This window comes from Micromonospora sp. NPDC005203, from assembly GCF_042872705.1.
In the GTDB taxonomy this organism is placed as follows: domain Bacteria; phylum Actinomycetota; class Actinomycetes; order Mycobacteriales; family Micromonosporaceae; genus Micromonospora.
Genome location: NZ_JBIAKV010000010.1, coordinates 129,436 through 239,148, shown reverse-complemented (window position 1 = coordinate 239,148; position 109,713 = coordinate 129,436). Strand labels below are relative to the sequence as shown.

The 109,713-nt window shown below is 69.7% G+C and carries 107 protein-coding genes, 28 tRNA genes and 3 pseudogenes (1 of these 138 only partly in view); 61 read left to right on the top strand and 77 right to left on the bottom strand.

Annotated elements, in window-relative coordinates:
• Positions 1–210, bottom strand: a pseudogene (locus ACFYPM_RS22765) (1,4-beta-xylanase); the annotation flags it as partial.
• A gap of 725 nt (positions 211–935) precedes the next feature.
• Entirely contained in the window at positions 936–1,907 is a 972-nt protein-coding gene (locus ACFYPM_RS22760) for a PaaX family transcriptional regulator C-terminal domain-containing protein (protein WP_387200233.1), read from the bottom strand.
• Positions 1,908–2,168: 261 nt separating this feature from the next.
• Here ACFYPM_RS22760 and ACFYPM_RS22755 point away from each other — a divergent pair, with 261 nt between their 5' ends.
• The gene (locus ACFYPM_RS22755) at positions 2,169–3,494 is read left to right on the top strand and encodes a PHB depolymerase family esterase (RefSeq protein WP_387200230.1); all 1,326 of its coding nucleotides are present in this window, start codon (positions 2,169–2,171) and stop codon (positions 3,492–3,494) included.
• Between the two features lie 138 nt (positions 3,495–3,632).
• Here ACFYPM_RS22755 and ACFYPM_RS22750 read toward each other — a convergent pair whose 3' ends face one another.
• Together ACFYPM_RS22750 and ACFYPM_RS22745 are read right to left on the bottom strand one after the other, a co-directional pair.
• Positions 3,633–5,252 carry an arabinofuranosidase catalytic domain-containing protein gene (locus tag ACFYPM_RS22750; RefSeq protein WP_387200227.1) on the bottom strand — a complete coding sequence of 540 codons (1,620 nt, stop codon included), beginning with the start codon at positions 5,250–5,252 and terminating at the stop codon, positions 3,633–3,635.
• A gap of 181 nt (positions 5,253–5,433) precedes the next feature.
• Positions 5,434–7,269, bottom strand: a complete 1,836-nt coding sequence (locus tag ACFYPM_RS22745) for an RICIN domain-containing protein (RefSeq protein ID WP_387200224.1) — start codon at positions 7,267–7,269, stop codon at positions 5,434–5,436.
• Positions 7,270–7,568: 299 nt separating this feature from the next.
• Here ACFYPM_RS22745 and ACFYPM_RS22740 point away from each other — a divergent pair, with 299 nt between their 5' ends.
• The 4 genes from ACFYPM_RS22740 to ACFYPM_RS22725 are packed head-to-tail and all read left to right on the top strand — an operon-like array spanning position 7,569 to position 12,360.
• Complete coding sequence (locus ACFYPM_RS22740; RefSeq protein WP_387200222.1) at positions 7,569–8,804, top strand: extracellular solute-binding protein; 1,236 nt, start codon at positions 7,569–7,571, stop codon at positions 8,802–8,804.
• A gap of 18 nt (positions 8,805–8,822) precedes the next feature.
• Positions 8,823–9,794, top strand: a complete 972-nt coding sequence (locus tag ACFYPM_RS22735) for a carbohydrate ABC transporter permease (RefSeq protein ID WP_387200219.1) — start codon at positions 8,823–8,825, stop codon at positions 9,792–9,794.
• Positions 9,791–10,615: a carbohydrate ABC transporter permease gene (locus ACFYPM_RS22730; RefSeq protein ID WP_357254383.1), complete on the top strand. Its 825-nt coding sequence runs from the start codon at positions 9,791–9,793 to the stop codon at positions 10,613–10,615. Before ACFYPM_RS22735 ends, ACFYPM_RS22730 begins: the two co-directional genes overlap by 4 nt.
• Positions 10,616–10,647: 32 nt before the next feature.
• Positions 10,648–12,360, top strand: coding sequence for an amylo-alpha-1,6-glucosidase (locus ACFYPM_RS22725; RefSeq protein ID WP_387200216.1), 1,713 nt, complete (start codon positions 10,648–10,650; stop codon positions 12,358–12,360).
• Here the strand turns inward: ACFYPM_RS22725 and ACFYPM_RS22720 are convergent.
• Positions 12,347–13,366 (bottom strand): LacI family DNA-binding transcriptional regulator, encoded by a 1,020-nt coding sequence (locus ACFYPM_RS22720; RefSeq protein ID WP_387200213.1) that lies wholly within the window; start codon positions 13,364–13,366, stop codon positions 12,347–12,349. The two genes, ACFYPM_RS22725 and ACFYPM_RS22720, sit on opposite strands and share 14 nt — an antisense overlap.
• A gap of 231 nt (positions 13,367–13,597) precedes the next feature.
• Here ACFYPM_RS22720 and ACFYPM_RS22715 point away from each other — a divergent pair, with 231 nt between their 5' ends.
• From ACFYPM_RS22715 to ACFYPM_RS22700, 4 genes are all read left to right on the top strand, one after another.
• Complete coding sequence (locus ACFYPM_RS22715) at positions 13,598–15,073, top strand: arabinofuranosidase catalytic domain-containing protein (protein WP_387200210.1); 1,476 nt, start codon at positions 13,598–13,600, stop codon at positions 15,071–15,073.
• 135 nt (positions 15,074–15,208) lie between these two features.
• Positions 15,209–15,919 (top strand): DNA alkylation repair protein, encoded by a 711-nt coding sequence (locus tag ACFYPM_RS22710; RefSeq protein ID WP_387200208.1) that lies wholly within the window; start codon positions 15,209–15,211, stop codon positions 15,917–15,919.
• A 136-nt stretch (positions 15,920–16,055) separates the two neighbouring features.
• Positions 16,056–16,412 (top strand): YciI family protein, encoded by a 357-nt coding sequence (locus ACFYPM_RS22705; protein ID WP_387200205.1) that lies wholly within the window; start codon positions 16,056–16,058, stop codon positions 16,410–16,412.
• Positions 16,409–17,665 (top strand): RNA polymerase sigma factor, encoded by a 1,257-nt coding sequence (locus ACFYPM_RS22700; protein ID WP_387200203.1) that lies wholly within the window; start codon positions 16,409–16,411, stop codon positions 17,663–17,665. Before ACFYPM_RS22705 ends, ACFYPM_RS22700 begins: the two co-directional genes overlap by 4 nt.
• Before the next feature lie 6 nt (positions 17,666–17,671).
• On the opposite strand, the gene ACFYPM_RS22695 is transcribed toward ACFYPM_RS22700, so the two are convergent.
• Positions 17,672–18,100, bottom strand: a complete 429-nt coding sequence (locus ACFYPM_RS22695; RefSeq protein WP_387200200.1) for a hypothetical protein — start codon at positions 18,098–18,100, stop codon at positions 17,672–17,674.
• A gap of 506 nt (positions 18,101–18,606) precedes the next feature.
• On the opposite strand from ACFYPM_RS22695, the gene ACFYPM_RS22690 reads away from it, so the two are divergent.
• Positions 18,607–19,926 carry a cellulose binding domain-containing protein gene (locus ACFYPM_RS22690; protein WP_387200198.1) on the top strand — a complete coding sequence of 440 codons (1,320 nt, stop codon included), beginning with the start codon at positions 18,607–18,609 and terminating at the stop codon, positions 19,924–19,926.
• Between the two features lie 244 nt (positions 19,927–20,170).
• On the opposite strand, the gene ACFYPM_RS22685 is transcribed toward ACFYPM_RS22690, so the two are convergent.
• Positions 20,171–20,866: a TetR/AcrR family transcriptional regulator C-terminal domain-containing protein gene (locus tag ACFYPM_RS22685; RefSeq protein WP_387200195.1), complete on the bottom strand. Its 696-nt coding sequence runs from the start codon at positions 20,864–20,866 to the stop codon at positions 20,171–20,173.
• 93 nt (positions 20,867–20,959) lie between these two features.
• Between ACFYPM_RS22685 and ACFYPM_RS22680 the strand changes: the two genes are divergently transcribed.
• The 3 genes from ACFYPM_RS22680 to ACFYPM_RS22670 all read left to right on the top strand — a co-directional run bounded on the left by ACFYPM_RS22680 (position 20,960) and on the right by ACFYPM_RS22670 (position 22,941).
• On the top strand, positions 20,960–21,190 hold the full coding sequence (locus ACFYPM_RS22680) for a hypothetical protein (protein ID WP_387200192.1): 231 nt from the start codon (positions 20,960–20,962) through the stop codon (positions 21,188–21,190).
• A 178-nt stretch (positions 21,191–21,368) separates the two neighbouring features.
• Positions 21,369–22,424, top strand: coding sequence for a hypothetical protein (locus tag ACFYPM_RS22675; RefSeq protein ID WP_387200190.1), 1,056 nt, complete (start codon positions 21,369–21,371; stop codon positions 22,422–22,424).
• A 31-nt stretch (positions 22,425–22,455) separates the two neighbouring features.
• Positions 22,456–22,941 (top strand): hypothetical protein, encoded by a 486-nt coding sequence (locus tag ACFYPM_RS22670; protein WP_387200187.1) that lies wholly within the window; start codon positions 22,456–22,458, stop codon positions 22,939–22,941.
• 16 nt (positions 22,942–22,957) lie between these two features.
• Here ACFYPM_RS22670 and ACFYPM_RS22665 read toward each other — a convergent pair whose 3' ends face one another.
• Positions 22,958–23,473, bottom strand: a complete 516-nt coding sequence (locus tag ACFYPM_RS22665; protein WP_387200184.1) for a hypothetical protein — start codon at positions 23,471–23,473, stop codon at positions 22,958–22,960.
• A 275-nt stretch (positions 23,474–23,748) separates the two neighbouring features.
• Here ACFYPM_RS22665 and ACFYPM_RS22660 point away from each other — a divergent pair, with 275 nt between their 5' ends.
• Positions 23,749–24,984 (top strand): cellulose binding domain-containing protein, encoded by a 1,236-nt coding sequence (locus ACFYPM_RS22660; RefSeq protein WP_387200181.1) that lies wholly within the window; start codon positions 23,749–23,751, stop codon positions 24,982–24,984.
• A gap of 134 nt (positions 24,985–25,118) precedes the next feature.
• Here the strand turns inward: ACFYPM_RS22660 and ACFYPM_RS22655 are convergent, their stop codons facing one another.
• Positions 25,119–25,589: an RrF2 family transcriptional regulator gene (locus ACFYPM_RS22655; protein ID WP_387200177.1), complete on the bottom strand. Its 471-nt coding sequence runs from the start codon at positions 25,587–25,589 to the stop codon at positions 25,119–25,121.
• 115 nt (positions 25,590–25,704) lie between these two features.
• Between ACFYPM_RS22655 and ACFYPM_RS22650 the strand changes: the two genes are divergently transcribed.
• Positions 25,705–26,172 (top strand): cupin domain-containing protein, encoded by a 468-nt coding sequence (locus ACFYPM_RS22650; RefSeq protein ID WP_387200174.1) that lies wholly within the window; start codon positions 25,705–25,707, stop codon positions 26,170–26,172.
• A gap of 147 nt (positions 26,173–26,319) precedes the next feature.
• Here the strand turns inward: ACFYPM_RS22650 and ACFYPM_RS22645 are convergent, their stop codons facing one another.
• Positions 26,320–27,585: a cellulose-binding domain-containing protein gene (locus ACFYPM_RS22645; RefSeq protein ID WP_387200171.1), complete on the bottom strand. Its 1,266-nt coding sequence runs from the start codon at positions 27,583–27,585 to the stop codon at positions 26,320–26,322.
• A gap of 461 nt (positions 27,586–28,046) precedes the next feature.
• Here ACFYPM_RS22645 and ACFYPM_RS22640 point away from each other — a divergent pair, with 461 nt between their 5' ends.
• Positions 28,047–28,925, top strand: coding sequence for a fructosamine kinase family protein (locus ACFYPM_RS22640; protein ID WP_387200168.1), 879 nt, complete (start codon positions 28,047–28,049; stop codon positions 28,923–28,925).
• Positions 28,926–28,985: 60 nt separating this feature from the next.
• Here ACFYPM_RS22640 and ACFYPM_RS22635 read toward each other — a convergent pair whose 3' ends face one another.
• The gene (locus ACFYPM_RS22635; RefSeq protein ID WP_387200165.1) at positions 28,986–30,188 is read right to left on the bottom strand and encodes an MFS transporter; all 1,203 of its coding nucleotides are present in this window, start codon (positions 30,186–30,188) and stop codon (positions 28,986–28,988) included.
• A 72-nt stretch (positions 30,189–30,260) separates the two neighbouring features.
• Between ACFYPM_RS22635 and ACFYPM_RS22630 the strand changes: the two genes are divergently transcribed.
• A complete protein-coding gene (locus tag ACFYPM_RS22630) occupies positions 30,261–31,103 on the top strand; it encodes a LysR substrate-binding domain-containing protein (RefSeq protein ID WP_387200162.1) in 843 nt (280 codons plus the stop codon).
• A gap of 116 nt (positions 31,104–31,219) precedes the next feature.
• On the opposite strand, the gene ACFYPM_RS22625 is transcribed toward ACFYPM_RS22630, so the two are convergent.
• The gene (locus tag ACFYPM_RS22625) at positions 31,220–31,606 is read right to left on the bottom strand and encodes a DUF6069 family protein (protein ID WP_387200159.1); all 387 of its coding nucleotides are present in this window, start codon (positions 31,604–31,606) and stop codon (positions 31,220–31,222) included.
• Positions 31,607–31,735: 129 nt separating this feature from the next.
• Here ACFYPM_RS22625 and ACFYPM_RS22620 point away from each other — a divergent pair, with 129 nt between their 5' ends.
• The 3 genes from ACFYPM_RS22620 to ACFYPM_RS22610 all read left to right on the top strand — a co-directional run bounded on the left by ACFYPM_RS22620 (position 31,736) and on the right by ACFYPM_RS22610 (position 34,481).
• Positions 31,736–32,896 carry a sensor histidine kinase gene (locus ACFYPM_RS22620; RefSeq protein ID WP_387200156.1) on the top strand — a complete coding sequence of 387 codons (1,161 nt, stop codon included), beginning with the start codon at positions 31,736–31,738 and terminating at the stop codon, positions 32,894–32,896.
• Positions 32,884–33,546 (top strand): response regulator, encoded by a 663-nt coding sequence (locus tag ACFYPM_RS22615; RefSeq protein ID WP_387200154.1) that lies wholly within the window; start codon positions 32,884–32,886, stop codon positions 33,544–33,546. Before ACFYPM_RS22620 ends, ACFYPM_RS22615 begins: the two co-directional genes overlap by 13 nt.
• 83 nt (positions 33,547–33,629) lie before the next feature.
• Positions 33,630–34,481, top strand: a complete 852-nt coding sequence (locus ACFYPM_RS22610) for a DUF4253 domain-containing protein (RefSeq protein WP_387200152.1) — start codon at positions 33,630–33,632, stop codon at positions 34,479–34,481.
• Positions 34,482–34,587: 106 nt separating this feature from the next.
• On the opposite strand, the gene ACFYPM_RS22605 is transcribed toward ACFYPM_RS22610, so the two are convergent.
• On the bottom strand, positions 34,588–35,850 hold the full coding sequence (locus ACFYPM_RS22605; protein WP_387200149.1) for a hypothetical protein: 1,263 nt from the start codon (positions 35,848–35,850) through the stop codon (positions 34,588–34,590).
• Between the two features lie 2 nt (positions 35,851–35,852).
• Positions 35,853–36,374: a SigE family RNA polymerase sigma factor gene (locus ACFYPM_RS22600; RefSeq protein ID WP_387200146.1), complete on the bottom strand. Its 522-nt coding sequence runs from the start codon at positions 36,372–36,374 to the stop codon at positions 35,853–35,855.
• 200 nt (positions 36,375–36,574) lie between these two features.
• Here ACFYPM_RS22600 and ACFYPM_RS22595 point away from each other — a divergent pair, with 200 nt between their 5' ends.
• Positions 36,575–37,099, top strand: coding sequence for a hypothetical protein (locus ACFYPM_RS22595; RefSeq protein ID WP_387200143.1), 525 nt, complete (start codon positions 36,575–36,577; stop codon positions 37,097–37,099).
• 52 nt (positions 37,100–37,151) lie between these two features.
• Here ACFYPM_RS22595 and ACFYPM_RS22590 read toward each other — a convergent pair whose 3' ends face one another.
• The 4 genes from ACFYPM_RS22590 to ACFYPM_RS22575 all read right to left on the bottom strand — a co-directional run bounded on the left by ACFYPM_RS22590 (position 37,152) and on the right by ACFYPM_RS22575 (position 40,855).
• Positions 37,152–38,651 (bottom strand): FAD-dependent monooxygenase, encoded by a 1,500-nt coding sequence (locus ACFYPM_RS22590; protein ID WP_387200140.1) that lies wholly within the window; start codon positions 38,649–38,651, stop codon positions 37,152–37,154.
• 120 nt (positions 38,652–38,771) lie between these two features.
• Complete coding sequence (locus tag ACFYPM_RS22585; RefSeq protein ID WP_387200137.1) at positions 38,772–39,392, bottom strand: TetR/AcrR family transcriptional regulator; 621 nt, start codon at positions 39,390–39,392, stop codon at positions 38,772–38,774.
• Positions 39,393–39,460: 68 nt separating this feature from the next.
• Complete coding sequence (locus ACFYPM_RS22580) at positions 39,461–39,718, bottom strand: hypothetical protein (protein ID WP_387200134.1); 258 nt, start codon at positions 39,716–39,718, stop codon at positions 39,461–39,463.
• Between the two features lie 189 nt (positions 39,719–39,907).
• Positions 39,908–40,855, bottom strand: coding sequence for an oxidoreductase (locus ACFYPM_RS22575; protein WP_387200132.1), 948 nt, complete (start codon positions 40,853–40,855; stop codon positions 39,908–39,910).
• Between the two features lie 71 nt (positions 40,856–40,926).
• Here ACFYPM_RS22575 and ACFYPM_RS22570 point away from each other — a divergent pair, with 71 nt between their 5' ends.
• Both ACFYPM_RS22570 and ACFYPM_RS22565 read left to right on the top strand, forming a co-directional pair.
• On the top strand, positions 40,927–41,421 hold the full coding sequence (locus tag ACFYPM_RS22570; RefSeq protein ID WP_387200128.1) for a MerR family transcriptional regulator: 495 nt from the start codon (positions 40,927–40,929) through the stop codon (positions 41,419–41,421).
• Positions 41,422–41,505: 84 nt separating this feature from the next.
• A complete protein-coding gene (locus ACFYPM_RS22565) occupies positions 41,506–41,958 on the top strand; it encodes a pyridoxamine 5'-phosphate oxidase family protein (protein WP_387200125.1) in 453 nt (150 codons plus the stop codon).
• Positions 41,959–42,126: 168 nt separating this feature from the next.
• On the opposite strand, the gene ACFYPM_RS22560 is transcribed toward ACFYPM_RS22565, so the two are convergent.
• Positions 42,127–42,927, bottom strand: coding sequence for an alpha/beta hydrolase (locus tag ACFYPM_RS22560; protein ID WP_387200122.1), 801 nt, complete (start codon positions 42,925–42,927; stop codon positions 42,127–42,129).
• Between the two features lie 569 nt (positions 42,928–43,496).
• Here ACFYPM_RS22560 and ACFYPM_RS22555 point away from each other — a divergent pair.
• The gene (locus ACFYPM_RS22555) at positions 43,497–44,462 is read left to right on the top strand and encodes an SAM-dependent methyltransferase (RefSeq protein WP_387200258.1); all 966 of its coding nucleotides are present in this window, start codon (positions 43,497–43,499) and stop codon (positions 44,460–44,462) included.
• Positions 44,463–45,091: 629 nt separating this feature from the next.
• Positions 45,092–45,619 carry a hypothetical protein gene (locus tag ACFYPM_RS22550; RefSeq protein WP_387200119.1) on the top strand — a complete coding sequence of 176 codons (528 nt, stop codon included), beginning with the start codon at positions 45,092–45,094 and terminating at the stop codon, positions 45,617–45,619.
• Between the two features lie 173 nt (positions 45,620–45,792).
• Here the strand turns inward: ACFYPM_RS22550 and ACFYPM_RS22545 are convergent, their stop codons facing one another.
• The 33 genes from ACFYPM_RS22545 to ACFYPM_RS22385 form a co-directional block, all read right to left on the bottom strand.
• Entirely contained in the window at positions 45,793–45,918 is a 126-nt protein-coding gene (locus ACFYPM_RS22545) for a hypothetical protein (protein ID WP_387200116.1), read from the bottom strand.
• Between the two features lie 27 nt (positions 45,919–45,945).
• A tRNA-Cys gene (locus ACFYPM_RS22540) sits at positions 45,946–46,016 on the bottom strand.
• Positions 46,017–46,025: 9 nt separating this feature from the next.
• A tRNA-Arg gene (locus tag ACFYPM_RS22535) sits at positions 46,026–46,099 on the bottom strand.
• A gap of 5 nt (positions 46,100–46,104) precedes the next feature.
• Positions 46,105–46,188: transfer RNA gene (locus tag ACFYPM_RS22530), tRNA-Tyr, on the bottom strand.
• Between the two features lie 4 nt (positions 46,189–46,192).
• Positions 46,193–46,263 (bottom strand) — tRNA-His (locus tag ACFYPM_RS22525).
• A 20-nt stretch (positions 46,264–46,283) separates the two neighbouring features.
• Positions 46,284–46,355, bottom strand: a tRNA-Val gene (locus ACFYPM_RS22520).
• 76 nt (positions 46,356–46,431) lie between these two features.
• Positions 46,432–46,505: transfer RNA gene (locus ACFYPM_RS22515), tRNA-Glu, on the bottom strand.
• Positions 46,506–46,510: 5 nt separating this feature from the next.
• Positions 46,511–46,582: transfer RNA gene (locus ACFYPM_RS22510), tRNA-Val, on the bottom strand.
• Positions 46,583–46,747: 165 nt separating this feature from the next.
• A tRNA-Lys gene (locus ACFYPM_RS22505) sits at positions 46,748–46,821 on the bottom strand.
• Between the two features lie 6 nt (positions 46,822–46,827).
• A tRNA-Arg gene (locus ACFYPM_RS22500) sits at positions 46,828–46,901 on the bottom strand.
• 3 nt (positions 46,902–46,904) lie between these two features.
• Positions 46,905–46,985: transfer RNA gene (locus ACFYPM_RS22495), tRNA-Lys, on the bottom strand.
• Positions 46,971–47,435, bottom strand: a complete 465-nt coding sequence (locus tag ACFYPM_RS22490; RefSeq protein WP_387200113.1) for a hypothetical protein — start codon at positions 47,433–47,435, stop codon at positions 46,971–46,973. The genes ACFYPM_RS22495 and ACFYPM_RS22490 overlap by 15 nt, the downstream gene beginning before the upstream one ends.
• Positions 47,436–47,471: 36 nt before the next feature.
• Positions 47,472–47,562 (bottom strand) — tRNA-Ser (locus tag ACFYPM_RS22485).
• An 84-nt stretch (positions 47,563–47,646) separates the two neighbouring features.
• A tRNA-Pro gene (locus ACFYPM_RS22480) sits at positions 47,647–47,720 on the bottom strand.
• A 4-nt stretch (positions 47,721–47,724) separates the two neighbouring features.
• Positions 47,725–47,797: transfer RNA gene (locus ACFYPM_RS22475), tRNA-Arg, on the bottom strand.
• Between the two features lie 13 nt (positions 47,798–47,810).
• A tRNA-Ile gene (locus ACFYPM_RS22470) sits at positions 47,811–47,885 on the bottom strand.
• Position 47,886: 1 nt separating this feature from the next.
• Positions 47,887–47,975, bottom strand: a tRNA-Ser gene (locus ACFYPM_RS22465).
• Between the two features lie 5 nt (positions 47,976–47,980).
• Positions 47,981–48,053 (bottom strand) — tRNA-Asp (locus tag ACFYPM_RS22460).
• Positions 48,054–48,057: 4 nt separating this feature from the next.
• Positions 48,058–48,130, bottom strand: a tRNA-Ala gene (locus tag ACFYPM_RS22455).
• Positions 48,131–48,306: 176 nt separating this feature from the next.
• A tRNA-Leu gene (locus ACFYPM_RS22450) sits at positions 48,307–48,389 on the bottom strand.
• Positions 48,390–48,400: 11 nt separating this feature from the next.
• A tRNA-Met gene (locus ACFYPM_RS22445) sits at positions 48,401–48,474 on the bottom strand.
• A gap of 279 nt (positions 48,475–48,753) precedes the next feature.
• Positions 48,754–48,829, bottom strand: a tRNA-Gly gene (locus tag ACFYPM_RS22440).
• A 1-nt stretch (position 48,830) separates the two neighbouring features.
• Positions 48,831–48,906, bottom strand: a tRNA-Thr gene (locus tag ACFYPM_RS22435).
• A 13-nt stretch (positions 48,907–48,919) separates the two neighbouring features.
• Positions 48,920–48,994: transfer RNA gene (locus ACFYPM_RS22430), tRNA-Leu, on the bottom strand.
• A 104-nt stretch (positions 48,995–49,098) separates the two neighbouring features.
• A tRNA-Gln gene (locus ACFYPM_RS22425) sits at positions 49,099–49,175 on the bottom strand.
• Positions 49,176–49,182: 7 nt separating this feature from the next.
• Positions 49,183–49,255 (bottom strand) — tRNA-Gly (locus ACFYPM_RS22420).
• A 16-nt stretch (positions 49,256–49,271) separates the two neighbouring features.
• A tRNA-Glu gene (locus ACFYPM_RS22415) sits at positions 49,272–49,345 on the bottom strand.
• A 59-nt stretch (positions 49,346–49,404) separates the two neighbouring features.
• Positions 49,405–49,477, bottom strand: a tRNA-Ala gene (locus tag ACFYPM_RS22410).
• A 187-nt stretch (positions 49,478–49,664) separates the two neighbouring features.
• Positions 49,665–49,737, bottom strand: a tRNA-Trp gene (locus ACFYPM_RS22405).
• A 343-nt stretch (positions 49,738–50,080) separates the two neighbouring features.
• Complete coding sequence (locus ACFYPM_RS22400) at positions 50,081–50,320, bottom strand: hypothetical protein (RefSeq protein ID WP_387200110.1); 240 nt, start codon at positions 50,318–50,320, stop codon at positions 50,081–50,083.
• A 306-nt stretch (positions 50,321–50,626) separates the two neighbouring features.
• The gene (locus ACFYPM_RS22395; RefSeq protein ID WP_387200107.1) at positions 50,627–52,147 is read right to left on the bottom strand and encodes an endo-1,4-beta-xylanase; all 1,521 of its coding nucleotides are present in this window, start codon (positions 52,145–52,147) and stop codon (positions 50,627–50,629) included.
• 330 nt (positions 52,148–52,477) lie between these two features.
• The gene (locus ACFYPM_RS22390; protein WP_387200104.1) at positions 52,478–52,705 is read right to left on the bottom strand and encodes a ferredoxin; all 228 of its coding nucleotides are present in this window, start codon (positions 52,703–52,705) and stop codon (positions 52,478–52,480) included.
• Entirely contained in the window at positions 52,702–53,931 is a 1,230-nt protein-coding gene (locus ACFYPM_RS22385; RefSeq protein ID WP_387200101.1) for a cytochrome P450, read from the bottom strand. Before ACFYPM_RS22385 ends, ACFYPM_RS22390 begins: the two co-directional genes overlap by 4 nt.
• Before the next feature lie 808 nt (positions 53,932–54,739).
• On the opposite strand from ACFYPM_RS22385, the gene ACFYPM_RS22380 reads away from it, so the two are divergent.
• The 3 genes from ACFYPM_RS22380 (at position 54,740) to ACFYPM_RS22370 (ending at position 57,289) form a co-directional block, all read left to right on the top strand.
• Positions 54,740–55,333 carry a lytic polysaccharide monooxygenase gene (locus tag ACFYPM_RS22380; RefSeq protein WP_357376961.1) on the top strand — a complete coding sequence of 198 codons (594 nt, stop codon included), beginning with the start codon at positions 54,740–54,742 and terminating at the stop codon, positions 55,331–55,333.
• Between the two features lie 108 nt (positions 55,334–55,441).
• A complete protein-coding gene (locus ACFYPM_RS22375) occupies positions 55,442–56,683 on the top strand; it encodes a PQQ-dependent sugar dehydrogenase (RefSeq protein WP_387200097.1) in 1,242 nt (413 codons plus the stop codon).
• Between the two features lie 318 nt (positions 56,684–57,001).
• Complete coding sequence (locus tag ACFYPM_RS22370; protein WP_387200094.1) at positions 57,002–57,289, top strand: hypothetical protein; 288 nt, start codon at positions 57,002–57,004, stop codon at positions 57,287–57,289.
• 95 nt (positions 57,290–57,384) lie between these two features.
• On the opposite strand, the gene ACFYPM_RS22365 is transcribed toward ACFYPM_RS22370, so the two are convergent.
• On the bottom strand, positions 57,385–60,285 hold the full coding sequence (locus ACFYPM_RS22365; protein ID WP_387200091.1) for an MXAN_6230/SCO0854 family RING domain-containing protein: 2,901 nt from the start codon (positions 60,283–60,285) through the stop codon (positions 57,385–57,387).
• Between the two features lie 459 nt (positions 60,286–60,744).
• On the opposite strand from ACFYPM_RS22365, the gene ACFYPM_RS22360 reads away from it, so the two are divergent.
• From ACFYPM_RS22360 to ACFYPM_RS22350, 3 genes are all read left to right on the top strand, one after another.
• Positions 60,745–61,125, top strand: a complete 381-nt coding sequence (locus tag ACFYPM_RS22360; protein ID WP_387200088.1) for an Mth938-like domain-containing protein — start codon at positions 60,745–60,747, stop codon at positions 61,123–61,125.
• A 56-nt stretch (positions 61,126–61,181) separates the two neighbouring features.
• Complete coding sequence (locus ACFYPM_RS22355; protein ID WP_387200085.1) at positions 61,182–61,856, top strand: hypothetical protein; 675 nt, start codon at positions 61,182–61,184, stop codon at positions 61,854–61,856.
• 68 nt (positions 61,857–61,924) lie between these two features.
• Positions 61,925–62,302, top strand: a complete 378-nt coding sequence (locus ACFYPM_RS22350; protein ID WP_387200082.1) for a hypothetical protein — start codon at positions 61,925–61,927, stop codon at positions 62,300–62,302.
• Between the two features lie 164 nt (positions 62,303–62,466).
• Here ACFYPM_RS22350 and ACFYPM_RS22345 read toward each other — a convergent pair whose 3' ends face one another.
• Together ACFYPM_RS22345 and ACFYPM_RS22340 are read right to left on the bottom strand one after the other, a co-directional pair.
• A complete protein-coding gene (locus tag ACFYPM_RS22345; protein WP_387200079.1) occupies positions 62,467–62,826 on the bottom strand; it encodes a VOC family protein in 360 nt (119 codons plus the stop codon).
• A 513-nt stretch (positions 62,827–63,339) separates the two neighbouring features.
• Positions 63,340–63,813 (bottom strand): MarR family winged helix-turn-helix transcriptional regulator, encoded by a 474-nt coding sequence (locus ACFYPM_RS22340; protein WP_387200077.1) that lies wholly within the window; start codon positions 63,811–63,813, stop codon positions 63,340–63,342.
• Between the two features lie 224 nt (positions 63,814–64,037).
• Between ACFYPM_RS22340 and ACFYPM_RS22335 the strand changes: the two genes are divergently transcribed.
• The 7 genes from ACFYPM_RS22335 (at position 64,038) to ACFYPM_RS22305 (ending at position 70,073) form a co-directional block, all read left to right on the top strand.
• Positions 64,038–64,973, top strand: coding sequence for an NADP-dependent oxidoreductase (locus ACFYPM_RS22335; protein ID WP_387200074.1), 936 nt, complete (start codon positions 64,038–64,040; stop codon positions 64,971–64,973).
• Between the two features lie 620 nt (positions 64,974–65,593).
• Positions 65,594–66,121: a hypothetical protein gene (locus ACFYPM_RS22330; RefSeq protein ID WP_387200071.1), complete on the top strand. Its 528-nt coding sequence runs from the start codon at positions 65,594–65,596 to the stop codon at positions 66,119–66,121.
• A gap of 72 nt (positions 66,122–66,193) precedes the next feature.
• Positions 66,194–67,171, top strand: coding sequence for a hypothetical protein (locus ACFYPM_RS22325; RefSeq protein WP_387200068.1), 978 nt, complete (start codon positions 66,194–66,196; stop codon positions 67,169–67,171).
• Positions 67,172–67,179: 8 nt separating this feature from the next.
• Positions 67,180–68,208: a hypothetical protein gene (locus ACFYPM_RS22320; RefSeq protein WP_387200065.1), complete on the top strand. Its 1,029-nt coding sequence runs from the start codon at positions 67,180–67,182 to the stop codon at positions 68,206–68,208.
• 10 nt (positions 68,209–68,218) lie between these two features.
• The gene (locus ACFYPM_RS22315) at positions 68,219–68,662 is read left to right on the top strand and encodes a hypothetical protein (RefSeq protein WP_387200063.1); all 444 of its coding nucleotides are present in this window, start codon (positions 68,219–68,221) and stop codon (positions 68,660–68,662) included.
• A 15-nt stretch (positions 68,663–68,677) separates the two neighbouring features.
• A complete protein-coding gene (locus ACFYPM_RS22310) occupies positions 68,678–68,878 on the top strand; it encodes a hypothetical protein (protein WP_387200061.1) in 201 nt (66 codons plus the stop codon).
• Positions 68,871–70,073 carry a HesA/MoeB/ThiF family protein gene (locus ACFYPM_RS22305; protein ID WP_387200059.1) on the top strand — a complete coding sequence of 401 codons (1,203 nt, stop codon included), beginning with the start codon at positions 68,871–68,873 and terminating at the stop codon, positions 70,071–70,073. The genes ACFYPM_RS22310 and ACFYPM_RS22305 overlap by 8 nt, the downstream gene beginning before the upstream one ends.
• A gap of 313 nt (positions 70,074–70,386) precedes the next feature.
• On the opposite strand, the gene ACFYPM_RS22300 is transcribed toward ACFYPM_RS22305, so the two are convergent.
• The gene (locus tag ACFYPM_RS22300; protein WP_387200056.1) at positions 70,387–70,851 is read right to left on the bottom strand and encodes a MarR family winged helix-turn-helix transcriptional regulator; all 465 of its coding nucleotides are present in this window, start codon (positions 70,849–70,851) and stop codon (positions 70,387–70,389) included.
• 79 nt (positions 70,852–70,930) lie between these two features.
• Between ACFYPM_RS22300 and wrbA the strand changes: the two genes are divergently transcribed.
• From wrbA to ACFYPM_RS22275, 5 genes are all read left to right on the top strand, one after another.
• On the top strand, positions 70,931–71,557 hold the full coding sequence (wrbA, locus tag ACFYPM_RS22295; RefSeq protein ID WP_387200053.1) for an NAD(P)H:quinone oxidoreductase: 627 nt from the start codon (positions 70,931–70,933) through the stop codon (positions 71,555–71,557).
• 24 nt (positions 71,558–71,581) lie between these two features.
• On the top strand, positions 71,582–73,009 hold the full coding sequence (locus ACFYPM_RS22290) for an MFS transporter (RefSeq protein ID WP_387200050.1): 1,428 nt from the start codon (positions 71,582–71,584) through the stop codon (positions 73,007–73,009).
• Between the two features lie 198 nt (positions 73,010–73,207).
• Positions 73,208–73,678, top strand: a complete 471-nt coding sequence (locus ACFYPM_RS22285; RefSeq protein WP_387200048.1) for a hemerythrin domain-containing protein — start codon at positions 73,208–73,210, stop codon at positions 73,676–73,678.
• A gap of 215 nt (positions 73,679–73,893) precedes the next feature.
• Complete coding sequence (locus tag ACFYPM_RS22280) at positions 73,894–74,040, top strand: hypothetical protein (RefSeq protein ID WP_387200045.1); 147 nt, start codon at positions 73,894–73,896, stop codon at positions 74,038–74,040.
• 257 nt (positions 74,041–74,297) lie between these two features.
• Positions 74,298–76,442: a hypothetical protein gene (locus ACFYPM_RS22275; RefSeq protein ID WP_387200042.1), complete on the top strand. Its 2,145-nt coding sequence runs from the start codon at positions 74,298–74,300 to the stop codon at positions 76,440–76,442.
• Positions 76,443–76,761: 319 nt separating this feature from the next.
• On the opposite strand, the gene ACFYPM_RS22270 is transcribed toward ACFYPM_RS22275, so the two are convergent.
• Positions 76,762–77,412: a TetR/AcrR family transcriptional regulator gene (locus ACFYPM_RS22270; RefSeq protein WP_387200039.1), complete on the bottom strand. Its 651-nt coding sequence runs from the start codon at positions 77,410–77,412 to the stop codon at positions 76,762–76,764.
• 58 nt (positions 77,413–77,470) lie between these two features.
• Here ACFYPM_RS22270 and ACFYPM_RS22265 point away from each other — a divergent pair, with 58 nt between their 5' ends.
• Together ACFYPM_RS22265 and ACFYPM_RS22260 are read left to right on the top strand one after the other, a co-directional pair.
• On the top strand, positions 77,471–78,301 hold the full coding sequence (locus ACFYPM_RS22265; protein ID WP_387200036.1) for an SDR family NAD(P)-dependent oxidoreductase: 831 nt from the start codon (positions 77,471–77,473) through the stop codon (positions 78,299–78,301).
• A 122-nt stretch (positions 78,302–78,423) separates the two neighbouring features.
• Positions 78,424–78,747: a nuclear transport factor 2 family protein gene (locus tag ACFYPM_RS22260; protein ID WP_387200034.1), complete on the top strand. Its 324-nt coding sequence runs from the start codon at positions 78,424–78,426 to the stop codon at positions 78,745–78,747.
• A 237-nt stretch (positions 78,748–78,984) separates the two neighbouring features.
• On the opposite strand, the gene ACFYPM_RS22255 is transcribed toward ACFYPM_RS22260, so the two are convergent.
• From ACFYPM_RS22255 to ACFYPM_RS22245, 3 genes are all read right to left on the bottom strand, one after another.
• Positions 78,985–82,062, bottom strand: coding sequence for a discoidin domain-containing protein (locus ACFYPM_RS22255; RefSeq protein WP_387200031.1), 3,078 nt, complete (start codon positions 82,060–82,062; stop codon positions 78,985–78,987).
• A 1,083-nt stretch (positions 82,063–83,145) separates the two neighbouring features.
• On the bottom strand, positions 83,146–83,658 hold the full coding sequence (locus tag ACFYPM_RS22250) for an LURP-one-related/scramblase family protein (RefSeq protein ID WP_387200027.1): 513 nt from the start codon (positions 83,656–83,658) through the stop codon (positions 83,146–83,148).
• Between the two features lie 342 nt (positions 83,659–84,000).
• A complete protein-coding gene (locus ACFYPM_RS22245) occupies positions 84,001–84,561 on the bottom strand; it encodes a hypothetical protein (RefSeq protein WP_387200023.1) in 561 nt (186 codons plus the stop codon).
• Between the two features lie 66 nt (positions 84,562–84,627).
• Between ACFYPM_RS22245 and ACFYPM_RS22240 the strand changes: the two genes are divergently transcribed.
• Entirely contained in the window at positions 84,628–84,765 is a 138-nt protein-coding gene (locus ACFYPM_RS22240; RefSeq protein ID WP_387200020.1) for a hypothetical protein, read from the top strand.
• Between the two features lie 245 nt (positions 84,766–85,010).
• Positions 85,011–86,105, top strand: coding sequence for a pentapeptide repeat-containing protein (locus ACFYPM_RS22235; RefSeq protein WP_387200018.1), 1,095 nt, complete (start codon positions 85,011–85,013; stop codon positions 86,103–86,105).
• Positions 86,106–86,589: 484 nt separating this feature from the next.
• Here ACFYPM_RS22235 and ACFYPM_RS22230 read toward each other — a convergent pair whose 3' ends face one another.
• Positions 86,590–87,675, bottom strand: a complete 1,086-nt coding sequence (locus ACFYPM_RS22230; RefSeq protein WP_387200015.1) for a cellulose binding domain-containing protein — start codon at positions 87,673–87,675, stop codon at positions 86,590–86,592.
• A 466-nt stretch (positions 87,676–88,141) separates the two neighbouring features.
• Between ACFYPM_RS22230 and ACFYPM_RS22225 the strand changes: the two genes are divergently transcribed.
• Positions 88,142–88,744 (top strand): hypothetical protein, encoded by a 603-nt coding sequence (locus tag ACFYPM_RS22225; protein WP_387200012.1) that lies wholly within the window; start codon positions 88,142–88,144, stop codon positions 88,742–88,744.
• A gap of 75 nt (positions 88,745–88,819) precedes the next feature.
• Here ACFYPM_RS22225 and ACFYPM_RS22220 read toward each other — a convergent pair whose 3' ends face one another.
• A complete protein-coding gene (locus tag ACFYPM_RS22220) occupies positions 88,820–89,896 on the bottom strand; it encodes a GNAT family N-acetyltransferase (RefSeq protein WP_387200010.1) in 1,077 nt (358 codons plus the stop codon).
• A 31-nt stretch (positions 89,897–89,927) separates the two neighbouring features.
• Between ACFYPM_RS22220 and ACFYPM_RS22215 the strand changes: the two genes are divergently transcribed.
• Together ACFYPM_RS22215 and ACFYPM_RS22210 are read left to right on the top strand one after the other, a co-directional pair.
• On the top strand, positions 89,928–90,428 hold the full coding sequence (locus tag ACFYPM_RS22215; protein ID WP_387200008.1) for a MarR family winged helix-turn-helix transcriptional regulator: 501 nt from the start codon (positions 89,928–89,930) through the stop codon (positions 90,426–90,428).
• A gap of 7 nt (positions 90,429–90,435) precedes the next feature.
• The gene (locus ACFYPM_RS22210) at positions 90,436–90,564 is read left to right on the top strand and encodes a hypothetical protein (protein WP_387200006.1); all 129 of its coding nucleotides are present in this window, start codon (positions 90,436–90,438) and stop codon (positions 90,562–90,564) included.
• Between the two features lie 452 nt (positions 90,565–91,016).
• Here ACFYPM_RS22210 and ACFYPM_RS22205 read toward each other — a convergent pair whose 3' ends face one another.
• The 3 genes from ACFYPM_RS22205 to ACFYPM_RS22195 form a co-directional block, all read right to left on the bottom strand.
• On the bottom strand, positions 91,017–91,646 hold the full coding sequence (locus ACFYPM_RS22205) for a response regulator (protein ID WP_387200003.1): 630 nt from the start codon (positions 91,644–91,646) through the stop codon (positions 91,017–91,019).
• Complete coding sequence (locus ACFYPM_RS22200; RefSeq protein ID WP_387200000.1) at positions 91,643–92,065, bottom strand: sensor histidine kinase; 423 nt, start codon at positions 92,063–92,065, stop codon at positions 91,643–91,645. Before ACFYPM_RS22200 ends, ACFYPM_RS22205 begins: the two co-directional genes overlap by 4 nt.
• Positions 92,066–92,144: 79 nt before the next feature.
• On the bottom strand, positions 92,145–92,807 hold the full coding sequence (locus ACFYPM_RS22195; RefSeq protein WP_387199997.1) for a hypothetical protein: 663 nt from the start codon (positions 92,805–92,807) through the stop codon (positions 92,145–92,147).
• A 136-nt stretch (positions 92,808–92,943) separates the two neighbouring features.
• Between ACFYPM_RS22195 and ACFYPM_RS22190 the strand changes: the two genes are divergently transcribed.
• Together ACFYPM_RS22190 and ACFYPM_RS22185 are read left to right on the top strand one after the other, a co-directional pair.
• The gene (locus ACFYPM_RS22190) at positions 92,944–93,207 is read left to right on the top strand and encodes a DUF998 domain-containing protein (protein WP_387199995.1); all 264 of its coding nucleotides are present in this window, start codon (positions 92,944–92,946) and stop codon (positions 93,205–93,207) included.
• Positions 93,123–93,512 (top strand): annotated as a pseudogene (locus ACFYPM_RS22185) (DUF998 domain-containing protein); the annotation flags it as partial. The gene ACFYPM_RS22190 and the pseudogene ACFYPM_RS22185, both read left to right, overlap by 85 nt.
• Positions 93,513–93,806: 294 nt before the next feature.
• On the opposite strand, the gene ACFYPM_RS22180 reads toward ACFYPM_RS22185, so the two are convergent.
• Both ACFYPM_RS22180 and ACFYPM_RS22175 read right to left on the bottom strand, forming a co-directional pair.
• A complete protein-coding gene (locus ACFYPM_RS22180; protein ID WP_387199993.1) occupies positions 93,807–94,496 on the bottom strand; it encodes a hypothetical protein in 690 nt (229 codons plus the stop codon).
• Between the two features lie 12 nt (positions 94,497–94,508).
• Complete coding sequence (locus ACFYPM_RS22175) at positions 94,509–94,682, bottom strand: hypothetical protein (protein ID WP_387199990.1); 174 nt, start codon at positions 94,680–94,682, stop codon at positions 94,509–94,511.
• Between the two features lie 214 nt (positions 94,683–94,896).
• On the opposite strand from ACFYPM_RS22175, the gene ACFYPM_RS22170 reads away from it, so the two are divergent.
• Positions 94,897–95,592, top strand: coding sequence for a hypothetical protein (locus tag ACFYPM_RS22170; RefSeq protein ID WP_387199987.1), 696 nt, complete (start codon positions 94,897–94,899; stop codon positions 95,590–95,592).
• Positions 95,593–95,802: 210 nt separating this feature from the next.
• Positions 95,803–96,478: pseudogene (locus tag ACFYPM_RS22165) on the top strand (tyrosine-type recombinase/integrase); the annotation flags it as partial.
• 78 nt (positions 96,479–96,556) lie between these two features.
• Here the strand turns inward: ACFYPM_RS22165 and ACFYPM_RS22160 are convergent.
• Together ACFYPM_RS22160 and ACFYPM_RS22155 are read right to left on the bottom strand one after the other, a co-directional pair.
• Positions 96,557–96,628 (bottom strand) — tRNA-Val (locus tag ACFYPM_RS22160).
• 50 nt (positions 96,629–96,678) lie between these two features.
• Positions 96,679–97,236 (bottom strand): TIGR02611 family protein, encoded by a 558-nt coding sequence (locus ACFYPM_RS22155; RefSeq protein WP_387199984.1) that lies wholly within the window; start codon positions 97,234–97,236, stop codon positions 96,679–96,681.
• 294 nt (positions 97,237–97,530) lie between these two features.
• On the opposite strand from ACFYPM_RS22155, the gene ACFYPM_RS22150 reads away from it, so the two are divergent.
• Positions 97,531–97,962 (top strand): SsgA family sporulation/cell division regulator, encoded by a 432-nt coding sequence (locus ACFYPM_RS22150; RefSeq protein ID WP_007457244.1) that lies wholly within the window; start codon positions 97,531–97,533, stop codon positions 97,960–97,962.
• Positions 97,963–98,078: 116 nt separating this feature from the next.
• On the opposite strand, the gene ACFYPM_RS22145 is transcribed toward ACFYPM_RS22150, so the two are convergent.
• Positions 98,079–98,855: a glucose 1-dehydrogenase gene (locus ACFYPM_RS22145; protein ID WP_357248001.1), complete on the bottom strand. Its 777-nt coding sequence runs from the start codon at positions 98,853–98,855 to the stop codon at positions 98,079–98,081.
• 202 nt (positions 98,856–99,057) lie between these two features.
• Between ACFYPM_RS22145 and ACFYPM_RS22140 the strand changes: the two genes are divergently transcribed.
• On the top strand, positions 99,058–100,053 hold the full coding sequence (locus tag ACFYPM_RS22140) for a helix-turn-helix transcriptional regulator (RefSeq protein WP_387199981.1): 996 nt from the start codon (positions 99,058–99,060) through the stop codon (positions 100,051–100,053).
• A 7-nt stretch (positions 100,054–100,060) separates the two neighbouring features.
• Positions 100,061–100,516 carry an Rrf2 family transcriptional regulator gene (locus ACFYPM_RS22135; protein WP_355032917.1) on the top strand — a complete coding sequence of 152 codons (456 nt, stop codon included), beginning with the start codon at positions 100,061–100,063 and terminating at the stop codon, positions 100,514–100,516.
• 12 nt (positions 100,517–100,528) lie between these two features.
• Here ACFYPM_RS22135 and ACFYPM_RS22130 read toward each other — a convergent pair whose 3' ends face one another.
• From ACFYPM_RS22130 to ACFYPM_RS22120, 3 genes are all read right to left on the bottom strand, one after another.
• Positions 100,529–101,140 carry a malonic semialdehyde reductase gene (locus ACFYPM_RS22130; protein ID WP_387199978.1) on the bottom strand — a complete coding sequence of 204 codons (612 nt, stop codon included), beginning with the start codon at positions 101,138–101,140 and terminating at the stop codon, positions 100,529–100,531.
• A complete protein-coding gene (locus tag ACFYPM_RS22125) occupies positions 101,137–101,697 on the bottom strand; it encodes a flavin reductase family protein (RefSeq protein WP_387199976.1) in 561 nt (186 codons plus the stop codon). Before ACFYPM_RS22125 ends, ACFYPM_RS22130 begins: the two co-directional genes overlap by 4 nt.
• Positions 101,698–101,947: 250 nt before the next feature.
• A complete protein-coding gene (locus ACFYPM_RS22120) occupies positions 101,948–102,025 on the bottom strand; it encodes a putative leader peptide (RefSeq protein WP_350938629.1) in 78 nt (25 codons plus the stop codon).
• Positions 102,026–102,272: 247 nt separating this feature from the next.
• Between ACFYPM_RS22120 and ACFYPM_RS22115 the strand changes: the two genes are divergently transcribed.
• Entirely contained in the window at positions 102,273–102,452 is a 180-nt protein-coding gene (locus ACFYPM_RS22115) for a DUF4236 domain-containing protein (RefSeq protein ID WP_053653605.1), read from the top strand.
• A gap of 95 nt (positions 102,453–102,547) precedes the next feature.
• Here the strand turns inward: ACFYPM_RS22115 and ACFYPM_RS22110 are convergent, their stop codons facing one another.
• Together ACFYPM_RS22110 and ACFYPM_RS22105 are read right to left on the bottom strand one after the other, a co-directional pair.
• Positions 102,548–103,420 (bottom strand): hypothetical protein, encoded by an 873-nt coding sequence (locus ACFYPM_RS22110; RefSeq protein ID WP_387199973.1) that lies wholly within the window; start codon positions 103,418–103,420, stop codon positions 102,548–102,550.
• 25 nt (positions 103,421–103,445) lie between these two features.
• A complete protein-coding gene (locus ACFYPM_RS22105; RefSeq protein ID WP_357247987.1) occupies positions 103,446–103,967 on the bottom strand; it encodes a VOC family protein in 522 nt (173 codons plus the stop codon).
• A gap of 49 nt (positions 103,968–104,016) precedes the next feature.
• Between ACFYPM_RS22105 and ACFYPM_RS22100 the strand changes: the two genes are divergently transcribed.
• On the top strand, positions 104,017–104,478 hold the full coding sequence (locus ACFYPM_RS22100; RefSeq protein WP_387200253.1) for a MarR family winged helix-turn-helix transcriptional regulator: 462 nt from the start codon (positions 104,017–104,019) through the stop codon (positions 104,476–104,478).
• Positions 104,479–104,535: 57 nt separating this feature from the next.
• The gene (locus ACFYPM_RS22095; RefSeq protein WP_387199971.1) at positions 104,536–106,200 is read left to right on the top strand and encodes a tetratricopeptide repeat protein; all 1,665 of its coding nucleotides are present in this window, start codon (positions 104,536–104,538) and stop codon (positions 106,198–106,200) included.
• A gap of 249 nt (positions 106,201–106,449) precedes the next feature.
• Here the strand turns inward: ACFYPM_RS22095 and ACFYPM_RS22090 are convergent, their stop codons facing one another.
• On the bottom strand, positions 106,450–107,835 hold the full coding sequence (locus tag ACFYPM_RS22090) for an ATP-binding protein (RefSeq protein ID WP_387200251.1): 1,386 nt from the start codon (positions 107,833–107,835) through the stop codon (positions 106,450–106,452).
• A 74-nt stretch (positions 107,836–107,909) separates the two neighbouring features.
• On the bottom strand, positions 107,910–108,566 hold the full coding sequence (locus ACFYPM_RS22085; protein ID WP_387199968.1) for a response regulator transcription factor: 657 nt from the start codon (positions 108,564–108,566) through the stop codon (positions 107,910–107,912).
• A gap of 96 nt (positions 108,567–108,662) precedes the next feature.
• On the opposite strand from ACFYPM_RS22085, the gene ACFYPM_RS22080 reads away from it, so the two are divergent.
• Positions 108,663–109,713: the 5' portion of an outer membrane lipoprotein carrier protein LolA gene (locus ACFYPM_RS22080; protein WP_387199965.1), read on the top strand. It continues 116 nt past the right edge of the window; only the first 1,051 of its 1,167 coding nucleotides appear in the window; its start codon is at positions 108,663–108,665; its stop codon lies off the right edge, out of view.

The window sequence follows — 109,713 nt, the reverse complement described above, 5'->3', positions numbered from 1 at the left end:
GTTGAACTCGCGGTTCAGGATCGTCACGTACGCGTTGTCGGAAAGCTTCTGCCCCGCGACGGCAGCGCCGAAGTAGCGGCCCTTCTCGGCCGCCGCCGCCTTCAGGGTCGTGCCGGCGCCGCTGGCCGTGGGGGCGAGCACCGCCGTCATGCCCGCGGTGAGTGCGACGGCGAGGGACGCCGCCGCCAGCAGAGTTCTCTTGGGTTTCATGTCGTTCCTTTTCCGTGGTGGTCGCAACGGTGGTGGTCGCAACGGTGGTGGTGACGTGCCACTCTCTTGCCAGAAACGGACCGGGAGATCTGGCGTGGATCACGACGCGCTCGGCGCGGTCTGGTAGCGGTGCTGTCGGTGTCGACCGTGTCGATGGCCGACCTGACCGGGGACGGTTGAGCCCGCGCCGAAAACGAAGTCATGATCCTCCTGAGGCGAGGAACCGGGACGGGCATCTCGCGCCGGCACGTGCCGGCACCTGTCGTCCGGCCGGCTGACGCCGCTGCCGAGGGTGCGTGATCGACGTCCGCATGCCCTGGGGAACGCCGTGATCGTGAGGTGCGACAGCGGCTCGCCCGGTGAGCCACAGGTGCTGCCTTCCTCGATATCGAGGGTGAGCGATAACATGCCGTTCGTCAAGACGTAACATAAGCCTGTATCGATGCTGCCGAGCTCAGGATCCGCCGAAGCCTGCCTCGTCACCGTCGTCCCGACGCGCTGCCCTGGTGAGGATCAGGCGACGCCTGCCGCACCTCGTGCACGCGTCGACCACGCCGGCCCTGTTATCGCTCACAGGACCGCGGCCGGTCGGACCGCGGCCACCCGAGGGATGGGCGGCGGCCACCCTCGGACTGGTTGCGACCCGCCGGGACCGGACCACGCGGCAGCCAGCCGGGCCACGGCGGAACGGTCCGCCGTCACCAGGCGCATCCGCCCTGCGGCGGTTACGCCGGGCTCACCTCGGGCCGTACTCCGGCCAGGATGTCGGCGGCGGTGTGGGCCTCGATGCCGGGCGGCTCGTGGTCGGCGAATCGTGAGACGACAGCCCGGACGTGCCGCTCGGCAGGTGCCGCGAGGCCGTCGTAGACGGCCTCGAACAACTCCCGCGCCGGCCTCCTGAGCCAGTTCTTCGGCAGGAGTTCCAGGGGCAACTGCGGATCGAGGACGGGGAAACGCCGGAAGGTGTCCATCACCTCGGTCCGGGCCCGCACCGCGGCCGCTCCGTCGATCTCCCCGGTCACCACCCGGGGCAACACCGCCGTCCAGTGCGCAAGGAACGCCTGGTAGCTCCGGCCGATCTCGGTGATGTCCCAGGCCTCGATCGGCGCGCGGTGGATGGCGGACTCGATCGCGGTCTGCCGTCCGCGGAACACCGTGACGGCACCGAGGGTGAGCTGGTCGAGCTGGGTACGAGCGGCAGGGGTCAGCTCATCCGGCGAGATCCACAGTCCGTCGTACAACGGCGCGTATCCGAGCCACCGCAGTTGGGCACGAAGTGCCCGGCGCTGGGCGCTGCGGTCCTGTGGCAGCGAGAACGCGACGATCGTCCAGCACCCGTCCCAGGGTACTGTCGAGCTGGTCGAGGCGAGGATCCAGTGGCCGCCGGCGGAGAGGTTGGCAGCGGCCGCGCGGCTGAGTCGGTAGGAGCTGCGCCGCCCCAGTCGGCTGCCCTCCAGGACGCCGCGACGGGCCAGCCGGCTGATCGCGGTACGCGCGCCGGCTGCGCTCACCCCGGTCTCCGCGAGTAGCGCGACGATGGCTGCGGACGGAATCGCGGCACGAGTCCGCAGGGTGTAATCCGCCAGCAGGGTCACCGCCACGCCCTGCGGCGAGTTGCCGACCTGCCGCCGGGGCAGCCGGAGCGGCTGGTCCCCGTCGTCGGGATAGATCTCGTCGATGTCGAACGGGCTTGCCACAGGCGCTCCGTGCTCTTCAGGGACGGTGTGACGACTGTAGACGGAATGCCGTCGAACGAGCGCCCGACAGGTGATAGAAGAGCTTCGATTGACACTTGTTGGTCCGAGGAGAACACTAATTGCCACGCGATGTGGTCCGGAGTCGGGCAGGGCGAGCCACCGGTAGCGGGCATCGCGCGATCACCGCGGGCCCCGGGCATCCCCGCGAGGCAGATCGTGCGGCCATCCACAGCCTGCACAGGCAATCGAAGGAGTCGTCCCTTGAGATTCAGAAGGAAACTGCTGCTCACCCTGGCCGTGTCGCTGCTGGCGACCGGCCTGGCGGTCCCCGCGATCCAACCCGCGTACGCGGCGTCGCTGACCGAGGTGACCAGCTTCGGTGACAACCCGGGTCGGATGCGGATGCACGTCTACGTGCCGGACAACCGCCCGGCCCGGCCGGCGACCATCGTGGCGATGCACGGCTGCGGTGGGTCCGGCCCCGGCTTCTACTCCGGCAGCGAGTTCGCCGGCCTGGCCGACCGCTACGGATTCATCGTGATCTACCCGTCCGCGACCCAGCAGGCCGGGTTCGGCAACTGCTTCGACGTCTGGTCGGACGCGGCCAAGCGGCGCGGCGGCGGCAGCGATCCGGTGTCCATCGTCTCGATGGTCCGGCACGTGCAACAGCAGTACGCCGCCGATCCGGACCGCGTCTACGCCACCGGCAGTTCCTCCGGCGCCATGATGACCAACCACATGCTGGCCCTCTATCCCGACGTGTTCAAGGCCGGCGCCGCGTTCATGGGGGTGCCGTTCAACTGCTTCGCCAACGCGGCCGACTTCCCACCCACCAGCAGCCAGTGCACCGGCGGAAACATGAACCGGACGCCGCAGCAGTGGGGTGACGCGGTCCGCCAGGCGTACCCCGGGTACTCCGGACCCCGCCCGCGCGTCCAGTTGTGGCACGGCACCAACGACACCCTCGTGCCGTACTCGCTCCTGCAGGAGTCGATCGAGCAGTGGACGAACGTGTTCGGGCTGAGCCAGACGCCCACCTCGACCGACACTGCGCAGCCAAACTGGAACCGGCGCAGGTACGCCGACAGCAGCGGCACGGTTCAGGTCGAGGCGTACAGCATCCAGGGCGCCGGGCACAGTCTGCCCGCCAGCGGCATGGCCGCGTCCGCCATCGGGTTTTTCGGCCTGACCAGCCCGCCCAACCCGACCACGCCACCGCCCAACCCGACCACGCCACCGCCCAACCCGACCACCCCGCCGCCGGACTCCGGCGCCTGTCGGGTGACCGTCGCGGTCAACGCCTGGAACAGCGGGCTGACCGAGAACATCACCGTCACCAACACCGGCGCCAGCGCCGTCAACGGCTGGTCCCTGGTGTTCACCCTGCCCGGCGGTCAGAGCATCACCTCGGGCTGGAACGCCTCCTACTCACCGAACTCGGGACAGGTGACGGCCCGGAACGTCGCCTACAACGGCGGCATACCCGCGAGCGGATCGGTGACCGTCGGCTTCCAGGCCACGCACACGGGTAACACCGCCAGGCCGAGCGCGTTCACCCTCAACGGCGCGTCCTGCTCGGTGACCTGACACCGGACGCACTCCGGGGATGGGCACGTCACCGCGCCTCCCCGGAGTGTCGGCGGCCCCGCCAGGGCGGCCGGGCGGGCGTCGACGAGTACGTGCGCCGGTCACCATCTCGTGGTGACCGGCGCACGTGTTGTCGGGCTAGCGGTAGCCGGCGCTCACGATGCTGGCCTGCACCGCGGCCTCGGTCGCGTCGGACGGGTAGCCGGCGACCATGGCCCCCTCGTAGAAGGTGCCGGCGCTCAGGTTCGCGCCGCCGTCGGGCTTGCAGCAGTCACCGCCACTGCCCAGGATGATCGCACCCTGCTTCTTCATCGGGCTGTAGCCCGGCGGGAGCGAGCCGTCGTACAGCGTGTAGAGGCTGCCGGACGTGGCGTCGCTGCCCTTGATGGCGAAGCGGGACGTGCCGTTGTTCTTCAGCGTCGCCGTCACGAACTTGCTGGTGAAGGCGCGCTGGTTCGGGTTCCAACTCTGGCTGCCGCCGGGGAAGAGGCCCCACTCGAGGTCTGCCTGCACCCAGGGCCCGCTGCCCGAGCAGCCGCCGAACCAGCACTGCTTGCTGAAGTTGATGGCGTCCATCGCACCGGCGGCGTCGGCCTTGCGCGTCGTCTCGCTGTTGCCGTAGTCGAAGCAGCAGCCGCTGTTGACGTGGGTGCCGCTCGTCACCATGTACATGCCCTCGGGCGCGGCACCGGTCGGCACCCCGGTGAGGTGCCCGTCGCGCCAGTAGCTGTTGCCGGGGTTGATGTAGAGCGAGTACGCCTTGGCGCCGCCCACGGTCAGCGACTCGGTCGTCGCGACCGCCGGCCTGCTCTGCGGGCTGCCCGGAACCACGCTCGACCCCTGGTACCAGAGGTCGTTGCCGCGCCCGGACTGGTCGAAGACCACGGTGATCACGCAGGTGGTGCCGGCGCAGAAGGAATCCTGGGTCGCCGCGTTGGCGGTGCCACCCGTCCCGGTCAGCCCGACATTGCGGGTCGTGTTGTCCGACGAGCGCCGGACCTGGTAGAGGTTGCCGGTGTACGCCGCGTAGAGCGCCCGCGTCGTGCTGTGCGCCGCGACGCACGCAGTGCCGCCGGAGGCGTAGATGTCGCACGGACGCGCGCCGCTCGGCGGCGGACTGGTCGGCGGCGCCGAAGTCGGCGGCACCGAGGTCGGCGGCACCGAGGTCGGCGGCGTGTTCGGCGAGGCCCACTGTTGGTTGGCGCCACCGTTGCAGGCCCAGAGGATGACCTTGGTGCCGTTCGCGGTGCCGGCGGCGTTGGCGTCAAGGCAGAGCCCGGACTGCACGCCGGTGATAGTGCCGTTGCTGTTGACGTTCCACTGCTGGTTGTTCTGGCCGTTGCAGTCCCAGATGATCGCCTGGGTGCCGTTGGTGGTGCCACGGCCGGAGGCGTCCAGGCACTTGTTGCCGTACACCTGGATCTGCTTGCTCGACGTCCAGGTCCAGGTCTGGCCGGCGGCGCCGTTGCAGTCCCAGAGTTGCGTCTGGGTGCCGTTGGTGGTGCTGGAGTTGGGCACCTCGAGGCAGCGACCGGACGGCGTGCCGACGATCCGGGTGCTCTGCCCCGGCTGGATGGTGGCCGCCACGGCGGCCTCGGCGGCGAAGGGCGAGCCGGCGGGGGTGGTGCCGACGCCGATGCCCACGACGACGAGCACCCCGGCCAGGACACCGGCCAGGAGGGTCAGACGTCGGACGCGTTGACGTCTCGGAATGAGGTCGCGGGCCGTGTCTGGCCCGTTGCGGGACGGGGTTCGCACGAGGTGGCTCCTCGGAGTCGGGGAAGTGCGGGGGGATCGTCGACGCGCCACGGGCGGGTGGTGGCATGGCGAATCGCAGGGAATCGTATGACCTTTGTTTCATCCATGTCAATGAATGTGGTGCCGGGTGACGCGCTGGCTGCCGGGCGGGACAGCCAGCGCGTCACCTCCCCCGGGGCGACTACCGCCCCAGGATCCGCCATGTCTGGTTCAGGGTGCCGCCCTGGTTGACCGCCTTGCAGGTCCACTGGTGGACGAGTGCGCCGGCCGCCGTGGAGACGCCACTGACATCGACACACTTGCCGCTGTGTCGGGCGACGAGTTGGTAGTCGTGCGAGTCGTTGCCCGAGTAGGTCACCTTGCGAAGAGTGAACTGCTGGTTGGAGCTGTTCAGGCAGGTCCACTGGTGTACGGCAGCGCCGTCGGCGGTGGACACGCCACTGACGTCGAGGCACTTGCCGCTCTGCTGGTTGACCACGGTGTACGTGTTGGCCACGCCCGCGACCGGCCGGAAGTTCCAGAGCTGCTGGTCGCCGCCATCGCAGTAGTTCTGCTGTTGGACGTTGCCGTCGGCGGTGCTCAGGCCGACGTTGTTGAGGCACTGCTGGGAGTGCTGGGCCACCGCCACCGACTGGAAGCCACCGTCCGACGGGGGCAGCAGGGTGATCGTGTAGGTGTCGGTCTGGTTGGTGTACGGCACGGACACGGTGGCGTTGTTGTTGGACACGTTGACCACGCTGTTCGAGACCGTGATCGGCCCCGGCGCGGCGCCGCCGCCGTTGTGCGGAATGCGTTGGGTGAGGACCCGGACCTGGTTGTTCGCCACGATGCCACTGGTGGTGTCCAGGCGTTGCAGGTTGACGGTCAGGTTCCCGGTGGTACGGCCACCACCGATGAGGACCTTCGCCGTGCCGGTCGCCTTCGTGGCAAACGCGTCGTACGACTGACTGGGGGTGACCGCCGCGATCTGCCCGGTCTGGGAGGCGTAGTAGCGGTAGTTCCACCACTCGCCCTTGGGCTGGTGCTGCCCGGCCGAGTTGCGGATCAACAGGTTGCCGAGGTCGTTGTGCAGGCTGCCTCCGCTGGCCCAGTTCGCGCGCAGGCCGTCGGCCCGGGCGCGTTCCAGCCGCGCGATGTACCAGGCGCCGTCGGCCGGGTTCTGCTCGTCGGGCGCGCCGTACTCGTTGATCTGGTAGGGCCGTGGGTGGGGGATGCCACGGGGGTCGAGGGTGGCGTTGGCGGCGGCGACGTTGGCGACCGGGTCGCCCGGCAGCGAGTGCCAGCTGATGATGTCCGGCACCGTGTTGGTCGAGCGGACGAAGTCCAGGTACTGGTTCCAGAAGGCGTGGTTGGTCGACGGGACGCAGGCACAGCTCGGCCCGACGATGAGCTGGTTGGGGAACTCCACCCGCAGGCGCTGGTAGGTGCGGCGCCACAGTTCGAGGTACTGGGAGATCGGGCGGTTCCAGAAGATGGTGATGTTGGGTTCGTTCCAGATGTCCCACTGCACGTTCAGCCCGGACGCCCGGACGTCGGTGATCAGCCGGGTCAGGAAGTTGTCGTAGTCGGTCCAGTTGCCGTTGTCGCCGGGGAAGCGCGAGATTCCGGCACCGTCGGCACCCCACAGGTCGTGCGGCAGGATGATGAACTTCCCGCCGAGGGCGGTGGTCCGACGTGCCTGGGCGAGGGTGGAGTTCCACCGGCGGTCGTAGGTGCCGCCGACCCAGCCGCTGCCCGGCAGCTGCGCGCCACCGGCGCGCATGGACTGGAACTTGACGTCTCGGTAGAAGTGGTCGGCCGGACCGCTGGCGTTCTCGGTCATGCCGTAGATCCAGCCGGACGCGCGGTAGGTCGGCGTGCCGTTGTCCGTGGCGAAGTTGACGCTTATCGACTCGTCGGCGGCCTGGGCCGGGGACGCGGCGACGGTTACGGCGGCGGTGGCGGCGAGCAGGCCGACCACGAGTCGGGCGACGAGCGCGTGCGCTCGTCCTGACCTGCCGGGGGACGGGGTTTTCACGGGCGGCTCCTTGGTGGGGCGCGGGGGACGCTCTCCGGAGGGCTGCGCTTGCGAATCGATTCGCTGGGATCGTAGGACCCGGAACTGAACGATGTCAATGAAGTGACGGCGCGGTGAAGGTGGCGTTTCACAGCGCAACCTTCAGAACGCCCGATCATCTCTTGACCAGCCGGCAACGACGGACCTATCTTCGTGCGAACCGATTTGTCGAATCGGTTCGCCTCATGGTCGGACGGTGTCCGACCCCGCGACGGTCAACCCGCACACCCACCTGACGATCGACTGAAGTGAGGCAACACATGACAGGACTCAGTCGTCGACGGCGCCTGGCCGCCGTCGCCGTGATAGCGCTCGCCGCGGTGACCGGCAGCGCCTGCTCATCGTCGTCCGGCGACGGACCCGGCGACGGCGGCGCCTACCTCGTCTGGGACCCGTATCCGCAGTTCGCCGCCGACTCCGAGTGGGTCGCACTGCTCAAGAAGTGCGGCACCTCGGCGGGGGCGGCGAGCGTCGAGCGGACCGGCTACGACACCACCGACCTGACCAACAAGGCCCTGCTCGCCGCCCAGCAGGGCAACTCACCGGACGTGCTGATCGTGGACAACCCGGTCATCTCGACACTGGCCGAGGCCGGCGCGCTCACCACCACCGACGACAACAAGCTCGACGTCTCGGCCATGGCGCCGAACCTGCTCGGCGCCGGCCAGAGCGCCGGCAAGACGTACGGGGTGCCGATCGGCGCGAACACCCTCGCCCTCTACTACAACAAGGACCTGCTGGCCGCCGCCGGCGTCGATCCGGCCTCGATCAAGGACTGGGCGTCGCTGACCGCGGCACTGACCGCGGTCAAGGCCAAGGGGAAGAAGGGCATCACCTTCTCCGCGATCGGCACCGAGGAGGGCAGCTTCCAGTTCCTGCCCTGGTTCTGGGGCTCGGGAGCCCAGCTGACCAGCCTGGACTCGCCGCAGGCCGTGTCCGCGTTGACGCTCTGGACCGACTGGCTCAAGCAGGGCCTGGCGCCGAACTCGGTCATCAACAACACCCAGACCACGAGCTGGCAGGAGTTCGCCACCGGCGACTTCGCGTTCGCCGAGAACGGCACCTGGCAGTTGGCCAACGCGGAGAAGCTCGGCTTCTCCTACGGCACCATCGCCATCCCGGCCAGCGCGGGCGGTCCGGCCCCGGCGCCCACCGGCGGTGAGTTCGTCTCCATCCCGGTGCAGAAGAAGACCGACAGGTACGAGACGTCGCAGAAGATCGTCGCCTGCCTCACCAACGCCGACAACCTGCTCACCACCGACACCACGCTGTCCTACGTGGCACCCGTCGCCGCCGTGCAGGATCGGCAGGCCGCCGACCCCAAGCTCAAGGTCTGGGTGGAGGCGGTCCGGGCAGCCAAGGGCCGCACCGGTGACAACCTCGGCACGAAGTACCCGAAGATCTCGGAATCCCTGTGGACCGCGGTGCAGTCGGCGCTCAGCGGTGGGAAGACACCGAAGGACGCCCTGACCGCCGCTCAGGCCGCGACCAGGTAACCGCGCCGAACCGACACCATGCTCCCCTCGACACAAAGCTCCACTGCCGTACCGGATCCGGGTGAGGCGGCGAAGTCCGCCCCACCCGGTCCTCCGCCGTCCCGCGCCCGCCGGCCCAACCGTTGGCTGGCGTGGGGCTTCCTCGCCCCGGCGACCCTCTACCTGGTGGCCTTCTACGCCTACCCCCTCTACCGCAATCTCGAGTTGAGCCTGCGCGAGTACACCGTCCGCTCGTTCGTGCAGGGTGGCGCGCCCTTCGCCGGCCTCGACAACTACCGGACGGTCCTGACCGATCCGGCCTTCGGGTCCACGCTGACGCACACCCTGGTCTTCACTGGTGCCTCACTGGTCTTCCAGTTCACGATCGGCATGGCCCTGGCGCTCTTCTTCCACCAGCACTTCCCCCTGTCGCGCACGTTGCGGGCGCTGATCCTCGTACCGTGGCTGCTGCCCCTCATCGTCTCGGCCTCAACCTGGTCGTGGCTTCTCAACAGCGATTCCGGGCTGGTCAACGCGGCGCTCGGCGTCGTCGGCATCGACCAGGTCAACTGGCTCACCTCGCCGGGCTGGTCGCTCGCCTCAGTGATCATCGCGAACATCTGGATCGGCATCCCGTTCAACCTGGTGGTGTTGTACAGCGGGCTACAGGCGATCCCGATCGAGATGTACGAGGCGTCCGCGCTGGACGGCGCGTCGAGTTGGCAACGGTTCTGGGGAATCACCTTTCCGCTGCTGCGCCCCGTCTCCGCGATCACGCTGCTGCTGGGGCTGATCTACACGCTGAAGGTCTTCGACATCATCTGGATCATGACGAAGGGTGGCCCGACCAACTCCTCCGCCACGCTCGCGACCTGGTCCTACCGACTCGGCTTCGGCAACCTGCTGCCCGAGTTCGGTCCGGGTGCCGCCGTGGGCAACCTGCTCATCGTGATGGCCCTGATCGCGGGGCTCGTCTACATCCGGATCCAGCGGAGGCAGAACCTGCCATGACCACCTCCACACCTCGGGTCTGGTGGAAGACCGTCGTCGGTCTGGTGCTGACCGGACTGATGCTCTTCCCCGTCTACTGGATGATCAATGTGTCGTTCACCCGGGACCAGGACATGCGGGCCGATCCCCCGCACCTGTTCCCGACCAACGGCACGCTGGACGGCTACCGGGCCGTGCTCGACCAGCAGTTGCCGTACCTCGGCACCAGCTTCCTGGTCGGTCTCGGCACGGTGGCGCTGACCGTGGCGCTGGCCGCCCCCGCCGGGTACGCGCTGGCGAAACTGCGGCCACCCGGCGGCACGGCACTGAGTTTCGTCCTGCTGATCGCGCAGATGATCCCGGGCATCATCATGGCGATGGGCTTCTACGCCATCTACCTCAGTCTCGGCGTCCTGAACACGCTGCCCGGCCTGATCCTGGCCGACTCGACGCTGGCGGTGCCGTTCGCTGTGCTGATCTTCACGGCCTTCATGTCCGGCATACCCGACGAGCTGCTCCAGGCCGCCGTGGTCGACGGCGCCGGCCGGCTCCGGACCTTCTGGTCGATCGTGCTCCCGGTCAGCCGCAACTCGATCGTCACGGTGTCCCTGTTCGCGTTCCTCTGGTCGTGGTCGGACTTCATCTTCGCCTCGACACTCGCCGGCGGCGGCGACCACCAGCCGATCACCCTCGGCATCTACCACTACATCGGCAACAACAACCAGCAGTGGAACGCCATCATGGCCACCGCCGTCGTCGCCTCCATCCCCGCCGCGGTGCTGCTGATCCTGGCCCAGCGCTACGTCTCGATGGGCGTGACCGCCGGCGCCGTCAAGGACTGACCACCCGCACCACAGAAAGGCACCCGCCACCCATGACCGTCGCCCCGTCCGGTCCGGAGTTCGGAGTCCAGGACATCCCGTTCAGCTACCGAGGAGCCTGGTTCAACATCTCCCCGGTGGTCGCCGAGAAGACGTACGCCGACGATCTGCACCTGGTCTCCCACCAGACCGGGCTGCACCCCGTACTGCGGCTCTCCCCCGCGGCGACCGACGCCACGATCGTCGCCACACCCGCGCTGCTGACGTGGCGAAACGGCGCCGACCGGATCGAGGCTGTCTACGACGGCCCGGACACCCTGCGGATCCGGGGCCGACGGCTCGGCCTGCGGGTGGGCGCGGCCGCGCCCACCCTCACCCCGTTCAGCGGCACCTACCTCTACCACGACCCGGTCGACGGCTCCCACGTGTTCACCTCGTACGAGACCGGTCGCCGCTACCGGATCACCGTGCTCTCCGGTGCTCTCCGGCGCACCGACGGCGTCGAGGCGCTCGGCACCGCGGACCGGTACGTCGACCTCCCCGGTGACCAGCCCTGGGAGATCGCGATCGAGGAGTACGCCACCGCCCGCCGCCCGTACGCCGGTTCCGTCCCCTTCGACCAGCTGTGCCGCGACCGGGCCGCCGAGTTCAGCGCGTTCGTCGACGCGGTCGCCCCGTGGCGGGGTGCGGAAACCCCGGCCGCCGAGCTGGCCGCCTACGTCCTGTGGTCGGCCACCGTCGCCCCGGCGGGCTTCGTCACCCGGCCCGCGGTCCTGATGTCCAAGCACTGGATGGACAAGGTGTGGAGCTGGGACCACTGCTTCAACGCGATCGCCCTGGCCGCCGGCGAGCCCGAGCTGGCCTGGCACCAGTTCCAGCTGCCCTTCGATCACCAGGACGAGGCCGGCGCCCTACCCGACTCGGTCACGCACTCCGAGGTCCTGCACAACTACGTCAAGCCTCCCATCCACGGCTGGGCCCTGCGGCACCTGCGTCGACGCCTTCCCCAGCCACCGGACCGGGCGGCGTTGACGCAGACGTACGACCGGTTGGCCCGCTGGACCCGGTTCTGGCTCGACGCCCGCCGGGCCCCCGGGCAGGAACTGCCGCACTACCAGCACGGCAACGACAGCGGTTGGGACAACGCGACCACCTTCGACGGCAACCGGGTCCTCCAGACGGCCGACCTCGCCGCGTTCCTGGTGTCCCAGCTCCGCTGCCTCGCCGACCTCGCCACCGAGCTGGGTGAGCCCGCCGAACAGTGGTCCCGGGAGGCCGACCGGATCCACGGCGCCATGCTGCGGGACCTGTGGGACGGGGAACGCTTCACCGCCCGCAACCCGCACACCGGCCATCGGCGGGCGAGCCGGAGCCTGCTCGACCTGATGCCCGTCTCGCTCGGCGCCGACCTGCCCGCTCCGGTCGCCGCCGCGCTGGCCCGGGGCGTCGAAACCCACCTGACCACCCACGGGCTGGCCACCGAGCCGGTCGACTCGGCGCACTATCTCGCCGACGGCTACTGGCGTGGCCCGATCTGGGCACCCTCCACCGTCCTGGTCGAGGACGGCCTGCGGCGGGCCGGGCAGACCAGGATCGCCGACGAGATCGGTCGACGGTTCCTGGCGCTGTGTGAGAAGTCCGGATTCGCGGAGAACTTCGACGCCGAGACCGGGGCCGGGCTCCGGGACCGGGCGTACACCTGGACCGCCAGCAGCTATCTCATTCTGGCCGCCGGTCAGGAGGAACGGCGGGTCACGAAGGGGTAGCCCGCACCGGACCGGTGCTGGAGCGCAACGAGATGGGCGGGCTGTAGAGCCGGTGACGTGGCACGGCGCCGGGGGCGGCGATGCTCTCCAACAGCAGCGACACGGCCTCGGCACCCATCTCGACCATCGGCACGTCCGCGGCGGTCAACGGCGGACGGAAGTCCTCCGCCCAGTGCTGGGCGGCGACACCGGTGACGGAGAAGTCGCGGGGCACGGACAGGCCGGCGCCGGTCAGCGCCCGTTGCATTCCGGGCAGCGCGGCCTCGTTGATGGTGGCGATGGCCGTGACGTCGGGATGAGTCACGAGCAGCTGTTCCACGCACGCCTCGCCGGAGGCGGTGTCGTCGCCGCAGCAGACCTCCACACCGGTCAGGCCCCGCTCCACCGCCGCCGCCCGGAAGCCGGCCAGCGCCCGATGGCTGGGGCCGTAACCCGCGGCCACCAACTCGGCGGAGCGGTTCACCAGCGCCACGTGCCGGTGTCCCAGGTCGGCCAGGTGGTGCACGCAGCGGGCGATCAGCCCGGAGTAGTCGATGTCGATCCAACTCATGTCCTGCGGCTCGGCTATCCGCCCGATCGTGACGAACGGCAGACCGGCCCTGGTCAGGCGGGTCACCCGCTCGTCGGCGAGGCGGATCTCCATCAGGACCACGCCGTCCACCCGACGCCCGGTGACGATCCGCTCGAAGGACCGGTCGTGGTCACCACCGGACGGGGACAGCAGCACATCGAGGTCGTGGCGAGCGGCCGCCTCCACGACGCTGGCGACGAAACCCAACTGCATGTCGGTCAACCGCTGACTCGCCGGGGGAATCACCAGGCCGAGGGTGCGGGTGCGCCCCTCCTTGAGTGCGCGGGCACTTGCGTTGGGTCGGTAGTCCAGCTCGTCGATGACCGCCTGGATCCGCTGCCGGGTCGTCTCCGACACGGTCCGCTTACCGCTCAGCACGTAGGACACGGTGCTGCGGGACACCCCCGCCCGACGGGCGATCTCCCCGATGTTCATGCCGCGCCCTCGAATCGATTATTGCCCCGACACGGGGACGCACCGTTGTTCGCTGCTGAGCATATCCGTCCTGGATCGCGGGCCCGAGTCAGGAAGTCCGCAGCCAACACGGGCACGACCGACGATTACGGCTGCGCCAGGTAGCGCAATACATGGACGCGCATTAATGTAAAAAGGTGTGACGTGTGATGTCGCTTATCCCCGCACCCACCACACCGCCGAGAGGATCCGATGAATGTGAAGAGACGCTTGCGTCGCCTGATGGCCGCCGCGGGGACCGTGCTGGTTCTCGCCTTCGGTGCCAGCATCTACGTGGTCTCGGACGCGCCGGGAGTCGCCCGCGCCGCCGGCACCGGACCGTGCGACATCTACGCCTCGGGTGGCACCCCGTGCGTGGCCGCGCACAGCACCACCCGTGCGCTGTACGGCGCGTACAACGGCCCGCTCTACCAGGTCCGGCGCTCCTCGGACAACACCACCCGCGACATCGGTGTGCTGAGCGAGGGTGGCTACGTCAACGCCGCCACGCAGGACTCGTTCTGCGCCAACACCAACTGCGTCATCACCATCCTCTACGACCAGTCCGGCCGCAACAACCGCCTCACCCAGGCGCCCCCCGGCTACTTCGTCGGCCCCGCTCCCGGCGGATGGGACAACCTCGCCGACGCGAAGGCGGCACCGATCACCGTCGGCGGTCAGAAGGCGTACGGGGTCTACATCGCCCCCGGCACCGGCTACCGCAACAACAACACCAACGGCGTCGCCACCGGCGACCAGCCCGAGGGCATCTACGCCGTCGTGGACGGCACGCACTACAACCAGTGGTGCTGCTTCGACTACGGCAACGCGCAGACGAACAACCTGGCCGACGAGCGCGCCATCATGGAGACCGTCTACTTCGGGGCCAACAAGCAGTGGGGCCACGGCGCCGGCGCCGGACCATGGATCATGGCCGACCTGGAGTGGGGGCTGTTCTCCGGGGTGAACGCGGGGTACAACAACATCGCGCCCATCAACCACCGGTTCGTGACGGCGATGGTCAAGGGCGAGCCGAACCACTGGGCGATCCGGGGCGGCAGCGCGCAGTCGGGCGGCCTGACCACCTACTTCGACGGGCGTCGCCCCAACGGCTACCACCCGATGAAGAAGGAGGGGGCCATCCTGCTCGGCATCGGCGGCGACAACAGCATCACCGGTCGGGGCACCTTCTTCGAGGGTGTGTTGACCTACGGCTACCCGACGGCCGCGACCGAGGACGCCGTGCAGGCCAACATCGCCGCCGCCGGGTACGCACCGGCCGGTGGCGGTAACCCGCAACAGGGCGTCCAGGTCGTCGGCGGCCAGTCCGGCCGCTGCGTCGACGTGCCGAACGGCAGCACCACCAACGGCACCCAGGTGCAACTCTGGGACTGCGTCGGCAACACCGCGCAACGCTGGACCCCCACCGCCGGCAAACAACTGCAGGTGTACGGCAACAAGTGCCTCGACGCCAGCGGCCGGGGCACCACCAACGGCACCCAGGTGATCATCTGGGACTGCAACGGCGGCACCAACCAACAGTGGAACATCAACTCCAACGGCACCATCACCGGCGTCCAGTCCGGGCTCTGCCTCGACGCCAATGCCGCCGGCACCGCGAACGGCACCAAGATCCTCCTCTGGGCCTGCAACGGACAACAGAACCAGCAGTGGTCCACCCGTAGCTGAACCCGCGCCACCACCCGATCGGTCGGGCCGTCCCCGCGCAGTCCGCGGGGGCGGCACCGCCCGGCAGCCGACGGCCAGCCGCATCGCGGTCGAAGGTCCCCGGCCCGACCTGCTGCCCCGGTACGTTGGGCAGTCATGGCCACCACCGCCGACATCCGCTCCGAACTCGCCAGCCTCGCCGACCCGCACCGAGCGGAGGCGTCGCGCCGGTTCCTCCAGATGACCCCGGGCGGGTACGGCGAGGGTGACCGCACGATCGGCGTCTTCGTGCCGCAACAGCGCAGCTTGGCCTCCCGCTACTGGCGCGACCTTCCCCTGTCCGAGACGGCGGACCTGCTGGCCAGCGGCGTGCACGAGGAGAGGCTGACGTCGCTGTTCATCCTGGTGCGCAAGTTCGCCAAGGGCGACGACCAGGAGCGGGGCCGGATCTTCGACCTCGTCCTGACCAACACCGACCGCATCAACAACTGGGACCTGGTGGACTCGTCCGCGCCGTACATCGTCGGACCCTGGCTGCTCGACAGGGACCGAAGCGTCCTGGACCGGCTGGCCGCGTCGGGCCTGGTGTGGGACCGCCGGATCGCGATCATGGCAACGTTCGCCTTCATCAAGGCCGGCGACTTCCAGTGGACCTTCCGGCTCGGTGATCAGCTCCTGCACGACCCGCACGACCTCGTGCAGAAGGCGGTGGGCTGGATGCTGCGCGAGGTGGGCAACCGTGACCGGGCGGCGGAGGAACAGTTCCTCACCGGGCGCTACCGGGGCATGCCACGGGTCATGCTGCGGTACGCGATCGAGAAGTTCGAGCCGCCGCGACGTCGGATGTACCTGACCGGTGCGGCCTAGCAAAGCCAGCGCAACGCCGCGTCGGCGGTGCCTCGGACCGAGAATGTCGTCCCGGCTGTCGATCCGGAGCCCCGCTGGCTCGTCGTCAGAGTAGGGGCCACCACCGACGGGGCCAGCACACGATGGGACACGAGACATGGCCAAGTACATGATCCTGATCTACGGTGACGCGCAGCAGTGGGACGCGATGACCGACGAGCAGTGGAAGGCGCACGACGCCGCCCACCTAGCGTTCGTTGCCGAGGCCGGCGCGCGGGTCCTCGGCGGGCACCAACTGGAACCGGCGGCCACCGCCACCTCGCTGCGCGCGGACGCAATCGGCCAACTCGACCCGACCGACGGTCCGTTCCTGGAGACCAAGGAGGCCCTCGGAGGCTACTACCTGCTGGAGGCGGCCGACCTGGACGAGGTGCTGTCGCTGACGGCGCTGCTACCCGAGGTGCACGCGGCACACAGCGGTGTGGAGATCCGTCCGGTGGTCGACCACGGATGAACGACACGGTCGTCGCGGCGGTCGCGCAGGCGCACCGCCGCGACTGGGCCCAGGTGTTCAGCACCACGGCCCAACTGACCCGCGACCTCGATCTCGCCGAGGAGTGCACCCAGGACGCGTTCGCCCAGGCTCTGGAGACCTGGGCCGAGAGGGGCATTCCCGACCGGCCGGGCGCGTGGCTCACCACCATCGCTCGCAACCGTGCCCGGGACGTCCTGCGCCGCGAGTCGGTGTTCCGTCGCAAGATGCCACTGCTCGTCGCGGACGAGACGACGCCGGGCCCCGAGGATGGTCTGGTCGACGACCGACTGCGCCTCATCTTCACCTGCGTCCACCCCGCGCTGTCCAGGCAGGCGCAGGTCGCGCTGACCCTGCGCCTGGTGTGCGGGCTGTCCACCCCCGAGGTGGCCCGCGCGTTCCTGGTGCCGCCGACCACCATGGCCGCCCGGATCACCCGGGCGAAGAGGAAGATCGCCGCCGCTCGCATCCCGTACCGGGTGCCGGGCCCGGACCAACTCGGCGAGCGGGTCGGCGCCGTCCTCGAGGTCGTCCATCTCATCTTCACCACCGGCCACACCGCACCGGTGGGCGCACACCTGGTGCGCCAGGACCTGGTGGACTGCGCGATCGGTCTGGCTCGCATGCTGCACCTGCTCATGCCGACCGACGCCGAGATCAGCGCCCTGCTGGCACTGCTGCTGCTCACCGCGGCACGCCAGGACACCCGCGTGTCCGCCGACGGTCGGCTGGTGCTGCTGTCCGAGCAGGACCGCACACGCTGGGACTGGCAGCTCATCGACGAGGCAAGGTCGTTGTTGACCGACGCGCTGCGCCGACGGCCACCGACCCGGTACGCCCTGGAGGCCGCGATAGCCGCCGTGCACGCCGACGCGCCAACCTGGCCGGACACCGACTGGAACCAGATTGTCGGGCTCTACGACACCCTGCTCCGGCTGTGGCCCTCGCCCGTCGTCGGCCTCAATCGCGCCGTCGCGATCGGGCTGCGCGACGGCCCCGAGGCCGGACTCGACGCGCTCACGCCGATGCTCGCCGATCCGGCCCTGTCCACCTACGGATATCTGAGCGCCTCGCGCGCCGACTTCCTGCGTCAGCTGCGGCGGTGGCCCCAAGCCGTGACGGCCTACGAGGAGGCGCTGACCCTGACCGACAACGACGTGGAGCGCGCCTTCCTCACCGAACGGCTGACGGACGTCAGGCGGCATCTGCCCGGGTCAGCACCTCCGGCGCCGTAGCCGGCCTCAGGCATCCTGGTTTCTCGGCACCGTCGCGCCCCGGTTGGCCATGGCGGCTATCGCCGCCGCCCCCAGCAACAGGGCCGGAAGGACGAACCAGAGACCGATGCCGAGGCCCAGCAGGAGCGCCCACACCAGCATGACAAGCGCCCCGACCGTCGTGGTCGTGGCGACAGCACGGTGGGCCAGGTCCGCGATGAGGGGACAGACGGCCGCAACCACAGGCACGCCCAGCAGATAGCCGGCGGCAGCGCCACTGTCGTCGATGGTGAACGGTGCCAGCGCGATGACGATCCAGGCCGTGGCGGCGAGGGCGAGGAGTCTCAGTAGCAGACCGGCGGCACCGGATGCCGGAGCGCGCCCCCGTAGGCTCACGAAGGCAGCGGCAGCAATGAAGAGCGCGACAACGCCGCCAGCGATGGTAGCCACGTTCATTTCGCCTCCTCCGTCCTCAGCGAGCCTCGCCTCGTACACGTAAACCGGCCACTTCTTGCGCAACGGGTCGGCGAGCCGGCGCAGGTGTTCGTCCTCAACGGTACGCGGTCAGCGCCAATTTCACACTGTCGACGGCCGCAATTACATCGATGACATGCTATCTTTTGGCGCGGGAGTGCAGGGCACGCTCCCGATCACCCTGAGTCGATCGACAACGGCACGCCGAGGGCGACGCCCTCCGGCCGCCCTCGCCAGTCGGTGACCAGTCCGGGCCGCTCCGCCAATGCAGGCGACCGCGCGGGTCCCGGCCAATCTCGGTCCGGCTGCATGCCCCAGCTTCCCAAAAAGCCACATTCCGGCACCGGGAGCGCCACCGCCATCCGTCACCATCGCACCGCCCCGTCCGCCCGCCGAGCCGGCCGCCGGCCGGGTGCTCACCGGACGCGGTCGGCGGTCTCCGAGGCCGGTACCCCACCACCGCACGACCAGTGGCAAGGAGTCACGCAATGACACGACATCGACAACTCTTCTCGTTCATCGCGGGCGCGGCGGTTCTCCTCGCGGCGACCGCCGGCGGCGTGCTGAACGGCGGCCTGGGCGCAACGGCGGTGGCCGCGACGAACGGCACACTCGCGGCCACCGCCGGCTGCGGCAAGGCCCCCACGCTCGCCAGCGGGACACGCACCATTCAGAGCAGCGGACAGAGCCGCACCTACATCCTGCGGATCCCGGACGGTTACGACCGGAACAACCCGTACCGGCTGGTGTTCGGCTTCCACTGGCTGAACGGCTCGGCCAGCAATGTCGCCTCTGCCGGCTACTACGGGCTCGCGCCGCTGTCGAACAACACCACGATCTTCGTCGCGCCCCAGGGCATCAACGCCGGTTGGGCCAACACCAACGGTCGCGACCTGACCCTCTTCGACGACATCTCCCGGCAGATCGAGAACGACCTCTGCGTCGACACGACCCAACGCTTCGCCCTGGGCTGGAGCTACGGCGGGGCGATGAGCTACGCCGTGGCCTGCGCGCGACCCACCGTCATCCGCGCGGTCGCCGTCCTCTCCGGCGCCAATCTCAGTGGCTGTAGCGGTGGCACCCAGGCCGTTCCCTACTTCGGGATCCACGGCATCTACGACAGCGTGCTGAACATCTCCCAGGGCCGGTCGTTGCGCGACACCTTCGTGCGGAACAACGGCTGCACCGCGCAGAGCCCGCGCGAACCAGCTCGGGGCAGTCTCACCCACATCACCACCACCTACGCGGGCTGCCGAGCGGGGTATCCCGTGCAGTGGGCCGCGTTCGACGGGGACCACACCCCCAGTCCGGTCGACGGATCGTCCAGCCCGAACGACAGCAGGACCTGGACGTCGGGCGAGATCTGGAGATTCTTCAGTCAGTTCCAGTCCACCACCCCGCCCACGACCGCACCGCCGACCACGCCCCCACCGACCACGCCCCCACCGACCACACCCCCACCGACCACGCCCCCACCGACGACTCCGCCCCCGACCGGGCAGCCGGGCGACTGTGCCGCCACCTACCGCCTGATCACCAGCTGGCCGGGTGGCTTCCAGGGTGAGGTCACCGTCGCCAACACCGCCGCCGCCACGGTCAACGGCTGGACCGTCGGCCTGACCCTGGCCAGCGGCCAGGCCATCAGCAGCCTCTGGGGCGGCACCAACACGGGCACCACCGGCACCGTCACCGTCCGGAACGCCGCCTACAACGGCACGTTGGCCCCGAACGCGTCGACCACCTTCGGGTTCACCGCCACCGGCAACGGCGCCACCCCGCCCGGCGCCATCACCTGCACCAGCCCCTGAGCGCAGGGCGACATCGGGGGGCCCGGAGCCACTGGCTCCGGGCCTCCCGGCCGTCAGCACCGGCGACAGACCCATCTCCGCGACTGTCGACGTGCCGGCAGAAACGGTTGACCGCCAGGTTGGCGCCCGCCGGACGGGTCTGCAATGGACTCGGCGACCGGGGCGGTCACGGTCGTCTGCGCGGCGCGCACCGGAGCCGCGTACCTGGTCCCGGTGCCTTACGTGTACGCCGGCGGCGCGCTGGTCAGCGCGGCGGCCCGGTCCGCGCCGCGGCACGGAGGATGCCGTCGAGGCCCTCCTCGAACAGCAGGTCGTCGCTCCATCGGGTGTCGTCGAGGTGCCCGGAGGCGTCGAGGGTCGGGTACTCGTCGGCCCTCGCGGCGACGTGGTCGCGGGCCGCGGCCCGGGCGTGCGGGTCCGCGGTCCGGTGCCAGGTGGCCTCGGTGAGCGCGGCGCCGATCACGTAGTTGGCCAGCATCCGCGTGGCCACCGCGAGCTGAAGGTCGCGGCAGCCGCCGCGCATCATCGCCGCCTGCAGGAATTCGGTCCGGGCGAGGACGTTGGGCCCGAGCATCGGTCGTCCGACCAGATTCGGTGCCCAGGGATGGCGCAGCATGGCGGCGCGCCATGCTCGAACGAGGAGGCGCGAGTCCTCCAGCCAGTTGTCGCTCACCTCCGGGATGGGCACGTCGCCGAAGATCCGGTCAACGGCCAGGTCCAGGACGTCATCCTTCGTCTTCACGTGCCAGTACAGGGCGGTCGCCGTCACGTCGAGCTGCTGGGCGAGGCAACGCATGGTCAGACCCTCGACGCCACGCTCGTCCAGCAGGGTCACCGCGGCGTCCACGATGCGCCCGAGGGTCAGGGGAGCTTTCCGTCGCGTACGGGACGGCTCCGCGCGTAGCCATACCGGCGGTACGCCCGGCTCTGCGCTGGTCATGGCACCACTCTAGTCCATTGGGAAAGCAACTTAACATCGGTAAGCTACGTGCACACCGAACATCGGCCGGCACGTCGGCAAGGAGGTTGGCGAATGCCTCTACTGCGGGTCCACCTGGACAGCGACCGGATCACCGCCCGTCGCGTTCTCCAGTTACACCGGGACGGCAAGACGCACCACGAGTCGCGGGAAGCAGCCCGGGAGGAGGCGTGGCGCCAGGGTCGCACCCCGGCCGGTGACCCGACCTTCGTCGGCATCACCAACGGCCGCCGCCACGTGCAGCTGCTCTACGACGTGGAGGTCTACTCCGACCCGGCCGGTTGAGCGGCGACCCCCCGCGCGGAGGGAGCTCACTCCCCTGCGCCGGGGAGGAGGAGTCGCCCACCGCCGCAGATCATCAACTCATGGCTGCCGGCGTCTGGCGGCTGGTTGCCGAGACGGACGGTCCGCGTCTCGACCCTCGCCCGGTGAGCGGGCACAACACTGTGCATAAAGGAGCGACATGTCCAAACGTACCGTTGGTCCGCAGCGACCCGCAGCCGCCGACCGGGTGAGACCGTGGGCGTTGGCGTGCGGCCTCTTCCTCGTCGGCGAGGTGGCGCTCCGCCTGTTCTGGATCGCCGGCGGCCGGTGGGCGTACACCGCCTGCGACCGGACCGATCTGGTCGATCCGGCCGGGGGATGCGGTGCCGACCGGGTCCAGACGCTGCCGTTCCAGGCGGGCTGGGGAGCGCTGGCGGTCGGCGTCGTCCTCGCGCTGGTGGTCGTGGGCGCGGTCCGCTTCCCCGGCCGCGCCACGACCACGGCCAGCTGGCTCGCGGCGGCACTGCTATCGGTCACCTCGTTCCCACTGCACCTGCTCTTCGAGGTCCCGGCGGCGTTGACGGGGCGCCCCTCGGACTGGCGTGACCTCGGCGCCCGGCTCGCACTGCTGGCCGGTGGCATCGTGTTCGCCGGGCTGGCGAACACGTCCGGTCCCCGCCGGGGACCGGTGACTCCCGGCTACCGGCCGGTGCCCCGTTGGACGCGCCGCTGGGCGTACGTGGCGGTCGCGCTGCCGGTGGTCGGCTGGGCCGTACCACACGGGCTCTGGGTGCTCGGGGTTCCGTTCGGCATCTCCGCACGGCAACTGAACGACATCCACAACGACCTCTCGACCCCGACGGGGGTGGCGATCACCGTCGTCCCACCGCTCGCCGGCCTGCTCGTTCTCGGGCTGGTGCAGCGGTGGGGGCAGCAGTTTCCGCGCTGGGTGCCGGGGCTGGGTGGTCGAGGGGTTCCCCGACTGCTGGCGGTGGTCCCGGCCGGGACCGTGGCGCTCACGCTCGTCACCTACGGCGTGCTGAGCAGCGCGGTGTTCGTCAGCCGACTGTCCTCCGGCGAAATCCCGTGGTCGGAGGTGTGGGACGGTTGGGCGGTGGCCGCCACGCTGCTGGTGTTCCTCGGCTGGGGAGTGGCGCTCGGCGTCACGACCGCCGGCTACGCCCTCAGCACCCGGTCGCGTCCGGAGCCGTTGGCAGACGCCGGCACCGCACCGGAAGCCCTCGGCCGAGCATGACAGGCACCGGGCGGGATGCGACCATCGGTCAATGGACGACGAGCGGCCGCACGTTCTGGAGCCCGACGCGACCCCGCCGACGACCCACAATCCTCCACCACCGGTGCTGAGCGAAGTGGCTTTCGTCTCGCGGTTCCGGGCGGTCACGGCGGCGTCCAACGGCCACCGCGGCCACCTGCCGGGCGGCATGGTCGACTGTTGGCGGGCGGTGGTGGACGCCTGTCTGGCCGGATACGACGACTCGCTCGAGGAGTACAGCGCCGACCTGGGACTCCGGACGGTGCTGGAGGCGGTGCTCAACCACCCGGAGTTACAGGAGTATCCCGAGATGGGCTGGGTTCGTGAGCAGGTGGCCGAGTCCGACCGGCGCTTCCGGGCGATGCTGCGGGACGACCCGATCCCCCAGCTTGCCGACTGGCCGTGGTGGGAGAGCCACCCGCCCCGGCACGCCGGCCCGGAATTGGCTGCGGACTTCCAGGCCAGCTACGGCGTCCACGTGGACGTGCGCGAGACCTGACCCCTGGCCTGCGGTGTCAGCGGTGCTCCAGGCCCCGCAGGATCAGCAGGCGGGTGGATCCCATGCCGACATGGTCGACCTCGCCGGAGATGTCAGCGACCGCACGAACGATGGGCTCGACGTCCACCCCGCGTCCACGCGCCTGGGCACACAACTCCCAGATCCCGACGAGTTCGTCGCGGGGGTCCTCCGACTGGTCCCGAGCCGAGATGTGGACCAGCCGTCGGCGAAACTCGGCGGCGGCGGACGGCCACCGACCCGTCAGGCCGACCCCCCAGCTGAAGGCCCCGTGTGCCCGGAAGATCTGGCGGACCTCGTCCCTGACCCCCTCGTCACCGGATTCGTAGGCGTCCAGCAGAGCTGTCAGGGCCGCGCACGCCTCAGCCGCCACCCCGGCCTCCTCCACCGGCGGCAGCCCGGCGGACAACTTCGCCGGCCAGTCCGGATCGGTCAGGTCGACCGGGCGCTGAGCGATGTCCCGAAGCAGGATGTCGATGACGGCGACGTCTTCCCGAATCGCGGCGAGATTCATGCTGGCAATTGTCCTCCCGGCGGCACGGCCCGGCGTCCCCGCTCTCGCGTGGGTGCACTCGAACGCCACCAGCCCACACATTGACACTCATCGTTGCGACAGTGATAGTGACTGCATACCGCTCCCCGTCGGCTCGCCTGCGGGCACCGTGGTCGGGTGGCCGACGCGCCCACCTCGATCTGACCCGCGGCCGGCGCTGACCACCGTCGACGGGCAGGCAGAGCCGCCACGCCGCCGCACCGGGAGCGCGATCGACGCATCCGCTGGAGGGGTCAATGAGGAAGAGATCGAAGATCTGCGTGGGACTGGCGGCCGCCGTCGTCCCGATCACCTCCGTGATCATGGCGCTCGGCGCGACACCGGCTGACGCCGCGGTCGGCGGCTCCGGCCCCTATCCCGCCGACTACGAGACCTCGGCCAGCCTGGCCAACCACACCATCTTCCGGCCGCAGACCCTCCCGTCCGAACGCCTTCCGATCGTCGTCTGGGGCAACGGCGGCTGCTCGGGCAACGGTCTCTCCCAGGGCAACTTCCTCCGCGAGATCGCCTCTCACGGCTTCCTCGCCATCGCCAACGGGGCGCCGAACGGGTCCGGCTCGACCGCCTCCCAGCAGCTCACCCAGTCCATCGACTGGGCCATCGCGGAGAACTCCCGGCAGGGCAGCAAGTACTACAACAGGATCGACACGACGAAGGTCGCCGTCGCCGGCTTCTCCTGCGGAGGCCTGGAGGCCTACGCCGTCTCCAACGACCCGCGCGTCACCACGACCGGCATCTTCAGCAGCGGTCTGTTGAACGATGCCGACGACTACCAGCTCCGGAGACTGACCAAGCCGATCGCCTACTTCGTCGGCGGGCCCAGCGACATCGCGTACCCGAACGCCATCGACGACTGGGGCAAGCTGCCCGCCGGCCTGCCCGCCTTCATGGGCAACCTCAACGTCGGGCACGGCGGCACGTACGACCAGCCCAACGGCGGCGAGTTCGGCCGGGTGGCGGTGCTCTACCTCAAATGGCGGCTGAAGGGCGACACCACCGCCGGCGCCACCTTCGTCGGCCCCGACTGCGGCCTGTGCCGCAGCCAGTGGAGCGTCCAGCAGAAGAACCTGACCCTCGACGGCGGCACGCCGCCCACCACACCGCCGCCCACCACACCGCCCCCGACAACGACGCCACCCACCACGCCACCACCGACGACTCCACCACCCGGCGGCACCCCCTCGTGCACAGCGGCCTATTCCGTTCAGGACCAGTGGAACGGTGGATTCGTCGCCAACGTCATCGTCACCGCGGGAACCACCGCTCTCACCGGCTGGCGAGTCTCCCTCAACCTGCCGGGCGGGGCTTCGGTCACCTCGGTGTGGAACGGCGTCGCCAGCGGCAGCAGCGGCACGATCACCGTCGCGAACCAGAGCTACAACGGGCGGGTGGCCACGGGTCAGACCACCAGTTTCGGCTTACAGGGCACCGGAAACGGCACCGGCACCACGGCCACCTGCATCGGCATCTGAAGCCCACCGGATCGACCAGCTCGCTCGGCGGGCCGCTGCCACAGCGGCCCGCCGAGGGCCTCCCGGGCCGTGGTCCGGTCCGGCACCTCCCGAGGCCTCCGACGGCCACGTGACCCGAACGTCACAGTGCAGCGCTAGCGCAATTCGGCGATCCTGGCCCGGGTCTGGACCGGCGCCTCGGGGTGCCCCCGCTCGACGTCGGCCCGGACGTCAGCCACGGTCCTGCCGGCCAACTCCCGCCGCCAGGCCAGCTCGGCACCCCGCATGGCCTGGGCGAACGCGCAGGACTGCCGATAGTCGACACCCGCATGTTCCCCCGGCCCCTTGCGCAGGATCTGGTCGCACTGGAACAGCTCCTCCGGGCCCTCGATCGCGGCGACGATGTCCAGCAGGGAGACCGCCTCGGGTGCGCGGGCCAGTTGGAAGCCCCCGCGCGGCCCCGAGGTCGACGCCAGGATTCCGGCCCGGACCAGGGCCTGAAGCAGCTTGTTCAGGTACGCCGGCGGCAGCTCGTAGAACGCCGCGAGGGCGCCCGTTGGCACCGGCGTGTCCAGCCAGCTCAGGTTGAGACACGTGTGGAGGGCCCGCTCGACACCCTGACTCATCCGCATGATCCTGGACTCTACCTGTCCAGAATCTGGGAGGAGTGTCATCCTCTCCGCATGGAATGTTTCTGGACATCTAATGTCTAGAAATCAACGATCATCGAGGGAGTCGACAATGACACTGGTACGCGCGGCCCAGGCCGAGGTCCTCGACAGTGACCCCGCCAGCGTGATCACTCTGCTTCTCGACCCGGAGCACACCGACGGCGCCCTGACCAGCAACCGCACGCTGCTCAAGCACGGCACCGCTGGCGCGCCACCACACCTGCACACCCACTCCGGCGAGCTGTTCTTCGTGCTCGACGGCGCCCTGGAGATGCTCGTCGGCGATCAACTGCACACCCTGCACACGGGAGACACGCTCTTCGTCCCGCCGAACACCCCGCATGCCTTCGCCCCCGCCGACGGACGGGACGCCGACTTTCTCGTGGTGATCACCCCCGGCAAGCCCCGTTTCGACTATTACCGACTCCTCGACAAGGTGCACCGGGGCGAAGCCACCTGGCAGGACGTCGGCGAGACCCAGGACCACTACGACAACCACTACGTGGACAGCCCGTTGTGGGCAGGCCGACGCGGCTGACCACGAGGTGTGAACCGCGGGCGGCGGCGGCGGCTTCGATGACCCCTGTCCGACGGTGGACGCTCTCACGGCGCGACGGGACATGAGCCACCATGGCGTGGCCAACGTGCCGTGGCCACGCCATGCTGGTTCACCCGAAGCGAAGGGTCAGCAGCCGATCCGGCTGGACCCGACCGCGACGTCGTCGTACCAGAGGGTGTCGGCCCCGCCGCCGTAGCTCTCCCAACCCAGCTTGAGGTCGGTGAGCTGCGGCCGCCAGGTGCGGTTGTACCACTGGCCGTCGATGTCGTGCGTTGGTACGCCGTCCGCGGTCAGACCGGCGATTGCGGTGCCGTCCAGCCAGGTACGGAGCTGACCGGCCGAGCCGTCCACCATGAACTCCAGGCACGCCCACCGGTTGGTGGGTAGCGGAACGCTCTGCGCCACCCCCGCCGGGCTCTGCTCGGGCAGGGTCGCGTCGTCGGAGGCGCGGTTCCACTGCAGGGCACCGTTCTGGCCGCCGATCCGCAGGTCCCTGTTGCCGTCGGCGGCGTCGGTCATCGCCATCATCGTGGTGTGTTCGGTGGGCTGAGCGGTGGTGTGCCGTACCCAGATTCGGCCGTACCGGACACTGCCCAGGCTGCCGAGATTCCTGGTGGATTTGATGAAGACGTGGTTGCAGTAGCCGGCCGCGCCGTTGATCCGGACCGCCCGGTTGCCGCTGTGGGTGGTGGCCGTGTCGATGGTGGCCGTGCCGGCGCCGGAACAGTCCGGGTTCACCACGGTCCAGTCGCCGGACGGCGTCGAACCGGTCTGGTTCTCGAAGCCGTCGCAGAGCAGCGCCCCGGCGCACCCGGTCGGCGGCGGGGTGGTCGGCGGCGGCGTGGTCGGCGGCGCGCTGGTGGGCGGCGGCGTGGTCGGCGGCGCGCTGGTGGGCGGCGGCGTGGTCGGCGGCGCGCTGGTGGGCGGCGGCGTCGGCACCGTCGTGGTGGGCACGCCGGTCGGGGTCGGGCCGGTGCCGTTGCACGGCACGCCGTTCAGGCTGAACCCGGTCGGTGCGCCACCGCTGGAGCCGTACGTGCCCTGCACGCCGAACTCGGTGGTCCCGGCGGCCGGGATGCTGCCGTTGTACGACATGTTGCGGGCGGTCACCGTCGCGCCGGACTGGCTGACCGTGGCGTTCCAGCCGTTCGTGATGCGTTCGTCCCCGGCGTACGTCCAGGTGACGGTCCAACTGGAGACGGCGGTGTCGCCGGGTGACACCTTCACGTTGGCGGTGAATCCGCCGGGCCACTGGTTGGGCGTGTAGTCGACCCGGCAGCCCTGGGCGGCTGCGGCCGGGCTGGTGAGCAGGGCCGTCCCGGTCGCGGTCACGGCCGCCAGTGCGGCGACGACCGCCAGGGTCGGACCGGGGCGGGCGCGGAGAATCGTCATGAGAGGTCCTTCTGCCATCGAGCTGGTGGGTGGCGGCGTGGCGACGCGCGTCCTGGACGGAGGCGGCACGCCAATGCGCCCTGGGTGCGGCGCGGCGACGCGCCACAACGGCTGGTCGGTGCGTACGACCGCGGTGCCCGGCTCGGGATGGACCTGTCAGTCGCCGACGGCCCGGTCACCCGGACCTCGGCGGCGCCCACTCTCAATCTATTGACGTCAGACGATGTAATCAAGCCGGCGTCACGACGGGGAGCGACCGACCGACCGGAGCACGGCGATGCAGAGTTCGAACCCTCCCGCCCATCCGGACCGCGAGCCGTCGAGGAACCGGCAGCCCAGGCCGCTCGCCGCCGAGGACATCGGGGTGCGGTACGGTCCGGTCCACAACGGACCATTCAGGTGGTTCGCCGCCACCTGGACTGCGCTGACCTGAACACACCGACCCTGGGGAGTGCGCCCTGGTGCCCTCGACGACGATCCTGCTGGACCGCCTGCTCGCGGCCGGGATGGAGGTCGTCTCGGTGGAGCCGGTGACCGGCGGGGTGGCGGCGGTCGCGGGCATTGCCACCCGTCGGGACGCGCCGCCGGTGTTCGTCAAGGCCTTCGCCGACACACCCGCCGACGGGGTCTTCCGGGCGGAGGCCGAAGGGCTGGCCGCGCTGGGCGAGCTCGGCGGCGTACCGACACCGGAGGTGCTCCGGGCGGAGCGTGGACTGCTCGTGTTGTCGGTGTTGCACCCAAGGCCGCACAGCGAGGTCTTCTGGGAACGGCTCGCACACCTGCTCGCCGACATGCACCTGACCACGACCCATCCCCGCTTCGGTTGGCACCACGACAACTGGCTGGGTCGCCGCCGCCAGGTCAACACGTGGCAGGACGACGGCCACACGTTCTTCGCGGAGCACCGACTGCTCAGGTGGCTCGGGGAGCCGCGGGTGGAGGCGGCTCTAGACGCCGGAGACCGGGCGGCACTGGAACGGCTCTGTCACCGACTGCCCGACCTCCTGCCGGACCGGCCCGCGTGCCTGACGCACGGCGACCTGTGGACCCAGAACATCCTGGCCACCGCGGACGGGCGGCCTGCGCTGATCGACCCGGCGGTGTCCTACATGTGGGCCGAGGTCGACCTCGCTCACGTGTGGTCCACCTCTCACCCGCCCGAGGCGCGACGGTTCTTCGAGGTCTACGCGGACCGGACCGCGCTCGACGACGGCTGGCGGGACCGGATGCCGATCGTCCAGCTGCGACAACACCTCGCCGTACTGGCCCAGTTCGACGACGACTGGGGCACGGCCGACCAGGTCCGTGCCGTGCTCGCCCCGTTCCGGACGCGATCCTGACCCGAGGCGTCCGTGCCGTTGGTGTCCCTCGGGCGCGCACCAGCCCGATGGCAGCCGGACTCAGTCGCGGACAACGGCCCTGAGGTCCACGGGCACCGCCGTTCGAGCGGACGGGCGGCGGGACAGGAGGTACCCGGTCAGTGCGGCGGCCAGGCCGGCGAGCCCGGCCGTCGCGAACCCGCCCGCCGGCACGGAGAGGTCGATCGCCGCGCCGACAAGCGGGGAGCCGAGGGCGAAACCGGCGCTCTGCGCCGACGACTGCAGACCTGTCGCCTCGCCCCGCACACCGGGTAGCGCGAGTCGGCTCACCGCGTCGGCCACCGTGGAGAGGGTCGGCGCGGTGAGGAGTCCGCTGGCGACGACGGCCACGCACATCCAGCGCCAGTCGTCGGCGAGCCCGACGGGAATCGTCACGAGCCCGAGCAGGCCGAGCAGCAGCCACGTGGGCAGCCGCCAGGTCAGCGTGCCGTAGATCAGTCCGCCGACGACGGACGAGACGCCGAACACCACGACAACCACCGCGGCCCAGGGCACCTGACCGACTTCCCGCAGCGTGGCGACGATGGCGAGGTCGACGCCGCTGAGCAGCGTCGTGGCGCCGAACGCCATCGTCAGCGCGGCGATCATCGGGGCGCGCAGCCACTGCCGGCGCGAGGGGCGCGCCCCGGCTGCGGCGTCCGCCTCGCCCTCGGCGTGCATCGGTGGGTTGAGCAGGGCGATGCCGACGCCGCCGGCCAGGATCGCGGCACCGACCCCCCACGCCATCACGGCGGGGGACGTCGTGGCCGCGCCCAGGATCACCACCGTCGGCCCCACGATGTACGACAGCTCGCCCTGCACCGATTCCAGCGCGAACGCGGGTCGGCGCTGCTCCGCCGTCGTCATCGCCGCTATCGCCTGCCTGCTCACCGCCTGCGCCGGCACCATCAGCAGGCCCGCCACCAGGCTGGCGACCAGCAGGAACTCGTACGGCAGGACCGGCACGCCCAGCCAGAACACGACCTGCACGGTGACCGTCACCAACAGGACGAGGCGCGGGCCCCGCGAGTCGACAACGCGGCCGAGCAGCGGCCCGCCGAGCGCCACTCCGGCGGTCAACGCCGCGGCCACGCCACCCGCCGCCGCGTAGCTCAGCTCCAGGTCGAGGACGACAAAGAGCGTCAGTGCCATCACATCAGCGGTTATCGCGGTGCGGGCGAGCAGCGAGACGCCCAGCAGCGGAGCCATCCCTGGCACGGCGAGCACCTGCCGGTATCCGATCACCCGACTGACGCTAATTCGCGCCACGCGCCATAAGAAGACGTCAGTTTGTTGCGGCCGGCATAATCAATCCTTATGGCCAGGGATCTGGAGACGGCTCTGCTGCGGTCGTTCGTCGCCGCCGTGCGAGAAGGCAGCATCAGCCGTGCCGCGACCGCGATCGGGCATACCCAGTCCGGTCTCAGCCAGCAATTGCGCAGGCTTGAGGGCGTCGTCGGCCGTCCGCTGCTGCACCGGTCGTCGTCGGGCGTCTCCCCGACCCGGGCCGGGGAGGAACTCCTGCCGTACGCCGAACGCATCCTCGCGCTCTCCGCGCAGGCACTCGCCGAAACCGGACGCACGCTCACCGGTCACTGTGGCGTCGGGTTACTCGAAGACCTCGCCGCGTCCCAGCTTCCGCAGGCCCTCGCCGACCTCGCCCGGCTGCACCCCGGCGCGACGCTGGAGGTGCTCAGTTGTTCCAACTCCGCCATGCGGGAGGCCTACGACGCCGGCCGGGTCCACCTGGTCCTCGACGCCTTGCCGGACATCCCTGGGCCGCCGCGCTGGACGGTGCGGTCCCCGCTGGTCTGGGCGACCGGGCCGGGCGTGGACGTGGCCGCCGACCCGCTGCCGGTGGTGTTGTTCTCCAACCCCTGCTCCTGGCGGACGTCCGTGCTGGACACGCTGGAGCGCGCCGACCGGCGCTGGCGGGTCGCGTTCGAGAGCAACAGCCTGGTCGGAGTGCTCGCCGCGGTACGGGCCGGGCTCGGCTTCGCGGCGCTCATGCCCGCGAACCTCGAACCCGTCATGATCTGCCGGGACACCGATGCCCTGCCCGTCCTGCCGGACGTCGAGTTCGGCCTCGCACGGCACCCACGGACCGAGGGTGATCCGCTGATCGACGCCGTGGAGACCGCGCTCCGTCGCATCGTCTGAGCGCGCGCCCGCGTCGTCGGAGCCGGCGGATCACCCACTTCCCGAGCCGACGACCGCCATCATGATCAAAATGCGCCACCGCTGCCTGCTCATCAGCGCGGTCATCGGTCCAGCCCTTACGGGCGCGGCCGGGACAGGCCGAGGATGAGGGCGACGCCGACGCTCAGGTGCAGCAGCGCGAGAGTCGCCTTCGCTCCCCCGCCGACGCCACTCGGCGGCCCGACCACGAGCGACAACAACAGGACCGCGACCGCGACCGAGGTCCACCAGACCCGGGGTCGGGTGGTCCGGCGTTCCAGTACCGCGAGCAGCGCCCAACCGGCCAGCGCCGCGACCGCGGCGGCCACGACGACCGCGGCCACGGTGATCTGCCGGGTCGAACTGCCAGACCTGACCGTCAAATCGACGCCCGCCGCCGAGTGCAGGAGCGTGAACTCGGCCGCCGCCACCAGGATCGCGCCGGCCACCACCGTGGCCCGTCGCGGGAGCACATTTTTCGTCATGCTCCGAGTCTGTGCAGCGGGGTCGGTCGGAACGTCGGTCCGGACGCCGCGGCGGGTACGTCCGCTGGCGGTTGGGCGTACTACCAAAGGAGGTGGTCCGGCCCGTCGCGAGCCCAGTAGCCTGCGCGAATGGATGCGGCGACGTGCGAGGTGGCGCAGCCGAGGACGTGGCGTTTCGTCCCGGTGGGCGTGACGACCGTGGCGATCGGCGTCCTCGTCGCGACCACGCTGTGGTCCGCCGTCCGTTCCAGCTCCGCCGCCCTGGTCGGCATCGACGTCGCGCTGGCGGTGGCCGCGCTGACCCTCGTCCCGGTCGTCGTCCGCCGCCCGGAGATCGGTGGCGTGCTGGCCGGCCTGCTCGTCGCGCTCTCTCCGGTGGCCACGCCGGTGGCCAGCTTCGCGGTGCTGTTCAGCGCCCGCAACCGGCCGTTTCGGCAGGCAGCGGCGACAGCGGCGGTCGGCGTGGCGGGCGAGGCGGCGCAGGCGCTCTGGCGGCCGGTGCCCAGCCTGCCGTACGGCTGGCGGCTGCTGCTGATGGCGATCGCCTACGCGGCCCTGCTCGGCTGGGGCACCTGGGCGCAGGCCCGGCACGCCCTGCTGGCAGCGCTGCGGGATCGGGCCCGGCGGGCCGAGCAGGAGCAGGAACGACGGGTCGTCGAGGCGCGGGCGGCCGAGCGCAACCGGATCGCGCGGGAGATGCACGACGTGCTGGCCCACCGGCTGTCACTGCTGGCGGCGGCCGCCGGCGCGATGGAGTACCGGCCGGACGCTGCGCCCGAGCGGCTCAGCGCCGCCGCCGCGGTGATCCGGGCCAGCGCGCATCACGCCCTCGACGAGCTGCGCGAGGTCATCACGCTGCTGCGCAGCGACGACGCCGAGTCGCCGACCGACGCGCCACCCGGGCAGACCCTCGCCGACCTGCCGCGCCTGCTCGACGAGGCTCGGGCCGCCGGGCAACAGATCGACGTCGACGACCCGCTCGGCCCGCCGGTCGAGATTCCCGCGGCGGTGGGCCGCACCGCGTACCGGATCGTCCAGGAGGCACTGACCAACGCCCGCAAGCACGCGGCCGGCCAACCGGTCCGGCTGGTGCTCGGCGGCGCGCCCGGCTCCGGTCTGCGCATCGCGGTGAGCAACCCGACCACGCCCGGCAGCGGTGCCACCGGCAGCGTTGGCACGGGCCTGATCGGACTCGCCGAACGGGCCGCGCTCACCGGTGGTCGCGTCGCGCACCACGTCGACGCCGCGGGGCGGTTCCACCTCAGCGCATGGCTGCCATGGCCGACGTGACAGGTCCGATCCGGGTCGTCATCGTCGACGACGATGCCCTCGTCCGGGGAATGCTCACGCTGATGCTCGACGGCGCCGACGGAATCGTCGTCGTGGGCGAGGCCGCCGACGGCGCCACGGCGATCACCGCCGTGGACAGCCACAAGCCCGACGTGGTGCTGATGGACATCAGGATGCCCGGCGTCAACGGCATCACCGCCACCGAGCGCCTGCGTCGCCGCCACCGGCCGCCCGAGATCATCGTGCTCACCACGTTCGACACCGACGAGCACGTGGTGCGGGCCCTCCGTGCCGGGGCCAGCGGCTTCCTGCTCAAGGACACCCCGCCGGAGCAGATCAGCCAGGCGGTCCGCGCGGTCGCCGCCGGCAACCCGATGCTGTCTCCGGGCGTGACGCGTCGCCTCATGCGGCGGGTGGCGTCCGGCGCCGCGTCCCAGGAGCGGGCGCGCGAGCGGTTGGCCCTGCTCACGCCCCGGGAACGGGACGTCGTGCTGGCCATCGCGCAGGGGCGCGCCAACGCCGAGATCGCCAGCGAACTGCTGATGAGCGTGACGACGGTGAAGGCCCACGTCTCGCACATCCTGACCAAGCTGGATCTCGACAACCGTACCCAGATCGCCCTGCTCGCCCACGACGGCCGGCTCCTCTGACCGGATCTCCGCGGTCGGAACAGGCGCGCGACCGGGGAATGCCAGGGCCATCCGCGCCCCAACGCATCGGGGATACTTCCGCCGTGCACAACGACCTCGACCAGATCGAAGCGGCATTCGTCGGCACGCCACTGGCTGGTCTGCCGATCGGGCACGGCCCGTTGGGCAGCGTCCTCGTCGCCGACGTCGACCCCGAGCGCCTGCGGGAGGCGTGGCAGGCAGCCGACGCACTGGTGCCGGCCATCGGACGGCTGCCGGTCCTGGTCACCGACGACGACGACGCGATGACGATGCGGCCCGAACCCGAGCAGGGTCCGTCGGTGTCGGAACTGCGCGCGTTCGTCGGGGCCGCGCGGACCTCCGAACCCTGGCTGGCCTACCGCCACCACAGCGAGGACCACGTGGCCGACGAGGGCGAGGTGGAGTACCACGCGCGCGGCGCGGCAGGTGTCGACCTGATGACCCTGGTGTCGGATGTGGTGCTGCCGACTCCGGTCCCCGAGCTGGAGCGGATGCTGTACGAGCGACTGCTCACCAACACCGACCTGCACGCCCAGGTGCTGGACAGCGTGCGGTTGGTGACGCAGTTCGACTACTGGTACACGCCGGACAGCGTCCTGCTCATGTTGCTGCCCACCACCGACGTCCGCGCATGCGCGTACTGGGTGGACTTCTTCGGTGCGCTGACCCTGGAGGACCAACAGGAGCTCGCCGAGGTGCTGGCGCAGTGGCGGCACCGGTGGGATGCCCGTCTGGTCGCGTCCTGGGGCACCATGCTCCAGTTCCAGGTGGGTCGTCGCCCGACGCCGGGCGAGGACGCGTGGGCCGCCGCCGGTCAACTCAAGGCGCTCGCCCCGAACCTCGAGCTGAGCCGGTGGGAGGTCGCCGTTGCCCTGTCGGCCGGCGACGCGTGGTTCGTGCACAATCGCCCCTGACCTGGACGTGCATCCGGACAGCGCCTCGTTCTTCCGGAAACCGGGGTGTCCGGGCTCGACGGACACCCCAGTTTCACCGAAGCCGTGCCCGTGCCGAGGTCCTGGATCAGGAGCCGACGGAGACGCTGGTCGCGGTTCCGTCGGCGCCGGTGACACGGACGTCGGTGGCGCTGGCGGGTAGGAGTGCGGCGTTGCGACCGGCGTCCTGCCATTGCCCGTCGCCGACCCGGTAGCTCAGCGCCGACCCCTCGGCGGCGACGAAAGCGCCCTGGTTGTCGGGCAGTCGTAGCCGGACCGGCAGGGGTGCCCGCCAGTCCACGGTCGCGCTGGCGACCGCCTCGAAGGGCAGGTTTCTGCCGGCGAGCAGGGCGATGACACGGGAGGGATCGTCGTCGTACTGGATGGTTTCCACGAGGAGCCGCCGACCGTCGGGGGTTGCCCCGTAGACCGACAGACGGGGTGATCCGTTGTGCGTGTGCACACCCACCGGGTCGAGGTAGTCGGCGATGGCCTCGGCGGGCGCGCTCACCTCTTCGGCAGCCGGATCGACTCCCCACACCTGCTCGGTGCCGGGCAACGTGTGACGGAGAAGCGGCGACGCGGGCCGGTCCTTCCCATCGGGAAAGAGGATCAGCGACGTGTTGCCGATGTGGAGCGCGTTCATCCGGCTCACTGGCGTCCTGGCGAGCGCGACGGTGAGCTTCGTGCGCTGTGGGGGCACCGACAGCGCTGCCGCACCGTCGCGGAACGCCACCGGTGTGAACGTCCGCTCGACCTTGCCACCGGGCAGATAGCGCAGTTCCGCGGAGAACTCCACCGCCTGTCCGAAGTCGAGGACGAGGAGCACGTCGCGTTGGGATCCGAGCAGTGTGGCCTGTTCGAGGCCATCCGTTCCCGAATCGTCAAGCCGCGTCAGGGTGCCGATGCGTGGGCCGTCGGCGGTGGGTTCGACAAACCCCACCGACCTGTCGTTCGTGGTGTCCCCGGCGACGTAGGCGGCCGGGCCAGCGGGTGTGTTACCGGCCCAGACCACGTGCGGCTCGCCGCGCGTCCCCTCTCCGATCTGCTTGAGATGACGCTCCCACGCCTCGCGGACCTGCCGCAGGTACCCGTCGTCGGCGGCCAGGTCGCCGCGTGTGGGCTCGTCGAACAGCGGCGCGACGACCGGCGCATCACCTCCTTCGCCGGCCAGCCGGAGCCCACCGGCCACCGGGATGGCCACCACGGCCGCGCAGACAGCCGCCAACACGGCCCGGCGGCGCACGACCCGGCGCCGCCCGCCCCGGCGCACCGCACCGAGCAGACCCGCCGGGGAGACCAGATCGTCCGTCGCGCGTTGCAAGATCTCGCGCACGTCAGTGTCGTTCATCGTCATCGCGAACCCCCGCTTTCCGTGATGGGCATGGCGAGACTCGACTCCGCCAGCGCCTCCCGCAGCCGCGCCAACCCACGGGAGGCGTGACTCTTCACCGCACCCTCGGAGCAGGCCATCGCCGCCGCGACGTCGGCGACCGGCAGATCCTCCAGGTAACGGAGCACGACCACGGCCCGCTGCCGGGCCGGCAACGTCCGCAGCGCCCCGACGACCAGCTCGCGAACCGCGACGGCGTCGGCATGGTCTCCGGCAACCCCGTCGTGGTCACCGAGCGCCCGTTCCGGACGTCGGGCACGCCAACGCCACCGATTGATCGACCGATTGACCAGCGCACGCCGTGCGTACGCCTCCGGGCTGCTCTGCACCCGACGCCAGCGGACGTACACCTGCTCCAGCACCTCCTGAAGCAGGTCCTCTGCCGCGTGCCGATCCCCGGTCAACAGGAAGGCGACCCGTAACAGCACCACCGACCGGGCGCGCACGAAGTCATCGAACTCCGCCCCACGCGAATCACTCATCCGACCTCCCGGGCCTCGTCAACCAGCAAGACACCGCGTCGGCCCACGAGGTTTACCGGTCCGGCGAATCCATCTCCTCGGCCCACCGCCGCCCGATCCGGTCGGGGGGCACCCACTCATACCAGGAGTGTCAGCCACGGACCGCAAGCGGACCGCCCGCGGGGTTTCGCCGGCTGTTGCTGGCGGGTAGCGGATGGTTCATGAACCGCAATCTCGTCAAGGCCCTCCAGGTTGCCTGGGAGCTGCCCGAGTTCCGCAGCGGGCTGCGCCACCTCATCGATCTCGACGAGGTGGCGCTGCTGCTGGCCACGCTGTCCGTCGCGGATCACGACCGTGAGGTCGAGCGCAGCCTGTTGAACCTGCTGCGGTCCGCCCTGGACACGACCGAGATTCGGGAAGCCGTGCTGCTGCTACTGGAGCAGGACGAGGTACGTCGGCCGCTCGTCGCGGCGGCGGTGGAGCCGCTTGCGGACCGGCCGGGTCAGGCTGCCGCCATCGCCTCGGCGGCGGAGGATCCCGTGGTGCGGCGTGAGATGCGCGCCGTGCTGGACAGCGCCAAGGTGCGCGAGCTGATCTGGCAGGCGATCGACAACCAGGTCAGCGACAACCGGTTCGGCCTGATCCGGCAGGTGGCGGTGCTGTTCGTACGGCATCCGAGCGTCCGGCGGCTGGTGTGGGCCATGCGCCGGCACGGGGTGCTGCGCGAACTACGCCGCAACCCCTGAGCTGCGCCGGGTCAGCGCTGCGGGCGGTGGTCGACCGTGAGCTGGCGGCCTCTCATTCCGGCCGGCCGAAGTGGTGCGTGAGCGAGGCGCGCAGCGTGTCGACGGTCCCGGCGGACCAGGCGACGAAGCAGTCGGGACGCACGAGCAACGCCGTCGCGGTCGTGCCCTCCAGCGCGCCGGTGATCACGTCGACGCGGTCTCGCCACGGTGCGGCGACCTCGGCGTAGGCACCCGTGGAGTCCAGCAGCAGCGGCCGGGCGGCGCGGGTCAGCTCGGCGAGGCGCACCGGGCCGTGGTGACCGTGCACGACCACGTCGGGTGCCGAGCGACCGGCAAACGGGTCGGCGGGGTCGGCGGGGTAGCGAACGTCCGCGCCGGACATCAGCGCCGCGATGTGCCCGGTCACCTCCGGCTTGCGCAGCAGTTCGGCGAAGAGTTCCCGCAGTCCGCTGATCTCGTCGCCGGGACCGATGAGCGCCGACTGTGCCTGGGTGGACATGACGACCCGTTCGGCGACCGGGCGACGCTCGCTCTCGTACGTGTCGAGCAGGCCCTGCGGCGCCCAGCCGCGGACCGTGGCGGCAAGCTTCCAACCCAGGTTGACGGCGTCCTGCAGGCCCAGGTTGAGGCCGGGACCGCCGATCGCGGGGTGCACGTGCGCGGCGTCGCCGACCAGCAGCACCCGGCCGGCGCGGTAGCGGCCGGCGATGCGGGTGTTCTGACCGGTCAGCCGCCGCAGCAGGCCGGGGCCGTCCGGCGCGCCGACCGGGACGTCGGCGCCGAGCACCCGGGCGACGCTGGCGCGTAGCTCCACCAGGCTCATCGGGGTCTCGTCGGTCGGCTGCGTGTCGAGCCACTCCGTCGTGCTCAGGATCGCCGGACGGCCGGGGAACGGCGCCCACACGATCAGACCGCGTGCGGTGCGGGTGTGCAGGAAGGGCGGGACGACGCCGAAGCCGGGGGCGCTCAGACCGCCGGTCTCGGGATCGAGGGATGACGCGGGGATGGTCACGGTCGCGGTGCGGGAGACCGACCGGTCGTTCGTGACGCCGGGAAAGTCGATGCCGGCGAGGCGGCGCACCGCGCTGCGACCACCGTCGGCGCCGACGAGGAAGCGGGCGCTGAGCTGCGTACCGTCGGCAAGGCTGACCTCGACCGCGTCGGCGCGTTGGCGGAGGTCGACGACCTCGTGGCCGCGGCGCAGGTCGACACCGAGCTCGGCGGCTCGGGCGGCGAGGGCGGCCTCGAGCTGGGCCTGCGGTGCGCCGAGCACGTAGTGCGGGTTCTCCGCGAGCATCGTGAGATCCAGCGGAAACGCGCCAAAGGTGAAGGCTGGTTGCGGGCTCGGCGGGGTGCTCTCGCCGCTGAGCCGCGCGTAGAGGCCGCGGCGGTCGAGCAGGCGGACGACCTGGCCGACGAGACCGTTGGCGCGGGGCTCGCCGGTGGGCGTGGCCTGACGTTCGAGGACGACAGGGTGAACGCCGGCGAGGGCCAGCTCGCCGGCGAGCATGAGGCCGTTGGGACCGGCTCCGACGATGAGGACATCGATCACTGCGGTGATCCTTTCGGGGCATGCGTCATCGCCACGGCAGGCGCGGCACGCGGCCGGCCCGTCGCGGGGGTGACGCGGCTGAGGACGTGGGTGGGGCGGTACGTGAGCGGGGGCCGGGCCTCAGCGGGGCGGCGCCGGGAGGCCGGCGGCGAGCTGGGTGAAGGCGTCGGTGATGAGGCACTCGATCGGGGCGGGCGGGTCGGCGCTGTCGAGATAGTGCTGCACGGCGACGGCGACGCCGGCGCTGGCGGCAGCCGCGACGAGCCTCGGATACATGTCGGTGGCGAGGTCGGTGCCGGTGCGCTCGGCGACCGCGGCGGCCAGCTCGGCCTCGGCGACCGCGGCGGCCCGCAGCCGCTCGCCCTGGAGTGCGGGCTCGGCGAGCATGGCACGGACGCCGGCTACCCACTGGGCGTGCGCGGGGGATGGCATCGCCTCGACCTCGGGGCCGCGGGTGAACTGCTCCAGCGCGGCCTGGGTGAGCGCCGCCCAGAGCGGCTCGTCGGCGCGGCGTTCGCGCAGCGCGGCGGCGGTGCGCAGACTGCGGTCGAGATGGCGGGAGGCGATCGCCTCGGCCTTGCTGGAGAAGTAGTTGTTGAAGGTACGCGGGGACACCCCGGCCGCCTCGGCGATGTCCTCGACGCGGACGTTGTCGTAGCCGCGCTCGGCGGTGAGGTGGATCGCGGCCCAGCCGAGCGCCGCCCGCGTCTCGGCTTTCTTGCGCTCCCGCAGCCCCGTCATGCCACCACGGTAGCACTTCTTGCGTGGCACGCAAATATGCGTACCACGCAAGAATGTCCGACCGGGTGCTAGTAGGTGAAGGACCAGAGGAAGTAGAAGCCGGGCGCGTTGGGGCCGTACTGCCGGTACTCGCAGTAGTACCAGCTCCACAGGCCGGTCCGGACGCCCTCGCTGCCATAGCTGTTGCAGAACTGCCCGTCGGAGTAGACATTGCGCAGCGTGCCGCCCTGCGGGTCCGCCGCAGCCGGAGTGACGCCGGTCCCGACCAGCCCACCCAGTGCGAGCGTCACCGCCACCACCAGGGTCGCCCATCTGCGTCCACGCATGAAGTCTCCTCCCGCCACCGTCCGCGGCGCACCGACGCTCCCCATCGAGCCAGGGCCGAGACATCGAAGTTCGTAAAAGTAAGGCTTGCATGGGCGGGCGCGATCCGATTCCCGACAACGGGCTGCGCTACCGCGATGATCCGCCAGCGTGATCTCCATCGAACGGGCATCCACCCTGGCCACGCGGGGTCAGCCCGAGACGCCCGCCGCGCCTCCAGCGCGGTCGATGAGATCGAGGCCGGTCAGGTCGGCCGAGAGCGCCCAGAGCCGGGCCGCCGTACTGCTGTCGTCGGGGCCGCCGTCGGTGACCTGGCAGTCCGCGCAGTAGTCGCCGCCGTACGCGTCGAGGTGGGGTGAGGTGGCGGCCCAGACCTGGGTCGCCGCGCCCTGCTCGACGGTCTTGAACAGGCCCGGCGCGGGAGTGCCGTCCGCGTCGATCCAGCCGGCGGCGACCATCTCCTCGACCGTGAGGTGTCGTTGCAGCGGAGTCTGGATGTAGCCCGGGTTGACGGAGAAGGCGCGGACCCGGTGCGGTCTGCCGAGCAGGCCGAGGTGGCGGGCGAACAGGATGTTCGCGAGCTTGGACTGGGTGTAGGCCTCCCATTTGTCGTAGCCGCGCTCGAACTGCACGTCGTCCCACCGAATCCGCCACGACGGGTCGCGGCCGGAAGCGACCGAGACGACCCGGGCAGCACCGGAGGCGGCGAGCGCCGGCCACAGCAGATTCACCAGCGCGTGGTGACCGAGGTGGTTGATCGCGAACTGCGCCTCCCAGCCGGGTCCCACCCGCGTCTGGGGGCACGCCATGACCCCTGCTCCCGCGACCAGGATGTCGAGGGCCGGATGCCTGCGGAGAAACCGTTCGGCGAACGCCCGGACGGAGGCGAGGTCGGCGAGGTCGATCTGGTCGACCTCGACCCCGGCTGCGCCGGCGAGCGCCTGCCGCGCCGCGTCCGGTCGGCGGGCGGGGACGACGACGCGAGCCCCGGCCTGGGTGAGCGCGCGGGTGGTGGCGAGACCTAGGCCGGAGTAGCCGCCGGTGACGACGGCAGTCCTGCCGGTGAGGTCGACTCCGGCGAGGACGTCTCCGGTCGTGCTGTGGGCGCCGAACATGGTGTGGGTCGTCTCGCTGGTCATGCCGGCGACGCTAGGCGCTAGACCGTGGTCTAGGTCAACGGGCTGCGCAGCTACGGGCTACGGTCGGGGCTGTGTCGGACAGGGACCTGAGCATCGGACAGGTGGCGCAGCGCACCGGGTTGAGCGTGCACACCCTACGGCTCTACGAACGTAAGGGTCTGCTGGCCAGCGAGGTGCGGCGGGACGGATCCGGCAGGCGTGTCTACAGCGCCTGGGATGTGCAGTGGTTGGCGAACTGCGTGAAGTTCCGGGCCTCCGGGATGCCGCTCGCGACGATCGGCCGCCTGGCCCAGCTCGTCCGCGAGGGCACCGGCAACGAGGCCGAACGGCTCGAACTGCTTCGCGATCACCAGCGGCACATCACCGAGCAGCTCGCGCAGCTGAGCGACTGCCTCGATCTCGTCATCGCCAAGGTGGCCAGCTATGAGCAACACCTCGCCGCCGGCGCGACCGGAGACCCCTGGCAGCGGCAACCCCGGCCCGCCGCGCAGGCGGAGCGGTGCGCAACCGCGCCTCGGTCGCCGTCCACATCCACAACTGTCCGGGCAGAATCTCGGGGTGAGTAACGAAAAGGTGTGACCCATTCCGTCCGGCGCTGGCCGACCTGCTGGGCCGCGAGGATCCACACGCACGATGGAAGGATTTCAGACGTGGCAGCCCACGCACCGCGCACTCCGCAGCAACGCAAGCAGGACACTCTCGCCCGCCTCGACCGCGACCTGGACGCGTGGGTCGCCTCAGCCGACCGGGACGGCAACGCCCACCTGGTGCCACTCTCCTTTCTCTGGGACAGCGTGGCCCTCACCCTGGCCACGGCCGAGTCCAGCCCGACCGCGCGCAATCTGCGTGCCTCTGGACGAGTGCGGATGTCGGTAGGAACGACCCGCGACGTGGTGCTCATCGACGGCACCGTCGAGACGTTCTCGCGCGAGACCGTACCGGTCGATCTGGCCGACGACTTCGCCGCGAAGCTCTGGGACGCTCGGGTCGGCACAACCCGCTACGCGTACCTCCGAGTGACGCCTCGCCGGATACAGGCGTGGCGGGAGGAGAACGAGCTTGCCGGGCGGGACCTGATGCGTGCCGGTCAGTGGCTCGTCTGAGCGGCCGTGGCCCCGCCGGAAAGGCCGGCAACCGGCATCGCGCTCAGTCGTCTGCCTCCGCTCCCTCGATTCGAGACGGTGTGCCATCCGGCCGGTCTCGCTCCTGTACCAGACGTGCCCGCCGGGTCGCCACGGAGGAACTGGCGCCCGCCGGGTCGGACATGGCGGTTACCGGAGGTGGCATTGCATCCAGGCCAGTGTGGCGTCGGCGACCTCACGCCAGCCGCCGTCGACCGGCATCGAGTGCCCGCGGTCGGGAAACTCCTGGTAGTCGGTGACCGCAGAGGAGGCGCGGTACCGCTGGACCGTCGCCCTGACGACGGCCGTGGGCGCGCTGTGGTCCCTACCGCCCGCAACCATGAGCAGTGGTCCCCGGGCCGGGTTGGCAGCGTCGATCGTGGCTGGTGAGCGTCGGGAGAGGTTCGCGGACACCAGCTCGAAGACCGGCCTGCCGGGTGACGGGATGACCCACTGTCGATGCAGACGGTCGGATTCGAGGGCGGTGAGCGCGTTGCCGTGGCTGTAGCGGAACTGCCGATCGGTCAGCGATATCGCCCGCCGCCGGTTGGCCGGGTTGCGCAGCAGGGGCCAGCCCACCGGAATACTCGACGGCGCGCGGTTCGCCACACCCTTGATGGGTGGAGGTTGCAGCGCCACCGCCGCCGCCGCGAGGTCCTGATCGAGGAGGCGCTGCGCCACCAGGCCGCCGGTCGAGTGGCCGATGACGACCGGCCGTTCGCCGAGCGTGCCGATGACCTGTGCGTAGTGCGCGACGATGTCGTCGATGCCGACGCCAGCGACCCGGTGCGGCTCGTGTCGCGCTTCTGCGACTGTGCTCGGCTCACCCGGCCAGCCTGGATTCAGCGGGTCATATCCCGCCGTCCGGAACAGCTCGACCCAGCTGGCCCAGGACGTGGCGTGCAGGAACATGCCATGGACGAACACCACGGGCGTGCCTGTCGCTGCCATCTCCCCACCTCCCGAGGGCACCTACCCTACGAACCGGCGCTGCGGGATGTCCTCCCTCGGCCGAGGGAGGACATCCCGCAGACGGGTGACGGCCGGCACGCCGCGCGGTGGGTGACCTGTGGCAGGGTGCGAGCGTGCGGCGAAATGGTCAGAAGAATCGGGTGACGGCGGTTACCAGCTAGCCATCGTCGGTGACGATCGTGGGATCTTCGACAGGTGGTCGTTCCTCGGCGTCCTCCTGGTCGCGACGCCCATCGGTGTGGCGGCAGTGGCCGGCTTGTGCGTCTACCAGACCACCAACAACACCGAATCGAAGCGGCGCGGTCGGATCACGGGCATCGCGCTGCTCGCCGCCGCTGTGTTGCTTGTCGTCGGGGGCATCGTCGACTTGTCGTCGGGGCATCGTCGACTTGTCGTCGGGGCATCGTCGACGACCATTTGTCGTGAGCCTATCCGTCGAACCGGTGCCCCTGGACCGAGCGCATCAAGCCAGGCAGGCTGCCGCACCGCGTACCAAATCTGGTGTGCCGCCACAGTCAGCGGCCGTTACGGCGAGTCGTTCGGTGGGCATGCCGGTGGGGAGACCCATTCGCAAAAAGCGATACCAGTCGGGGCGGAAGAATGCCCTCCCGATCGCTAGACTCGCCGCAACCCCGGTACCGCCCGTAGACCTCAATCTGCGCCCGTCCAAACGAATGGAGACGCCTGTGACCCTCGACAAGGCGGCACCCCCCGGCATCGACCCCAACATTCCCAGTGTGGCCCGGGTCTATGACTTTTTCCTGGGCGGCAAGGACAACTTCGAGGTCGACCGCAAGGTCGCCGAGCACGCCCTGCGGATAACGCCGGACGGGCCGGCGGCCGGCCAGGCGAACCGGGCCTTCCTGCGTCGGGTGATTCGCTTCCTGGTCGCCGAGGCGGGCATCGACCAGTTCCTCGACATCGGATCGGGGCTGCCCACCCAGGGCAACGTGCACGAGGTCGCCACCGAGCAGAACCCGAAGGCTCAGGTGGTGTATGTGGACAATGATCCCATCGTCCTGACCCATGGCCGGGCCCTGCTCGCCGCGGAGGGCACCGCGACGGTGATCCAGGCGGACGCTCGCGCACCGCAGGAAATCCTCAACCATCCGGACGTACGACGGGTCCTCGATTTCGACCGGCCGATCGGGCTGTTGCTGTTCGCGATCCTGCACCACCTCGGGGACGACGAGGATCCGCGAGCGGTGGCGGCGGCATTGATCGATGCGCTGCCCTCCGGCAGCTACGTGGCGATCTCGCACTTCCGCGACCCGGGCGACCGAGACCCCGAGGGCTCGCGCAAGGCCCGCGAGGTCGAGCGGGTCTTCAACGAGTCGCTGGGCACCGGCCGCTGGCGTACCGACGAGGAGATCCTCTCGTTCGCCGATGGACTCACGGTCCTGGAACCAGGACTGGTGCCGCTGGCCGAGTGGCGTCCAGATGCGGGTGCGCCCGCTCCGCAGCAGACCGACACCTATCACACATTTGTCGGGCTCCTGGCCCGCAAGCCGTAGGCGCCGATCCGGGGAGGTCCGTCGGCGAGAGCGCGCTCCGCCGGCGGACACACCGCCGCAGGCGAAACACGTATCGCCGCACCGCCCGTCTCCCGTACGCGGAGCCGCCAGGCGCCTCCCGACTGCTGCCGTTCAGCCGCCCCCTGCGTAGTCAGCTGGTGCCGTGCCATCCGGTCGCGGAAGCACCACGTCGTCCGCCGCCGGCCTGCCTGCTATCCACTGCTCGTCCACCGCTCGGAAACGCGACAGCCGACCAGTGCGAAGCCGCGGGCCAGACAGTCGGCCGGCGCGTGCGGGTGGTCCCCAACACGTGGTGTGCGGCAACCGTCTCCCAATCCACGAGAGGTGTGACGGTGGGGCGGTACGCCGAGGGTCAGTTCCACGCGGGCAGACACGGCGCCCATCGCGACGACGACCACGCGTCGGATCCGGACCGGAAACGGCTCCGCTGGTACGCCGAACTGCACCTGTTCGACGCTGAGGGCCGCCACCGCCAGTCTGACTTCTACTCCTGGAAGCACCGGCGGCCCGGCAGCCGCTCCACACCGGACCGGTCGAGCAGCTGGCGGCACGATCGTTGCGTCCTGAGGGGATATCGGCCGACGGGACCAGCGATCGTGGCCCATGCTGTGGGCGTGATCGTCATTCAGCGGGTACGTGTGCGATGGGGCGCGGCCGGACGCGGCGCCCCGCAGGCCAACGCCCGTCGGGGACTCAACCGTCCGGTGACACTTCCTGCGCCGCTGCCGACAGGTGATGTGGTAGTCCACGACGTCCTGGCCGATGAGGCCGCCAGCTACTCGCCGCGCAGCGACGTACTGACCGGTGGTGTGAGCATCGCCCGCGACCTGACCCTGTGGCTCGCCTTCGAGGGCTCGGCGGTCACCGTCGAGCGTCTGCCCGGCTGGGCGGCGTTTCCCCGAACGGGAGTGTCGACCCGCCTGTTCACCCTCGCCCAGGGACAGGTCGGCCGGTATCGGGCCAATTTCCGGCTCATCGGATGCGATTGCGACCCGAGCTGGTACTACGAGGACTGGATGGTCCACGTCAGCAACGGCAGTGCCGCAGGCGACCGGTTTCTGCGCGGCGATCCGGACCACGTCGTCGACAACCGTGTCCACCTCTATGGCGGCCCCGCGCCGCGAGCCAGCCGCTAGCGAGATGGTCATGGGCGCGCACGACGTGGTGGGCGTGCTCGACTCCGACCCGGGGGCAGTGCGAGCACCACACGTCCACCCCGGACGCGATATCGCAATGACCCGAGACGGCGATGTGCGGCTGGAGATCTGAACACCGTCGTCGGTGGCGGCTCCGGTGGGTACGACATGAGTCAGGACTCGTCCTGCGGGATGGGTACGGTGCCCTCACCCGGCACCGCGCTCACCTCGGCCGTCCCACCGCGGGCCGCGACGATGGCCGCGAGCCCTCGATGCCACCCACCTGACACCAACGACATCTCTCGATTCACAGTGGATGGCAGTCGAGGCCGTGACCGGGATCGAACCGGCGTGTGCGGTTTTGCAGGCCGCCCCCTCACCACTTGGGCACACGACCAGGCAGAAGCACCCGCGGAGGGAATCGAACCCCCGGACGCCCAACTTCGGAAGCTGGTGCTCTGTCCCCTGAGCTACGCGGGCATGGGTGGGAGTGGAGAGATTCGAACTCCCTGAGCGCGAACGCACCGGGGTTACAGCCCGGCCCACCTCACCATCGGTGGCGCACTCCCCAGGGGTGACTGAGCGGAATCGAACCGCCACCACCGGGACCACAACCCGGCGCTCTACCGTTGAGCTACAGCCACAACTGCGGCCCGAAGGCCGGTGCCCGCACCTGGACTCGAACCAGGGCGACCCGCTGTGTGGGAGCGGTGCTCTGCCACTGAGCTACACGGGCTTGGCTCCCCTGCCTGGATTCGAACCATGATCAGTCGGTTAAAAGCCGGCCGCTCTACCTTTGAGCTAGACGGGAATGGTCGCGCGTGCGGGGCTCGAACCCGCTCTTTCCGGGTGAAAACCGGAGGGCCTACCCATAACCAAACGCGCGTTGCGTGCCCCGAGCTGGTGTCGAACCAGCGATCTCCGCCTTGTCGAGACGGCGTTCTCCCGCTGAACTACCGGGGCAAGAGTAAGGGCCGGCCGCGGAGTGTCATGCCGCGCTTACGCCCGGCACTCCCTGTGCCAGGACCGACCCGAACGGACAGGACCGTTGGGAGCGGGAGCCGGATTCGAACCAGCGGCCTCTGGATATGAGCCCAGCGCGCTTCCATGACTGCGCCATCCCGCAAGTGGGCCGCCGGGGACTCGAACCCCGAACCTACTGATTAAAAGTCAGCAGCTCTACGCCATTGAGCTAGCGGCCCGCGCTGTCCCCCGAGCAGGACTCGAGCCTGCGACGACCCGGTTTAGGAAACCAGCGCTCTATCCGCTGAGCTACCGGGGGATTTGGTACGCCGCCAGGGATTCGAACCCTGCACTTACTGATTAAGAGTCAGCAGCTCTACCCCATGAGCTACAGTAGCGGCGCTTGGGGCTCGGTGAGGCGAGCCCATCCCTGAGTCCGCGCAGTCCGACGCCGATGGTCGTTTGCGCAAACCACATCACATTTCTTGATTTCCGCCGCGATGCGCTCCCATGGCGCGTTGTCCTTGAGGAGGCGGCTGTCCTCGGCAATCTTGTCCCGCTGATGGTCGAAGTCGAGGACGACGACGTCGGTCTCCCCGCAGTCGACGCAGGGGTGCGTCGAGAGGTATTCGATCAATCGCCGGGTGTTTCCTGCTCTGTGGCGTACCCGCCGCTCTGCGCGGCTTGGGTTGTGCCGGTCCTTGGTCAGGTTGTAATACGTCGCGTTGTACTGCTTCTTACAGCTCTTGCAGTAGGTCGTCCGGCCGTCCGGTCGCTGACGGTTCAACGCGAAGTCCGCAAGCGGCTTCACCTGCTGGCACTTCGAGCATCGCTTCTCCACACCCTCGATCATCCACTAAGAGTCCGACAATAAGAATCACGCGGCGCTTGGCGGTGAGGGTCGGGATCGAACCGACACGGGCTTGCACCCCAACTGTTTTCGAGACAGCGGCCGTCGCCTGCCCTCGGCTGGCCTCACCATGAGTCGGGTAGACAGGAATTGAACCTGCGGCCTCTCGCTCCCGAACGCGGCGCGCTACCAAGCTGCGCCAGTACCCGTTGAGTCGGGATAGCCGGATTCGAACCGACGACATCTTGGCCCCCAGCCAAGTGCGCTACCAAACTGCGCCATATCCCGTAAGTGCCCCCGAGACGATTCGAACGTCCGGCCTCCTGATCCGTAATCAGGCGCTCTATCCGCTGAGCTACGGGGGCATTGTGTGTTGCGTGCCGACGGCTGGATTTGAACCAGCGGCTCCCGACTTATCAGGTCGGTGCTCTACCCAGGCTGAGCTACGACGGCTTGGCGGAGGGACCAGGATTCGAACCCGGGCCGGGTTTCCCCGGTCTTCCTTAGCAGGGAAGCGCCATAGACCGCTCATGCCACCCCTCCTTGCGCGCCAACGACGGGACTCGAACCCGCGGCCCCCCGATCGACAGTCGGGTGCTCTAACCACTGAGCTACGTCGGCATCGTGGACCCGACAGGACTCGAACCTGTCACCTCCGCTGTGCGAGAGCGGCGCTCTACCAGATGAGCTACGAGCCCAAGGTGCCCGGCCGGAGTCGAACCGACGTCTCCCCTTGGTCGGGGGCGGTGGTGCCATCTCACCTTCGAGCGTTCCCGGTCACCGCGCCGCGTCCGCGCCGTGTTGCCGGGTTCCGCGTTCGCCCTCGACACCGCCCCGCCGGGCCGTGCTTGGCTGGGCCGCGGCGGGCCTGTTGTGCGCTCGGGGAGAGTCGAACTCCCACGCCTTCCGGCACACGGGCCTGAACCGTGCGTGTCTACCAAGTTCCACCACGAGCGCGTGATGTTGCGTGCCGACGCGGGGGGTCGATCCCCGGACCTCTCCGTTATGAGCGGAGCGCTCTGACCACCTGAGCTACGTCGGCGAGTCTCGATATGTTGTCGGGTGTTGGGTCCTGCGCTCGCCCAGTGAGCGAACCGATGACCCCCAACGAGATCGGCATCGCCGGCCTCGCCGTCGCCCTCCTGACCGCTTTTCGGCACAACAATCAGCCAGAGATCGGCCGCATGATCCAGCAGCACGCTCGGTCGGCTTCGACGCCGAGTGCTGGCGCTGCCGACATCTTCAACGGGCTCCTCTGGGCGGGTCACATTCGGCCAGCACGGGGACCGGTGCGCCGGCCGGGGATGTGGCCGGTGGTGCTTGGAGCGGCTGACCCGGATCGAACGGGCGACCTCGACGATGGCAACGTCGCGCTCTACCAGCTGAGCTACAACCGCGTGGAGCCGTCGGCCGGAGTCGAACCGGCGACCTGCTCCCTACCACGGAGCTGCTCTACCGACTGAGCTACGACGGCGTAATGTGCTGAGTACCCCGAGCGGGATTCGAACCCGCACTGTGCGCGTTTTGAACGCGCTGCCTCCTACCGGTTGGGCTACCGGGGCAGGCCTCCGCCGGTTGCGGTATCGGCCCATTGATCATCTGCCGAGCGGCAGTCGAGTCGGATCTGCGACCTCCACGGCGACTCTCGCCGCTGGTCGATTGCGAGCTCCGGGAGCAGGAATCGAACCTGCGTCTGTACCGGGATCCAAAGTCCCGTCGCCCCTGCCAGCAGAGCATCCCGGAACGGTTGAGCGGCCGGCGGGCACCGACCCCGCTTCTTCGGTTTGGAAGACCGACGTGTCCGCCGAGTTCACCACGACCGCATGGCATCTTCTTGCGTAGGCCGTACGGGGCTCGAACCCGTAACCTCCTGGCTGAGAACCAGGTGAGCTGCCACCTTGCTCCAACGGCCCATCGAGCCGGCGAGGATCGCCTTCGCGCGCTCACGATCCTCGTCAAGGGCACGAATGCGTGGAGTAGAAGGGATTCGAACCCTCGACCTCCGGTCTGCCGAACCGGCGCTCTCCCAGCTGAGCTACAACCCCAGGTGTCCGGGACCGGGGTGTCGAACCCCGTGTCTCTCGCTCCCAAAGCGAGCGGGTCAGCCGTCTCCCTCGTCCCGGAGGTAGTGCCCCCGGCCGGCCCAGACAGGCGCCGGCCGGGGTCTTGCTCATGCCATCCACTGTGGAGTTGAGAATCTGCGACGCCGCCGGCCGCAGCCGTGACGAAAAGCAGGGGCGGCAGGACTCGAACCTGCAACCTTCGGTTTTGGAGACCGGTGCTCTACCAGCTGAGCTACGCCCCTGTGACGTTGTTCCGGTAACGAAAAAGCCGCCCTATCCCGGTCGGGGTGGGCGGCTTCGCAGCTTGCGCTGGCGCTATTCGCGCCGCCACCCCGGCTTCCAATTTTGCTCACTCGCGCACAGATCGTGGGCTCGCCCGATCGAGGGCAGCACGACACCGCCGCGCGGCGTGAACCGCGTGGTTTCGGTGGAGGCGTACTGCATGACGGGGAACTCCTTGGTGTGGTCGGGCCTGGCTTGCTCATTCAAGGTAGGCGCTGTGCCGATCGGATGGCAACGGATATTCCGAGCCGTCTTCGTGTGACTCGCCGCTGGCGATCAGAGCGGGTGACCTGCTGACCCCGATCACTCGGCAAGGTCGACGCGATCAGCACCGTTGTCGAAGACCACATCGCAGGTCGTGTGCGGCAGGTGCTTCGCCCGATAGGCAAGCTCCCAACGTTCCCACACGTCCCGCTGGGCAGAGTCATAGATCCCCCGCCGCAGGTCCCGCTGTTTGGCTCTCTCCCGGGCCGCCTCCATCGGCGCGTCGACCCAGATCCGAAGGTCGTAGTAGCGCCACAGCTCACCCAGGTACGCGGACACGCCCTCCACGATCAGTTACCGCACCGCCGGGACCCGTACCTGCCTACCCGGGCCGCCCTCGATCCCCGTCAGTCCGATACTCCGTCAGCTCTTCGCGCCAATCCGGTTCCAACACACGACGGACGAACTCCGCGCGGTCGAAGTCGCTCCTGTCCTCGTCGCCGACCACGCCCTCGACGAGGAACTCATCCAGGTGCACCAGATGGGTGATGCCCAGCGCGCCCAGGACGGGCGACCAGGCCCGGAGCCGGTGGCTTCGGGCCTGGTCAGCGTGCTGAGGCGCGCTGGGCCGGTACGTGTCGCCGGTCAGGGGCTGGTGCAGGAGAGGCCGCCGGGCGCCGTGTTGCTGCCGCCGTTGACCAGGAAGCCGAAGGTGGTCGAGGCGTTCGCGCCGAGAGACCTGTTGTATTCGGCGTTACGGACGCTTACCGCCCCACTGGTGCCGGTGTTGATGCCGTTCCAGACGTTGGCGATGGTCTGCCCGCTGGCCAGCGTCAGCCGTACGGTCCAGCCGCTGAGGGTGGCGGAGCCGTTGTTGGCCACGGTGACCTCGCCCTGGAAGCCTCCGTTCCAGTCGTTGACCATGCGGTACGTCGCGGTACAGGCACCGGGCGGCGGCGTGGTCGGCGGAGCGCTCGTCGGCGGCGCGCTCGTCGGCGGAGCGGTCGTCGGCGGAGCGGTCGTCGGCGGAGCGGTCGTCGGCGGCGCGCTCGTCGGCGGAACGCTCGTCGGCGGAACGCTCGTCGGCGGAACGCTCGTCGGCGGGGTCCCCGGCACGGTGGTGGAGGCGGCATTGAGAGCGTTCAGGACGGCGGTGTACGCCGCCTTGGGGTTGCTGTTGCGGTCGAAGAGCAGCGGGCTCTCGTTGCCGCGCCAGGAGTCGCTGTCCCGAATGCCCCACGTCGTGATGCCGACGCAGCGGGGGACGTTCATGCAGGCCTGGGTCAGGCCCTGGTACTGACTGGTGGAGGCGTTGGTGACGTCGGCCTCGGTCAACGCCACGTCGACCCCGAGGGCGGCGAAGCTGGACAGCGTCTGCTGGAAGTTGCCCGGCAGCGAACTGCCACCGGTGAAGTGGGTCTGGAGGCCAACGCAGTCGACCGGGACGCCCCGGGACTTGAAGTCCCTGATCATGTTGTAGACGCCCTGCGTCTTGGCGTACGTCCAGTTCTCGATGTTGTAGTCGTTGTAGCACAGCTTCACGCTCGGGTCGGCGGCGCGCGCGGTCCTGAACGCCACCTCGATCCAGTCGTTCCCGGTGGACTGCAGGTTCGACGACCGCCGGCTGCCGTTCTCGGCGAAGGCCTCGTTCACCACGTCCCAGTAGGCGAATTTGCCCTTGTAGTGGGCCATGACGCCGTTGATGTGGTCGATCATCGCGGTCCGCAGGGCGCTGCCGCTGAGACTTCCCCAGAACCTCGGCTGTTGAGCGTGCCAGGCCAGGGTGTGACCACGGAATCGCATGCCCTGCTGGGTCGCCCAGTTGTAGATCGCGTCACCGCGGCGGAAGTCGAACTGACCCGGGTTGGGCTGGGTCGCGTCGGGCTTCATCTCGTTGACGGCCGTCATCATGTCGAACTCGCGGTTCGCGATGGTCAGGAAGCCCGAGTCGGTGAGACGGTCCGCCCCCATGGCGGCGCCGAAGTACCGGCCGCTGCGCTCGGCGGCGGCTTTCAGGGTGGTCCCGGGCGGTCCGCTGAGGTCGGCGCGGGCGAAGGTCGCCAGGGCCACCGAGGACACGGTGATCGCCAGGGCGCAGGCCCCGCCCAGAAGCAGCCTGGCGGCACCCCTGGTACGGCGTTTCGGTTGAGCGGGTACGTCGTTCATCGGTGCCTTCTCCTCGGTGTTCTGACTGGTCCGTCACCGATGCGAGGCGCGGAATCGACGATCGCCGAACGACCGACGAACGGAGCACCGCACTCGCCGTGGGGACCAGCACGCAGCAGGTGACGCCGAGCCGGCGTCTACCCGGCCGCGCCCAGAATCGGTTGCCACCGCCGGCTGCCCGGTCCGTCCGGTGGATGGCGAGACTCCGCGCCGTACGCCCGTGCGGAGTGACTGCCCTGCCCCGATGCTATATCGAATTGATTCGATCCGCTCGCCGCCGTCCCGGCGCGATGGTGAGGCTGAGCCGAGACCGCTGGGCTCGACTTCGGGTCACTCCTCCGGGGCGATCAGCCGGTCGTCGATGGCGTCGCGGACCGTGATCGCCTCGACCGGGCACGAATTGGCCGCGTCGAGGATGACCTCGGCCGGGGTGGCGACGTCGGCCAGCGGCGCGGACCGGCTGTCGACCAGGCGGAAGTGCTCGGGCGCGGTGCCGGCGCAGATGCTCGTGCCGATACAGCGGTGTGAGTCCACCCCGATCCGCCATGCGGCACTCACCAGGCCACCGGCATGCCGAGCAGGCCCCGCACCAGCATGCCCCGCTTCCACTCCAGCTCGGCTTCCGCGACGGCGAGACGCAATCCGGGCAGGCGAGTCACGAGGGTGGCGACGACGACCTGCAACTCCATGCGGGCCAACTGCGCGCCGACACAGTGGTGTACGCCGTGCCCGAAGCCCAGGTGCGGGTGCTGCTCGCGGTCGAGATCCAGCCGGTCCGGGTCGGCGAAGACGGTACCGTCCCGATTCGCCGACGACAGTGAGCCGAGGACCGGCTCACCTGCCCGGACCAGCACCCCGCCGACCTCGACGTCCTCCTTGGCGTACCGGGCGAAGGAGGCGCCGACGCCGAGCGGCACGTACCGCAGCAGTTCCTCCACCGCGGCCGGCACCAGCGACGGATCGGTCCGCAGCCGAGCGAGCTGGTCCGGATTGTGCAGCAGGACGTAGACGAAGTTGGGGATCTGGGTCACCGTGGTCTCGTGGCCGGCTGCGAGCAGCCCTCCGGCCAGCTCCACCAGCTCGGTCTCGCTGAGCCGATCCTGATTCTCGTCGCGGGCCTGCACCAACGCGCCGAGCAGGTCGTCGATCCCCGGCTCGCGGCGGCGCTCGGCGACCAGATCGCCCATGTAGCCCCAGAGATTGTTGAGGTACTCCTGAATCGTTTCCACGGGCAGGGACGTGGTCGAGACGATCGCCTCGGACCACATGTGGAAGCGGTCGCGGTCGGCGTACGGGACCCCGAGCAACTCGCAGATCACCTGGATCGGCAGCGGTGTGGCGACGTGCTCCACCAGGTCGGCTGGAGGACCGAGCCGCACCATGTCGTCGACGAGTGCGTCGACGATCTCCCGGGTCCGGGGTCGCAGCGCCTCTACCCGACGTGCGGTGAACGCCTTCGCGACCAGCCGGCGCAGCCGGGTGTGATCGGGCGGGTCCATGGTCAGCATGCCGCTGGACTGCTGGCGCGACGTGAGCCTGGGCTCGTCGCGCTGGACGGCCGGGGCGCGGCCGAACCGCACGTCGCCGAGGACCGCACGGACGTCCTCGTACCGGGTGGCGAGCCACGCCTCCTCGCCGTAGGGAAGCTGCACCCGGGTCATCGGCTCGTTCTCGCGCAACTCGCCATAGGTCGGATCGACGACGAGGCGGTCGGGCACACTGAACGGGTACGGCCGCGCGGGCGGAACGGCTCGGCTTCCGATGGTCTGCGCACTGTCCGTCATCCGGATGTCCTTCGTCGAGACGGCGTGATCCTCAGGTCGGCACCACGTTCGAGGCGGCGCCGGATTGCGAGCGTCCAGGGCCTTGCGAACAGCACGCATCAACGCTCAGTGACTCATCGATACCGGATCGTAGCGGCAGATGTCGATGATCGCCATGGAGGTTGGTCCACGTCGCAGCGACAGCGATCCTCATCAATGTTGCAATCATGGACTCAGATGTGCTGGAATGGCTCATATCGCCGCAGCACGGGGGCAACCGTGCTGAGAACGGCCAGCACGGGAGCACTCGCAGGGCCAGCAACGCGTCACCTTGACAGGCGCTCGCACGCCCCACTGCCGGGCCATCGCCCTGAGGACCGGACATCGCGCCGGGCAGACGTTTCTCGCCCGCCGCATGCATTCCCGGCACGCGTCCACGACGGCCGACGCGCTCGACGCCTGACGTGCCCGGGTGCATCCACCGCTCGCACCCCACGTCCGAGACGGCTACGGCTTCCACCTCCGAAGAGATGGCCGTTGGCACGACGTGGCAGCCGGGGGCCGACCACGCCGGACTGTCGAGCAGGGCACGTGGACCCGTCAAACATCCGACGATCCGGGACAGCTCGCTCCACATCCACCTATAGATAGATCAGCATTGATATTTGAGTGGATAGATGCGACAGTGGCCTTGGGAGCGTTCCCACACTGATGTTTCGTATCGAGGAACGGAGGATGAACAGTGCGTTTACACAAGCCCGATCAATCCGGCGGACGACCCCGGTCAACCGTCCGTCGATCCCTCCAGGCGCTCGTCCTGATGTTCGCGATGGTGATCGGTACGCTGCCCTGGACCGGCGCTGCCCAGGCACACGGGACCGTCATCAATCCGGCGACTCGCGCGTACCAGTGCTGGAAGGCCTGGGGCAGCCAGCACATGAACCCGGCCATGCAGCAGCAGGACCCGATGTGCTGGCAGGCGTTCCAGGCCAACCCGGACACCATGTGGAACTGGATGAGCCAGCTGCGCGACGGTCTCGGCGGCCAGTACCAGGCCAAAACCCCGGATGGGCAACTGTGCAGCAACGGCCTCTCCAGGAACAACGCCGTGAACCAGCCCGGGGCGTGGAAGACGACCCCCGTCAGCCGCAACCTCACGGTCCAGATGTACGACCAGGCCAGCCACGGTGCTGACTACTTCCAGGTCTACGTCACCAAGCAGGGGTTCAACCCGGCCACCCAACGGCTCGGGTGGGGCAACCTCGACCTGATCACGACGACCGGGCGATACGCGCCAGCGCAGAACATCTCGTTCAACGTGTCGCTCCCCGCACGCAGCGGGAACCAGATCCTGTTCGTGCTCTGGAGGGCGTCACACCTGGACCAGACCTACATGTGGTGCAGCGACATCACCATCTCCTGATCGGCAGGTCCGACCGGCACGGCACCACTCCGGCCCAGGGCGCGTAGGCGCCCTGGGCCGGCCCGCTCCCAGACCACACCCTCCGCCCACCTGCTCGAGGAGCTGAACATGCAGCGACGGCGTTATCGCCCGGCCACCATGCTGGCAGGGCTGCTCATCCTGACCCTGTCCGCACTTCTGTTGCCACCGCCGGTGGCAAGCACTGCGGCAGCCGGCACAGTCCACACCCGTGCCGCGCCACTAGCCGAGCTGACCGTGGTGTCCGAACGGGTGGCGTTCGGGCTGCAGCGCCCGATCGCCATTACCGGACTGCCGGACGGTCGGATGCTGATCGCGGAGAAGAACGGCACCGTCCGCGCGTACCACCCCGGCACCGGCCTGGCAGCAGAGCCGGTGCTCGACCTGACCGCCCGGATCGACACGTCGGACAACGAGCGTGGCCTGCTCGGCATCACGCCCGCGCCGAACTTCGCGCGGAACGGGATCCTCTACGTGGCCTACACGAGCCTGCCGGCCGGCGCGCTGACCCTGGCGCGAGTGCCCATCGGTGCTCCCGACCGGCTGCAGGTGCTGCTCACCCAGGAGCACGCCGAGTTCGGCAACCACAACGGCGGACAGGTGGCGTTCGGCCGCGACGGCTACCTCTACTGGTCCCTCGGCGACGGCGGCAACGCGAACGACCCGTTCAAGAGCGGTCAGAACCTCGGCACCCTGCTCGGCAAGATTCTGCGGATCGACGTCAACCGTTCCTGCGGGGGCAAGCGCTACTGCGTACCCTCCGACAACCCGTTCGTCCGCACCCCGGGCGCGCGGCCGGAGATCTGGGTCTACGGGCTGCGCAACGCGTGGAAGTTCTCCATCGACCCGGCCGACAACTCGCTGTGGATCGGTGACGTCGGCCAGGGTCTGATCGAGGAGATCAACCACGTCCGCCCGTCGCAGCGTGGAGCGAACCTCGGTTGGTCCTGCCGAGAGGGCACGCCGGTCTTCGACGAGACGCAATGCCGGCCGGGCGTACGGCTCACCGACCCGGTCGTCGAGTACGACCACTACATGACGGAGAACTGCTCCATCATTGGCGGCCTGGTGTACCGGGGGTCCGTCACCCCGGAGGCGCGCGGGACCTACATCGCGAGCGACTACTGCTCGACCCGCGCATTCGCCGTGCGTCCCAAGTCCACGGGTGGCTACGAGTCCGCAGAGATCGGCACCTTCCCCACCCAGCCGACGGCGTTCGGCGCCGATGTGCACGGCGAGCTGTACGTGCTCAGTGACCTCCCGGGATGGCTGAGCCGGGTACGGTTCGAGCGGGTCCCGCCAGCCTCCGGCAGCGGGGTGACGAACCGCTGATCCTCGGCACAGTCCCCCGCGGCGGAGGCGGGCCAGTATCAGAGCTTGCGTGCCCGGCCATCGCGCTTGCGCCGCGCAACGTACCGCTGCTCCGCAGATAAGCCGTCTCTCCGCAGAGTCCCGTCACCAGCAACTCCGGTGACGGGACTCCGCGTACGAGCCTGCGTGGGCTTGCGACGAAGCCGAAGTAGATGGCATGAGCCCAATCGTCAGGCGATTCGCGGAAGATCAGGTCCTTGTCGCCGATGTGGTCGAGGTGTCCCCAAGCCTGATTCACCCGACCAACCGCCTCGTCCCGAGTGCTGCGAAAGTCTGCCGATGGTGATGCCTCTCGAGCACGGCGGTCGGCGGTTCCAGGTCATGGCCTACCACGACGCCATACGGTACGACGGCCCGGCGCTCGAGCTGGCGGAACTGGTGAACGACGAGCTGGGTCCGGCTCTGGTGACTGTCACGTTCGCCGACGGGAACGCCGGTGGTGCCGAGGTCTTGCTGACCGACGCTGGCCTGCCACTACCGATACTGAGGGCATTCGTGGAGGAGGCCGTGCGGGAAGAACGTCGTATCTCTGGGGTGGGTCTGCCCGGCCCCGGCGAGGCGGAGTGAGTAATACCAACTCGTGCCGGGAGTGTGGCCGTTCGACGAGCGCCCGCTCTTCGGCACGTCCGAGCAGGAACGCCCACCGCTCGTCGGCCCCGCCCCTACCCGTGGCCCGGGACCGCCGGCGATGCCGCACCAACGCTGGGAACGAGGCCGGCCGTCAGGTCGGCGACGGTCAGCGCGGTCCAGGGCGTGCCGGCCCGGCCCTCGATCAGCATTGCCGCCGATCCCCCGGCGACGTCGGCGCCGACTGTCGATTCCAGCCGGTCCGTGTCCACCATGGACGCGAGCACCGTCGACCCGACGAATGACGTGAGCACGCCGGGATCGCCCGGCCCGGCCGCCGCCGCCCGAATCGCCGCCACGGTCGCCGCCGGAGCGCCGGTCGGCACCTGCGTGGCGGTGCCATCGGCGTGGGCGACGAGGATCCGGTCGCTGCGGGCCGCCGCGTGCCACGCGACGAGGTCGAGCACGCTGGCCCGGGTACCCGCATCGAAGTGCTCCCACAGGTCCGCGGCGACCCGACCGAGCCGTGGACCGTACTGGCCGACACTGTGCCCGTAGCCCCGGGTCGACAGGCTCGCGTCGACCCACATCACCTGACCCGTGCGCACGTTGAGGACCAGCGGCGCCAGGGACCGGGAGTCTCCACGCAGCCCGAACCGCTGCATGACCCGGGCGGCGTCGAACGCGGCACCCTGTTCCTGCGGCAGGGAAAACCCCGCGAAGGCCGCCGTCAGCGCCTCGAAGGGGACGTCGTTGTAGCTCAACACGACAGGTACGGCCCACACGACCCCGGCCGCCCGGAGCGCGGCCTGGTTCAGGTCGAGGAACTCCGTCGCGCCCAGCGGGGCCGGGGCGGAGGTGAGGTCACCGGAATGGATGGCGGCCGTCGCGTTGAACCGCAACCGGGTGTAGTCGCAGTGCCCTAGCGGTGTCCAGGCCTCGTCGTAGAACGCGCACGACAGGTCGAGGTCGACCCGGGAGGACCCGGTGTCCGCCCAGTGCAGGAACAGCCGTACCACCTCGTGGCCGTCGAGTGCGCGGATACTGCCACGGGACCAGCCGGCCAGTTGCTCCGAGCCGGCGCGCTCGCGCGTGGGAGCGGGAACGTGGGCCAGCTCGGCGTCGAGAACGGCGACGTCGAACCGGTCGAGCCGGCCGGCCCGGCCGACGAGTTCCGTGTCGACGGTCGCCCGGACGCGCGTGACCGCGTCGGCAGGCAGCCTCCGGCGCCGCTCCGGCGCCGTCCAGGTGCGTAGGACGTCGCCCTTGGGAAAGAACGTCCGCCGTGGGGTGCCTGGCTCGGGGCCGCGCGCCGGCACCGGCGACACGACCGCGCTGTGGGCCGGCCCGCCAATGCCCAACGCGCGACGGAGCGCGGCACCGACGGCGCCCATCCCGGTCGTACTGCCGGCCGCGGCCACTTCGGCGACCGAGGCGTCGGCGGCCACGGCGACCCGCGCCTCGGCCGCCTCGACGGTCATGGTCGTGTCCCGGCCGTGGAGGGCAGCGGCCGCGCTGGCGAGGACCATCGGTGCGACCCGCGGTGCGACCCGCGTGGCGGCGTCGAGCACGAACTGCTCGGCAGTCGGGTCGGCGGCGAGGCGCAGCAGGTGATCGATACGCCGCCACAGGTCGCCCGGACGGTCGGCGAGGAGGGCGGCGGCCGCGACGGCGTCATCGCCGGCGACGGCCTGCTCGACAAGTGCGGCGAAGGTCCGCACCCGCACCGACACGGTGCCGTCGGCGTGACTCGACAGGATCAACCGCTCCGGCCGGCCGGCGCTGACAGCGGCCAGGGTCCGACCCAGGGTGCTGACGGCCGGGACGCGGGTGCCACGCAGCGTGGCGAACACGACGGCGGCCTGCGGATACGCGCTGGCCCACTCGAACGGGTGTAGCCGCTCGGCGAGCCGCTTCCAGACGACCGGGTGGCGCGCCAGGTCCTCGGCGGCGGTGGCCGGGTCGAGCGAATCAAGGAAAGCCAGTACGGCGCGGCGCAGCGGCCGGGGCAGGGCCCGGACCCGCGGGACCTCCACCGTGACGCGCGGCTCGTCGACCGGCCGATGGGCCTCCAGCGGCCCGCCCGTCTCGCGCGGGCGCGGCAGGATCAGTCCGGGGTCACCGCCCGAGTAGGCCCACAGGGTGCGCGCCACGTCGGTGGCCGTGCGCCACCGGGTGGTGGCGTCCGCGAGCACCTGCCCGGAGGTCTCGGTGAGCGCCGTGGCGTGCAGTGCCCAGGCGATGACCCCGGCCAGGGTCTCCCGCGCCGGCACGACGTCCGGCAGCCAGTCGAGCCGCCCCGGTGCGGTGGCGGCGACGAGCGTCCGCAGGTCGGCCAGGTCCGCCGCGCCGAGCGCCGCCGGGCGGGCCACCAGGCTGTCCCGCAGGCGCACGGCGGTGACCTCGGGGGTCACATCGAGGGTGAGCCGCCGCAGGCACACCGGCGCGGTGGTGGTCGCGTACCCCGATCGGGACGCCGACCCGGTCCGCGGGGTGGGGATCAGCGGCAGGTAGGTGTTGTCGGCCGTGAGCCGCCGGCCGCAAATCGGGCACGCGGTGTAGGCATCGGGTGCGAAGCACCCGGCGCACACGAGATGGCCGCACGGGTCGAGCGGCTGCACGCTGCCGACCGTCCCGCACAGGATGCAGGGCGCCGCGGCCGTCTGCAGCAGGTGGACGACGATTCGCTCGACGTAGAGCGCCTCCGGGGCGGTCGGCGTGTCGGGGAACCGGCGGAAGAGCGGTACGTGGTCGCGGTCCGCGCCGACGACCTCGTCGGCCACCGCCGACAGCCAGTCCGCCCAGCGCATACGCGTCAACGGGTCAAGCGACGCGAACCGCTCGCGCAGCGCCGCGTCGAGCAGCCAACCACGGGCCGCGAGGTCGGCCTCGAGGGCAGCGATCCAGGCCGGGCCGTCGGCGGGGGTCTGCGGACCCGCCATCGGGAGTGGAACCGCCCCGATTCGGCGAAGCACCACCGTGGCAACCGCGTCCATCGGCCCCCCTTTCCCGTCGATTCGGGACACCGGCCGTTACCGGTCCTGAAAAGGATTGAGAGCCGGGTCGGAGAGTCGGCACGCTAGTTCCAGGACAAGGGGTCAGCAGGAAGCGCACCTGGGAGCCGACCCGGCTCGTGGATCGTACGGTGGGGGCCGTTTCGTCCGCACACCGTTATCCGGCCCAACCGGCCTTCCCAGCAAGGCGGTGAGTGGCGGGCTGAGGGGTTACCCACAGCGCGCCATCGCTGCCGTCGCCGACGACACCTGACTCCCGTGGCAATCAACTGTTCGGCGAGAACCTGTGCCTGGAGAGCGCGCGTATGCTCGGCGAGGATCCGAACGCCGGTCCCTGGACCTGACCCGGGGTTGACAACTGCCCCCGGCCGATGCCGTTCGACCGCAGAGAACGCCTGACAGGGGCCGCCTGAACGCGGCTGCCGTCACCGAGGAGACAACGTGTCCAGCAGAACAACCCCTTCGCCGCTCGTCCTGTCGATCTCGTGGGGTCGGATGGACGTCGAGGACCTTGGAGTTGGCAAGGACTTCAAGCTCTACCCCGGCGGCGGCCGCCCGTGGGACTGGTCCGAAACCGGCACCCGCCACAGCCCCGGTGTCCAACCGGACGACGTCGAAGAACTTCTCTCTCATGGCGCCGAGACCGTCGTTCTGTCGCGTGGCATGCAACTGCAACTGCAGGTCGACTCGCGTACCCTCGGGCTGCTCGAGGAGCGCGGGGTAGCCGTCCACGTGGCCGAGACCACCGAGGCAGTCCAGATCTACAACGCCCTCGCCACCAGTGGCACCGCCGTCGCAGGGCTCTTTCACTCGACCTGCTAGACGCGACCGCAGCGCGGCTCAGGATCACCTCGCCGGACGGCCTGCACACTAGGGGCGTGATCAGGCTCCGCTTGTACAAGGCTCGCGAACGGCAGCGCGTCATCGATCCTGCCGATCTCGAGATCACCTTCTTCGCGGTGGACCCTGAGACCAGACCAGTCTTCGAGCACGACGGCGTCATGGTGTGGGTCAGCGACCCCGATCACTGCCGGGTCGAACGGCGCGTGCGCGGCCGGGATCTTCACCTGGTCGAGTCCGGCACGAATGTCCTACCCCGCGCCCGTGGCCTGGAGATCCTGCGCGCGCCCGATGCGGGCTACCGCTGGGTGCACTCCTTGGACTGGCGCTGGGGCGCGGGCGAATACCTCGACCGCGACCGTGTCGAGGCGATCGTCGACCGTGCCCTCGACATGGAACCGTGGGCAGTGCCGGAGGGACCGGTTGGCCTGGTGCAGCTGTCCTACCTGATGTGGTTCCACAACGGCGCGATGGCCAACGGCGCCGCTTGGCCGCTGGACGACTGCACCGCCGAGCAGATCGCCGTGTTCGCCGCGGCCGCGACCTACTTCGAACTCGACGACATCGCCGACCTGATCGGCCACCTCGATCCAGATGACGCGCTCAACCACGAGTACGCGGATCTCAGCAGTTCGTTCGGCGAGGATGCCTCGCTGATCCGCGACGCGCTCAGATGCAAACTCGTCGAGGCCCCGGAGGACTGGGGCCAGTGATTGCCGCGCTCCTGCACACTGGATCCGGCGCAGCCAGGTGCGGCGGAGTACGGCGGTAGCATCGGCCCGTGACGTACGGGACAGCGATGCTCATCGGCTGCGGGGCTCTCTTCCTCAGCGGACCGATCGGCCTGAGCCTGGTCGTCAACCTGATCCGGCAGCGAGACTTCGACAAACGATCCCTGCGAATCCTCGTGGTCGGCGGCATCGTCGCGTCCGTGGCCATCATCCTCTTCGGCGCGCCCGCTTTCCATCGACTCTTTCCACCGCCGCACGATCCCGTCCTCGCCAGCGGCCGCGGCCTCGACCTGCGCGGCGTGTGGTTCTGGCTGGCCGCCTGGGCCGGCGGGGCTCTGACCTTCGCTCTCGCGCTCGCCTACGGTGTCGACCTGGATCGACTGAGGCGGTCGCGGCGAGCGGCGCGACACACCACCGCTTCCGGTTGAGTTGAGGCAGAACTTGGACCGCCTCTGTGGCGCTGCAATCATTCTCAGCGCACACGATGGGCAAATTTCCTGCTACGGGCGGTCCAGGCGGCATCCGCCGGTCACCGCGATCCTGAGCGGAGATGACGGCCTGGTGGTGACGGACCAGATCGCGAGCCGTGCGGTCACACGTCGGCTTCGAGAGCGAAGGTGTTGCCGTCTGGGTCTTGGAACCACGCGATACGTCCACCTCCGGCCCGCGCGGTGATCCCCTTGGCGTCGTGTTCGAGTTGCTCGTAGCGAATGAACTCGACGCCGGACGAGGAGAGCTCCTCGACAATCTGGTCGATGTCGTCGACGTACCACGTCGCCAGCGTCGCCGGGGTCTTCCCAGCGGTGACCGACTGGTAGACGTTCAACGCCGGTCCGCCTCCGGACCCATAGACGCGGCTGCCGTCGGCGATCGTGGCGCTGGGGCCGGAACGCAACGCCCGCAGGCCCAGCGCGCCTTCGTAGAAGACCACGGCCTTCTGAAGGTCGGACACGGCGACCGAGGTTCTGAGGTGGTACGCGCTCAAGGGCATGAACCACTCTGGCAGGTACCTCACGAATCGTGACGCCGAACCGACGACCTGTTCCGGTGCCCTTCGAACCGGGAAAGTGATCGTGACGACAGGGCTCGCGCAATGTTTCGTCCGCTCGCGAATTCCGACAGAGACGCTGTCGGCAGCCGCTCTTTGCCATGTGCGGACGCCGCCCTACCGCCCCCGCGGGAGCGCCAACGCTGACGCCTTCGGGTCCACGAGGACGTCTCCAGCCTGAAAGCGCTGGTCAGGACGCTGCCCGTGGGATCGGTGTCTCACCGATCCACCGAATCACGGCAGGTCACATCCCTCGTCTCTGTTCGCCGTCGGTGAGCACTTCGGGCGCGGAGACCTCTTCGCAAACCTGGACCCAATTTGCTCCCCGTTGCAAGGTCAGGCCAACCATCGCTCCTTACCGCCTTGACCTGCACACCCTCCCCTACCAGGTATCGAACTCAGTTCGGTGGGCGTCGTTCACCTGTCGTCGAGTTGCTCGCGTACCAGAGCGGCGATGCGGGAGAGCGCGGCGCCGAGGTGGCGTTGCTGTGCGGCGCTGAGTGGGTCGAACACCAGTTGCCTGACCCGCTCGACGTGAGCTGGGGCGCTGTCCTCGACTTTATGCAGTCCGGCGTCAGTCAGGGTCGCGAGGGTGTACCGGCCGTTGTTTGGGTCAGGGCACCGGGTGACCCACCCCTGCTGCTCGAAACGAACCATCAGCTTGGACAGCCGTGGTTGCGTGCTGTCGCACTGCGCGGCCAGGTCGCTGAGCCGCATCGTGTGCGTCTCGGTCATGGACAGCCGGGCCATCACGCTGTACTCGAAGTTCGAGATGCCCTCGTCCCGCTGCAACTGGCGGTCCAGCAGCGTGGGCAGCGCGATGACCACGGTGCGCAAGTCCTGCCACAGCTTTTGCTGCTCGTCGTCGAGCCATTGGGGAGTGCTGGTCATACGCGCAGCTTACTTGACTGGGCAACCTGGCACCCAGATGCCTCTCGCTGCTCAGGGGCAGGAACTGACCGGGCCAGTCTCTGTGATGCCGGGCACCTTGACTTGCCTAGGCAAGTCAAGCAGACTCGTTGACAGTTGCCCAGGCAAGTGCGGCGGCGGCGCGGCGTCCGGAGACGCCCCCGTCCGCCACGGATCCGACACCCCGAAACCATGAGGAGAGTGCAGTGAAGGCTATTCGCTACCACGAGTTCGGCAGCACCGAGGTCCTGCGCCAGGAGGAGGTGGAGCGTCCGGTCCCCGGCGCCGGCCAAGTGCTGGTGAAGGTGGTGGCCACCTCGTTCAACCCCGTCGACGACCACATCCGGCTGGGTGTCCTCGCTGAGATGATCCCCACCCCGCTGCCGATCACCCCCGGCCTCGACGTCGCGGGCACCGTTGCCGAGCTCGGCGACGGAGTCAGCGGACTGCAGGTCGGCGACCCGATCATCGCCATGTTCCCGCTGCATGAGCACGGCGGAGCCGCCGAGTACGCGGTCGTGGCGGCCGACCTGGTGACCGCCGCGCCTCGCAGCATCCCGCTGAGCGACGCTGCCTCACTTCCTCTGACCGGGCTGGCCGCTCGCCAAGCGGCCGTCGAGCTCGCCGGGATCACGTCCGGCCAGACCGTTCTCGTCAACGGAGCAGGCGGTGCGGTGGGAAGCATCGTGGTCCAGCTCGCCGTCGAAGCCGGCGCGAAGGTGACCGCCGTCGACGGCCCCCAGCATGTCGAGCGCCTGAACGGCTACGGTGCGGAGAAGGTCGTCGACCCGCTGGACCTCGACGCAGGCCCGGTCCCTGTCGGTGGTCCCTTCGACGTGGTGGTGAACCACGTACGCCTGGCTCCCGAGGACCTCGCGAAGCTGACCCCCTACGTGGCCGACGGCGGCATCGTCGTCAGCTCCGCCGGCCCGGTCCCGGCCGATGAGGCACGCTCCGTACGCACAGCCGGCGTGTGGGTCGGCCCCGACGCCTCCCACCTAGCCGACCTCGTCTCCCGCATCGACAACGGCGTACTCAAGCTGCACATCGCCGACCGCCGACCGCTGGAGGAAGTGCCGACCATCCACCAAGATGCAAGCAACGGCAAGCTGCTCGGCAAAACAGTCATCGTCGTCGCCTGACGCCACGTCCACGTCCACCATCGAAGCGCCTCTTTGGTGGTGGACGCCGACGGATACGGAGCAACTCGGCCGGCTGGTCCCGGATGTCAGTTAGAGGGTGCGGATGGGACAGCTGCTGCGTTCGCCGGAACGGCACGCGCGTCACGGCACTCGATCGACATCCGGTGATCGGCGGGACCGGAAGCACCTGCGCCCGGACGTGTCGCCGCCGGTGGTCACGAAGGGTGATGGGCACTGCGGCGTCGACGCGCACGGTAGGCGGCAGATGCGGATGCCTCCACGACACCGACCATACGATGTGCAGCCCGCTCTCACTGGGGCGCAGCGCACTCATCTCGGCTAGTAGTTCAGGACGTCGCCCGGCACGCGGGCCGACCACCGACCGTGACAGGTCGCCGCTAGCAGGCGCGCACGGTCGGCGGCAGAAGCGGACGGCTGGTCAAGCCTTTGGCGGGCGCTGAGAAAAGATCGATTACTCTCCGGGTGTGGCACACGTACTCGCACGGCTGAACGGCTTCGGGGTGACGCTTGTCCCAAACTGGCCCTACTCGTTCGTACGAGAACGGGACGGCTCGGATGTCGTACGCGTGACTCGGTGGACCTCGTCGGCAGCGACTCAGGTGACGATCGATCCCGACGACCGGGGCGTGGGCAATGATGTCGTTGACGTGGCAGACGGGTTCGATATCCCTTACTGGCTGATCGAGACGTCCGTGTTCAGTGTGCGCTGGCCAATCGGCTTCGCCGTGAACTCGCCCCAGGACACAGGCGACGGCACGCCGTTCTATCTGCAAGGACCGGGCGAAGCGACCATCTTCACCCAAGGACCCGTGCCGAGAACTCAGCTGTCGGATCCTGACGAGTTCATCGCTGATAGCGGTTCGGTGTCAGCCGGCTGGCGGCTGGTGACGCGGGCGAGGTGTGCGGCGGTTCTGGCGTGCGGGCCGAAGGGCGCACCGCCGGTGCGGAAGAGGTCGTGCTCGTCCGTACAGGTTGCGTTGGGTACACCAGGGCTGCGTCGTCGTCGATCAAATGCGGGGAGAACGCCGACGGGCCGATGGAGGATCGGACTATCGGCGCTGTTGCCGGCGGTTCAGGTGAACGTCGACCCGAACCGGGTACGGGCGTCTGTGCCATACGGTGATTGACTGAACTCGTTGTATAGACGAATGTGAGTCGCGTCATCGCGAAACATCGGTTCCATAAGCCTGAGGCGGCCCATGGAGCTCTTCACAATCTTCGTCACAGGAATGATCGCCGCACTTCCCAACGTCGTCGGCGAATGGTTCCGGACCCGCAACGAGATCAAGCTGATCCGGCTGCGCAACGGCGCGCAGTCCCAGGCTGCCGAACCCCGTCCCCAGGTGAGCCGTGCGCCCCCGCAGAGGGCCGCAGCCGCGACGCGCAGTCCTGTGCCGGTGCTGCGTATCGGTGGGCTGCCGAGCGGCACAACGCTGGCAGGGCCGGATGTCGTCGCGCGGGTGAAGGAGCTGATCGCCGAACTGGACCCGAACGGTCGCTACCTCCGGGTCGAACGTCCCGGGGGCCTCCTTCCGCCGGAAGGCACACCGCTGATCAAGGTGCAGTTCAAGGCGACCCCCGTCGGTGTCCGTGCATCGGCCGGACTTGCGACAGTGCACCAGGGGGCATCGCTGCACGGCAGTGCGATGGATGTCGCCGACTACATCGTCCACTCCGCTCCGCGCGCCGCCGCGGCCACGCCCGCTACGGGCAGGTTGCAGACGTGGAGCCACGTCGACCTGCGCCAGTTGGACCAGTATCCGCCGGCCGAAGTGGTGGCATACACCGTCACGTGGTTCGTGCTCGCCGTCACTGACGCCTACTGGATCGAGGCGACCGGCGCCGACCCCGGACTCCTCGCACGAACCGGCGCGCCCCCGGCAGCGCGGGTGCCGAACCGGCGCGTACCGGTGACGACGGCGACCGACGGACCCTGGGCGGCTGACGTCCAGCAGCTGCGTGCAGCGGGTTGCCGGGTGACCGTCGTACCACTGGAACAGGGCCGGACCGGTTTGCAGATCGTCGACGGCGACACCGAACTCATGGTGGTGGTCGACCATCATTTCCCGGACGCCCCGCCGATCGCCGTGCATGCAAACCGGGTTCCTGTCGAACTGCTGGCAGCGGACTGGGACCGTAGCCGGACACTCACCCAAATCCTGGAGGCCCTGCGATGACCGGTGCGGTGCTCCGAATCTACGCATCCGAACTTCGCGCGTTGCTGCACGAGACCAGTGAATATCCACAGATCGAAACCGGTGGCAGCCTGCTGGGGCTGTGGAGCGTCAACGGCAACCCGACGGTGTTTCTCGCGACGAGACCCGGGCCGGGCAGCCAGCGGTCGGCGACGCATTTCGTGCAGGACGCGGCGTTTCACAACCAGGTGGAGCGCCGGCTGCTCGAGTCCGACGGCATCCAGTCGCTCGGGCTCTGGCACTCGCACCATTCCCTGGGACTGCACGAACTGAGCGGGGGTGACCGGCGCCGGACGCAGGATGCGGCACGACGCAGCCGGCGGGCTCGCTCGTGTGACTTGCTGACCTACTTCTCCGGCTCGTCCACACAGGCAGGCGGCGAGATCAGCGTCAAGCCGTACGTGTACACCGACGCCGCAGCGGGTGTCCTCGCGCCGACGCAACTGGTGGTGCTGGACGGGATGAGCCCGATCCGAGCCGCGATGCTGCGTGCCGGGGGTGATGCGCACCTGTCGCCGGCGTTGCGGGGCGCACCCGACACGTGGGCCGGTCCGTGGCGCAGTGCCGACTCCACCGCGGCGCTGGCCGCGCAGGAGGAGGACCAGCCGGTCCAGGAACGCCACCGTCGGAGCCTGTTCGGCCGCCGGCCGAAGGAGGCGACGGTGGAGACGTCGGCAGGGGCGCCGGCGGGGGCGCCGGCTGCGAACTCCGTGGAATGGGAGGAACTGCTGGAACGGCACGTCGCGCCGCTGCTCGGCGGTGTGGACCAGGCCGGTCTGGAGTGCGAGGCGGAGCCGATCGCCGAGGGCAGGGCACTGCAGGTGCTGCTGCGGACCAAGACCCGGACCGCGACCCGGGTGTTGTACGTCGCGTGGGACGGCCGGCAGGCGGTGGTGTTCAGGGACACCGGTGCATGGGCCAACCGGACCGAGTCGGTCGAGTACGTCAGAGAGAACGAGGCTATCGCATTGCCGAGGGCGCTCGACGGCGCCATCCGCGGCCTGACGACTGCGAGGTGAACGAGGTCCCATGTGGAATCGGATGGCGTATCAGCGAGTCCGTCTCGATCAGGAGCGGGATCTGCTGGCCCGGTATGAGCCTCAGTTCACCGTGAACGTGCAGGAATCGCTGACCCTGAGCGGCTGGCATCGCAGCAGCGCGAACCGCCCATATCAGATCCAGATGTTCACGCCCGCCGTATACCCGGACGCGCCACCTGACACCTTCGTGTCGTCTCCGAGCCCGCTGCAGGACTTCTGGCGACTGCCGATGGAGCGGCACGAGACGAGCCACAAGATGCACACCTGGAAGACCAGCAGACCGGGATGGACGAAGATCTGCCTCGTACAGCCCGAAGTGTGGAGTGCTGAGTACACCCTGCCGAAAATGATCACCAAGGCGCGGCTGTGGATCGAGGCGTATGAGTGCCATCTCGACGACGGCACGCCGATCAAGAGCTTCCTCCTCGGATAGAAGGGCAGACACGCCGTGGCGCAGAGCGACCATCGGACGATTCGGAACTACATGCAGAAGATGGCATCGGGTCAGTCCGACGCACGGAAGCGGATGGTGTACGACCCGGTGGACCGCAAGTTCAAGGTCGCCGACCAGAACGAGCGGTTCGCCGGCGACGCCCAGGTCGTCACCCCGGAAGACATGATCTCCTTCGGGCCGGTTTGGCATGTCTGAGGCGCTCCGTCACGTCGTCGTGTCCGCGTCGGCTGCCGCGGCGATCAGATCCGGTGCGGTGCGCACGCTGCGGTGGGAGTTGCGCGACGGCGGCGACCTCGCCCGGGTCGGCGGCGAACCCGGTGACGACGTCAAGGTCGTATCGGCTGGTGCCGGACCGGACGACGTCCACGCGACAGGGGAACACACCGGCTTCGGCGCGCTGCTGACCTGCGCCGAGGACGGTGCGCTGCGTTGCACGGCCGGCGGGCGGGACCTGCCTGTCACGGTTATGCCCGCCGGCACGCTGGCCTACGACCGGGTCGAGGGGATCTTCGAGAGCGATGTGGTCAGCCAGCGTTCGGTCGCCGTGCTGGGCCTGGGCTCAGGCGGCAGTACGATCCTGCGGGAACTGGCTCGATGCGGGATCCGCAGATTCCTGCTGTTGGACCATGATCGGCTCGAAATCGGCAACGTCAGCCGTCACGAGTCCGGCCTGGCAGACGTCGGCCGTTTGAAGGTCAACGCGATGCGGGACCTCGTGCTCGACCGCAACCCCGGCGCCGACGTCATCACCACCGACCTCCACATCGACCCCGACACGTTCGGCGAACTCCACGGGAAGCTCGAAGCGTTCGAGCCGGACCTCGTCATCTGCGCGACCGACAACCGGGCCAGCCGTCTCCTCGTCAACCGGCTCTGCCTGATCGGTGGCGTGCCGTCGATCTATGGCGGCGTCTTCCGGCGTGCGTACGGCGGCCAGGTTCTGCGGGTCATCCCGGGTCTGACCCCCTGCTACCAGTGCTTCGTCAGCGCCTTACCGGACATGGCCGCCGACCGCGAGATCGGCAGCGCCGAGGACGCCGCCGCCATCGCATACAGCGACCGGCCGGTCGCTGTAGAGCCTGGTCTGGCGAGTGACATCGCTCCCATCGCACTGCACATGGTCCGGCTGGCCCTGGTGGAACTGCTCGATGAGACCCCATCCACCTTGGACTCACTCCGGGCGGACCTGGTTGCGCCGCTGTATCTCTGGCTCAACCGGCGGGAGACAGGCACCGACTACGCCGACTGGACGCCCATGGCGACCGGCATCGACGAACTGAGCATCCTGCGCTGGTACGGCATTGATCTGCCTCGCAACGAACACTGCCCGGCGTGCGGCACGATGCAGATCCCGGCGCAGCCGGCCTACGCCGCGAACCGCAACACCTGATACTTGCCGTCCTGGGGGAACGAGCACGCCACTGCTGGAAACCCATCCGGCGCACGCCGACATGCATCTCGTCGAACATGAGGACTACATCTGGCGCAGGCACTGCTGGGCAGAGATGCGCGGTGGCGGATAGCGAGGCCAGATCATCAACCCTCGAGCTTCCTCCTGGGCTCGCTCGGGGGCCAGCGTACGGTCACCGCAAGCGCGCGACCTGCGGCAGATGCGGATACCGCGCTCGTGGTCCAGTGGCGCTTTGCCGTTGTGATGGGCTTGCGCCAGGCGCCGAAAGTTCGCATGGCATGCCGTGACCAGTTCACTCGGCATACCGGATTCGTATTGGTTTAGCGGGCGGCTTGCCGACGTTGGTGGACATCGTATGCAGGATGCCGGGTAGTTGCTCCAGCATTTTGGCAGGTAGGCCGCGGATCGTCTCCTCCGCAAGGGTGACCCAGAGCTGCCGGATCTGCTCGGTCAGTGCCTTGCCGCTGTCGGTAAGCGCGACGACGGTGGCGCGTTTGTCGGTCGGGTCGGGTGCGCGCTTGATGTGGCCGGAGGCCTCCAGTTTGCGGGTCATCAGCGTGACGCTGGGTGGTTCGCAGCCGAGCGCCTCGCTGAGCTGAGCCTGAATGCGAGGGCCGGTCCGGTCGAGCTCCAGCAGCAGAGCCTCTTGGCCGGGGTGCAGGCCGAGTGGCGCAAGCAGCTGTGCTGCCCGGGCGCGGTGACGCAGGCTGAGCAGGCGAATCGCCTGGTTGAGCGCGTCGGCGTACTCGTGGTCCATGAGCCCTCCTTGACAACCGCATTCGTTACGCGCATAAGATTATGCGCGTAACGAATGCTACACACCTCAAGGAGCCGACATGACGGTAAAGGTCGCGGTCATCTACTACAGCTCGACGGGCACGGTGCACGCTCTCGCGCAGGCCGTTGCCGAGGGTGCCACCTCGGCCGGGGCCGAGGTCCGGCTGCGTCGGGCCGCCGAGATTGCGCCCGCCGATGCCATCGACCAGAACCCGATGTGGCGTCGTCACGCCGACGCGACCGCGTCGGTCCCCGTGGCCGAGCTCGACGACTTGGCCTGGGCGGATGCGTTCGCGTTCGGCACACCCACCCGGTTCGGCACCCCGGCGGCGCAGCTCAAGCAGTTCATCGACCAGGCCGGCGGCCTGTGGCGCGATGGCGTGCTGGCCGACAAGCCGGCGACCGCCTTCACGTCGGCCTTCAACCGACACGGCGGGAGCGAGGCCACGATTCTGGCGCTGGGCAACGTCTTCTATCACTGGGGCGCGGTAATCATCCCGCCCGGCTTCACAGACGCGACGGTGTACGCGGCGGGCGGCAACCCGTACGGCACGGTCGCTACCGGTGGCGAGGGTGCCGACGCCGCAGCCCTGGAGGCCGCTCGCTACCAGGGCCGACGACTGACCGAGTTTGCTGTCCGGCTCAGTGGTGCCCCCCTCGCTGTAGGCGTGTCCCAGGCCGCCTGAGCCGCGGCCGGCGAAGGAGAAATCATGACGAGTACCTATACGGAAAACCAGTCGGTCAAGCCGGACTCCGGCCCGGCCCGGCTGGTCCTCGCGCTGGCGTGCGTGTGCCAGTTCATGGTCATCCTGGACGTGTCGATCGTGAACGTCGCGCTGCCGTCGGTGCAACGCGATCTCAGCTTCACCGACACCGGGTTGGCTTGGGTGGTCAACGGTTACGTGCTGGCGTTCGCCGGGTTTATGCTGCCGGGCGGCCGCGCAGTGGATCTGTTGGGCCACCGCCGGATGCTGGTCGCCGGGCTCGGCCTGTTCTCCCTGGCAAGCCTGGCCGCCGGCCTGGCGTCCACGCCGGAGATTCTGGTCGGCGCCCGCGCCGCGCAAGGTCTAGGTGGTGCGATGCTGGCCCCGGCCACACTCGCCGTAATCAACACCTGCTTCCCCGAGGGGCGGGAGCGGGCCCGGGCGTTCGGCGCGTGGTCCGCCTCGGGCGGCGTCGGGGGCATGGTCGGCGCGGTCGCCGGTGGTGTGCTGACCACCGGTCTCTCCTGGCGCTGGGTGTTCCTGATCAACGTGCCGATCGGCGTCGTGCTGGTCGTGGTGGCGCTGAGGTCCCTCAGCGAAGTGCAAGCCGGCCGGCGCGAGTCGATCGATCTGGTTGGTGCGATGACCGGCACGGCCGGTCTGGCATCGGTGATCTACGGAGTCATGCAGACCGCCGACCACACATGGGGATCCGCGCGGGTACTCGTCCCGGTCCTGGGCGGCGTGCCCCTACTAGCGATGTTCCTGCTGGTGGAGAAGCGGTTCGCGACGGCGCCGATGATGCCGCTGCGGTTGTTGAGGAATCGGAACGTGGCGATCAGCAACGGGATGCTGCTGCTGTTCGGTGGCATCGCCACCGCGATGTGGTTTTTCTCGTCATTGTTCATGCAGAACGTGCTCGGCTACAGCGCCCTCGACGCCGGGCTTGGGCAGACCCCCGCCGCGGTCGTGTTCGTCGTGGCCGCCAGGTTCGCCGCCGGCTGGCTCCCACGAACCGGTGTCCGCCCGCTCATCCTGGCCGGATGCGCATGCTTCGTGACCGGCTTCGGCTGGCTCTCGCAAGCCGACTCGGGCAGCTCCTACGCCGTCAGTGTGCTCGGGCCGACGTTGTTCGTCGCGATCGGCATCGGCCTGGTGTTCCCGACGCTGATGGCTTCCGCAACCGCCGATGCCCCGCCGGGTGACGCCGGCATCGTCGGTGGCTTGGCCAACACCGCCAGCCAGGTCGGCGGTTCGATCGCGCTCGCGGTGTACGCGACCGCAGCCGCTGCCCGGGCCGGCGCAAACCACAGCACGAGCGCCCTACCCGTGGCGCTGGCCGCAGGCTATGAACTGGTCTTCCGTCTAGCGGCCGGAGTCGCCCTGGCGATTGCCGCAGCCAGCCTGCTGCTACCCGCACGGCAGCGGAACTGATCCACAACACCAAACGACGTCCGTGTCGTCCCCGACGCAGTGATCCCCGTCGGCAACGCGGCGCTCTCGCCCGCGGTGCGGCGCGAACTCACTACTAGGCTCCGGACAGCGTCGCGTGCCGGTGGCAGGCCGTGTCAGGCATGGCAGCGCCCAGCCGAGGGAGACCGACATCAATGACATCGCATCCGTTGTCTTCGCGTGACTGAGCGCGAGACAACCAGGCTTATCGCCTGGAGCCGTGAGCTTCGCCAGGTGCACGTTCGCCTACGCGAGGCACTTGATCTCACCCGCAGTGCGGTGACCGAAGGCGTGTCCGCGGAGGCTTTCACGCGTGAGCTGCTGTTGTACTGCCACGGGTTCTGCGCTGCCCTGGATGGGCACCACAGGAGCGAGGATCACCTCTTGTTTCCGGCGATAAAGGCAGCCCATCCGGAGTTGGAGCCCGTACTCCGCAAGCTCAGCCAGGACCACTCGATGATCGCGCACCTTCTCGGCGGACTGCGGGCCACGATAGATCGGGCTGCACCGGTCGTCGAGTTGGATCGTCACCTCGATGGCGTCGCGGCCATCATGGAGAGCCATTTTCGATACGAGGAGCGGGAACTGCTCGGTGTGCTTGAAACACTCTCGCTGGACGCGTCGCCCGAGGAGGCACTGGGCCCGCTGTGAGCAATAGGGGCTTGGCCTCGGACCTGCTCCGCTCAGGGCAACTGGCGAATCGGCGTGCGGAGCCTGGTGCTCGATGCTGAGCCGCCTGCCCGATCGGCGGCAGCTCGGTGCGTTGACTCGTGCTGAGGCGCGCCAGCGGTCGTGGCGGTCGTGGCGGTCGACGAATCAAACACATCGCGGACCGAGGGCGGATTGCTGCGGGCCCGTAGAGCCGTGTGAACAGCGACAGCGCGAGCGACGGGATCGGCTTCGTCATCGCCGATCGCCTCGCCCCGGCAGGCGCAGAGGTGATCATGCCGGTCCGCGACCCGGCGAAGGGCGAACAGGCCGCCCGCCACGCCCGCGAACACGACTGGCTGTGACCAAGGAACGCCCGGACTCCTGCCCCCCGGCAGGTTAGATGGCGGTGATCGCGCCGGCTGCGGGGCGGGCTCACCCACAGCTCAAGGGTTGTCCTTCCCTTCGTGGGGTACGCCCGTTGCGCCACGCGGCGCCGTCGGATCAGCCGAGCGGGTCGGCGTGAGCTGTGCACACGCCGAGGGGCTGGTACCGGATGGATCAGCGGGAGGCGGGCGGGCGCGCCGGGGATCACGGTGTGGTGGAACTGCGGGTGCACGGGGTGTCCGCCACTAGCCAGGATGACCTGCTGGATCGACCGTACGTGCAGCAGGTGGCGGGTGACCACAGGGGCGGCTTCTATCGACTTCGGCCCGGAGACCACGAGGGCGGCGAGGCGGACGGGATGACGCTGGAGGCCTACCGCTGGAACAACCTGCCCGCTGGCAACGCGGCGCGAACGCTGGCGATGGTGATCCTGCTGCCCTTCATGCTGATCAACCTCGCCATCTGGATGCGTCCGGCCGGAAGCCGATCGGATCCGGTGATCAAGGCCCTGTGTCGGTTGTTGGCACTCACCCTGACCGGGATGTACGTGCTGAGCATCGTGGGGACCACGCTGGATGTGATCGCGTGGAAGTGCATGTCCTCGCCGGAGTGCCTGGCCGGACGCAGTTGGCTTTCCTGGCTCGGAGGGCGTCCGGCCGGACTGCGCCTCGCGGTGCTCGCGCTGGCGCCAGCCGCCGCCATCAGCCTGGTGTGGGCGATCAGCGCTCGCCCGGCATTCCCGTCTCACGTTCTCCGTGCGGCCGACCAGCCCCTTGCGGCGCACCGGCTCACCGCCGTCGGCCGGTGGGACGATGAGCCGCTCATCGGTCGACTGCGCTCGATTCACGTCGCGGCGGCGTTCGCCACGCTGGACCTCAGCCTGCTCGGCGCCCGGGCCGCACAAGGGTTGTCGATCGGCACCGTCACGCTGGCGGCAGCTGCCGGGCTCGTGCTGATCACCTGCGCGGTTTTGCTCTGCACTCCACCCCTGACCGCGCCCACGGAACGGCGGCTCGACCGGTTGGTCAGCGTGCTGCGCCCGATCGCCCTCGGCCTGACCGCGCTGGCCTGGATCCACGTTCTGACCAGTTCGGCCTCCTGGCCGGAGAGGAACGGACTGCCCGGCTACAACCTGACAGTCGTCGGGCTGTTCACCGGTCAGGCGGTGCTGCTGGCAGCCCTGGGGGCGGCGCTGTTCTGGCACCGGGATCGACAGCCGGATGTCGCGCCCTCACTCGGGTTCGGCGCCCTGGCGACCTCCGTCGCCGCGATCAGTCTGGCGCTCGCGTTCTCCGCCGAAATGGTCTATCGGGTGTCCGACGTCCTGAACCGGGGTGCGCCGACCGCGGGGACGCTGATTACCAGCCCTCCGCGCTCCTGCATCTGGGCGCTTCTCGGCTTTACGCTGGCGGTGCTGGTAACGCTGGCCGTCGCCGGCGTGGTGACACTGGCGTCACGACCGGGCCGGGTCCGTGCCGCGTCGTCGATCGTTGCTCGTGACTTTCCAGATGCGCCGAGCGATGCCACGACGCGGCTGCGGCAGGTGGGCAGAACCATCGCCCGTGCCCGGTTCACCGAACGGCTGGTGCCACTCGCGGTCCTCTACGCCTGCCTGGCCGGAGTCGGCGTAGCCGCGGTCGCGCTTGGCCTGCTGCCGACGCCTCCCGGCGAACTGGTCCAGCGCTACCTCGGGCTGCCGGCCAGTTCCGTCAACGTCGGCATCGGGGTCGGCAGCTATCTGATCGCCGCCATCATCGTCGGCCTGATCGTCGGTGGAATCTTCGCCTACCGCACCCCTGGATTCCGCCGGTACGTCGGCGTGCTGTGGGACCTGGGCACCTTCTGGCCCCGAGCCGCGCACCCGTTCGCGCCACCCTGCTACGCCGAACGGGCCGTACCCGAACTGACCTGCCGGATCACCCACCTCGTCGACTCCGGCAACACGGTGGTGCTCACCGGACACAGCCACGGCTCCGTCCTGCTCGCCGCGACCGTGCTTCAACTGCCGTCACGGATCACCAACCGGATCGCCCTGCTCACCCACGGCTCGCCCCTCCGCCGGCTGTACGCCCGACTCTTTCCCGCCTACGTCAGCGACGAGGTCATTCACGAGATCGCCGACCGAGTCGACTGGCGGTGGGTGAACCTGTGGCGAGACACCGATCCCATCGGCGGCCGCATTTTCCCGACGCCGCGACCCGACGAGGCGCCCGACGCCGTGGATCGAACGGCGGCGGTGGACCGCCGGCTTCGCGACCCACACGGCGTCACGGCTCCAACCGGCGACGACTTCTCGCCCCCGATCAAAGGACACAGCCCCTACGAATCCGACGAGGCGTTCGATGAGGCGGTGCGTAGCCTCGCCGACCAGCTTCGCTGAGCAAGCGGCCGCGAGCAGACTCCTCCGCGTCGTACACGCAGGGACGCACGGCCGCCGCCACAATGACATTGTTGACGATGGTCGCGGTGACGGTGCGGAGGACTGCCTCGGCGGCGGCTCCGGCGCCCCTATTGTGACGACACGCTCTGATCTAGTAGGTAAGTGAACGCCTCCGGTCACGGAGTGGAGCTGTCTCGGACCCGCTCCGCCAAACCTGCACCCAATCTGCTCCCCATCGCAAGGCCATGCCAACCTACGAGTCCTTAGCGCCTTGACCTGCGCACACCCGCAGCCGACATAGGGCGCTGCCGATCACCGCTTAGCGGGCCAGGCGGTCCAGCAGCTCGCCGAGCAGCGCGTGTTCGCCAGGGGTGAGGTCGCCCTGGTCATTGCCGACCAGCGCACGCAGCGTCAGTGCTGCGCTCGCACGAGTCGCGCGGGCGTCCGTGGGGGGCATGCGCAGGACTCCGGCCAGCGCGGCCTCGCGGACGCGTCCGGACAGCCCGAAGTCCGGCTCCGGCTGGCTGATCAAGGTGAGCGTGATGCCGACGTTAGCGGCCAACACCTGTTCGGCGGCATCGGCCGCCGGCACCTTGAGCAGGCCCCGGGCGGCGGTTAACCGCTCGCGCAACGCGGCGTGCGCGGGAGCGGTGACGGCGCAGGGCTTTCCCGGCTGGGCGCGGCCGTAGAGCAGCCCGTAGAACGACGGGTGCTCCAGCCCGAACCGCACGTGCCTGTCCCAGCCCTCGCGCAGGTCGTCCAGCGGGTCGCCAGAGCTCTCGACCGCCGTGTACTGGGTGAAGCCGTGGCTCGCCACGGCGTCGATCAGGCCCTGCTTGCTGCCGAAGTGGTGGTACAGCGTCGGGGCCTGCACCCCGGCGCGATCGCACACCGCCCTCGTGGACACCGTGCCGCCGCTCTCCAGCAACTCCGCCGCCGCGAGTAGGAGCCGATCCCGTGCGTTCTGCATGCTTGCTACATTACCTCATGTAGCGCTACATTGGTTTCTATAGCGATAGGAGAAGTCCATGAAGACTTGGTTCATCACTGGCGGGACTCCCGGAGGGTTCGGCCTGGTCTATGCCGAGGCGGCCCTGGAGCAGGGCGATCAGGTAGTGGTGACCGCGCGTCGGCCCGCTGAACTGCAAGAGTGGGCTGAACCGCACGGCGACCGCGTGCTGGTTCTCCAGCTCGACGTCACCGATGTCGATCAGGTGCGTGCGGCGGTCAAGACGGCCGAGGAGCGGTTCGGCGGGATCGACGTGCTCGTCAACAGCGCGGGCCGTGGCTGGTACGGCTCGATCGAGGGTGCCCCGCACGAGACGATCCGCCGCACGTTCGACCTCAACCTGTTCGCCGTGGTCGAGGTGGTGCGCGCGGTCCTGCCCGGTATGCGGGCACGCGGCGACGGCTGGATCGTCAACATGTCGTCGGTGGCAGGCCTCGTCGGCGCACAGGGGTTCGGCTACTACGCGGCGGCGAAGTTCGCGGTCGAAGGACTGTCGGAGACGCTGCGCCAGGAAGTTGAGCCGTTCGGCGTGCGCGTGCTCGTCGTGGAGCCGGGAGCGTTCCGCACCAAAGCCTTCACCTACTTTCAGAACGAGGACGTCAACGAAATCGTCGACGCCTACGTGCCGATGGTCGAGGGCGTCAAGGCGGCGTTCGTGGACCACAACGGCAAGCAGGCAGGAGACCCTGTTCGCGGGGTGCAGGCCGTGATTAGCGCGATGAACGCACCCGTTCCACCGAAACGAATCGTGCTCGGCAACTCCGGCTACGACGTCGTTGTGGGGATGCACGAGAACGCACTCGCGGAGCTGCGCGCGAACGAGAAGCTCTCCCGCGGAGCGGACTTCTGAGTCTGCTTCCCGACGTTGTGTCTGTGCCTCGCAAAAGTCGACCTTGCCGCGAAGCCCTTGTGTCCCAAGGACATGCCAGCACGCGCCCGCATCCTGGCACCTGAGAAAACTGGAGAGCAGAAATGAACGACCTCACCCTGCCCAAAGCCGTCGACAACCTCATCACGGCCACCAACGCGCACGACGCGACCGCGCTGGCCGCGGTCTTCGGCGACGGGGCCACCGTGCGCGATGACGGGAAGACCTGGGCCGGCGAGGCCGAGATCCGCGAGTGGATCCAGGGGCACCTGATCGACCCGAAGGTCGTGCTCACACCAACCTCGTTGGCGGACGACCGGCTGGTGGCCTCCGGGGACGGAGATTTCCCCGGCGGGCCTCTGTCGTTCGCATTCGTATTCGACATCAAGGACGACCAGATCACCGACCTCGCGATCGAGCCCGTCTGACTTGTCACCGGTCGGGGCTGCCTGGGAGCTGCCCCGGCCGGTGAACAGGCAACGGGCGCTCCCGCAGCCGCGTCGGTCAATCGGTGAGCACGCTCACCATCGTCGCGCCTTGTCAGCGGCGGATCCGGACACTCTCGCCGCCCCTGTGCTCGTACTCTTGGTCGCTCGGCGGGCGCTGTACCGCAACCGCCCGCAGGAGCGCCACGCCAAAGCCATCGGCATCTGGCTTGGCCCCGGTCAAGAAACTGTCAATTCGAGGAACGGCCGCTGGAAGTCGGCCTCCTTGCTGTTGAAGCCGACCCAGGGGCCGTGACCCGCCGCCAGTTGTGCGACGCCGATGCTGATGGGCTTGCCGGCGGCCAGTTGCTCCGTGACATAGGTGGTGAGATCGAGACGACGCCACATCCTCTGCTCGTCCGAGCCGATCACGCCGATAATCGCGCCCAACGGCGGGCGGTCGGCACAGTTGATTTCCTCCTCCACCCAATATGGATTCGAGTCGACCCTCAGGACGGCCGACGCGGTGAAGTCCACGACGGGGTCGGCGCCCATTCCGCCGTAGAGCCACAGGGTGGCGTTGCGGACCGTGCCGGTGACGGAAGTCGGCTCGAACCGGACATAGCTCAACCGCCGATAATCAACATCCACCGTCGGGTCGTTTGGGTGGTGGCGGATCTCCAGTTGCTTTCCGCGCCCGAACTTCTTGGCGGCGTCGTCACCACAGCGGACGAAGGCGTCGGCGGTCGGCGTCATCCGGCGGGTTGGCATGTCCGCGTACGCGTCGGTGGTGTTGGCGTAGATCCGGACCTCGGCGACCACAGTCGAGCTGGTAGACGAGTTGCCGCGCCCGACGAGGCGCACATAGCGGGCGGTGGTCGGCCTGATCGGGTACACCTCGGCGTTGTCCGTGGCGGCGGAGGAGACGGCTCCGATCGCGGCGGCCTGCCAGCTGGTGCCGTCGGTGGAGGTCAGCAGGTCGAATGCAAAGCTTCGCTGCGAACCGAAAGCGAAGGCGACGTTCATCGCGCCGACGGTGCGCTGCGAACCGAGGTCAACGTCGAGGGTCGAGCCGGCCCAGGTGGTGCCCAGGTCGGCGTCGATGGTGGCCGCGGCACGGTTGGCGGACTCGCCGGCGGTCACCGAGGCGATGGGCAGCGAGTTGCGGGTCTTCCCCGGCACCCGGAAGTGGACCTTATAGCTCGGACCGGCGGTCCCGTCCTGGCGGTAGGTGGCCACGCTGGCCGTGCCGGGCAGTTCGGTTGCTTGGCTCACCTGGGCGTATCCGCCGCTCTGGCTCACCGGCGTGAGCGGCGGTGGGATGGTGGTGCCGGGCGCGAGCACCACGTCGTACCGGAAGCGGTTCGGCGTGAAACCGGCCACCGGCGCGCCGTCGACGTGCAACCCGGCCAGCTGGGTCGTCGGTGGTGCCGGCAGAGACCAGTTGGCGAGCGGCGTCAGGGACGGCGCCGGCGGCGGCTGCTCGCCGCCGAACAACGGGGTCAGGCGCAGCGCCAGGGTGGCGTTGGTGACACCGGGCAGGTGTACGACGAGCTTTCGGAGCCCCGGCTGGGAGTTCTGCCCCGGCGGGTTGGGGCTGCCCGGCATCGGGGTGGGAAGCCCGATGGTCATCTTCGCGCCGGCTGGGCCAACGAGTTGTACCGCGAGACGCTCGTCGCCCCGGTGCAGGGTCGCGGACCGCCCGTCCGGGGCCAACACGACGTCGGCGCGGGTGTGCAGGAAGGACCGGTAGTCGATTGCCGTGGTAGACCGAATCTCGTCCTGGACGAGCACCTGACGACGGTCGTCGAAGAGTTGGATGCCGCGTCGGGCCTGCTGCACCCGGCCGCCGTACATGGCGGTCAGGTCGGTGATGGCATGCCACTGCTGGGGGGAGGAACCGGTCGACACGATCCGGGCACCCTGGGCCAGGGCGGTGGTCGGCGTCGGGCCCGCACCCAGCAGCATGGTGTTCTGCCCCTGCGGAGAATTCACGTAGTGGTCCCACCGGCCGCCGGTGTTGCTCTGCCAGGTGAAGTAGTTGGCCAGGTCGTAGTCGTCCGCGCCAAGCTCCTCGAACCAGCGTGTGCCGGCCGCGTCCATGACGAACGAACCGGCGTCCAGGTTCTCGTGGCCGGCGACCGGATCGAAGCCGGCTCGCAGCCCCTTCGTCGCGACATGGACGCCGTTCGGATCGTCCCAGTCGCTGCGCGCGGTGGCCACCTCCACATACCGGAAGTAGGCATCCGTCGCGACTGGATGGGTGGCTCCGGTGGCGGCAGCCGGGTCGTACCAGAGGATGTCCAGTGGCGTGGCCCCCTCGTCGGCCCGGGAGGCTGCCCAGGCGGCCCATTCGGGCCGCTGGTGACGCTGGGCCAGCCACATCAGATAGGGCGCCTGCCGACCCCCGGCGGTCAGTGAGTTGTAGAAGCCCGTACCGCCGTCGCCGTAGTTGAAGAGTGCTCCCTTCGGTCCGCTGACGTGAATGGCGAAGTCACCGGTCTTCGCCAGGCCCGGCAGGCCGGAGACGCCAAAGTCCGTGCCCGTCGCGGTGGTGAAGGCGGCCAGCCAGGTGACGAGGTATTCAGTGGCGAAGAGCCAGTAGGCCGGACCTTCGGCGTAGGCACCGTCGGGGCCGTACTCCGCGATGCCGTACTGGATGGAGCGCACACTGCCGACCAGCAGATTGTTGACCTTGGTGCGGGCCGTGTCACCGGCGTCGGCGCCGATCGCCAGCGCTCCGAGCGCGACACCGTTGCAGACGATGTTCCAGTTGTGTGGTGCGGTGAAGTTTCCTCCGCCCAGCAAGGGCAGGGTCGCATCGATGCCGTGCTTGATGATCGCGTCCCGGATCGTCGTCCTGTCGCTTGCGGACAGGAACTGGTAGAACCAGTCGTAGCCGATCGCGAGGGCGTGTGTCATCTGCGCGACGTCGAGGAACCTGCTGTCCGGGTTCCAGGTCTGCAGGCTGGCGGCGGCGAGCAGCTCCGCCCTCGCCCGTTGGGCGTACTCCTGCGGGTTGGTCCCTCCGCTGGGAGCGATGTTCCAGACCAGACCCAGCGCGTAGATCCGCCGCTTCACGTCGTCTGCGGTGACCTCTCCGCTCGTCAACCGCTCGTTGCTCGGCAGCTTCTCCGCGTCGGTGTCGAGCACCCGATCGGCGCGTTCCCGTACCGCGGTGAACCACCGCTGCGCCCGGCTGTCGGTCGCGAGCCGGTTGCGCGCGCTGTCGAAGGTTTCCGCGGTGGCGAGCAGCCGCGGATGCGGCCGGCCGGCGATCCGGGACACGATGTCGGCTGGCGGTTCGATGGCGGCCATCTGACTTGCTGCCGATCGGCTGACAGCTGGTACGGCCCCCGTGGCCGGGCCGGGTGCGGAGACGGCGACGAGGCAGGACGCGCCGAGCACCAAGACGGTCAGCCGAGCGCGCCAGCGGGCAGCCGCAGGCGTGATGACAGTCGACACAGACAACCCCCGTTGAAGCGTGACGAGCGCGATGACCGTATCGAGGGTGGTGTGTCGTCACAAGAGGCGGCCCCGCCGGGCTCGACGTTGATGCACTGATCGCCGACGGCCGAGAGGTGCAGGCCGTGCACCGCATCTACCAGAGTCGTGGGCACAAGATCCTGACCACTTCGGTGTCCAACAGGTCGCCGCACCGACTCTGACCTGCGGCAACGTGGAGCCGCAGGCAGAGCTGGGTGCAGTTGAGCGCCGTCCGATGCCGTTGGACGCAGTTCAACGCCGTTCAGGGCACACCCTGCGCCCAACCCGCTCCCCCAACCCGGCTCGCACCGGCTCGCCGACCGCTGGTCGCCGGCCGGTCGTAAGCTGCCGGCCCAGTGCTTCGACTGGCAACAGCGCTGGCTCGGGACGCACGTCGGACCTGGATGCCGGCACCTACCTGGCCGGCGTCGGCCTGCGGGCGGACGGCGACGCCATCACCGACGTCGCGGATGTTGACGCCTCGTTCAGCCACCGCGGCACCGTGTTTGAGTTCAGCGCAGGCTTCCGCTGGACCGAGCTTCCACCTCTACCACAACATCCGGCCCCACAGTCAGTAGCGCAGCCTGCTGCTTCTACCCAGCCCAGTGATGGGCTGTTGGCGGCGCAGTGCCCCGGCGGCTCGGCTCGTGGTGGGCCCTGTCCGCAGGAGCTTCGGCCTCTTCCCGATGTGCAACGACGCTCCGACCACCGCGCTGATCGCCGACGTACTCACGCGCCGTCATCGTGGTACCGGAGGGCATGGCCGGCGCGGAGGGTTGCCCGCGGCGCCGAGCTGGGCTCCAGCGACCGCACCGAGGCGGCCTGCTGGGCTGTGCGGCCATCCGCCGCCGGTGAGCGCGTTGAACGTCCCGGCCGCGAGCCCGACGCCGAGCGATGCCACTGCCGCCCAGGGGGTCAGTCCTCGTCGTCCTTCTTCTTGTCGCCCTCCTTCTTGTCGCGATTCGTGGCCAGGTCGAGCGCGAGGACACTGCCGATGATGAGCAGCGGGTCGACGCCAGCGGTGACTTGCACGGCGTAGGTGTCCCGGATGGTCAGCCACCGCTTGGAGACCGCGGCCACCTCGGTGCCGTCGCGTTCGATCACGTACTCGTGGTCGAGCAGGTCGCCCTTCATCTCCAGGTCGTCGGGCCCCGGCACGTCGATGGTGAACTTGTCGCGGAACGGCGTGAGCAGATTCTTGCGGACTTCCGCGGCCTTCTCTCCGCCGATCCGGATCTCGTACGTGGGACGCAGCGCCACCAGGTGCCGGTGCAGCGTGGCGACCTCTTGGCCGGAGGCGTCCTCGATGACGACCTTGTTGCGGACACTGAACACCTTGCCGTCGACGTGGAAGACCTTGGTGCCGTGCTCGTCGAGCACGTCGAAGTCGTCGCCGATCGAGAAGAACCGCTCCTTAATGACAAACATCTCTCGATTCTCACCCACCGCTCGGGGCAGTGCCAGGCGGGCGAGTCGGTGGGGTTGGAGCGGAGCTGTGGTTCCATCGTCATAAGCAGCGCGCCGCCGAGGGCAGGGCCGACTCCCTTGAGCACACGCATCACGCGCATCGCAGCACGGTCATCCTGACGGGGCCGCGCCCAACTTCGCCGCAGCGCTTCTAGGTCGCCCTGCACGTCGTCGACCCAGGCACTGGGCAACAGCGCCACGGCGCCGTTGTTTCCCGAATCAGCGCGAGCGGCAAGTGAAGGTCGGCGTGAGCGTCATGGCCCCGAGGCGCCGAGGACGAGCGACGGTGGCAGTGATGGCCGCCTACCCCCAGCGGCGGCGCCGATAGACCGGGACTTCACGCACCGGTATCTCGGACCAGTGCAGCGGCCGGTCGACGACGGGTCGGGCGAGGTAAGGGGTGATCCGGTCCCGTTCGTGTTCTTCGGCGAATCGTTCAGCTCGCATGGTGTCACCAGCGACGTCGAGACCTCTGATGAGTTGCACGACGAGGAGGTCGAGGCGGTGGTTCTCCGCTTCAGCGCCCGTGAGGCGTTCGTGAGCTACGACGGCACGGTGGCCGCACCATTGCCGCAAAAGTTCGTGCTCGGGCCGGACATGCTGGCGATACCACCGATACTCCCATTCCGGACTGGTCTCTTCGCCCTTGTGGATGGGATGCGGGCCGCCGTGTTTGCACTTGTGTCGGGCTTCGGCTTCCTCCTCGATCGCGTGCTTCAGGGTGGTGTGCGAGTGGGCTCGGCAGGCGGCCTCCCCGGTGATGACAGCGCCGGCGGGCGAGACGATCGTGGCGTCATCGGTGGTGAACCAGTGAACCGTCGCGAGGATCTCCTCTACGGGCACCTGAAGGATCTCGGTCAGCATCGCGCGATCCTTGATGATCGTTGCGTCGCAGCGGCTGGTGCTGGTTTCGGTTGGGCTGGTGTAGTGATGTTCCCGGGCGCCTGGTGGAGCTGGACGATGGCGGCGCTGTTCACCACGCTGGTCGCGTTGAGCCTGTACGCCCGACGGATCCTGGGGCTGTGGCCGTTCCGAGTGTCGATGTCCGGGCATCGTCAGCCGTCGTAGCTGACCTTTGCGGCGGGCGTTGGCGTCATCCGCGCATCCGTGTACCTAATATGACTGTTTGCCGCTGGTCCAGGTAGGATCCAATGGGAACCATGCCGCTGACACCTCGTGATCAGGCGAATACTGGGACCCTCCGCAGTGGGGCTGCGCCCGCTCCCGCACGGCGCTGGAGAGTCGCAGGGCAGTCTCCGTCCGGACCGCGGATGCCCCGTCCTTCCCGAGCGGCGTCGAGTCGGATAGAACTCGTGCCGGCAGGACCGATCGAGGTCAAGCCCGACCCATGGCAGCGGTTCGTGTCCATCGGTGGCCTCGTGACCGCCGTCGGCAGCATACTGTCGGTGCTCTTCGTGGCCATCGGCCTATACGTGACCAACGAGGCCAACCGAGAACAGCAGCGACTCACCGCCCAAGGGCAAATCACCGACCGGTTTACCAAGGCGGTCGAACAACTCGGGCAGCCCGGCACCGAAAAAATAGACGTACGCCTCGGCGCGATCTACGCCCTGGAGCGCATCATGCGCGACTCGGCCGTAGACCAACCCGCCGTCCTCGAAATCCTCGCCGCGTTCGTCCGCGTCCACGCGCCCGTGGCCAAGCGACCCACGCCAACCCCTACGGCCACAGCCTTATCGCCGAACGTCGTGACTCCAGGCCCTCGCCCAGCGGTCGATATTCAAACCGCACTGACGGTGCTGGGTCGACGCAATGCCACCCGTGTCAGCAGCAGCCCGACGCTCACGCCACATTCCGCCCCGCTCGACCTCACCAACACCAACCTGGCCGGCGCGAATCTGACCCGAGCGGACCTGACCAGCGCGAATCTGACCGGCGCGGACATAACCCACGCGAACCTGACCAGCGCGAACCTGACCAGCGCGAACCTGACCCGCGCGAGCCTGACCCGCGCGGACATAACCCACGCGAATCTGGCCGGCGCGAACCTGACCGGCGCGAACCTGACCAGCGCGAACCTGACCAGCGCGAACCTGACCAGCGCGAACCTGACCAGCGCGATCTTGTCCTACGTGTACCTCACCCGCGCGAACGTGGCCGGCGCGACGCTGACCCGCGCGAACCTGACCGGCGCGATCCTGAGCGGCGTCAACCTGGCCGGCGCGGACATGAGGTACGCGAACCTGACCGGCGCGATCCTGGACGCCGTGGACCTAACCGGCGGTGACCGTCCCGTCAACAACCTGGCCAGCGCGGACATGAGGCACGCGAACCTGACCGGCGTGGACCTCACCGGCGCTGACCTAACCGGCGCAAGGTTGACCTGCATCAAGATCAATCGCGACACCCGTTTACCCATGGGGGTGGTCCCCCCGAAACAGTGTTGACGGCATCGGGGGGACCTGGGTAGGGACGCCCCGCACCCAATCTCGTCGACGCGTGGTCCCCCGCCCGTGCGGCTGCGCACTTCCTCGGGATGATCGCAGCCGGCAAGACCCAGATCCAGATCGCCGCCGAACTGGATCTGACGGTCAAGGCGGTCGAAAGCCGGCTCAGCAGTTTCCGCAAGCGCGTGCAGTCTGCTCCCGACTACTCTGGCTGGGTGATGAGGCCTGGCCGGTGTGCACAGATGGCGATGCCCACTACATTTTCCGGCTCCAGACGCCGTTAACGGTCCGCCCCAGCCGGGAGATCTACGCGGCGGCGCAGGCCCGTGCCGACGCGACGGGCACTCGTTATGCCCTGACCGACGACGAGCGAGCGCAGTTGCCGAGCCTCGACTTCTAGCGCGCGGATCGCTGATGTGCGGACGCAAACATATCGACGGCCAGTGGAAGGACCTTGGTCAGCCCTTAACGGAGGGCCGAGGCGCTAACGAATGGTGAAGGTCAGCGGGTTCGAGATGCCGAGGCCGCCGTGGGAATCGTGGACCCGCACGGTGAAGGTGGACGACGTGCCGGCCGACAGGGCCGTCTGGAACTGGTAGCGCTGTCCGCTGTTGGTCGGCGTCACGGCCAGCCGGGTTGCGCCGAGGTACAACTCCACCCGGCTGACGAGGTCCCCGGGATCGGTGTCGGCGACGTCGGCGACGTCGGCGACCAGCGTGACGGTCGTCGGCTCAAGGAAGTAGGTCTGCCCGCCGGGGGTGCTCAACGCCACCGCCGGCGGGTGGTTGGTGCCGGTGGACGCCGGCGTCACCACCGTGACCAGCAACGGCGGCGCAGCGCCAGGCAGCGACTGGTCGGTGCCGGCCGAGACGTACAGCACGAAGGTGGTGCTGGTGCCTGGCTCCCCGATCGGTGGTGTCCACAGCGCCTCGTACCGGTCACCGGTCGTCCTCACCCCCCGGGCCACCGTGACGCCGTCCACCCGGAACGACACCGAGGTGATGCTGTGTCCGCCTCCCACGGTCGCGGTCGCCGCCAGCGGGACGGTTCCCGGCGTGGTGTACACCGCGCCGGCGGTCGGGCTGAGCCAGGTGACGATCGCCGGGTAGTCAGCGACCGGCGGTGTGGGCGTCCGGGTCGGCGTCACGCTGGGCAGGACGCCGCCGGTGCACGTGACGCCGTTAAGCGTGAACGACGCCGGCACGGGGTTGCTGCCCGACCAGGCGCCAACGAAACCGATGTTCGCGGAGCCATTGGTGCCCAGGGTCGCGTTCCAGCCCAGATTGGTCGCGCTGACCTGCTGGCCCGCCTGGACCCAGGTGGCGCTCCAGGTTTGCGCGAGCCGCTGGTCGACCGCAGGGAACGCGAACCGCAGCGTCCACCCGTTGACGAGGTCACCCAGGTTGGTGACCGCGATGTCGGCGTGGAAGCCACCGGTCCACTGGCTGGTGACGACGTAGTTCACCCGACACCCGGCCGCCGCGTTCGCCGCACTGGCGTGTGAGATCGCGGCAACCATCGCGACCATGGCAACAGCGATGGCGGCCACAGCAGTCAGCGACTTCCGCATGGCACACCTCGCCGTAGATAGTAGAACGTCTATGAATATGTCGACTGTCCTGCTGCTCCGCCTTCCTGTCAAGGCGCCACCGGCTTCTCTGGCAACGACGCCGAGATCGCCTCGATGGTCACCGGACCTGCCGGACGCATCTTCGTCATGGCGGCTTCCGGCGAGTTGAGCATTCGATCGCTGTGCTACGAACTCGCGGCAACCCGGACCATCGACCGGCGCCGGCCCGCAGTCCTGTGGCAACTCGAATCCGTCGGCTGGCTTGTGGTGGGGACCGAGCATCTCGCCGGCCCCCACCCCGACCTGTCGCCCAGCAGCACCGACCTGGATATGCTCCTCGCCACCCTGACAGCACTTCAAGAGACGCCGGCGCCTGGCGAGATGTGGTTCACGCCGGCCGCCCGGCTCGGGCTCACGCTCCCGGTGATGCACGGCGAGACACTCATCCACCCCGACCAACCTGATCGTGACACCACTCGGCCTGCGGCTCGTCGATTGGGCATGGGCAACCAAGGCCGCCGCATGGGTCAAACTCGCACTGCTCGCCCGGCCCAACGCCGCAGTCGGGCTGGACTACGCCGTTGGCCGGACGGGCTTCTCCGTAACATGTTCCGCCATGCACCGCATCGTCATCAGGCCACGCATCCAGATTCCGGTCCTAGTCGTGATCTTCGTGGTATGGACCCTGCTGGGCGTCACGTACTTCACCGCCGGGGACGTACTGGCCGAGCGCGACTGGTTCGGCATCGTGCTGGGATGCCTACTCGTCACGAGCGGCATAGCCGGGATCTGGCGGGCTCTTCGACTCGGGGTGGTAATCGGCGAAGAGGGTGTCCGTGTCCGCGGCTTCGACAGCCGTGACCAGGTCACACCGTGGAGGGCGATCCAGTCGGTCGACTGCGTGCAAATCGACGTACGGGTGGGCTTGCCGCTCTACGCTCCCGTCCTCAGTCTCGGTGACGACGCCGACGCTATGCCTCTCTCGGCGCTCGGCTCGTACTCACGCCAGGACACCGAGCGCAAGGTCGAACAGCTGCGGAGTCTCAAGGCCGGCGACGCGCGTTTCTGACCGGGACGCAGAGGCGGGCGCCCGACCTGCGGCATGAGCGCGCACCGGACTACGGGGTTCAATGAACCGTCAGCGTCAGCGCTGCCTGACGGGTATGTCCTTGGCGAGGCAGGTGGTTCCGTCGGGGCTGGCGTGTGGCACCGACTGGTATCCCTCGCTGTGGTAGAGGTCGATGTTCCGCAGGCTCTTCGCGCCGCTCGAGAGCACAACGCGGCGGCAATCCGGTTGGGCGCCGGCTTCGGCGGTGCGTAGCAACCACCGGCCCAGCCCCTGACCTCGCAAGTCGGGCACGATGGCGAGCCGACCCAGGTGCCAGTCGGTGTCGACGCGACGGGCCCGCACCATGCCGAGCAGTCGGCCGTCCAGCCAGATGCCCGTGGTCTGCCAGGTCGCCAGCCAGTCACGTACCTCCTCAAGCGACTCGTGCAGGGCCGGTATGGCCATGGTGTCGTTGACGACGGCCTCGTCCACCCAGCAGCACCGCTGCAGCACGGTGACCTCGGGCGCGTCGTCGGGGGTCAGCCGTCTCACGTACGACCCCGGCACCGGTCCGGACAGCGTCCCGGCTCGTGCAGGTTCGCGCAGTGGCCGTAGGGCGTGAGCGACCCGGACGAGTTCGTCCAGCATCCCGACACCCGCCGTGTCGCGGGCCGGGTCGGACCGCAGCCGCCCTTTCTCCATGGCGTCACCGAGGCGAATCGCGACCGTGGCGCCCAGGGGAACCAGGCGCAGCGTGGTCACCACCTGCTTGGCATGCTGAACCGACCGGGTGCCCGCCGACGTGTGGCCGTAGCTGACGAAACCGATCGGCTTCCACGCCCATTCGCGGCTGAGGTAGTCCAGCGCGTTCTTCAGCGTCGCTGGCATCCCGTAGTTGTACTCCGGCGTGACCGCGATGACCCCGTCCGCCGCGTCGACGATCGCGCTCCACCGACGTGTGTGCTCGTGCTGGTAGACACCCGACGACGGGTGTTCCTCCTCGTCGAGGAACGGCAGGTTCAGATCGCTGAGGGCGACCGGTACGAGCTCGACGCCGAGTTCCGCGGCACGAGGGGTGATTGTTTCGGTCAGCCACTGTCCCACGGCGGGGCCGAGGGCGCCTGGGCGGGTGCTGCACATCAGGACAAGGACACGAATCGATTTCGTTGACATGGAAACGAAGCCTAGATGCTAGATTGATTACATGTCAACTAAGCCGCCGCCCGGGACCGTACGCTGGTTGAACCCTGACGAGGAGCGGGCATGGCGGGCGTTCCTGCGCGTGGTGGTCGCCGTCCAGGCCGGCACTGCGCGGGATCTGGCCGCGGTCGGGCTCTCCGAACCCGACTACGAGGTACTGAGCACCCTGTCGGAGCGGCCCGACCACACCAGCAGCCTGGGGGAACAGGCCGACAAGATGGGCTGGTCACGCAGCCGGCTGTCCCGGCACGCCACCCGGATGGAGGCTCGCGGCCTCCTGAGCCGCGCACCCGATCCGACCGACGGCAGAGGCTGCTTGCTCGTCCTCACGCCGAAAGGTCGGGACGCACTCGAAAACGCCGCACCGGCCCACGTCGAATCGGTGCGACGCCACTTCATCGACCGGCTCGCCCCAGAAGACCTCATCGCCATCGAACAGATCGACCGGAGGCTGAAAGAACCCCAGGCTATGGCTCTGGCGAATGACGCTGACGGGGTGCCATGACCGGTTCGTGTCGCTGCGGGACGCCCTCTGGCGCATCGGAGTACCGCTGATCGTCGTCGTCGGTGCCGCAGCCGCTGTTTTCGTCGCGTTCTCCAACCCGCCCGACAAGTACTCCCGGCCACGTGGCTGGCAGTAGGCGTGGGTGGGGCTATGGCTGATGACGGCCGCTGAGGCGGCGTTCGGCGACGACAGAATCGTGGTTCGAGCGCGCCTGGAAAGGCGCCACCGCGCTGCTCGTTGCCGTGGCCGTCGCAGTCGCTGGGTGGCGCCACTACCGGTGGCGAAAGCATGTTCGGCTTGCGGACGACTCGCCTCCGCTCGTCATTCGGCCGCCTCGGTCGGACTCGTAGCCTGCCCGCAACTGCCTCTGCAGCCGCTTCACAAACCAGCGCGGCAGCGCCGGCAGTCATCGCGACAGCAGACATCCGCTCATCGGCCGATCCACGCACCCGCAGGCCGGCGTACTGGCTGATCACGTCGACGCAGTGTGACCGTGCTTCGGCAGTCGGCGCGTGTACTCAGCGGCATGAGCGTGCACCCGATCATGCGATCGGCCGGCGTAGTCCTACTGAGCCGGCTGCGCTCGGATTATCCGTACTTGACGAGTCCGGCGCGCTGGGCGAGGAGGGCGGCCTCTGTCCGGTTGGTGCAGCCGAGCCGGGTCAGGACCCGCGAGACGTAGCCCTTGATGGTGGCTTCGGTGAGGTGCAGTTGGGCCGCCAATTGGGCATTGGTCAGGCCGTGGCCCAGGCCGGTCAGGATCTCCCGGTCCCGCTCGGACAGGCTGTTCGGCAGGGTCACCGACGGGTCGGCGGGCAGCAGGGCCCGGGCCGCAGCGGGCGGCAGGATCGTGTGGCCGGCGGCGGCGGTGCGGATGAGGTCGGCGAACTCGCGCGGCGGGGTGCTCTTGAGCACGTACCCGCTGGCTCCGGCGCGCAGCGCGGCGGCCACGTAGCGATCGGCTGTGAACGTGGTCAGCGCAACCACGACCGGGGCCGGGTTCAGGGCGGTGATCTGGTCGGTGGCGACCAGTCCGTTGACGCCTGGCATGCGTAGGTCCATCAGGACCAGGTCCGGACAGTGCCGGATGGCGGCCTCGACCGCCGCGGCCCCGTCTGTCGCGGTGTCGACCACCTCGATGTCGCCGGCGCTCGCCAGGATTGTGCGCAGGTGCGCGCCGACCAACGGATCGTCATCGGCCACCACGATCCGGATCATGACGACCCGTCTTGTTGTACGCCGGGCAGCCGCGCATGAACCGTGAAACCGCCGCCGGGCTCGGGTCCGGCCGTGAACGTTCCACCGAGCAGCTCGACCCGACGTCGCAACCCGTGCAGCCCGGTCCCTGAGCCGGAAGCGGCCAGCCGCGCGTCGACCACCGACCGAGCCACCCCATTGCGGACGGACACCCGCACGCCGCCCCCCTCGTAGTGCATCCCCACCTCCACGTGGGCATTCGGCGCGTGTTTACTCACGTTGGTCAGCGCTTCTTGGACGACCCGCACCGCAGCCTGCCCGACCGCCGGGGACACCAGCACTGGGGTGCCCGTCACCTCCAGATCCGCCAGGCCTACCAGTGGTCGCAGATCGGGCAGCAGTGCCGGCGCCGGCTCCCGGACCGTCGGCTGCTCGGGCATGACCCGGACGAGGTTGCGAAGGTCGTCGAGCGCAGCGCAGCCGGCCTCCCGGATCCGCTCAGCGGCCACCCGAGTCGGCTCATCGGCTGCGGTCAGCCCGAGCGCACCAGCCTCCAGCACGATGAGGCTGACCCGGTGCGTCACCATCACCTGCGACGGCCCGCTCCGCCGCCGCGTACCGGTCAGCCTCCGCCCACCGGGCCCGCTCGCGCAGCATGTCGACCATGCGGCGGCGCGCCGCCAGATACAGGCCGAGGAGGACCGGCACACCGAGCAGCACCAGGCCGGAGCGTAGCCGTACCCAGGAGGGCGGCCACGGCGCCGCGGCCGCAACCACGAGAGCGACGACCGCTGCCCAGCCCGAAACGCGACGAGCCGCGTAGACCGCGACCGCGTAGGCCGCGAACGGGGCAGCCGGAGTGAGGAACATGATCGTGTTTTCGCCCGGCCGGATCGAGCCGCCCGGGCCGAGAGCTTCGGCAGCGGCCAGGACGGCGCTGCCAGCGAGAGCAACCCAGGCCACCGCGACCGGTGCGCTCCGGCGCCACCACAGCGCGCCCGCCGCCACGAAGACCACCGGCGTGGGGCCGTGGCCGCCCCACAGGTCGGCGGTCTGCCCGGCCAGCAGCACCAGGCCGGCGAGCGCCGTGACCGCCACCACTGCACCGTCGACCAAGCGCCGCCTCGGCCAGTCGTCCCGTCCCAGGACCGGCTCCGCCCCACTCCAACTGGCTCCCGCCACGTGGACAACGGTAGGTCGTTACCGAGACCCCGTCCTGCCCGTACCGACGAAAGTAGGTTCGGACCCGCACCATCGTCGTCACACCGACCGACGGCGGCCGCTACCACGGATCCGGCTCCGCACGTGCAATGGAGTCATGAAGGAAAACACCCCCATCCGGCGGCTCCTCGCGTGCGGCGCCGCCGCCGGGCCTCTGTTCCTCATCGTGGTCCTCGTTGGCGGCGCGCTACGGCCCGGATACCGCCCGATTCGCCAAGCCGCCAGCGAATTGGCCATCGGGTCGACCGGATGGATCCAAATCACTAACTTTCTCGTGTGCGGCTCACTGTTCGTGGCATTCGCCCTCGGGGTACGCCGTGCCCTGCGCCCCATCCGGTCGCCCGGATCGCGGCGGCCCTGACTGGGCTGCTCGGTGTTGCCCTCATCGCCTCCGGGCTGTTCGTCACCGATGTCGCCGGGCAGGCCCAGCGCACCTGGCACGGAACCGCACACAATGCCGCCGGCAGCGTTGTGTTTCTGTCCCTACCGCTCCTGATCTTCACCTGGGCGCTTCACAGTGCCCGGCGTCGGTCCTGGATCTGGGCGTTGGCCAGCACGATAGTCGGTGTGGCCATGCTTCTACTCATCCAAGGCCTGGCCGTCGCCGAATACCGCGGCCTGTACCAGCGCCTCACCATCGGGCTCGGCTGGGCCTGGATCACCGCCTTCGCCCTGCACCTCCGCCACACAACGCTCACTCAAGTCGCGGCGTCCCGCTGGCGGGTTGGCCACCGCGCCTTCCCGACCAGCCAATCTTCTACCCAGTGCTCAACCGCTGGTACGCCACGAAAATCGCGAAGGAGGCCCGGTGAACGTCTTCCCGTTCATCGCCGCAGAGCAGGCCGGTAAGCACAACGTCACACGTGCCTGAGAACTGCTCGAGGTCTCCCGATCCGCCTGTTACTGGCAGCGGACCGGCGCCCAGTCGCAGCGCGAGCGGGTCAGTGGCACCGCGCCAGGTCACCTGGGCCTGACGTACGACGCCATCAGGTTGTCCAGCTCGGGAGCGAGGTCGAGCGGGTCGATGTCCCCCTCGTAGACCAGCGCGACCTGGCCGAGGTCGAGATCGGGTGACAGGCAGTAGTGCAGGTTGCCGCTGTCCTTCGTGATGACCAGCAACCGGGTGGACGAGATGTCATCGCCGTCCTCCCAGCCGGGGATGCCCTCCGGGAAGTCCGCCCGTTCCGCGAGGGTCTGCATGTCCGACGGCGCCATCACCCCGAAAGACTCGTGGTCCGGGCTGGTGAAGCCGGCGTGCACCTCCCGCAGGAAGCGCTGCAACCAGGGCGGGAAGCTGTCCCAGAACCGGGGTGGCGCGGCGAAGCCGCGCGGATCCCGGCCCACCCAGCAGGTGTGCCTGCCGCTGTCGTCGGTCACCAGGTAGGCCAGCACGAAGCCGTGATCCGTCGCGCAGGCCCGGACGTCGACCAGGTGGGTGTCCAGCGCGGTCACCAGCTGCGGCAGCATCGCGGTGAGGTCGGCATTCCACAGCGCCAGGGCGGCCGGGCGGCGCTGTTCGGCGCCGACGGCGCTGGCGATCGGCTGCCACCGCTCGGGGAGTTCCGCGAACTCGGCGGAGTTGGCCGCGACGATCGTGGCCGCCCAGCCGGGCAGCGTGCCGGCCATGTCCGGCGGATCGAGCTGTGCCACCACGTACTCCCGTCAGCCCTGGCTCTTCAGCAGCTTCTGGATGGTATCCAGCAACTTCGTGCGGCGGCTGTTCTCCAGCGCCACCTGCGACGCCTGCCAGGCCGGGTCTACTCCGGCCATCGCCGCCGAGCTGCGTGAGGATTTCGACAGGTTCGAGCTGAACGACAGCCACTGCAGATTGGCCATGTGTGGTGAGGAATGCGGTGTCTCCCGGGTTGCCCCGCAGGGCGACGGGAGAGGAGGCGTCCGGGTACCGGCCCAGGCCGACGTAGTCGACGTGAGCCGCGAAGTCCTGGTAGGGGATTGGGGCAAGGTACGACCAGAATTGGTCGTCGCCGCCCAACCATTCGGGTGGTTCGGCGAAGCTGCTGGCCAGCCAGTGACTATGGAAGGAACAGTGGTGGACGATGAAGCCGTCATCGCGAGCCTGCGACCGTGGACGGACCACCCGCCGGCCCTGCTGAGGCCGGGCGTGGTCCCGCCGGGCGAGGGCCTGCTGCCGGCGGCGTGGCTGCCGGTCGCGGAGGCCACCGATTCCGCCACCCGCCGCGCCGCCGCTCTCGGACTTTGGCCCGGCGACCTGCTCGCCCTGCTTCCCCGCTTCGCCAGCGCGCTCCGCGACAGTCTCGCCGACGTGAGGGTCAGCCTGCTCGACGGCATACCCGCCCTGATCTATGTTTTTCCCGGCGCCTACGAGCCGCTAATCACCTGGGTCGGGTACGACTCCCGCTCTTTCGGCACCGAGCCGCAGTTCTGGGAGCACTTCCCGGAGGCCCTGCGGGTGTTCCTGCGCGAGGTGCACGCCGGGTTTACCTCGCGCAGTCCCGAGGAGTTCGGCGTGATGCGCCCGGCCTGGATGGTGACGCTCGCGGACATGGCTGGGATACCCGAGGCCATTGAGGCCTGGGACGAGGGGCAGGAGATCGCGTCAGCTCGGCTGCTGATAATCGGCCGGGAAGGAGAGCAAATGCTTTACTGTGTGTCCCCCGACCCTGAACCCGGTCACCTCCTCGAGATCTACGAGGGCGACGTCGATCCGCAGCCGTTCCCGGAAGTCTTCGACGACCTGCTGGCGCTGCGTTTCGAGGTCAACTGACTTCGGTCAGCTGGCCGCATAACGTGCTCTCCTCCATCCCGTCTGCCGCCGACCCGCCCTCCTGGGGAGCGGGCCGCCGACCGGTCCGCCACATCAAGCGGACCTTGACGCACGTACGGACGCTGGCGGGCCGATCGGTGGTCTGCTCGGCTCGCCCGGGTCGACGGGTGGTGGGATGGCCCAGCGCAACCACCCACGGACCGCAACCCGACCTACGCCACCTACGAGACGTTCGTCCGCCGCTACATCTCCCCCGGCCTCGGCGGCAAGCGGCTCGACCGGCTCCAGTCCCGCGACGTGCAGACCTGGATCAACCAGGTGGCCCGTACCTGCCAGTGCTGCGCCCAGGGCAAAGACGCCGCCCGGCCGAAGCACAAACGGCGCTGCTGCGCCGTCGGTCGCTGCTGCCAGGCCGTCCCGTCGACGCGCACGGTCAGCGACATCCGGGCCGCCTGCGGGCCGCCCTCACGCACGCTCAGGCCGAGGACCTCATCACCAAGAACCCGGCCGTGGCGGTCACCCTGGCCACCGTTCGCCGACGCCGGGGCAAGTCCTGGTCGAGTGACGAGGCACGGAAGTTCCTGGAGTCCGCGAGAGCAGACGAGGACCCTCTCCACGCCGCCTACGTCCTGGTCCTCGTCACCGGTCTCCGCAAGGGCGAGGCCCTGGGACTGATGTGGGAGGACGTCGACCTCGGCCGATCACCGTCCACGATGCCCGCCGCACCTGCGCCAGGCTGCTCGCTGACCTCGACGTCCACCCCAGAGTCGCCATGCAGGTACTGGGACACGCCCGCTTCTCCGTGACGATGGAGATCTATACGCAGGTATCACACAAGGCGACCAGAGACGCCCTCAAACGCCTCGGCGAATCACTCGGCCATTGAGCACGGCTGGTGTACTTAACTGCTGCACGACAGCAGAAAGGCCACCTCCCGAAGCCGGGAAGTGGCCTTTGACCTGCGTGGGCGATGCTGGTATCGAACCAGCGACCTCTTCGGTGTGAACGAAGCGCTCTCCCACTGAGCTAATCGCCCTCAGCGCCACTGACTCTACCCGATCGTGGAACGAGACCGGAAATCCGGGGTCAGTGCGTCGCGAGGTACTGCATCACCTTGGCGACCAGGTCGATGCCGAGGCTGAACTTGAGCGACAGCCAGAGCACGGTGGCCACGAAGACCAGACCGACGGACCCGAGCACGATTCGCACCGCCAGTGACTGTCGGGTCACCCACCGTGTCCAGCCGTAGACGTGTCGGCGGGTGAAGCCGAGCAGCCGGCGGGCCCAGTGGTATTCGACAGCCCAGATGCCCAATCCGGCGATCACCAGCAGCCAGCCGGGGCCCGGCAGGGGGATGAGTGCGATGCCGATGGTCACCACGATCGCTCCCGCGATCGCAATGAAGATCTTGAGGGCGATCCGGCCGGTGGGGTTGGCCCGGATGAGGTCGAGTGTCAGCGAGATCCGCTCCCGCCAGCGGGGGCGGCGCGGCGGCTCCCCGACGACGAGGACGCCACCGCGACGATCGACGTCGGGCGTTGGCCGATCGGCGCGTTCGTGCTGCTCCATCGGTGTTCCGTACCCCCGCTTTTCGGCTGCTCGGACCGCGACCTTCGGCGGGCTGGGCGCCGCGGGCCGATCCACTGAGGATTTCTTCGCCACCATTTCACCCCCCAGTGTCGCTCAGGCCCGTCACTGCAACGGCCGACTGGACGTTACCGGAGTAAGTCGACGACTGAACCACCCGATGCCGGGCGGGATCACGCACTGGGCAGAACCGGAAATCCTACATGAATGCTCACATTCACGCGGGCTTTCCGTCCCCCTTCCCACCACTGGGTGAAGTCAGCGTATGGCGGAGCGTAGCCAGGAGTAGCACCTGAGTATGGGAAAAGCGGGACACGCGCGTTCCGCAGCGGTGCCGGGGGGAGAACGTCCATGAGTGTCATCCGACCGACGACCGTAGAGGTCGAGACGTCGCTAAGGCTCGTCGCACCTGACGCCACCGCCTTGCCGGTGCGTGCCAGTCTGCGTTACGACCCTGCTGACCCGTATGCGGTCCATGTCCTGTTCCATGCCGAATCGGCAGGGGGCGAGGCGGTGAGTTGGTCGTTCGCTCGCGAACTTCTGGTCACCGGCCTGGACGAGCCGGCCGGCATCGGTGATGTTCGGGTCTGGCCCTGGGCCACACCGCGCGGCGACTTCGTCGCGCTGGCCCTCTCGTCACCGGACGGCAACGCCCTCTTCGAGGTGCCGCGCAGCGTTCTGGTGCGTTTCCTTCGACGGACGTACGTCGTCGTCCCGCGCGGCCGCGAAGCCGAGCACCTGGACGTCGACACAGCGGTGAACCGGCTGCTCGCCGGTCGCTGAGCACCGCCTGAACGGGGCAACACCGGCCATACCGGGGCCGCGCGGATCTGCCGAGTCCGCGCGGCCCTGGCACACCCGGGGGTACGCGGGCAGCCGGACCCGGGAATGGCCGGGGTTCAGCCGTGGGTGGTGATGCCGCCGTCGACGGGGATGACCGCCCCGGTGAGGTAGGCGCCCGCCCGCGACGACAGGTAGATAGCTGTGCCGGCCATGTCCTCGGGGCGCCCGATGCGGCCCAGCGGCACCTGCTGCTCGATGGCGGCCCGGCTGGCGGGGTCCTCCAGCGCGAAGGCCATCATCTTGCTCTCGAACGGGCCAGGCGCGATCGCGTTGACGGTGATCTGTTCGGCGGCGAGTTGGTGGGCCAGGCTGCGGGTGAGCATGTGCACGGCTGCCTTGGTGGCCGAGTACGCGTACACCTCCATCCACGGCACCCGGATGCCGTCGATCGACCCGATGTTGATCACGCGGGCCGGGTCGTCGGCGCTGGCGGCGGCGCGTAGCGCCGGCAGCAGCGCGGTGGTGAGTCGGAAGACGGCCTTGACGTTGACGGCCCAGAGCTTGTCGAACGCGGCTTCCGGGTAGGTTTCCAGCGGTGCGCCCCAGGTGGCGCCAGCGTTGTTGACGAGCACGTCGAGACGGCCGAAGCGCTCACGCACGGCGGCGGCCAGCGCCTCGGCACCGGCGTCGTCGCCGAGATCGGCGGGGATGGCGTCGCACCGGCCCTCGGCGGAGAGTTCCTTGGCGACCGCCTCGCAGACGTCGGCCTTCCGCGACGAGATGATCACGTGTGCGCCGGCCCGCACGAAGCCCTGGGCGATCATCAGACCGATCCCCCGCGACCCGCCGGTGACCAGGACCGTCTTACCTTCGACCGAGAACAGTTGCGTCATGCCCATCCCATCGCGAGTCGGCGGGGCCGCCGACCGGTCCGGGGCCGGCGCAGCGCCGGGCGGACCGCGGACCGGACGGCACTACCGCCGGGTAACGTAGCCCGGCCGCCGGGACGGCGACAAGCCCAGCGGGCGGCGCCGATTCTCCGACCCACGTCGATTGGGATGCGGTGACCTGCGGTTCGGGCTACCGTCGCAGGCGATGGTCTTCACCGGTCCCTCCCCCGCGCCACCGATCGGTTCGGCTCCACCCGTACCCGACGAGATCGCCACGTTCGCGCTGGCCGACCTTGCCGGCGACCCGGGCTGGCGTCGGCCGGTGATCGTCGAGCAGGAGTTGCTGATCCTCACCACCCGCGGTCACGGCGACGCGGAACTCGACTTCCACCTGCTGCCGTGCCGGCCCGGCACGCTGCTGCGAGTGCGCGCCGGCCAGGCGCTGCGCTGCGCCGGCCCGCAGTTCGACGCCACGGTGGTCTCCTGGGATCCCCAGGCGCTAGGCGGCTTCGACGTCGACCCGGCCACGCCCGTCACCTGGCGGCAACTGGCCGGCGAGGACGAGGACGCGGTGATCACCGAGGTGAGCCAGTTGGCGGTGGACTGCCAGCGGCACCCCGACAGCCGCACCGCCCGCGCGCTGCTCCGCCACCAACTGGCCGTGCTGCTGCTGCGGCTCACCCTGGCCGGTGCCGACCGCCCGACCCCCCGGCCCGAGGATGAGACGTTCCACCGGTTCCTCCAGGAGGTGGAGCACCACTACCCGCACACCCGACGGGTGGAGGACTATGCGGCCGATCTCCGCTGCTCGGTGCGTACCCTGACCCGGGCGTGCCTGGCCGTCACCGGCCGCAGCGCCAAGCAGGTCATCGACGAGCGGGTCGCCTTGCAGGCCGGGCGGCTGCTCGCCGCGACCGACCAGCCGATCGCCCAGATCGGCCGGCAGCTCGGCTTCTCCGAGCCGACGAACTTCGGCCGCTTCTTCACCCGGGAGGTCGGGGTCAGCCCCGGCGCGTTCCGGGCCGCCCGCGACCACCGGACGACCGGCCGGGTGGTCCGGCCTCGACCGCCCGTCGAGCCGACGGGCGCCAACGGCGGCGGCAGGTTCCGCGCCGGCGCGCTCGGCGAACCGGCCAACGACGGCCACACCGGGCCGTCCGGGTCGCCCACCGGACCGGCCCGCGGCACCGGCCGGGCATGATGACAGGGTGCAGATCTCCGCGCGCGGCGACTACGCGGTACGGGCGGCACTGAGCCTCGCCACCGCGTACCCCTCGCTGCTGTCCACCCAGGCCATCGCCGGGGAGCAGGACATGCCCCGCAAGTTCCTGGAGGCGGTCCTCGCGGATCTGCGCCGGGCCGGCATCGTCCGCGCCCAGCGCGGCGCCGAGGGCGGCTACACACTGGCCCGCCCGCCGCGCGAGGTGACCGTCGGCGCGGTGCTGCGGGCGGTGGACGGCCCGCTGGCCGGGGTGCGCGGGCTGCGCCCCGAGGAGACCCGGTACGAGGGTGCGGCGGAGAACCTGCCCGGCCTGTGGGTGGCGGTGCGGGCGGCAGTGCGGCGCGTGGTCGACGAGGTGAGCCTCGCCGAGATCGTCAGTGGTCGACTGCCCGCCCACGTGCGCAAGCTCACCGCACTGCCCGACGCGTGGGAGCCACGCTGATCCACTCGCGTGTCAGAGCGTCCGGACCACGTCCCCGGTGGTCAGCCGGGGCAGCCGATCCCGCCAGGAGCCCGGGCCGGGACGGCCCACGTTCATGACCAGCAGCGCCTCGTGCCGCCCGTCGGGGAAGAACTCGCGGGTCACGCCCGCCGCGTCGAACCCGGCCATCGGACCGGCGGCGAGCCCCGCCGCGCGTACGCCCACCAGCAGGTAGCCGATCTGCAGGGTCGCACTGAACCGGGCCTGCTCGACCCGGGTCGCCCGATCGGTGAGCCAGTCGCGGGCCTGTGGGCGGTGCGGGTACAGCTCGGGCAGCCGCTCGTGGAAGTCCACGTCGGCGGCGAGCACCGCCACCAGCGGAGCGCTGGCGGTCTTCGCCCGGTTGCTCGACGACAGGTGGGGCAGCAGTCGCGCCCGGGCCGCCGCGCTGCGCAGCAGCAGCACCCGCAGCGGTTGGCCGTTGTACGCGGTCGGCCCGTACCGGATCAGGTCGTGGATCGCCGCGACCTCGGCGTCGGTGACCGGCTCGTCGGTGAACGTGTTGGCGGTGCGGGCCGCCCGGAACAGCAGGTCCTGGGCGGCCCGGTCCAACGCGAGCAGGTCCGGTGCGGTCGCTGCCGTCACCGGGGTACCGGCGCGGTGTAGCCGCCGCGGTGGTGCACCAGTGGCGCGCCGTCGCCGCCATCGCCGAGCGCCAGGGGCTCGGCGATGACGAGCGTGTGGTCGCCGGCGGGCACCCGGTGCACCACCCGGCAGAACAGTCGGGCCAGCACGCCGGTCAGCAGCGGCACCCCGAATGGTCCAGGCGTCCAGTCCGGGTACGCGGCGAACCGGTCGATGCCACTGGTGGCGAAGATCGTCGCGGCGTCCCGCTGCCCCGCGGTCAGCAGGTGTACCGCAACGTGCTCGGCGCGGGCCAGCACCGGCCAGCTCGACGACGCTACCCCGAGGCAGAACGAGACGAGCGGAGGATCCAGCGACACCGACGTGAACGAGGTGGCGGTGAAACCGGCCCGGATCGGCGCGCCGATCCCACCCCGGCGGGCAGGGTCGGTCGCGCGGGCGACAGCGGTGACCACCGCGACACTGGTGGCCTGTCGACGCAGCAGGGCACGGAACAGGTCCGAACTCACCGGTTGCAGCTCGGCCGCGTCCAGCGGTGGACGCTCCACGGTGGTCATGCCGACACCGGAGCCGGCGTCGGGTGTGTGCGGGGCGGGCCGGAGCGGCTCCGCAGGTCGGTGCCGCAGCAGCGGGCCGCATTGGTGAGCGGGGCGTCGGCGAAGCGGGGTGGGGACATGCGCAGTCTCCTGATCTGTCCACGGTGGGAGGCGGGGACGCTCGGAGGGGGTGGGGAGGCACGCTGCTCCGCGTTGAGCGGGCCGGCGGTGTGAGTGTGACGCTCGAGCCGAGCCGGGTGGACCGGTCAGCTCAACAGAGCGCGCTCGCGTGCCGGACCAGGTCGACGTGCACACGAGCGGTGAGGTGAAGCTCATCCCGCTGCGACATGACCTCATGTTGCCGGGACGGGATCGGTCGGTCAACGGTCTTCCAGAAGGTGAGAATTGCACCGTAGCTGATGCAACAAAGCACCCCTAGCAGGGCCTACCGTGGCAGAACACCTATCTGGTGAATAGAGATTGGCGGTGCGCGACCGGCACTGTCCAGGACGGACGGCGAGAGGGTTTCAAAAGTTGTCGGTTCGGGCATGTTCGATCTCGACACGGCAGGAAACGGTGACGAGGGGAGACCTCCGATGGGCCTCATGTTTCGCAAGCGCAAGAAGTACGGTCCGATCATCCTGAACTTCACCGAGAACGGCTTCTCCTCGTGGAGCATCAAGATCGGGCGCTGGTCCTGGAACTCCAAGGCCAAGGCGCACCGGGTCGACCTGCCGGGTCCGCTGTCCTGGAAGCAGGACAAGTCCCGGTCGTAGCCTCCCGGGAGTCGAGCGGGGTGCCGGTGGTTCACCGGCACCCCGCTCGGCGTCTGCGGGCTCTCAGCTCCGGCCCGGGGGCGGGGCGGGCTTGGTCAGCTTGGCGTTATCAGCTCGTCGCCGGCGAGCTTGCCGCCCTCGCGCTCACGTCGCGCGTCGCCCGCGTCGAGTAGGTCGGCGAGCGCCCGGTTGGCGTCGGCGGCACGGTAGACGGTCGTGGTGAGGGTGTGCCGACGCAGCTCGGTGACCGACCGTGGCCCGCCCCGCCGCAGCTCCGCCAGCAGCTCGCGGGCCAGCGGTTCGAGGTCGGGATCGCCGACCACGTCGACAGTCGCGCCGGCCGGGTCGCGGTAGCGCACGCCGAGGTCCGCGCCGACCGCCCAGAGCGCGTCGCGGACCGCCTCCAGACTCCGGTCCGAACGACTGCCGAACGCGATCACGCCGGCGGCCTCGTCATCCGGCAGCACCGGTGCCAGCTCGGCGACCAGGGGAAAGCCGACCGCGACGAGCGCGTGACGGGCACTGCTGCCCGCGTGCAGCAGCACCTCCCCGGTACGGCCGTTGGCGGCGGCGGTGAGCAGTTCCCGGCTGACCTCGCCGGGCACGTCCACGAAGGAGAACAGCGGCGAGCCGGCCGCGCCGGCCGCCTTCACGGCGACCGGCAGTCGGTCCGGGGCGCCGGGCAGTAGGTGCACGGTGACCTCGGCGGGCAGCTCCGCCTCGACCGGGCCGAGGCGGGCCGGCAGGTCGGGTGCGCCGTCGGCCAGCACCAGCACCGTCACCTGCCGCCCGCGCAGCTGGTCGGCGTGCGCGGCGACCAGCTGCAGCGCGGCCACCGCGCCGCCCGCGTCGGTGCCGGCGAGCGCCACGGTGGCCCGCCGGGAGCGGTGCAGGGCGGTGGGCAGCCAGGTGGTCAGCTGGCGGACCAGCAGCGCGCGGAGGAAATCGGTGGTCCGGTCGGTCGACATCGGTCCGTTCTACCGTACGGCCTGGTCAGGCCGGCACGGAGATCCCCACCCCGCCCCGGGTCTGCCCGCCGTAGCGCTGCCGCTCGGCGTCCAGGTCGAGCCGACCGATCTGCTTGCGGGCGGTCAGCGCGGCGTCGTCGAGCAGGTTGGCAGGGACCAGCCAGACGATCTCGAACTCCAGGCCGTCCGGGTCCTGCCCGTAGAGGCTCTTGGTCGTGCCGTGGTCGGAGGTGCCGACCAGCGCACCCGCGGCGGCGAGCCGCTCGGCGGTGACGGCCAACTCGTCGAGGGTGTCCACCTCCCAGGCGAGGTGGTAGAGGCCGACGGTGGCCCGGCCGGCGGTCGACCGCCCGGCTCCGGCGCCGATCTCGAACAGGCCGAGGTCGTGGTCGTTCGTGGAGTCGGGGGCCTGGAGGAAGGTGGCGCCCCGGAAGCCGTCCGGGGTCATCGCCACCGCACGGAAGCCCAGCACGTCCCGGTAGAACGCGACGCTGCGGGCGAGGTCACTGACGTAGAGGACCGCGTGGTTGAGCCGGTGGATACCCATGCACCCAGGTTAGCGCGCTTTGATTGAACGTTCAACTACCTGGGCTATGATGGCCGTCATGACCCGCTGGCTGGACCCCGACGAACAGCGCACGTGGCGCGCGTACCTCGCCGCGTCCCGGATGCTGATGGACACCCTCGACCGCGAGCTGCAGCGCGAGGCGGGCATGCCGCACGCGTACTACGAGATCCTGGTCCGGCTCTCCGAGGCCCCCGGCCGTCAGTTACGGATGAGCGACCTGGCCGAGGCCGCGGGGTCGTCACGCAGCCGGCTCTCGCACGCGGTGGCCCGGCTGGAGGCGGCCGGATGGGTGCGTCGCGAGGACTGCCCCACCGACCGGCGTGGGCAGATAGCGCTGCTCACCGACGAGGGTTTCGCCACCCTCGCGGCCGCCGCGCCTGGCCACGTCGAGGGGGTACGCCGACACCTGTTCGACGCGTTGAGTCCCGCCCAGGTCGACCAGTTGCGCCGAATCAGCGAAACCCTGGCCGACCACCTGAGGAGATCCTGACCAATCGACACCGGCGCGGGTCTTGTACTTAACGTCGTCGAATGAGCACGATGGGGCGTGTCTTCCGGCTTCGGCGAACTGACTGACCAGGCGCACCACCTCGTGTCGGCCGGCGATCTGGCCGGCGCGCAGCAACTGCTCGCCGACGCGCTCACCGACGCCGACCCCCGCCCGGCCAACGCCACCGGAGAGTTGGCCGAGGCGGCCAGCCTCCAGGCGAGGGTGTTGGTCGCCCTCGGTGAGCCGCACTCGGCCCGAGGATGGGCCGCCTTCGCGTACGCGGCCACCACCCGACTGCACGGCCGTTCCGACCCGCGCACGGTGGCCGCCGCGGCAACCCTGGCCGCGGTGTTGCACCGGGTCGGCAGCCACTCCCGGGCCGCGCGGCTCTACCAGGAAGTCATCATCGAGCTGACCGCGCAGGACGGCCCCGAGTCGCTGCGGGTGCTCGCCGCACACGCCGACCTGGCGACCGTCGAGTACGCCCGGGGCCAGTGCACGCTCGCCCGGGACCGGCTCCAGGACGCCTGGGAGCTGCACCGGGAGATCTACGGCGACGGGCACCCCAGCGGCATCAAGATGCTGGCGCGGCTCGGGGCGATGCAGCGCGACTGCGGGCAGTTCACCGAGGCGCACGACAACCTGGCGCTGGCCCGCGAGCTGTGCCGGCAGCACCTGCCCGCCGACGATCCGCTGGCCGCACAGGTGGCGGCCCTGGCCCGGGCGGCGGCCAATCCCGACCACGCCTGCGCCAACAACCCGCCCACCGCCCGGGACACGCCCGTGGTGCCGGCCGCCCGCGTCCCACCGCATGACGACGACCCGACGGAGGCCGACCACCAGCCACCGGCCCCCCACCAGGCCGGGTCGACGGCCGGCGGCACGGTTCCGAACCCCCGAACACCGGCCGACGAACCGGTCGGATCAGCGGGCACCAGGTGGCCACCCGAGACGGCGGACGAACCCTCGTCCCACCACACCGACCCACCGGTGCCTCCGTCGGTGATCGGGCTGGCCGGCGGCGCCGAGGAGCAGCCCGGGGTGTACCGGCTGCACCGCCCCGCCACGCCGTCCGACCCCTACCAGCCGGCCGACCTCTACCCGCCGGCCGACCCGTACACGCCGGCCGACCCGTACACGCCGGCCGACCCGTACACGCCGCCTGACCCGTACGCGCCGGTTGAGCCCTACACGCCGTCCCGTCTGCTGCCGGTACCCGTGCACCGGGCACCGGCGGCACAGCGCAACCGGCTGGTGCCCGTGCTGGTGGCCGGTGTGGTCGTGGTGCTGCTCGGCGCGGCCGCGGTGATCGCCGGGGTGGCCGGGGTCGACGGCGACGACGCGCCGACTCCGCCGCCGGCGAGCGGCTCCCCCACCGCCAGCGCGCCCGCCGCCCCCGCGCCCAGCTCGAGCAGTGCCGCGCCCACGCCGGCGGACGCCGGGGCGCCACCCGGCAGTCCGCCCGGCGCGGTGAGCCTGCGCGACACCCGGGACAGCATCGCGCTGAACTGGACCTACCCGGCCGGCAGCGAGGGCCCGGTGGTCATCGCGGGTGGCCGTACCGGTCAGGACCGCAACGTCTTCGCGACCCTGCCCGCCGGCACCACCAGCTACGTCATCTACGCACTCAACCGCACCAACGACTACTGCTTCACCGTGGCCGTGGTCTGGTCCACCGACACCGTCGCCAACTCCGAGCAGGTCTGCACCCGCCGCCGCTGACCTGACAGGCTAACGGACCGTGACCGCCGACCTGGCGATTCGGATGTGACAGCGCGTCACAGACGGCTGCTGCGGCGGCGTCCCTCATTCAACCTTTGCTCTGCTTCACTGCACGCACCAGCCTGTGACCAGCAGAAACGTCGCCTTGGTCGGTGCCACTGAAATTGGCGCTGATCACAGGACGTGACTGTTGCGTCGGTTGAAGCAGAGCAAAGGGTCCGAGGTGGGTGAGCGGGGCCACCAGCACCATCACGGTGCGTCAACCATGTGCCCCGGAGACGCCTCGGCCGGTGCAGCCGGCAGCAGCAGGCACACCCGGAGCCCGTGCCGCTGCGGTGCGTCGGTGAGGGTGATGCTGCCGCCGACGCGTCGGACCAACTCCCGGACGATGGCCAGCCCCAGGCCGGCGCCGCCGTCGTCGCGGGCGCGGCCGTCGTCCAGGCGGGTGAACCGGTCGAACACCCGCTCGCGGTCGGCCGCCGGGATCCCCGGGCCGTCGTCGGTCACCGTCACCAGGTGGTACGCCCCGACGCCGGACCCGACGGCCGGCCGCGCCGCCGACGCCTCGGCGGCGAGCACCACCTCGCCGGACGCGTGCCGTACCGCGTTGTCGACCAGGTTGGCCAGCACGCGCCGCAACTCGTCGGCGTTGCCGGTCGTCCAGAGCGACCCCGGCGGCATGGCCACCCGCACCGGCGACGCCGGGTAGCGGGCGGCGACCTCGGTCAGCACCCCGCCCAACTCCACCGCGCCGGTCCCCCGCGCCGGCGGAGCCTCGTCCAGGCGGGCCAGCAGCAGGAGGTCGTCGACCAGCCGGCTCAGCCGGTCGGTGTCGGCCAGCAGGTTGGCGGTCACCGCTGTCCAGTCCGTGCGGTCCGCGAGGCGCTGCGCCACCTCCACCTCGGTCCGGATGTTTGTCAGCGGACTGCGCAGCTCGTGCGCGGCGTCGGAGACAAACGCCCGTTGACGTGCTCGGCCGGACTCCAGCCGGTCCAGCATGCCATTGAGGGTGACCGCCAGCCGGTGGATCTCGTCGGCCGACGCGGGCACCGGCAACCGGCCGGTACCGGCCCGCCCGGTGATCTCCTCGGCGCCCCGACGTAACGCCTCGACCGGCCGCAGCGTCGCGCCCACCACCCGCCACGCCACGCCGGCCAGCACGGCCACCAGTAGCGGGAAGGCCACCAGGAGGATGACCCGGACCACGTGGGTGCTCTGCCGCACGTCGGCCATCGAGCGGGCGACCAGCACGGTGAGCGGGTCGTCCGCCGTGCCGGCCGGCACGGTGACCACCAGGACCGGACCGGCGAGCCCGACCCGCTCCGCCGGCACGTCCAACTGCTGCCGACGGTCACGGTGTAGCCGTTCCGGGCGGACCATCGGGACGAGCCGATCGGCGTCGATCGAGGCAGCCCTGATCCGCCCCTGCCCGTCGACGACCTGGACGCGGACCTGCCCACCGGCCACCGGCAGCGGGTCGGGCAACACGTCCTCGGCGGCGAGCAGGGCGACCGCGTCGGCGGTCCGGAAGGCCTCGGTGTCGACCGTGCGCTGGAGCACGAAACCGAGCGCGCCGAGCAGCACCACCCCACCCAGGGCCAGCCCGATGGTGAGACCGACCACTCCGATCGCCATGAGCCGCCCCCGCAGCCCCAGCACCGGCAGCCAGCCGTTCAACGCACGACGGGCCGGCGCCGGGCCGCCAGCGGTCACGTCGCCAGCCGGTAGCCGACGCCCCGAACCGTCTCCAGCCGGTCCCGGCCGAGCTTGCGGCGCAGGTAGCCGACGTACACCTCGACGATGTTCGGCGCGGTCTCCAGACTCGCGTTCCAGACGTGGTCCAGCAGTTCGATCTTGGAGATCACCTGACCGGGCCGGCGCATCAGGTAGTTCAGCAGCGCGAACTCCCGTGCGGTGAGCGTCACCTCGGCGTCGGCCCGGGTCACCCGTCGGCGGGCCGGGTCCAGTCGCAGGTCACCGACGGCCAGCACCGCCGGGCGTTCCGGCGCGCCCCGACGCAGCAGCGCCCGCAGCCGGGCCAGCAACACCACGTACGAGAAGGGTTTGGTCAGATAGTCGTCCGCGCCGCAGTCGAGGCCGTCGGCCTGGTCGTACTCGCCGTCCTTGGCGGAGAGCATCAGCACCGGCAACCAGTGCTGCTCGGCTCGCAGTGTGCGGACCAGCTCGTAGCCGGAGAGGCCGGGCAGCATCACGTCGAGGATCATCGCGTCGTACCCGCCGTGCCGGGCCGCGTCCAGGCCGGCCGGGCCGGTCCGCGCCACGTCCACCGCGAACCCCTCGGCCCGCAGGCCGCGTTGTAGGGCGGCCGCCAACCGGGCCTCGTCCTCCACCACCAGCAACCGCACGGTTCAAGGGTGCCACCCGGGTCAACAGGTGCCGACTCGGCGTCCTCAGCACGTTCTCAGGCCCGAGGGAGGAGGATGGCAGCAGGAGGTGCCACCATGTCCGTCCTGAGAAGCCGTCCCGTCCTTCGTTGGCTGGTTCCGGCCACCGCAGCCGTCGCCGTCATCGGCGGTGGAGCAGCGATCGGCACGTTCGCCGCCGAGGCCGAGCCGAGCCTGCCGCCGCGTACCGCCGCCCAACTCCTGGTCGACCTGCAGACCTCCCGGCTGGAGGGGGTCTCCGGGACCGTCGTGCAGCGCGCCGACCTCGGCCTGCCGTCACTCGTCGGGCTGATTCCCGGCAACGACCTGACCAGCATGTTGACCGGCACGCACACCCTGCGGGTCTGGTATTCCGGCCCGGAGCGGCAGCGGGTCGCGCTGCTGGACACCCTCGGCGAGCAGGACGTGATCCGCAACGGCCGGGACCTGTGGACCTGGGAGAGCCGGACCAACACCGCCCGCCACCGCACGCTTGGCGACGCCGAGACTGGACGGGCGGCGTCCGAGGCGCGCCCGAGCCTGCCGGCCACTCCGCAGCAGGCCGCCGACCTGGCGTTGGCCGCGATCGACCCGAGCACCCAGGTGAGCGTCGGCCGCTCGGCGACCGTCGCCGGTCAGGACGCGTACGAGCTGGTGCTCCAGCCGCGCGACGAGGGCTCCCTGGTGCACCAGCTGCGGATCGCCATCGACGCCAAGCAGCACGTGCCGCTGCGCTTCGAGGTGCTCGCGAAGGGCAGCGACCAGCCGGCGTTCGAGATGGCCTTCACCCAGATCGACTACCGCCGGCCCGAAGCGGACCAGTTCACCTTCAACCCGCCGCCCGGCGTCACCGTCACCGAGGAGAAGGCTGAGCGGCCGGCCGGAGGCAGGCCCGGCCACGTCGAGCCGGCCGGTGATCCACAGGTGCGCGCGGTGGGCACCGGCTGGACGACCGTGCTGGTCGCCCGCCTCGACGAGGCCGTGGGCGGTAAGCCGGCCGTGGGCGGTAAGCCGGCCGTGGGCGGTAAGCCGGCCGTGGGCGGTAAGCCGGCCGTGCCACCGGCCGGCGCCGCACCCGACATGGACCTGTCGAAGCTGCTCGGCGGGCTCGCGGCGGTCAAGGGCGACT

Bases quoted from the DNA above. Each gene is read 5' to 3' on its own strand.
- ACFYPM_RS22115 (WP_053653605.1), top strand. From the start codon at position 102,273: ATGGGCCTCATGTTTCGCAAGCGCAAGAAGTACGGTCCGATCATCCTG.
- ACFYPM_RS22575 (WP_387200132.1), bottom strand. From the start codon at position 40,855: ATGACCAGCGAGACGACCCACACCATGTTCGGCGCCCACAGCACGACC.
- ACFYPM_RS22300 (WP_387200056.1), bottom strand. From the start codon at position 70,851: ATGGACCACGAGTACGCCGACGCGCTCAACCAGGCGATTCGCCTGCTC.
- ACFYPM_RS22140 (WP_387199981.1), top strand. From the start codon at position 99,058: ATGGTCTTCACCGGTCCCTCCCCCGCGCCACCGATCGGTTCGGCTCCA.
- ACFYPM_RS22370 (WP_387200094.1), top strand. From the start codon at position 57,002: ATGGTGATGCCTCTCGAGCACGGCGGTCGGCGGTTCCAGGTCATGGCC.
- ACFYPM_RS22725 (WP_387200216.1), top strand. From the start codon at position 10,648: ATGACCGTCGCCCCGTCCGGTCCGGAGTTCGGAGTCCAGGACATCCCG.
- ACFYPM_RS22740 (WP_387200222.1), top strand. From the start codon at position 7,569: ATGACAGGACTCAGTCGTCGACGGCGCCTGGCCGCCGTCGCCGTGATA.
- ACFYPM_RS22230 (WP_387200015.1), bottom strand. From the start codon at position 87,675: ATGCGGAAGTCGCTGACTGCTGTGGCCGCCATCGCTGTTGCCATGGTC.
- ACFYPM_RS22395 (WP_387200107.1), bottom strand. From the start codon at position 52,147: ATGAACGACGTACCCGCTCAACCGAAACGCCGTACCAGGGGTGCCGCC.
- ACFYPM_RS22680 (WP_387200192.1), top strand. From the start codon at position 20,960: ATGCCTCTACTGCGGGTCCACCTGGACAGCGACCGGATCACCGCCCGT.
- ACFYPM_RS22120 (WP_350938629.1), bottom strand. From the start codon at position 102,025: ATGTCGCAGCGGGATGAGCTTCACCTCACCGCTCGTGTGCACGTCGAC.
- ACFYPM_RS22270 (WP_387200039.1), bottom strand. From the start codon at position 77,412: ATGCAGAACGCACGGGATCGGCTCCTACTCGCGGCGGCGGAGTTGCTG.
- ACFYPM_RS22380 (WP_357376961.1), top strand. From the start codon at position 54,740: ATGGTGATCGGTACGCTGCCCTGGACCGGCGCTGCCCAGGCACACGGG.
- ACFYPM_RS22260 (WP_387200034.1), top strand. From the start codon at position 78,424: ATGAACGACCTCACCCTGCCCAAAGCCGTCGACAACCTCATCACGGCC.
- ACFYPM_RS22240 (WP_387200020.1), top strand. From the start codon at position 84,628: ATGTTCCCGGGCGCCTGGTGGAGCTGGACGATGGCGGCGCTGTTCACC.
- ACFYPM_RS22600 (WP_387200146.1), bottom strand. From the start codon at position 36,374: ATGAGTGATTCGCGTGGGGCGGAGTTCGATGACTTCGTGCGCGCCCGG.
- ACFYPM_RS22595 (WP_387200143.1), top strand. From the start codon at position 36,575: ATGAACCGCAATCTCGTCAAGGCCCTCCAGGTTGCCTGGGAGCTGCCC.
- ACFYPM_RS22695 (WP_387200200.1), bottom strand. From the start codon at position 18,100: ATGAACGTGGCTACCATCGCTGGCGGCGTTGTCGCGCTCTTCATTGCT.
- ACFYPM_RS22605 (WP_387200149.1), bottom strand. From the start codon at position 35,850: ATGAACGACACTGACGTGCGCGAGATCTTGCAACGCGCGACGGACGAT.
- ACFYPM_RS22615 (WP_387200154.1), top strand. From the start codon at position 32,884: ATGGCCGACGTGACAGGTCCGATCCGGGTCGTCATCGTCGACGACGAT.
- ACFYPM_RS22215 (WP_387200008.1), top strand. From the start codon at position 89,928: ATGTCAACTAAGCCGCCGCCCGGGACCGTACGCTGGTTGAACCCTGAC.
- ACFYPM_RS22205 (WP_387200003.1), bottom strand. From the start codon at position 91,646: ATGATCCGGATCGTGGTGGCCGATGACGATCCGTTGGTCGGCGCGCAC.
- ACFYPM_RS22490 (WP_387200113.1), bottom strand. From the start codon at position 47,435: ATGATCGAGGGTGTGGAGAAGCGATGCTCGAAGTGCCAGCAGGTGAAG.
- wrbA (WP_387200053.1), top strand. From the start codon at position 70,931: ATGACGGTAAAGGTCGCGGTCATCTACTACAGCTCGACGGGCACGGTG.
- ACFYPM_RS22580 (WP_387200134.1), bottom strand. From the start codon at position 39,718: ATGCGTGGACGCAGATGGGCGACCCTGGTGGTGGCGGTGACGCTCGCA.
- ACFYPM_RS22385 (WP_387200101.1), bottom strand. From the start codon at position 53,931: ATGACGGACAGTGCGCAGACCATCGGAAGCCGAGCCGTTCCGCCCGCG.
- ACFYPM_RS22645 (WP_387200171.1), bottom strand. From the start codon at position 27,585: ATGACGATTCTCCGCGCCCGCCCCGGTCCGACCCTGGCGGTCGTCGCC.
- ACFYPM_RS22620 (WP_387200156.1), top strand. From the start codon at position 31,736: ATGGATGCGGCGACGTGCGAGGTGGCGCAGCCGAGGACGTGGCGTTTC.
- ACFYPM_RS22650 (WP_387200174.1), top strand. From the start codon at position 25,705: ATGACACTGGTACGCGCGGCCCAGGCCGAGGTCCTCGACAGTGACCCC.
- ACFYPM_RS22705 (WP_387200205.1), top strand. From the start codon at position 16,056: ATGGCCAAGTACATGATCCTGATCTACGGTGACGCGCAGCAGTGGGAC.
- ACFYPM_RS22660 (WP_387200181.1), top strand. From the start codon at position 23,749: ATGAGGAAGAGATCGAAGATCTGCGTGGGACTGGCGGCCGCCGTCGTC.
- ACFYPM_RS22665 (WP_387200184.1), bottom strand. From the start codon at position 23,473: ATGAATCTCGCCGCGATTCGGGAAGACGTCGCCGTCATCGACATCCTG.
- ACFYPM_RS22255 (WP_387200031.1), bottom strand. From the start codon at position 82,062: ATGGCCGCCATCGAACCGCCAGCCGACATCGTGTCCCGGATCGCCGGC.
- ACFYPM_RS22105 (WP_357247987.1), bottom strand. From the start codon at position 103,967: ATGGGTATCCACCGGCTCAACCACGCGGTCCTCTACGTCAGTGACCTC.
- ACFYPM_RS22560 (WP_387200122.1), bottom strand. From the start codon at position 42,927: ATGGCAGCGACAGGCACGCCCGTGGTGTTCGTCCATGGCATGTTCCTG.
- ACFYPM_RS22555 (WP_387200258.1), top strand. From the start codon at position 43,497: ATGCCGGTGGGGAGACCCATTCGCAAAAAGCGATACCAGTCGGGGCGG.
- ACFYPM_RS22690 (WP_387200198.1), top strand. From the start codon at position 18,607: ATGACACGACATCGACAACTCTTCTCGTTCATCGCGGGCGCGGCGGTT.
- ACFYPM_RS22220 (WP_387200010.1), bottom strand. From the start codon at position 89,896: ATGTCAACGAAATCGATTCGTGTCCTTGTCCTGATGTGCAGCACCCGC.
- ACFYPM_RS22125 (WP_387199976.1), bottom strand. From the start codon at position 101,697: ATGACCACCGTGGAGCGTCCACCGCTGGACGCGGCCGAGCTGCAACCG.
- ACFYPM_RS22305 (WP_387200059.1), top strand. From the start codon at position 68,871: ATGTCTGAGGCGCTCCGTCACGTCGTCGTGTCCGCGTCGGCTGCCGCG.
- ACFYPM_RS22340 (WP_387200077.1), bottom strand. From the start codon at position 63,813: ATGACCAGCACTCCCCAATGGCTCGACGACGAGCAGCAAAAGCTGTGG.
- ACFYPM_RS22545 (WP_387200116.1), bottom strand. From the start codon at position 45,918: ATGTCGTTGGTGTCAGGTGGGTGGCATCGAGGGCTCGCGGCCATCGTC.
- ACFYPM_RS22200 (WP_387200000.1), bottom strand. From the start codon at position 92,065: ATGCCCGAGCAGCCGACGGTCCGGGAGCCGGCGCCGGCACTGCTGCCC.
- ACFYPM_RS22250 (WP_387200027.1), bottom strand. From the start codon at position 83,658: ATGTTTGTCATTAAGGAGCGGTTCTTCTCGATCGGCGACGACTTCGAC.
- ACFYPM_RS22265 (WP_387200036.1), top strand. From the start codon at position 77,471: ATGAAGACTTGGTTCATCACTGGCGGGACTCCCGGAGGGTTCGGCCTG.
- ACFYPM_RS22375 (WP_387200097.1), top strand. From the start codon at position 55,442: ATGCAGCGACGGCGTTATCGCCCGGCCACCATGCTGGCAGGGCTGCTC.
- ACFYPM_RS22290 (WP_387200050.1), top strand. From the start codon at position 71,582: ATGACGAGTACCTATACGGAAAACCAGTCGGTCAAGCCGGACTCCGGC.
- ACFYPM_RS22625 (WP_387200159.1), bottom strand. From the start codon at position 31,606: ATGACGAAAAATGTGCTCCCGCGACGGGCCACGGTGGTGGCCGGCGCG.
- ACFYPM_RS22730 (WP_357254383.1), top strand. From the start codon at position 9,791: ATGACCACCTCCACACCTCGGGTCTGGTGGAAGACCGTCGTCGGTCTG.
- ACFYPM_RS22190 (WP_387199995.1), top strand. From the start codon at position 92,944: ATGAAGGAAAACACCCCCATCCGGCGGCTCCTCGCGTGCGGCGCCGCC.
- ACFYPM_RS22090 (WP_387200251.1), bottom strand. From the start codon at position 107,835: ATGGCGATCGGAGTGGTCGGTCTCACCATCGGGCTGGCCCTGGGTGGG.
- ACFYPM_RS22315 (WP_387200063.1), top strand. From the start codon at position 68,219: ATGTGGAATCGGATGGCGTATCAGCGAGTCCGTCTCGATCAGGAGCGG.
- ACFYPM_RS22100 (WP_387200253.1), top strand. From the start codon at position 104,017: ATGGCCGTCATGACCCGCTGGCTGGACCCCGACGAACAGCGCACGTGG.
- ACFYPM_RS22145 (WP_357248001.1), bottom strand. From the start codon at position 98,855: ATGACGCAACTGTTCTCGGTCGAAGGTAAGACGGTCCTGGTCACCGGC.
- ACFYPM_RS22710 (WP_387200208.1), top strand. From the start codon at position 15,209: ATGGCCACCACCGCCGACATCCGCTCCGAACTCGCCAGCCTCGCCGAC.
- ACFYPM_RS22700 (WP_387200203.1), top strand. From the start codon at position 16,409: ATGAACGACACGGTCGTCGCGGCGGTCGCGCAGGCGCACCGCCGCGAC.
- ACFYPM_RS22735 (WP_387200219.1), top strand. From the start codon at position 8,823: ATGCTCCCCTCGACACAAAGCTCCACTGCCGTACCGGATCCGGGTGAG.
- ACFYPM_RS22720 (WP_387200213.1), bottom strand. From the start codon at position 13,366: ATGAACATCGGGGAGATCGCCCGTCGGGCGGGGGTGTCCCGCAGCACC.
- ACFYPM_RS22675 (WP_387200190.1), top strand. From the start codon at position 21,369: ATGTCCAAACGTACCGTTGGTCCGCAGCGACCCGCAGCCGCCGACCGG.
- ACFYPM_RS22715 (WP_387200210.1), top strand. From the start codon at position 13,598: ATGAATGTGAAGAGACGCTTGCGTCGCCTGATGGCCGCCGCGGGGACC.
- ACFYPM_RS22150 (WP_007457244.1), top strand. From the start codon at position 97,531: ATGAGTGTCATCCGACCGACGACCGTAGAGGTCGAGACGTCGCTAAGG.
- ACFYPM_RS22365 (WP_387200091.1), bottom strand. From the start codon at position 60,285: ATGGACGCGGTTGCCACGGTGGTGCTTCGCCGAATCGGGGCGGTTCCA.
- ACFYPM_RS22685 (WP_387200195.1), bottom strand. From the start codon at position 20,866: ATGACCAGCGCAGAGCCGGGCGTACCGCCGGTATGGCTACGCGCGGAG.
- ACFYPM_RS22175 (WP_387199990.1), bottom strand. From the start codon at position 94,682: ATGGCCAATCTGCAGTGGCTGTCGTTCAGCTCGAACCTGTCGAAATCC.
- ACFYPM_RS22585 (WP_387200137.1), bottom strand. From the start codon at position 39,392: ATGACGGGGCTGCGGGAGCGCAAGAAAGCCGAGACGCGGGCGGCGCTC.
- ACFYPM_RS22110 (WP_387199973.1), bottom strand. From the start codon at position 103,420: ATGTCGACCGACCGGACCACCGATTTCCTCCGCGCGCTGCTGGTCCGC.
- ACFYPM_RS22655 (WP_387200177.1), bottom strand. From the start codon at position 25,589: ATGAGTCAGGGTGTCGAGCGGGCCCTCCACACGTGTCTCAACCTGAGC.
- ACFYPM_RS22245 (WP_387200023.1), bottom strand. From the start codon at position 84,561: ATGCTGACCGAGATCCTTCAGGTGCCCGTAGAGGAGATCCTCGCGACG.
- ACFYPM_RS22670 (WP_387200187.1), top strand. From the start codon at position 22,456: ATGGACGACGAGCGGCCGCACGTTCTGGAGCCCGACGCGACCCCGCCG.
- ACFYPM_RS22325 (WP_387200068.1), top strand. From the start codon at position 66,194: ATGGAGCTCTTCACAATCTTCGTCACAGGAATGATCGCCGCACTTCCC.
- ACFYPM_RS22630 (WP_387200162.1), top strand. From the start codon at position 30,261: ATGGCCAGGGATCTGGAGACGGCTCTGCTGCGGTCGTTCGTCGCCGCC.